This window comes from Streptomyces sp. GQ60 (genome assembly GCF_059758875.1).
The window spans coordinates 1-115,343 of the sequence record NZ_JCAXEG010000005.1 but is presented as its reverse complement, the minus strand read 5'-3'; the positions used below and the strand labels follow the sequence as shown (position 1 = coordinate 115,343).

Sequence of the window (115,343 nt, the reverse complement as noted above, 5' to 3'; positions counted from 1 at the left end):
GCCGCCCGTGGTCTGCGTGCAGAGCACCGGGGTCAGCCCCTGCTGGGCCAGCGCGCCGCCGATCACCTCGGCGAAGGCCGGGAAGATCGGGTTCTGGAGTTCCGGCAGGACCAGGCCGACCAGCCGGGCGCGTTCGCCGCGCAGCTGGGTGGGGCGCTCGTAGCCGAGGACGTCCAGGGCGGTGAGCACGGACTGGCGGGTCGTCTCCGAGACGCCCGGCTTGCCGTTGAGCACCCGGCTGACCGTTGCCTCGCTGACCCCCACCTTCTTCGCCACTTGAGCAAGTCGTCGCGTCATGAGCGCAAGAGTAGCGCAAGCGATGCAAGTTCCTTGCAGCTCGATTACGGCCAGTTTGGCCCATCGGAATCCGGCGCGGAACCCCCCGCGTCCCACCCGCCCGGGCCCGCCTCCGGACGGCGAGCGGCGGGGCACCCCGAAGGGATGCCCCGCCGCCCTCGTTTCCCGGTGTCGGCCGCCCGCTACGGCAGCTGGTTGATCTTGAACGTCGAGGTCGTGTTCCGCACGTCCACGGCGTTGTCGCTCATCCTCAGGTTCTGGATGGTCACCTCGCCCACCGCCGGCCCTTGGCCCGCCTCGGGCATCTCGTTCGCCCAGAGGCCGAACCCGGACTTGGCGTCGAAGGCGTCACCGCTCTTCTTCGCCCCCGTGATGGTGATGTCCTTCAGAATGGTGTCCTTGATGGGATTGACCGGCTGGCCGCCGACGTACTGCGTCTGGAACATGATTCCGCTGTAGGTCGGATCGACGATGTCCACCTGGTTGATGCGGATTCCCTGGAACACCTTGGACGCCGAGAAGATCCAGATTCCGGGGAAGGTCTGCGCCCCCCAGAAATGGCCTCCGGCGCGGACGATCGAGATGTTCTCGAAGAGCGTCGGGTCGGTCCCGAAGCCGTTCATCGGATACCCGAAGTCCAGCGAGCTGATGGTGATGCCCGAGTAGACGAGGATGTCGGCGATGTAGATGTTGCGGAAGGTGTTGTCGAAGCCGCCGTAGACGGCGACACCGGCCGCGCGCCAGGTCAGGATGGCGCTCAGGTTCTCGTAGACGTTGTTCTTCATGTCCGCGCCGCCCGCGTCGATGGCGGAGAACAGCGCGAAGCTGTCGTCACCCGTCGAGCGCGCCTCGATGTTGGTCACGAGGTTGTCGGTGCTGCCGTTGGTCATGTTGATGCCGTCGGCGAAGGTGTCGCGGATCCGCGAGTTCTTGATCGTGATCCGGTCGGTGTTGGCGCCCCAGTAGAGGCACACCTGGTGTTCGTTCCAGATGTTGTCGATGGTCATGTCGGTCACGTTGGAGAAGTCGAAGACCTTGCCCGGACCGTCGATGCGCGAGGTGTAGTTGCCGAAGTAGGCGAAGCCCGTGAAGGACGAGCCCTTCGCGGTGCCCTCCGCGCGCCAGCCGTTGTCGGTGTTGTCCTGCGAGGACGGGGCGTGGAAGCGCGTGAACCACGGTCCGGCGCCGACGACCTGCACGGCCTTCCCGTACACCTGGAACTTGCTGGCCGTGGCGTAGTCGCCCGGCGGCAGGTAGACGCCCACGAGCTTGCCCGTGGTGTCCATGCGGACCTTGTCCAGGGCGTTCTGCACGTCCTGGTGGGTGAAGCCGGCGGGTACCGCGTAGGTCGCCGGGTCGGGGTTGGGGATCACCGCGGCCTGTTCCAGGCTCACGAAGTCGATCGCGTAGGTGGTGGTGTTCGCGGCGTCCTTCTGGAGGCGGATCTTGCTGCCCTGCGGGACGGTCTCGCCGAGGAGGATGTTGGCCTCGTCGTAGATGTGCCGCGGGGCTCCGGCGCTCGGCGCGTTGCCCGGGCCGGCCTCGGCCCCGTAGAGCCAGGCGTACTTCGAGGTCAGCGGCAGGGCCTTCTTCAGGACGCCGTTGACGTAGACGTTGATGGTGGAGTCGATGCCGCCGCCGCCCGGGGCGTCCGGGATGGAGAAGCGGGTGACCAGGGTGTTGGTCGCCGCCCGGGTGGTGAACTCGACGTACTCGCCGGTCGCGTCCAGGTTCACCGCCTTGCGGCCCGAAGCCTCGCCGGCAATGTCGCCGACGGTCCGGTTGGGGCCGACGACGTTGGCGCCGCCGCCGACCACGCCGTCCTCGGCCTCGTAGGTGTCGTAGGGCATGTTCGCCCCGCGGCCGACGAAGAGGTGCTTGGCGGAGGTGTTGTTGGCGCGCTTGACCGGCAGTTCGTTGGCATCGTCGGCGAGGACCACCTTGACGGTGTACTTGCCGTTGGCCGCCGACCAGTTGCCGAGGGCGATCGGGGCCGAGGAGGCACCGGCGGCGAGGGCGCCGCCGAAGGATCCCGTCAGGGTACGGACGGTGGCGCCGGCCGCGTCCTGCAGGGTGAGGGTGACGTTGTGGGTGCCCGCGGCGGCGGCCACGGTGCCCTGGTTCTTGACCGTCACGGAGAACTCCACGGACTGACCGGCGGACGGGGCGCTCGGCGACCAGCCGACGGACGAGGCCACCAGGTCCGAGCTGTCGACGGGGCGGACCACCAGCGGGGAGCCGGTGAGGCTGTTGTTGGTGTCGTTCTGCTCGATGACCGTGTTCGCCTCGTCGACGATCGCGCTCAGCGGGTAGCTGCCCGCGTCGCGCGGGCCGATGCCGGCCGTGACGGTGGCCGTGGCTCCGGCGGCCAGCGCGGGAACGTTGGCGGATGCGGTCTTCGAGCCGCCGAGCTGGAAGGAGACGGAGGTCGCCGCCGCCGGGGCCGGGCCGCTGTTCTTGACCGTGGCGGACAGCGTGACGGGGTCCGACTCGACCGGGGCGGCCGGGGCCGCGCTCACCGCGGTGACCTGGAGGTCCGGGTTGGGCGCCGCGACGCCGATGACCTGGAACTCGGCGATCTGGCCGTTGGAGGAGCCGGTGTTGGAGGTGAAGCGCAGCTGCACGTCCGCGACCCGGGCGTTCACCGGGACGGTGACGGTGTTGGAGCCGGAGGCCGGGTTGAAGACGTAGTCCTTGGCGGCCACCAGGCCGGTGACGCCCGAGGCGCTCTGCTCGCGGCCGAGCACCTGGATGGTCTGGGTGCGGGTGCCCCAGCTGCTGTCCGGGTTGAGCTTGAGGACCAGGCGGTCGACGTCGGCGTTGGACCCGAGCTTGACGGTCAGCGTGCTCGGGTAGGCGCCGCCGGCGCCCTCCCAGTAGGTGGAGGTGCTGTTGTCGTTGGCGTTCTCCGCGACGAAGGTGTGGATCACGGAGGAGCCCTCGATGGGCTTGCCGACGGCCAGGTTGGAGCCGCCTCCGCCTCCGCTGCCGTTGCGGGTCACGGAGTTGCTGTCGCCGGAGCGGTTGCCGGCGGCGTCCTTGGCCCGGACGGCGTAGCTCACGGTGGCGGTGGCCGGCTGGGTGTCGGTGTGGGTGGTGGCGTTGCCCGCGACCGTGGTGAGCAGCACGTTGTTGGCGAAGACCTCGTAGCCGGTGACGCCGACGTTGTCGCTGGAGGCCTGCCACACCAGCTTGATCTGGCCGGAGGCCGGCTCGGTGAAGGCCAGGGCGCCCGGGGCGGTCGGGGCCTGGGTGTCGCCGGTGTCGCCGGCGCGGGTGACGCTGTTGCTGTTCGCCGACTGGTTGCCGGCCGCGTCCTTGGCCCGGACGTAGTACGTCACGCTCGCGGAGGCGGGCTGGGTGTCGGTGTAGGTGGTGACGTCGCCCGCGACGCTCGTGCGCAGCTGGTTGTTGGCGTAGACCTCGTACCCGGTGACGCCCGTGTTGTCGGTGGCGGCGTTCCAGGTGAGCTTGATCTGGCCGGTCGCGGGCTCGGTGTGGGCGAGCGCCGTCGGGGCGGTCGGGGCCTGGGTGTCGCCGGTCGTCGGGCCGTAGACCTCCAGCTCGGAGAGCTGTCCGCCGGGCTGTACGGAGTTCGCCGATATCCACACCCGCACGTAGCGGGTGGTGGTGGCGTCGAAGGTGACGGTCACCGTGTTGGCGCCGGCGGCGTTGAACTCGTACGCCTTGGACGCCGTCAGGTCGGTGTGCTCCGTGCCGTTGGCGCTGCCCTGGATCTTGAGGGTCTGGGTGCGGGCGCCCCAGCTCTCGGGCAGCTTGAGGACCACGCGGTCCACGCGGACCGAGGAACCCAGGTCGGCCTGGAGCCACTGGGGCATGGCGTTGTTGACGCTCTCCCAGTAGCTGGCGGCGTTGCCGTCGCCGGCATTGCCCGGCGCGTAGATCTGGGTACTGCTGCTCGCGGAGAACGTCTTGCCGGCGGCCAGGTTGCTCCCGGAGTCACCCGGGGCCCGGACCTCCAGCTCGGAGAGCTGGGCGGCCTGCCAGCCGGTGTTGGCGGTGATGTCGATCCGCACGTACCGGGCCTGGGTGGCCGGGAAGCCGATGGTCACCACGTTTCCGGCGCCCTGGCCGAAGGTGTACGTCGCCGAGCTCACCAGGGTGCTGAAGCTGGTGCCGTCGGCGCTGCCCTGGACGGACAGGGTCTGGTTGCGGCTCTCCCAGGAGGCGGGGAGCTTGAGCACCACCTGGTCGACGCGGGTGGTGGCTCCGAGGTCGGTCTGCACCCACTGCGGGAGGGTGCTGCCGGCGCTCTCCCAGTACGAGGACTGGTTGCCGTCGGTGACGTTGCCGGCGGTGTAGGCGCCGTTGGTGCTGCTCGCCGTGGCGGGCCTGCCCGCCGAGACGCTCGGCCCGCCGGCGGCCACGGCGGTGAGAGCGGGCCAGCCCAGCATCAGCAGGGCCGTGCTGAGCAAGGCGGCCAGGGTCCGCCATCTCCAGTTGAGCCTTCTCATATGTCCTCGTCCCTCGACATGAACTTTCTGAACCATGGGAGATAGGAATTTGCAGGGTGCGGTGCGACAATTGCAGAGCTTTGACGAGTCGTCTACATCTCCGACCGCACTTTCATGCCGTCATCTCTTGCGCAAGCTGGGCGCAAATAACGCAAGCCATTTGCGTGAGAGACCCACATTCCACTTACGCCCGAATCGCCCTACCGTTCCTAGATGCGGTTCCTCCACACGAGGGCTCGGCGCCTCGGGCTCCCCCGACGGGCCGCCTCCCAGATCCTGCTGACCCAGCTGGCCATCGCCGCCGGGGTCCTCGCCCTCGCCACCGGCCTCTTCCTGGCCCCGCTGAGCGCGCAGCTCGACGACCAGGCCATGAGACGCGCCCTGGCCATCGCCCAGAGCGCCGCCGCCGACCCCTCCCTGGCCGCCGGCCTCCTCGACTCCGCCCCCTCCCCGGACAGCCCGGTACAGACCTCGGCGGAGCGGATCCGCTCGGCCACCGGCGCCGAGTACGTGGTGGTCCTGGACCTGGCCGGCATCCGCCGCTCGCACCCCAGCCCCGACCGCATCGGGCGGCCCGTCTCCACCGACCCCGGCGACGCCCTGGCGGGCCGCGAGGTGATGGAGATCGACGAGGGCACCCTGGGCCGCTCCGCACGCGGCAAGGTCCCCCTGCTCGCCGCCGACGGCGAGATCGTCGGCGCCGTCTCGGTCGGCATCGCCTACGACAGCGTCCAGGGCCGCCTGCTCGGCGCCATCCCGGGGCTGCTCGCGTACGCGGGCGGCGCCCTGGCGGCGGGCGCCCTCGCCGCCTACCTGCTCTCGCGCAGGATCCACCGGCAGACCCGCGACCTGGCCTTCTCCGACATCGCGGGCCTGCTCGCCGAACGCGAGGCGATGCTGCACTCCATCCGCGAAGGCGTGATCGCCCTCGACCGGGCCGGCCGGGTCCGGCTGGTCAACGACGAGGCCGCCCGGCTGCTGGGGCTCGCGCCCGAGGCCGCCGCCGCCGTCGCGGGACGCGCACTGGACGAGGTGCTCGGCGCGGGCCGCACCACCGACGTCCTCACCGGCCGGGTCACCGGCCGCGACCTGCTCACCGTCCAGGGCCCCCGGGTGCTGGTCGCCAACCGGATGCCCACCGAGGACGGCGGAGCCGTGGCCACCCTGCGCGACCGCACCGAGCTGGAGCACCTGGGCCGCGAGCTCGACTCCACCAAGGGCCTGATCGACGCCCTGCGCGCCCAGGACCACGAGCACGCCAACCGGCTCCACACCCTCCTCGGCCTGCTGGAACTGGGCCTGTACGAGGAGGCCGTGGAATTCGTCACGGAGGTGGTCGGCGTGCACCGCAGCACCGCCGAGCAGGTCACCGAGAAGGTGCACGACCCGCTGCTCGCCGCCCTGCTGATGGGCAAGGCAACGGTCGCGGCGGAGCGCGGGGTCCCCCTGCGGCTGGCCGATTCGGCCCTGCTGCCCGACCGCCTCGTGGACCCGGGGGGCCTGGTCACCATCCTCGGCAACCTGGTCGACAACGCGCTGGACGCCGCGGCCGGCTCGCCCGCCCCGCTGGTCGAGGTCGACATCCGGGCGGACGGCCGCGCAGCGGTCCTGCTGGTCCGCGACAGCGGCCCCGGCGTGCCGGTGGCGCGCCGCGAGGAGATCTTCACCGAGGGCTGGTCGACCAAACAGCCCCGGGCGGGAGCCCACCGCGGACGCGGGCTCGGCCTCGCCCTGGTGCGGCGCCTGGCCGAGCGGCAGGGCGGCACGGTCCGGGCCGGAGAATCAGCGGACGGCGGGGCGGAATTCTCCGTCGTACTCCCGGAGGCCCTGCGATGAGCGACTTCGACGTACTGGTCGTCGACGACGACACGCGCGTTGCCCGGATCAACGCGGCCTACGTGGCCAAGGTTCCCGGCTTCCGCGTGTCGGCCCAGGCCCATTCCGCGGCGGAGTCACTGGTGCTCCTCGACTCCCGCCCCGTGGACCTGATCCTCCTCGACCACTACCTCCCCGACGAGAACGGCCTCGACCTGGTCCGGCGCCTGCGCGAGCGCGGCCACCGCACCGACGTGATCATGGTGACGGCCGCCCGCGACCTGGCCACCGTCCAGGCCGCGATGCGTCTCGGGGCCCTCCAGTACCTGGTCAAGCCCTTCACCTTCGCGGGCCTGCGCACCCGCCTGGAGGCCTACGGGGCCCTGCGCCGCACCCTGGACACGGGCGGCGAGGCCGAACAGGCGGAGGTGGACCGGATCTTCGGCGCCCTCGCCGCGGCCGGCGCCGACGCCCCGAGCGACCTCCCCAAGGGACACTCCCCCACCACCGCCGACCTGGTCCGCGGGATCCTGCGGGCGGCCGAAGGCCCGCTCTCCACCCAGCAGATCGCCGACCGCGCGGGCATCAGCCGCCAGACCGCCCAGCGCTACCTCAAGCTCCTCGACCGCGCCGGCCGCGTCGTCCTCGCCCTCCGGTACGGCGAAACGGGCCGCCCGGAACACCGCTACGCCTGGCGTCCGCCCACTGCCGGCTGACGCCGGGCAGCCGGGGCCCGCTCCCCGCGACGCCGGCCCTACACCGCCCCGGCCCCCGTCAGCGCGCGGACCTCGGTCTCCGCGTGCCGCCGCTCGTCCGGTTCCTCCGCCGACGTCACGGTGCCCAGCCAGCCCGCCAGGAAGCCCAGCGGGATCGACACGATGCCCGGGTTCTGGAGCGGGAAGAGCTGGAAGTCCACGCCCGGGAAGAGGGATTCGGGGCTGCCGGAGACGACCGGGGACAGGGCCACCAGCAGCACGGCCGGGAGCAGCCCCCCGTACACCGACCAGACGGCGCCCCGCGTGGTGAACCCGCGCCAGAACAGCGAGTACAGGAGCACCGGCAGGTTCGCCGAGGCTGCCACCGCGAAGGCCAGACCCACCAGGAAGGCCACGTTCAGGTCCTGGGCGAGCAGACCCAGCGCGATCGCCACCGCCCCGATCCCGACCGCCGCCACCCTGGCCACCGCCACCTCGCTGCGCTGACGGGCGTGGCGGCGCTTGAGCGAGGCGTACAGGTCGTGCGCGACGGAGGCCGACGAGGCGAGGGTGATCCCCGCGACCACGGCGAGGATGGTCGCGAAGGCGATGGCCGCAACGAAGGCGAACAGCACCGCGCCGCCCGTCGAGTCGGCCCCGCCGCCCAGGAAGGCCGCGAGCAGCGGAACCGCCGTGTTTCCCGATGCGTTGGAGGCCCTGACCTCCTCAGGCCCGAGCAGCGCCGCCGCGCCGAAGCCCAGCACGATGGTCATCAGGTAGAAGCCGCCGATCAGTCCGATCGCCCACACCACCGACCGGCGGGCCGCCCGCGCCGTGGGCACGGTGTAGAAGCGCGACAGGATGTGCGGCAGCCCGGCCGTCCCCAGGACCAGGGCGAGGCCGAGGCTCATGAAGTCGAAGCGGGCCGTCCAGTCGCCGCCGTACTTGAGCCCGGGGCCCAGGAACCGGTCGCCGTGCCCGCTGCGTTCGGCGGCGCTGCTGAGCAGTTGGTCGAAGTTCCCGTGGAAGCGCAGCAGCACGAGCACCGTCAGGGTGATCGCCCCGCCCATCAGCAGCACGGCCTTGACGATCTGGATCCAGGTGGTGGCCCGCATGCCGCCGAAGGACACGTAGATCACCATGAGCGCACCGACCCCGATGACGGTCAACGTCCGTGCGGTGCGGCCCGAATCGGCGAGCAGCAGGCCCACCAGACTGCCGGCTCCGACCATCTGCGCGACGAGGTACAGCACGGAGACGACCACCGACGAGGTACCGGCGGCGATCCGCACCGGCCGCTCGCTCATCCGCGCGGCGACCACGTCGGCGAGGGTGAACCGGCCGCAGTTGCGGACGAGTTCGGCGACGAGGAACAGGACGACCAGCCAGGCGACGAGGAAGCCCACCGAGTACAGCAGGCCGTCGTAGCCGAAGAGGGCGATGAGGCCGGAGATGCCGAGGAAGGAGGCGGCGGACATGTAGTCGCCGGCAATGGCGAAACCGTTCTCCATGGGGGAGAACAGCCGCCCGCCCGCGTAGAACTCCTCTGCCGAACCGTGCCGGTTGCGGCTCACCCACGTGGTGATGCCCAGGGTGACGGCGATGAAGACGCTGAACAGGAGCAGCGCCAGGGTCTGGTGCTCGGTGGTCACCGGCCCGCCCCCCGCGCCCGGGTGCGCTCCCCGGCGTCCGCCCGGCGGACCTGCTCCTGCTCGAAGACCGTCCAGCGCAGGTCCAGGGCCGCGCGGTCGCGCCGCAGCCGGGCGTGCCGGGCATAGGCCCAGGTGAGGAGGAAGGTGCTGAGGAACTGGCCGAGGCCCGCGAGCAGGGCCACGTTGACGGACCCGAACACCGGCCGGGCCATCATGCCGGGTGCCGTGGTGGCGGCGATCACGTAGGCGACGTACCAGAGGAAGAAGCCGGCGGTCGCGGGGACGACGAACCTCCGGTAGCGGCTCCGCACCTCCTGGAAGGCGGCGCTGCGCTGCACTTCGAGGTAGATGTCGGACGCCGCGCGCGCGGGCGCGCCACCTGGGGAGGAGGTCGGCCGTGACGTTTCCGCTCCGCCGCCCGCCGCTCCGCCGGCACCCTCGCCGGCACCCTCGCCCTCGCCCCAACCGACGGCCAGCGCGTCGTACCAGGGGTCGTCCAGCCGGATCGTTCCGGCATCACGACCTTCGTGCTTGTCCACCGAACTCTCCTTGTCCGCCGCCGCAGTGGCCGCGTGCCCACAAGGATGTGCGGGAGGGACGGTTTCCGGACTGGTGTCCCGGTGCTCTTCACTCCATCAGGTGATGGAGTGAAGAGCACCGGTGTGCCAGGGCCACGGAAGTGCCACCGGGGGTCCCGCGGTGGCGGCGGGTCCGCTCAGGCGTCGATCCGCGAGCGGTCCAGGGTGGCGGCGGAGCTGGTGATGAACTCCTTGCGCGGAGCCACCTCGTTGCCCATGAGCAGGTCGAAGACCGACTCGGCCGAATCCAGGTCGCCGATGTTGATCCGGCGCAGGGTGCGGAAGCGGGGATCCATGGTGGTCTCCGCGAGCTGGTCGGCGTCCATCTCACCGAGGCCCTTGTAGCGCTGGATCGAGTCCTTGTACCGGATGTTCTTGCGCTGGTACTCCAGCAGGGTCTGGCGCAGCTCGTTGTCCGAGTACGTGTAGACGTACTTGTCCTGGCCCTTCTTCGGCTGGACCAGCTCGATCCGGTGCAGCGGCGGCACCGCGGCGAAGACCCGGCCGGCCTCGACCATCGGGCGCATGTACCGCTGGAAGAGCGTGAGCAGCAGGCAGCGGATGTGCGCGCCGTCCACATCGGCGTCCACGAGCAGGACGATCTTCCCGTAGCGGGCGGCGTCGATGTCGAAGGTCCGGCCCGAACCGGCTCCTATGACCTGGATGATCGCCCCGCACTCGGCGTTCTTGAGCATGTCCGAGACCGAGGACTTCTGGACGTTGAGGATCTTGCCGCGGATGGGCAGCAGCGCCTGGAACTCGGAGTTCCGGGCGAGCTTCGCCGTACCGAGCGCCGAGTCCCCCTCGACGATGAAGAGCTCGCTGCGCTCCACGTCGTCGCTGCGGCAGTCGGCCAGCTTGGCGGGCAGCGAGGAGGACTCCAGCGCGGTCTTGCGGCGCTGCGCCTCCTTGTGCTGGCGGGCCGCGATGCGGGTCCGCGCGGCCGCGACGATCTTCTCCATCACGGAGCGGGCCTGCTGCTTGTCGTCCCGCTTGGTGGAGGTCAGGAACGCCTTGAGCTCCTTGGCCACGACGGCCGCGACGATCCGGGTGGCCGCCGAGGTGCCGAGCACCTCCTTGGTCTGGCCCTCGAACTGCGGCTCGGCGAGGCGGACGGTGACGACCGCCGTCATGCCCTCCATCGCGTCGTCCTTGACCACGTCGTCCTCGGCCACGCGCAGCAGCTTCGCGGAGCGCAGCACATCGTTCACGGTCTTGGTGACCGAGCGCTCGAAGCCGGAGATGTGGGTGCCGCCCTTGGGGGTGGCGATGATGTTCACGAACGACTTCACGTTCGTCTCGTACCCCGTGCCCCAGCGCAGGGCGATGTCCACGCCGAGCTCCCGGGTGACCTCGGTGGGGGTCATGTGGCCGCGGTCGTCGAGGACCGGGACGGTCTCCTTGAAGGTGCCGGTGCCCGTCAGGCGCAGGACGTCGCAGGCCGCCTTGTCCTGGGCGAGGTACTCGCAGAACTCGCTGATGCCCCCGTCGAAGCGGAAGGTCTCCTCGGTCTTGCCTGCCCCTTCCAGGCCCCGCTCGTCGCGGACCACGATGGTCAGACCGGGCACGAGGAAGGCCGTCTGGCGGGCGCGCTGGTAGAGCGTGTCCAGCGTGAGCTTGGCGTCCTTGAGGAAGATCTGCCGGTCGGCCCAGTACCGCACGCGGGTGCCGGTCCGGCCCTTGGGCACGCGCTTGATCTTGCGCAGGCCGTTGGCCGGGTCGAAGGGGCTGTCGGGACCCTGCTCGGTGAACATGCCGGGAACACCGCGACGGAAGCTGATGGCGTGCGTGGAGCTGCCCCGGTCGACCTCGACGTCGAGGCGGGCGGAGAGGGCGTTGACCACGGAGGCTCCGACGCCGTGCAGGCCGCCGGAGGCCGCGTACGACCCGCCGCCGAACTTGCCGCCGGCGTGCAGCTTGGTCATGACGACCTCGATGCCGGACAGGCCGGTCTTGGGCTCGACGTCCACGGGGATGCCGCGGCCGTTGTCGCGGACCTCCACGGAGGAGTCCTCGTGGAGGATCACCTCGATGTGGTCGCAGTACCCGCCCAGGGCCTCATCGACGGAATTGTCGATGATCTCCCAGAGGCAGTGCATGAGGCCCCGGCTGTCGGTGGAGCCGATATACATGCCGGGGCGCTTGCGGACGGCCTCGAGGCCCTCGAGGACGAGCAGGTGCCGCGCGGTGTAGTTGGAGCCGTCCCGGTCTGCTCCGGTCAGCAGTGCGCTGGAAGGCACGGACGTGTCGGCGGTCACGCAGTTCGCTCCTCGCTGAATTTCTTTTCTGGCCCGGTCGGGCGCAGTGGTGGCTCGGTTGCCGTTGGAAGGGTACCGAGGCCTGGTAGAGCCGATGCAACGCCATCCCAGCCCCTTCACCAGCCTAGTGCAGATCCGCACGCATGTTCGATCCCCCGTGGGGGTGAAGCAAACATCACGTTCCCTTCCACGCATGAACCATTTAGTGTTCGGGCACGTCCTCATGAACAACCGGCACTCAGCCGGAGAGGGCAGAACTGCGACAAGCGAACGACCTGACAACGCGAAACCGTAAAGCAACGCAATACGGCTCCTTCGCCGCCAACCGGCAACGGCCGGCCAGCTTCGGAAGGAAGTTTCGAGGAAAAGCCGCGAGCGGGAACGTTTTCGGCCTGGTTGGATGTTGACCCTGGTACGACAGCTCGTCGAGCTAGAGAAGAGGCGACGTGACTACTGTTCTGACACCCGCGACCCCGCTGACGGCCGCTGACCGATGCGACCGTTGCGGCGCCCAGGCATATCTGCGCGTCGTCCTGCTGAGCGGCGGTGAACTGCTCTTCTGTGCCCACCACGGGCGCAAGTTCGAGCCGGAACTCAAGAAGATCGCCGCGGAAATACAGGATGAGACCGAGCGGCTTACGTCCGCTCCGGCGGCCAGTGCCGCCGAACCCGAGGACCGCTGACACAAGGCCTACACCTCGCATCCGACGAGCCAGGACCGGCGAAGCCGGTCGACGGGCGGTACCTCTGCGACCCAGAGGCACCGCCCGTCCTCATGTCCGGACAGACGCGGCCGGACGCGGTTCAGCGCTTCGGCACGGTCCGGTCCCCCGCCGCGAGGCCCCTCCCGGGCCCCTGAGCGGGGGCTAGGTCGATCCCCAGCGCTCCGCGGGCACCAGGGCGGGCCGGAGCCCCCCGGGCCGCCTCAGAGCCACTGGTGGACTCCGCGACGAAGCCGATCAGCGGGGCGATCCGCGTGTACACCCCCGGGCTGTCCGCACGCCCGCAGCCGCGCCCCCAGGACACCAGTCCGATGAGCCGCCCCCGGGCCACCAGGGGGCCGCCGCTGTCCCCCTGGCAGGCGTCCTTGCCGCCCGCGCGCTCCCCCGCGCACACCATGGAGTCGGACCGGTACTGACCGTCGGCGTCTCCCGGGTAGGCGCGCCCGCACACCTCGTCCGCCAGCACGGTCACCCCGGCGGCCCGCAGCTCGTAGGCGTAGTCGCCGAAGCCGCTCGTGTCGCCCCAGCCGTATACGGCGGCCTCGGTACCGGCCCCGTACGCCGGGTGCCCCGCGTCGGCCATCGGCAGCACGCTCTGCGCGGCCACCGCTTCGGCCAGCTCCAGGACGGCCAGGTCGCCGGCGTTGCTGCCCGGGTCGTAGGCCGGGTTCACCCGGGCGGAACGCACCGCGATCTCCCTGCCCTCGCTCGCACGCAGTTCCGTACGCCCGGTGATCACCCGGAAATCGCGGAGGGAGTCGACCGGGCCTCCCAGCACCTGGCGCCCCAGGCAGTGGGCCGCCGTCACGACCTTGGTCGGGGCGACGAGGACGCCCCCGCAGAACTGGCCGCCGCGCGTACCCCCGAACCGGTCACGGCTCGCGAGGGCCACGACCCACGGGGCATCGGCCGCCTTCACCGGCCTTCCGCCGATCACCACGCTGTCCGCGGCCGCTCGCGGCGCCTGGAAGAGCGGCGCCGCCGCCGCTCCCGCCGCCAGGGTCAGCGCTCCCGCCAGGACACGGGCAAAGGGACGACGCATGAGGCCTCCTGACTCCGAGTGTGCATGACTCCACTCAGAGTGGGACGCCCGGTGACCGCGCGCACCCGCGCGGCCACCGGCGACGACCTGCGGCGAACCCCTCGCCGCGCCCTTCCGGACCGGGCCGGTTCAGTCCAGGTAGTCGCGCAGCACCTGCGAGCGCGACGGGTGACGCAGCTTCGACATGGTCTTCGACTCGATCTGGCGGATGCGCTCACGGGTGACCCCGTAGACCTTGCCGATCTCGTCGAGCGTCTTCGGCTGGCCGTCCGTGAGGCCGAAGCGCATGGAGACCACGCCCGCCTCGCGCTCGCTCAGCGTGTCGAGGACCGAGTGCAGCTGCTCCTGCAGGAGCGTGAAGCTCACGGCGTCGGCCGGGACGACCGCTTCGGAGTCCTCGATGAGGTCACCGAACTCGCTGTCGCCGTCCTCGCCGAGCGGGGTGTGCAGGGAGATCGGCTCCCGGCCGTACTTCTGGACCTCGATGACCTTCTCGGGGGTCATGTCGAGTTCCTTGGCCAGCTCCTCCGGGGTGGGCTCGCGGCCCAGGTCCTGGAGCATCTGCCGCTGGACGCGGGCCAGCTTGTTGATGACCTCGACCATGTGCACCGGGATGCGGATGGTGCGGGCCTGGTCGGCCATGGCGCGGGTGATCGCCTGCCGGATCCACCAGGTGGCGTACGTGGAGAACTTGTAGCCCTTGGTGTAGTCGAACTTCTCCACGGCGCGGATGAGACCCAGGTTGCCCTCCTGGATCAGGTCCAGGAAGAGCATGCCGCGGCCGGTGTAGCGCTTGGCCAGGGAGACCACGAGGCGGAGGTTGGCCTCCAGCAGGTGGTTCTTGGCCCGGCGGCCGTCCTCGGCGATGATCTCCAGCTCGCGCTTGAGCTTGGGCGCCAGCTTGTCGGAGTTGGCGAGCTTGTCCTCGCCGAAGAGGCCGGCCTCGATGCGCTTGGCGAGCTCGACCTCCTGCTCGGCATTGAGGAGCGGAACCTTGCCGATCTGCTTGAGGTAGTCCTTGACGGGGTCGGCGGTGGCGCCGGCCACGGCGACCTGCTGCGCCGGGGCGTCGTCCTCGTCGTCCGAGATGACGAAGCCCTTGTTCTCGGCGCCCTCCTCCTCGTCCTCGGACTCGGCCTTGGCGGCCCCGGGAGTCTCTTCGGAGGCCTCTTCGTCGCCCGCTTCGTCGGAGTCCTTCTTGGCCGCGGTCTTCTTCGCCGCCGTCTTCTTGGCCGCGGCCTTCTTGGCGGGCGCGGCCTTCTTCGCCGCCGTCTTCTTCGCCGCCGCCTTCTTGGCGGCGGGCTCGGTCGCGGTCCCCTCCGCGAGGGCGTCGACGTCGGCCGGCCCCGTTTCCGCCTCCTCGGCCACCGCGTCCGGTACGGCGGCGGGCGCGGCCGCCGTCTTGGCCGCCGCCTTCTTGGCGACGGGCTCGGTGGCCGTCCGCTTGACGGGGCTCTTCGCTGCGACGCTCTTGCGGGTGGTGCGCTTGGGCGACTCCGCGGCACTGACCATCAGCGTCACACCCTCTTCCTCGAGGATCTGGTTGAGGCTGCGCAGAACATTCTTCCACTGGGTCGCAGGAATCTGGTCAGCCTCGAAGGCCCGACGCACGTCATCGCCGGCGATCTGCCCCTCGGCCTTGCCCCGCTCGATGAGCGCCATCACAGACTCGGAATCGGCGATCTCCGGCGGGAGCGTACGGGATGTGCTGGCCGACACGAACAACCTCTCGGAACGATGGAAACGGCTTCCGACCCCGGCCTGGTGGTGCTGGACCGGAGCCGACGACCACCGACTGGGGATGGGCCGGGGGCGCGGGCAGGGGCCGGGGAGCTGCACAGCACCCCCAAGGGCTGCTGTCTTCCCTCCGTCGGCCATCACCTCTTAGGTCATCGCGTGACCTCGCGGAGCGTTACGCCCAATCTTCGTGGCCCGAGTCACACCACGTTTGATGCCATGCCGGTCATACCGTTATTTGTGCACGTCCGGTGTGTCCTAACACGCCCCGTTTCGCGGGCCGGACGGATCCCCGGAAGCGGCCCCCCGGCGGCCGCGGACCGGAGCCGGGAACCGAACCGGGGCGCTCAGGACCCGGACGGGGAGCCGGACTCCGCCGCCGGCCCCTCCCCGGAATCCGTCCCGGGGTGCCGCCCGGGACCGGCGGCACGCCGACGCGCCGACCCCAGCGCGCTCGGGCCCGTCAGTGCTCGCGCGGGGCGGGAACCACGCGCTCGACCTCCGGATGCACCGTCAAAAGCTGCCGCATGGCGTTCTCCGCGCCCAGCGCGTCACCGGCGGCGAGCGCCTCGACCATGCGCGCGTGGTGCGCGACGCAGGTCTCGCTGGGGCGGTCGCAGGAGGTGATGGGACTGCCGGACACCTGCAGCGCGCCGGAGACGATGCCCGAGAGGTGCTCCAGCATCCGGTTGGCCGCGACCTGGATGAGCAGGGCGTGGAACTCGTTGTCCGCACGCGCGAAGGTGATCGAATCGCCCTGGCCGAGGGCGTGTCCCATGATCTCGACCATGTCGGCGAGGCGCTGCTGGATCTCCGGGCGGCCGTGGCCGGCGGCGAGGCGGGCGGCGAGCGGCTCGATGGTCCAGCGGAGCTCGCCCAGCTCGCGGCGCTGGTCGTCGCGCTGCGGGCCGAAGGCCCGCCACTCGATGATGTCGGGGTCGAGCAGGTTCCAGTCGGCCACCGGGCGGACCCGGGTGCCGACGTTGGGGCGGGCGCTGACGAGGCCCTTGGCCTCGAGGACCCGCAGCGATTCGCGGACGACGGTACGGGAGACCTCGAAACGCTGTCCGATCTCCTCGGGGACCAGCGGGCGGTCCGCGCCGAGGTCGCCGGAAACGATCATCTGGCCGAGCTGCTGGACGAGTTGGCCGTGCAGTCCGCGGCCGCGGCTGCCCGCGGCGCGGCGGCCGACCCGGCCCAACTCGACGTCGGGCCCGTCCCAGTGGGGCACTCCCACCCGGTCGGCCCCCGAGGCCTCCGGGTAGGGGTAGCGGTCGAGTTCGCCCGCGCCGGCGAGGCCGGAATCGGCATGGCGGGCGGCGGTCATCATGGTGTGCGCAAGGGTACTCACGAATCCTTTGTCGGCCGTGTCCCGGCGACCCTTGAGGTCTTTGGTGAAAAGCACACGAAAGGGTGATCGGTGCCACCTACGCAATTGACGACTTATCGTAAAGAACCGGGCCTTTCGCGGGGAGTTGCGGTCCGCCGGGCCTGATGTGGACCACAACGGTCCCGTTGGGTCCGGACCGGCACCGGAACGATCACCAACGATCCCTCACAAACGGACGCGGCCGCGCAGTCCTGTGAACCCATAGGCGCACAACAGAACCATCAGCGACAACACCAGCGCGGTGCCGACCGGTTGCGCCATCACCCGGATCGCCCCGAGGACCACCCGGTCCGCCTCCGGCGGCCATTGCGCCCAGGCCAGGCCGCGCAGCCGCTCGGCGAGCCCGGTGACCGGGTACGCGGACGGGCCGTCCAGGGCCTTGCGCACCAGCGGTACGACCATCACCGGTACGGCGAGCACCGCGGCCAGGCCCGCCGAGGCGGACCGGAAGACGCCGGAGGCCAGGACTCCGGACCAGGCGCAGCCGACGAGCAGGCCCGCCCAACTCGCCGCCGGAGCGACCCACTCCGCGGGCGTACGGAGCGGCCCGCCGCCGAACACCAGCGTCAGGGCCGCGGCGTCGGCGGTCACGGCGAGGGCGCCGAGCAGGAGCGCGAGGACGGCGCTGACGCCGAGCTTCGCCGTGAGCAGCCCGAGCCGACGCGGGACGGTGCCGCGGTCGGCGGCGAGCGCGGGGTAGCGGTACTCCTCTCCGAAGGCCAGGGCTCCGAGCAGTCCGGCCCCGAGCGCGGCGGGCGGCAGCGGAAGCAACTCCGGCCAGGCGGCGAGCAACTTGTTCTGCGGGGTGTGGCCGGCCCGGGCCAGCACCAGTGCCGTGACGACGGAGACGGCGACGACGAAGGCGGCGGTGAGTGCGGGGGTGGCGGTGCCGAACATCCGGTGCAGTTCGTAGCGCAGGGGTCGCAACGGGCCTCCGAGCCGGCGCACGGCCGAGGCGGGCCGCCCCGGGCGGGCGGCGCGGCCGGGGCGGGCGTCGCGGCCGGGGCCGGCGGCGCGGCCGGGGTCGGCGGGGCGGGCGGGGTCGGCGGGGCGGGCGGGGTCGGTCCGGTCCGCGCCGCCCGCGCCGGAGGCGGCCGGGCTTCCGTCGGCGGCCGGGGTGCCGTCGGCTGTCGCGGCCCGGGCGGCCCCGGATCCAGCCCGGTCCCGGGCGCGCGGCAGCGACGGCGGCGCTCCCGCGTCTCCGGTCTCGTCGGCGAGTTGGTGGACGAGTACGCCGTGCCGGAAGGCGGCCTCGCCGACTTCGGCACAGTTGCTGCCGTAGACCGACAGCCGGCTGCCGCTCTCCTCCACGATCTCCACCGTGCGCTGGGCCGCCCGCGCTTCCCGGCCCAGTACGTCGGCCAGCCGGGCGGCGTGCGGGGTGCGCACGGCGACCCGAGGCCGCAACCGGGTCCGGGCGAAATCCGCGGCGTCCTGGTCGGCGACGAGCCGGCCCGCCTCGATGCTCACGACCCGGTCCGCAATGCGGGCGGCCTCCTTCGCGTCGTCGGTGGTGAAGAGCACCGCGCCGCCGAGGGAGGCGTGGCCGCGCAGCAGCCCGTGCAGCCAGCTCCGCTCGCGGGGCGAGAGCCCGGCGGCGGGCTCGTCGAGGAGGAGCGTGCAGGGGTCTGCGAGCAGGGCCGCGGCCAGCGCGACCCTGCGCTCCATGCCGAGCGAGAGCGACCCGAGCCGCTGGTCGCGCAGTCCCGCGACGCCGACGACCTCCAGCATGGCGTCGGCCCGCGCGGCCGGCACGCCCGCGGCGGCGCACAGCATCCGCAACTGGCCGCGCACGGTGCGCGAGGGGTTGCCCGGGAGATCGCCGAGGAGCACGCCGACCTCGCGGCCCGGATGCGGGATCCGGTGCAGGGGGCGCCCGCGGAAGTACGTGACTCCGCGCCCCGGTTCGAGTTCGAGCATGAGCCGCAGCGCGGTGGTCTTGCCCGAGCCGGGCTCGCCGAGCAGCGCGGTCACGCTCCCGGGGCGGGCCTCGAAGGTGAGGTCGTCCACGAGGGGCGGGAGGTTTCGGCGGGGGGTGCTGGTGAGTCCGATGGCCTGGAGCATCGCTTCTCTCGCGGGGGGTGAGACCGCTCTGCGGCAGGGTGAGTTCTGCCAACAAGATAACGCGATATGTCCGATTTAAGGCGTAAGTGGCCGCGCATCGCACCCGTGTCGGCACCGAAGCCTTCGTCCGCGGGGGTGCGAGTCCGGCTACCTGCCGGAACGCCGCCCCGCGTGGCACCCCGGCGTCGGTGCGGGGCGCCCGGAGATCAGACTTCGGGGCGCAGCATCGGCGGGTTGAGCAGGGTCGCCCCGCCGGCCCGGAACAGCTGGGCGGGACGGCCGCCCTGACGCGTCGTCGTCCCTCCTGCGGGCACCAGGAACCCAGGGGTGCCGGTGACCTTCCGGTGGAAGTTGCGGGGGTCGAGGGCGACCCCCCAGACCGCTTCGTAGACCCGGCGCAGCTCGCCGACGGTGAACTCGGGAGGGCAGAAGGCGGTGGCCAGCGAGGAGTACTCGATCTTCGAGCGGGCCCGCTCGACACCGTCGGCGAGGATCTGCTCGTGATCGAAGGCGAGTCCGGCACCGGCCTGGCCGTCCGTGGAGAGGAGCTCGTCGACGGGGGCCCAGCGCGCGCTGTTGGCATCGCCGCCGGCCCGGGGGGCGGGCAGATCCGGAGCCAGCACCAGGTGCGCCACGCTGACCACGCGCATGCGCGGATCCCGCTTCGGATCACCGTAGGTCGCCAGCTGTTCGAGGTGCGCCCCGTTGCCCACGTCGGGGGCGGCCGGGTCGTGGGCGCAGAGGCCGGTCTCCTCGGACAGCTCGCGGGCCGCGGCCGCCGACAGGTCCTCGTCCCCGCGCACGAAGCCGCCGGGCAGCGCCCAGCGCCCCTGGAACGGCTGCTCACCCCGTCGGATGACCAACGCGCAGAGCGCGTGGCGCCGCACGGTGAGCACGACCAGGTCGACGGTGACGGCGAAGGGCGGGAAGGCCGACGGGTCGTAGGGCGACATGCCGCGATCATAGTCGTCTGCTTGACGATAAACAGAGCTTTGGAGATCTTCGGACCACGGAACCGGAAGCCGCGGCCCGATCCGGCCCCCTCGGCGGGGCGCCGCCTACCCGCCCAGTTGCAGCGCATCGGCCGCCTCCTCGACCATGCCCAGGCCCAGCCGGCTGATCCGGACGGCGAAGGGCTCCCCCGAAACCCGCAGCCCCGAGAGGCGGAGCTCACCGAGCGGCGCGCCGGGGAGCGGTACGAGGGCGACCGTTCCGGCGGGCGCGTCCGGGCGGATCCCGGCCAGGGCGGCCAGTACGTGGATCCCCGCGGCCGCCGCGACCGCCGCCGGCCGGCAGGCCGCCGGATGCGGAAGCGGAGCGCTGCCGGCGGTGCGCTGCTCGGCCGCGTACATCTCCGGGAGGCGGTACCCGAAGCCCTCCGCCGCGTCCAGCATGCCCCGGAGCAGCCCCATGGCCTCCTTCTCGAAGCCCGCCTGGGCCAGGCCCGCCACGGCGACCGCGCTCTCGTACGGCCGCACCGCGCCCGAGCGGTAGCCGAACGGGTTGTGCCCCGGCTCGCGGACCGCCATGCTCCGCAGTCCCCAGCCGGAATCCATGGCGGGGGCTCCCAGCAGCCGGGCCACCTGCTCGGTACGGACCCGGTCCAGGAGCCCGCGCGCGAGCCGGCCGCCGCCGAGCAGCCCGGTGTCCAGCAAGTGGGCGGCGGCCCCCGTCAGCCGGGGCAGCGGCCGCCCGTCGGGATGCAGGGCCGCCGCGGGCCGCCCGCCGTCCGGGCCGTCGACCCAGAAGCGGGCTGCGAACCGCTCCCGCAGCTCGGCGGCCCGCTCCCGCCACTCCTCGGCTCCGGGCCGCCCGCACCCGGCGAGCAGGTCGGCCCCGAGGAGCGCGGCGCGGTGGGCGTGGGCCTGGGTTTCACAGCGCCGCGGTCCCGGATCGGGATCGGCCAGGAAGCCGTCCTCCCCGAAGGCGCCCCGGATCCAGTCCAGGCACCGCTCGGCGGCCGGGAGCAGCCGGGCCACCTCCGCCTCGGGCATCCCCCAGCGCCGGGCTTCGGCGAGGACCGCGGGGAATGCGAGCGTCGCCTCGGTCCCGGTGCATCCCGGGGGCAGCTGCGGCCCGGCCCCGCGGAGCGGCCCCGGGATCTTCCCCGCGTCGCCGCCCCGCCCGCCGGTCTGGGTCCGGGCCAGGATGCGCAGGGTCGCGGCGGCCAGTCCGGTGCCGAGCGGGAGCGCCATGCGGGCGGCCCACAGGGATTCCGCCGGGGCCAGGCCGAGCCGCCACGGCACTCCGGCCGCCGCGTAGCTGTCGGCCGGTTCCTTCGGGTCCCTGAGCAGCAGCGCCCCCAGGTCCTGCACGCTCGTCCGCAGCCATGCCCCGGTCCGCGGGTCGTCTCCCTCCGCGCGGGCCTCGCCGGACAGCGGGTTGGCCACCTGGCCGGCGGTGGCCCGGGCCCCTCGGTCGCGGGTGGTCCGCAGCTCGATGGTGCGGGATTCGCCGGGGCGCAGTTCGAGCTGCCAGCGCAGCAGCCCGGCGGAGGCCAGCGCGTCGTCCGGAGGCGGCTCGGCCGCGGTGACGGCCTGGGCCTCGCCGTTGGTCCAGCGCAGCCCGGCGGCGTGCACCGCGGCGGGCAGCTCCGGCCCGGCCCGGCCGGCGGCCACCTCGGCCAGCTCCGCCAGGTCGGTGCCGAGCGAGAGCTCCACCGGGAACCTCAGGGACCGGCCGGTGAAGCTGCGCAGGGTGATCCGCTCGGTGCCGTCGGCGTGCCGGACCCGCTCGACTCCGACGTCGGGATCGGGCCCGGGCTCCGCTCCGGTCCGGACGGTCGCGGTGAAGGAGGCCCGGTCGGCGCCGAGACTGCGGCCCTGGACCGCGACCGGGTCCCGGCCGCCGACGCGCAGCACGCAGCGGGACAGCAGCCGGAGCCCGGCACGGTAGATCCCGTCGGCCCCCCGCCCGGTGAGCTGGCCGTGCTCGGGCGAGACGACCAGGCACGGGGCGGCGACACAGATGACGGCACCGTGCACGGGCGGCAGGTCGGCCCCGCGCGAGGGGGCCGCGCGGGCGGGAGCTACGCGGGCTGGAGGTACGGGGTGAGCCATGGGTCGCCTTGTCTGCGCTCCGGGTGGATCGGCTGGGCGGGGGCGCGGCCGGATCCCCACCACCCCCCAGCGCAACGCCCCCGCCCCCGCCCGGGTCACGGGCCCCGGCGGGGACTGCGCCCGGCGGAGCATCCGCCTTCGCCCGGGCCGTCGCCGCAGGACCGCTCGCACCCCGTCCCGCAGCCACCCCCTGAGCACGGACCCGCGGTCTTCGCCCCGGCCGCGCATCACTGCTCGCTCCCCGCGGTGCTGCCGGACTCGCGGCGGCCGCTCGTGCGGCCCGGGCGGCCGGGCGGCCTGGTGACGGCGCCCGCCCGCCGGGGTCCTGCGGGCAGGCGCCCCCGGCGCGGCTCCCGGCGCCGCCGCTCCTCCCGCAGGCACTCCCGCAGGCCCTCCGGGTCGATCCCCTCGTTGCAGGCGTGGTGGAGCAACTGTGCGAAGCGGTACCCGTCGTCCGCCCGGAGTGCCAGCCCCAGCGCGATCCTGGCCGTCGGCTCGTCCCCGGTGGACCAGGAGACCCAGCCCGCCAGGGTGAGGGGGGCCGCCGCGTGCTCCCCGTAGGCCCCGACGCAGCGCCGGGCCAGCGCCCGCCACAGCCGCAGGGCGGGGGCCGCCTCCTCACCCTCCATCCACTCGGCGGCGATGTCGCGGATCTCGCGGTCCTGGAGCCCGAGGATCAACGAGGCGGCCTCGTCGTGGCCCAGCAGCGCGTCGTCCCGGGCATCGGCTCCGGGGCCGCCTTCGGCGGTCGGGGCGAGGATCATGCGCTGGATCAGCGCGCGGGCGAGGAGCACCGTCTCGGCTCCCACCTCCTCACGGGTGGCCCCGTCGAGGATCTTCGGCACCAGCGCGACGGCCGCCCGGTCCAGGGCCCCCTCCATCTCGCCGGCCACCGTCCCGCGCAGCGGTGTCAGCCGGCGCTCGATCTCCTGGAGGGAGCCGCGTACCTGGAGTCCGGCGAACGTGGCCGCGGCGGCCATCACCGAGGTGCCGGGCGCGGCCAGCGCACTGCCCTCGGCGGGGCAGCAGCGCTCGTCCGGACAGCAGTAGGACCAGTACCGCCCGGCGGAGAGGCACAGGGCCTCCAGTACGGGCACGTCGAGTGCCCCGCAGGCCAGCCGGATCCGCTGGGCGAACGGGCGCAGCCTGGTCATCACCCGCTGCGCGCTGCCCCCGCGGCGCGGGTCCTGGCAGAGGAAGACGATGATGCCGTCGGGCTTGGCGCCGCGCCGCACACTGCCGCGGATCAGGCAGTCGGCGACCTGCCGGGCGGTGTCCTCCCATTCCTCGGGAGCGGCGGGGATGCCCACCCGGAGCCTGCCGCCGAAGCGGCCGGCCTCCCCGTGGACGGCGACCATGACGAGGGAGTCGCTCGGGTGGAAGCCGAGCATGTAGGGCAGTGCGTCGGCCAGTTCGGCCGGACTGCGCAGGGTGATCCGGGAGGCGTCGACGCCTCCGGACGGGCCGGTGGACGAGGGGTCGGACGGGGTGCGTGCTGCTTCGTGGTGGTTCGTCATGTCCCGAAGGTCCCGTGTCCGGCCGGATCCGGAAACCCCTGTGGATAACTCCGCGGCAGCGGCATGCCGCCTGCGCCACGGGGCACCCACGCCCACGTACGTCCTTGCCGACCGCGCCTGCCAGGGGGCCCGACCGTGGGTGCCCACCGGGCACGAACGGCCTGGCCGCCGGGGCAGGCGAGGTGCTCTCAGCCCGCCAGGGCAAGGGTCAGGGGCAGCACCTGGGCGGCTCCGCTCTGGCGCAGGAGGCGCGCGCCCACAGCCAGGGTCCAGCCGGATTCGGCGTAGTCGTCGACGAGCAGGACCGGTCCCGGGGTGGCGGCCAGGGCCGCGGCGAGTTCGTCGGGGACCGTGAACGAGGCGGCCAGGGCGCGCAGCCGCTGGGCGGAGTTGCTGCGGTGTGCGCCGTGCTCGCCGGCCTGCGGGGTGTAGGCGAGGCTCCCCAGCAGCGGGAGCCGGCCGACCCGGGCCAGGCCCTCGGCGAGCGAGGCCACCAGCTGCGGGCGGGAGCGCGAGGGCATGGCGACGATCCCCACGGGGCGGGCCATCGCACCGTCCGAGCCGGCGGCCCAGCCGCCCGGTGACCGGGCCCAGTCGGCGACCACCGTCACCACGGCCGCCAGCACGTCGTCCGGTACCGGCCCGTCCGCGGCCTGCTCCGACAGGAGCGGGCGCAGGCGGTTGCCCCAGCCGATGTCCGACAGCCTCCCCAGCGCGCGCCCGGTGGCCGCCTGCTGGCCCACGGGGATGCGGCCCTTGAGGTCGACGCCGACCGCGGGCATGCCCGAGGGCCACATCCGGCGGGGTTCGATCTCGACCCCCGGGCGGTCCAGCTCGCCGGTCGCCTCGTCGAGGGCCCCGTGGGACACCGCGGGATCGAGCCAGGGCCCGGCGCAGGAGTCGCAGCGGCCGCACGGGGTCGCCTTCTCGTCGTCGAGCTGCCGCTGCAGGAACTCCATCCGGCACCCCGTGGTCGCCACGTAGTCCCGCATGGCCTGCTGCTCCGCCTGCCGCTGCCGGGCCACCCACTCGTACCGCTGGGCGTCGTACTCCCACGGCTGCCCGGTGGAGGTCCAGCCCCCCTTCACGCGCTTGACCGCACCGTCCACGTCCAGGACCTTGAGCATCGTCTCCAGCCGCGACCGCCGGAGATCCACCAACGGTTCCAGCGCCGGCAGCGACAGCGGACGGCCCGCCTGCTCCAGCACCTCCAGGGTCCGCCGGACCTGCTCCTCGGGCGGGAACCCCACCGAAGCGAAGTACGCCCAGATCGCCTCGTCCTCCCGCCCCGGCAGCAGCAGGACGTCGGCATGGTCCACGCCACGCCCCGCACGCCCCACCTGCTGGTAGTAGGCGATCGGGGACGAGGGCGAGCCCAGGTGCACCACGAACCCCAGGTCCGGCTTGTCGAAGCCCATCCCCAGCGCGGAGGTCGCCACCAGCGCCTTCACCCGGTTCGCCAGCAGGTCTTCCTCGGCCTGCAGCCGCTCGGCGTTCTCCGTCTTCCCCGTGTAGGAGGCCACCGGATACCCGCGCTGCCTCAGGAACGCCGCGACCTCCTCCGCGGCCGCCACCGTCAGCGTGTAGATGATCCCCGAGCCCGGCAGATCCCCCAGCCGCTCCCCCAGCCACGCCAGCCGGTGCGCCGCGTTCGGCAGCTCCAGTACCCCCAGCCGCAGGCTCTCCCGGTCCAGCGGCCCGCGCAGGACCAGGGCGCCCCCGCCTCCCGTGCCCAGCTGCTCGGCCACGTCCGCCGTGACGCGTGCGTTGGCCGTCGCGGTGGTGGCGAGTACGGGCACGCCGGGGGCGAGCTCGGCGAGCATGGTGCGCAGCCGGCGGTAGTCGGGGCGGAAGTCGTGGCCCCAGTCCGAGATGCAGTGGGCCTCGTCGACCACCAGCAGGCCGGTCGTGGCAGCGAGCTTGGGCAGCACCTGCTCCCGGAAGTCCACGGAATTGAGGCGCTCCGGACTCACGAGGAGAACGTCGGTCTCGCCCCGCTCGACCTCCCCGTAGATCGTCTCCCACTCCTCGGGGTTGGCCGAGTTGATCGTCCGCGCCTGGATCCCGGCCCGCGCCGCCGCGTCGACCTGGTTGCGCATCAGCGCGAGGAGCGGCGAGATGATCACGGTCGGGCCCGCGCCGCGACGGCGCAGCAGGGCCGTCGCCACGAAGTACACGGCCGACTTGCCCCACCCCGTACGCTGCACCACCAGCGCCCGCCGGCGCTCCTCCACCAGGGCGGACACGGCCTGCCACTGGTCCTCCCGCAGCCGCGCCGAACCCCCCGGGGCACCGACCAGCTCAGCGAGGACGGCATCGGCTTCAGCGCGCAGCTCCAGGTTGTCCATGCCCCCATGCAACCCGATGGCCAGGACAATCGGCCAATTCACCCAGCGTGACGGTCGGCCACAAGCCGTCCCCGTCTCCGCGCGGCCCCTGCGGCGGGCAGCCGCCGAGGAGCCGTTTCCCCAGGTGCGGCACTCCGGCCTGGACCGAATGAGTCATCTTCGGCGTGGCGGGGCAAGGATATGAACGGCATACCGGCGAATTCCGGTCGGCGGCTCCAATTGCTCGTTGCCGCATGCTCACGGGCCACGCGAGAATTGTCTTGCTCCCGCTCGGCTCGACGGCGCTCTCCTGGGCCGTGCCGGGGCGCGCCCGCACTCCAGCTGTGCCCGTTCGCGGGCGTGTACCCGAAGGGAGGACCGTGACCTTCGGATTCACCCCGCCCTCGACCACGTCCCTGACAACGGCGACCGGCGGCGCCAGCCGGCACGGCAGGCTGCTGGAACCTTCCGAGTGGACGTCCTCGGGCGTCCCCCTGCTGCGCAATCCGCGCGAGGTCGTCAGCGGACTGCACTCACGGCACAGCCCGGTGCCGTACACGGCCGTCATCGCCGTGCTCGGGCCCGAGGAGCGGCTCGTGGCCAGCGCCTCCTTCGTCCAGCGCTCCACCGCGGCCGACGGCTGGGATTACCGCAACGCCCTGCTGTCCCGGCTGCGCCGGGTCATTCCGCACGATCTGCGGCGACGGACCCCGGTACGGACCGCCGTGCTGCTGTACTGCCGCGACGGCGACGAGTGCTGGACCGAGGAGGACGGGGCCTGGATGTGGGGGCTGCGGGACGCCTGCACCCTGCACGGGCTGCGCTGCGGCGCGTACATCACGCTGACCCGGAGCGGCTGGCAGGTGCTGGGCGAGGGCCGCGGCGGCCGGAGCCCCAGCTCGGACTCGCGGCCCGAGCGCCTCGGCGACACGTCGTCCGAGTTCGCGCCGCTCGCCCTGCGCGGCGGCGGCGGAGCCGCGGAGGCCCTGCGCCGCACCGCCGCACGCTGAGTCCGCGCGGCTCCGTACCCCTACCCGGAAACGGCCAACGGCCGTACACCCGGAAGCGGGCGTACGGCTGGTCGGACCTCGGTCTTCGGCAGGGCCGGCCACCGGCCCGCCCCGCCCTTCGACCGTGCGGGATTACGGGGTGTCAGACGCCCGCGCCGAGCACGGAGTTGATCTGCTGCGGCTCGCCGCAGCAGATCAGGAGCGCACCGGCTCGCGCGAGCGCGGCCGGCAGGGCTGCGGCGGCCGCGTCGACCGGTCCGCCGTTGGCCGCGAAGACCACGACGGGACGGCCCGCGGCGCGCTGAACCTGCGCCGCGTCCGCGTAGAAGACGTCGTCCCCGGCATCCTGCAGGGCCCAGTACGCGGCCTCGCCGAAGGACAGCTCGTGCGCGGCCCACGGGTGCGGGTCGCCGGTGGTGAGCACCAGGATGTCGCCGGGCGCACGCCCGGTGTCGAGCAGCAGGTCCACGGCCTCTTCGGCCGCATCCAGCGCGCCCTCGGAGGATGCCGGGATCAGCTGGATCTGCGGGACGGCCGCCGAGACCGAAGGCGCGGTGGCGACAACGGGAACGGGGGCGGCCTGCGGCTTCCGCGGCGCGGGCGGCGCGGGCCTGGGGGCGGGACGCGGACCGGGTACGGGGCGGGGGGTCTGCGCGGTGCGGCTCGCGGCCGGCGTGACGCGGGGACCCTGGGCACTCTCGTGAATCTGAAGCTCCTCGGGGGCGGGGGTGAGAGGCATGAGCTGACATTCATCAAACACCGGTGCGAAACGTACCGGTTGGTGGCACGTGCGTGCGATCAGAAATCGAAGCCGAGTTGGCCTCCGTTTTCCAGCTCCATCGCTTCCTCGCTGCGGCGCACCTTCTTGAGGTGGCTCCAGCGGGGCAGCGCGTCGAGGTAGGACCAGGAGAGCCGGTGGTACGCGGTCGGCCCCTGCTCCTCGAGCGCCGCCCGGTGCACGGGCGAGGGATATCCGGCGTTGGCGGCGAAAGCGAAGTCTTCGATTCCGCCGCCCAGTTCACCGATCTCGGCCATCATCCGGTCGCGCCGGACCTTGGCGATCACGGACGCCGCGGCGACGGCGACACAGGACTGGTCACCCTTGATCACCGTCCGGACCCGCCAGGGCGCACCGAGGTAGTCGTGCTTGCCGTCGAGTATCACCGCGTCGGGCCGCACGGGCAGCGCCTCCAGGGCGCGCACCGCGGCGAGGCGCAGGGCGGCGGTCATCCCGAGTTCGTCGATCTCCTCGGGGGACGAGTGGCCCAGGGCGTAGGCCGTGACCCAGCCCTCCAGGACGCCGACGAGCGCGTCACGGCGCTTGGCGGTGAGCAGTTTGGAGTCGGTGAGTCCCGCGGGCGGCCGGCGCAGACCGGTGATCGCCGCGCAGACGGTGACGGGACCGGCCCAGGCTCCTCGTCCGACTTCGTCGACCCCGGCGATGACCTTGGCGCCGGTGGTCGCCCGAAGGGAGCGTTCGACGGTGTGAGTGGGTGCTTCGTACGGCATGGCGCCAGCAAGGTTACGCCGCCCCGGACCGCCTGCACACCCCACCCCCTCCCCGCCGCGCCGACGCCCCCTTCCCGCCTCGCCGCCGCCCCCTGCGTGCCGCGCCCCGGGCACCTCCGCGCCGCGCCACCCGCCCGCCCCGTCTCGCGCCTTGAGCAGCGGCACCATCAACCCGTCGATCATCTCGGCGAATTCCGCGTCCACCCATTCGCTCCCGCATATGTCGCGCGGTACGTCAGCAGCGCCGCAATGACCTCGCCGAGAAGCGGATGGGGCGCGTCCGAACGGACGCCCCGGGTCGGTTCCCCGGTGCACCAGCTCACCGACGAGCGCGTGCGCCGGCTCGTACAGCCCGGCCCGGACCAGGTCGCGGAACCGCTCCACAATGGGTGTGATCGCACTCGTGAAGCATCACCCTCAGCGCCTGCCCGGCCCGCCACCGCGCCGCGTCCCGCATCCGGACGCACAGCGCCCACAGGTCCTCGCGCGCCGACCCGAGGTCAGCACGGCCCTAGTACTCGACCCGGCTCCCGAAGGTGCCCAGGCTCCTGCACTCCTCGTACGAGGCGCTCACCCCGCGCTCGGTCAGGATCTCCCGGGCCCGGCGCTCCCCCAGGCTCGTCGCGTACCAGGGCGGCGTCCGGCCCGCCGCCGCCAGCTCCCTGGCGATCCCGCGCAGGGCGCAGGATCGCTGGGGCTCGGGCAGCCGGTCCAGGGCGGGTACCGCGTCCGCCGACAGGGACTGGAAGTAGGCCAGGTCGATCTTGCCGTCCTGCTCGTACCGCGTGACGTTGCCCTCCGCGACGACCCCGTCCGGGGACACCAGCCCGAAGGCCAGTACGGCCGCCACGGCGCTCCCCACGACCGCGCGGGGGAGCCAGCGCGCGCCGAACAGGACGCCGGCCATGATCAGTACGATCACCAGCCCGAGCCACAGCTCCACTCCGGCGACCGACAGGCGCAACCTGGTCAGCCCGTACGCGTCCACGTACAGGTCCATGCGGCGGAGCGCCGAGGCGACGACCACGAGGGTCAGCACGCAGAGGGTGCCGAGCACGCCGCGCACCAGCCGCCGGTCGCCGGCTCCGTCGCGCGGGGCCCAGCGCAGGGCCAGCGCGATGACGGCGAGGGTGAGGAGGGTGGCCCAGAGGAGCTGCCAGAAGCCCTGGCGCGCGTACGCGGCGTAGGTCAGGCCGGTGGCTTCCAGGACCTTGCGGTAGCCGCCGAACAGGACGGCGAGCTGGACGGTGTTGAAGGCGGCGAAGAGCAGGTTCAGCACGATGAGCGGCAGGGCCCACTCCACCCGGGAGCGCGCCTTGCCCGGGCGCACCGCGATGCGGTCCCAGCGGGAGGGGGCGGCGGCCGTGCGGGCGACGGCGATCGCGACGAGGAGCCCGAGCGCGAAGAGCAGGAACCGAACCGGGCCGCCCATACCGCTGATGTCGGGGGTCAGCCCGCTCAGCAGGTCCGCGAACGCGGCGTCGGCGGAGGCGAACAGGGTGCCGAAGAGCGCCAGCAGGACCACCGCCACCACGACGGCCTTCGCCACCGGCAGCCAGCGCTCCCTGCGCCCCTCGCCGCGCGAGCGCAGGCCGGTCCAGACCCAGCGCACCCCGAGGACGGTGGAGTCGAGGAGGCCGATCGGGCCGAGCAGGATGCCGGGCCAGCTGCGGCTGCCGTGCAGGGCCAGGGCGCCCGTCAGGAGGGCGGCGACCAGGGCCGTCACCGCCGGCCAGCCGGAGGCGCGCAGGGCGGGCACGGCGAGCAGGGCGAGACAGCCGAGAGCCCAGAGCGCGGTCCACGGGCGCAGCGTGCGGCCGGCGGCGCGGGCGGCCGCGTACGCGGCGACGAGCGCCGGGACCACCGCGAGGAGCAGGCCCGGCCCCAGTCCCTCGCCGAGGACCAGGGCGACGGCGATGCCCGAGGCGAGGGCGGCGCCCAGCACGACGGCCGGTACCGGTCCGACGGGGGCGGGCCGGGCGGCCTCGGCCCAGGCGAGCGGGGCCATCGACCAGGCACCGGAGGCGGCGCGCTCCTTGCGCAGCTGGTGGGCCTGCCAGGCCTTGGGATCCCAGCCGGGCGGCGCGGGTGGCGCGGGTGCGGCGGGCAAGGGAGGCCCGGGCGCGGACGGAGCGGCCCCCGCGTCGGCCACGTCGGCCCCCGCCCCCACGGCGTCTGCCGCCGAGGTGTGCTCCGCCCGGGCGTTCTCCGCACCGGCGTTCTCTGGTGACATCGGGTTCCCCTCCCCTGTCGGCCGCCCCCGGCCCTCGGGCGGGGGTGGCGAAGCCGACAGAGTAGGCCGCTCGTATGCAGTTTTGAACAGGCTCAAAAGATGCCTGTGGCAGGACCGTGACAAACGGAGGAGTACGAACGGAGGGGTACGAACCGGCACGGACCGCCGCCGCTCCGCCGCGCCCGCCGTCCAGCGACCCCGACCGCCCGACTACTCCGCTACCCCGCAGACTCCGGCAGCCAAGCCGGCAGCGCCTCGGTCCGGGCCAGCCAGGACCGCGGCAGCACCGCGTCCCCGCGCGCGCCCAGCACCCCGCCGACGATCGCGCAGGTGGTGTCCACGTCTCCGCCCACCTGGGCGGTGGTCCAGAAGGCCCGCTCGTAGTCGTCCAGGCACCGCGCCGCCGACCACAGGGCGAACGGCACGGTGTCGTGGGCGCTGGTGCGCCGCCCGCAGCCCAGTACGGCGGCGACGGTGGTCGCGTCCCCGTAGTCGAGCATGTCGCGCGCCCGCCGCAACCCGGCGCCCACCGCGCTCCGCGGGACGAGCGCGATGACCCCGTCCAGCAGGTCGGCGGCCTTCGGCGGCCCGGCCGGATCGGCCGCCAGCGCGGCCGCGGCGGCCACGGCCATCGCGCCGCACACCGCTTCGCGGTGCTGGTGGGTGGTGTAGGCGGAGATCTCCGCCTGGTGGGTGGCCTGCTCCGGGTCGTCGGCGTACCAGGCGCCCAGCGGGGCGACCCGCATGGCCGCGCCGTTGCCCCAGGAGCCCTGCCCGTTGAACAGTTCCGCGGCGAGCGTGCGCCAGTCCGCGCCCTCGCGGACCAGGCGCAGCATCCGGTTCACGGCGGGCCCGTAGCCGCGGTCGAAGTCGTGGTGGTGGGCGAAGGAGTCGGCCAGCGCGTCCTGGTCCACCCGGCCGTGCCCGGCGAGCACGGCCACCACCGAGCAGGCCATCTCGGTGTCGTCGGTCCACTGCCACGGATCGCTGCCGGCGGGCAGCTCGCGCCGCTTGAGCAGCGGGTAGTTCACGGGGACGAAGTACTGGGAACCCAGTGCGTCGCCCAGGGCCAGCCCGCGGAGGCTGGCCATGGCGCGTGCGTAGCGCCCTTCGGGAGAGGAGTCAGCGGTCATCGCGCGTCACTCTAGCCGTCCAGGTCATAAGGCTCGGGTGTGGTCCAGCGCTCAAACGGGCGGTCCATCCGGTACCGGCCGTCGGAACCCAGCAGCAGCACCCGGTATTCGCCGTTCCCCGGGTTGGAGAGGCACTCGAACTCGGCCACGGACCAGTGGAACCACCGCATGCAGAACAGCCTCATCGTCAGGCCGTGCGTCACGAGCAGCACGTTCTCCGGATGGTCTTCGGCCTCGAAGCTGCGGTAGAGGCTCTCCAGGAAGGCCCCGACCCGGTCGTACACGTCCGCGCCCGACTCCCCCTGCGCGAAGCGGTAGAAGAAGTGCCCGTACGCGTCCCGGTACGCCTTCTGCAGCCGGACGTCCTCGCGCTCCTGCCAGTTCCCCCAGTCCTGCTCGCGCAGCCTCGGCTCCTCGCGCATCCGCACGCGCGTCGGGTCCAGGCGCAGCTCGCGGAAGGTCTGCAGGGTCCGGCGGTAGGGGGAGACGTACGCGCTCACGTGCTCGTCGCCGAAGAGCTCGCGCAGGCGTCCGCCGGCGTCCGCGGCCTGCTCGCGCCCGGCGCGGGTCAGCCGGAGGGCGTGGTCGGGCTCCCGCTCGTACACAGTGTCGTCGGCATTGCCCTCCGATTCCCCGTGCCGGACAAGGACGATGCGCCGTGGTCGAACCATCCCACGACCCTATTCGGCCACCGCCGGGCCCACCGACCGGGGCACGCCGTTCGGGCCCGGCCGCGGCCATACAGTCATCTCGTCAGCAGGCTCGTCCGTCAGCGCGGCGCGCCGCTCGCACCGCGGCACCGCACGCGCACCGGCGCCGCGCGCTGCCGTCACACCGTCCAGGACGGTTCGAGATCGACGACGTCCCCGGTCAGGGCCTCCACGTCGGCCTGGATCTGCGCCCGCAGCGACAGCCGCTCGACGCGCTCCTGCCGGTACTTGCCGTGCTCGGCCGCCGCGTGCCACATCGACAGCACCAGGAACTCACGCCCCGGAGCCTCGCCGAAGAGGCCCCGGACCATGCCGGGCGAGCCCGCCATGGCCGGGTTCCAGACCTTCTCCTGCATGAGGGCGAAATGGTCCACGCGGCCCTCCCGCACCCGGGTGTGGGCGACCCGGACGACGTCGGCGTCGGTGAAACGGGGCTCGAAGCCGGTCTTCACGTCGAAGCGGTGGTCGAAGAGCGTGACCCGCGCGTCGGTGTAGGTGCCGTTCTGCGAGGCGGCCAGCCGGTCGTGCGAGCGGGCCATGAAGGAGTCGTAGAAGGAACGGCTCTCCCAGAAGGTGAAGACGTGCGCCACCCCCTGCCGGCCCCGGCTCCAGCCGCCGCCCTGCCCCCGGAATCCCGGTTCTCCGGGCAGCCCCGCCCACTTGCGCTGCCCGCGCTCGAACCCGCGTCGGTCCGTCACCGTGCAGCGAATCCACTTGACCAGCACTGCGCCATCGTACGGTCCCGGCGGGGCCCGGGTCAGTCCTCGGCGCGGTACATCCGAAGGAGTTCGGCCGCGTCCCGCTCGGACAGCCGAAGCCCGAACTCCCGTCCGAGCAGGGCGAGCAGCTCCCCGACCGGCACCTCCCGCCGCTCGATCCGCCCGTCGGGGCGCAACCGGGAGAGCTCCCGCCCTACGAGGGCCAGGCGCTCGAAGTCGCCCTGCCGCTGGACGACGACCCGGTCGACGAAAGCGGAGCGGGGGTGCGAGGAGCTGTAGTGGTTCAGCACCACGTAGTCGACGGGGTGGTAGGGCTGCGGGGTGAAGGCGTACAGGTCCCGCCAGACGCCCTCGCGCGGCACGCACAGCACGAGGACTCCGTCCGCTTCCTCCCGGACGCGGAACACCCACTCCCCCTGCCGCACTTCGGCGCCGGGGCGCGCCAGCGGCACGGGCTCGCGCGGTCCCTGCCAGCCGAACCCGGCGTCGCAGAGCCACGGTTCCCCCTCGACGGTGACGACGAGCACGGCGTGCGTCACCGGGGTCAGGGTCTCCCCCCGGGTGCGGTTGCGGGCGCCGCGTCCGGAGACCTCGAAGCCGATCCGCTCCAGGGCGGCGGCCAGCAGGGTGTTCTGCTCGTAGCAGTAGCCGCCCCGGCGCTCGCGCACGAGCTTGTCCTCGACGGTCTTGACGTCCAGCCCGACGCCCCGGCCGAACAGCACGTCCAGACTCTCGAAGGTGATCGCACCGGCGTGGGCCCGGTGTACCGACCTCAACGTCGCGAGGTCCGCCCGGAGTTCCCCGCCCTCCCAGCCGATCCTCGCCAGATAGGCGTCCAGATCCAGCTCGTCACCGCTCCACATGACTGCTCCCCCACACCGCGCCGACACGTACGGGGGGCCCGGTCACGGCCACCCCCGCACCATGATCAGCTCTCCGGCGCCGGGCGCCAACCCGCCGTCACGCGGCCGCCGCGGCGCACCCCGCAGGGGCGGCGGAGTCCAGCGGGTGCCACTCCACGGGCACGTCGCGCATCAGCAGGGCGCAGTCGAAGTGCACCGTGCCGGCCGGGAAGCGCTCGAGGTCCTCGAAGAAGGAGGACTCGGCGCGGTTGACCTCGGTGGCCTCCACCCGCCACGCGTCCGTGTGCAGTCGCATGCCGTCGAACCGGCCCGCGGTGGGCGACGGCGAGTACCCGCGGGCACCCCGCCGGAAGAACTCGGAGGCCTCGGCCAGATCGCCGAACAGTCGGCTGCCGCGCAGTTCGTCCGCGACCCGGGCCACGACGCCGACCCGGGTGGAGGCGTCCTTGGTCTCGTACGCGACCCCGATCTGCTGCGGGGTCTCCCGTACGTCGAAGACGGCCGACCCGTGCGCCCCGGGAAACAGCCGGCCGCCCGCCAGGACGTTGAGCCGGGAACCGCTGTCGCGGCGCGGGATCCAGACGCCCGCTTCCACCCCGTCCGGTCCGTCCCATTCGACGGAGATCCGGTGCGCGGCGTTCTCGCTGCGCACTCCGGTACCGGCCGGCGCCCACCTCGGCCGGGTGTCCCCGAGCCGCAGCAGGCAGATCCCGGCAACGGCCCAGCCGCCGACGAGCTGCGGCCTCATTCCGGCCGGCAGCAGTCCCGCCGCCACCTCGGGCTCGACCCGGTAGTTCACGAGCAGCCGCCGCTCGAGGACGCTCGCGAGCTTCAGACTGATCATTCCGCACTCTCCCCCGACCCGTCCTTGCGCCGCTGGTGCCGCAGCACGATCTGCTCCGGGCACACCATGCTGAGGAACCGCCCGACGGAGGAGGCCAGCCGCTCCTCGACGAGCGTGTAGAGGATGCGGTTGCCGTCGCGCCGCTCCCGCACCAGCCCCGCGGACTTCAGCACTCCCAGGTGCCGCGACACGGACGGGGCGCTGATGGTGAACCGGCCGGAGATCTCCCCGGCCGCCAGCTCCCCGCCGCGCAGATCCTCCAGGATCTGGCGCCGCGTGGGGTCGGCGAGCGCCCGGAAGACGCCGGCCTCGTCGCCGGTCTCGGTGTTCTCAGCCATGCGACCTTTTTAGCACATGAGCTAATTAGCTAAATACGAAACCCCCGGTACGACCCGCACGGCACCAGGGCCGCGGGCACGACGAAGGGGACCGGCCGCCGGCCGGTCCCCTTCGTGAGCCGCTGGTCAGCCGTCGGCGTACTGGCGGAGACCACCTATTCCTGGCGTGCGCTATTCCTCGGCATCCGGCTCTCGATCGGGGAACGCACGCAGCCTCAACTGTGGCGCCCTGTGGTCGGCGAGCCACCGCATCCGGTTGTCATCCGCCGCGAAGCCGGCGCGTGCGGTGTGGGTCCACTCCTCTCGGTCGAGGACCTCGAGGTACGTCGACCGGAGCTCTTCCTGCTGCGCCGCAGTGCATCCCGCAGCCTCGGGAGGCTCCGTAGTCAGGTGCTGGGTGAGCACCGCGATCGTGAAGTACCGTTCGACGGTCGGGCTGAGCGAACCCACATGGCGAGCATGAGCTTCCAGGACGACGCTCGAATGGGGGTAGTGAGCGAGGGTGAGCCCCATCCCCCCGCAGTCGCTCATGAGATGGAGTAGCCGACCGATGTGGTCGACCATCTCACTGTCAGCGTCGAGGTCTGCAAGCACCTCATGGAGTCTGGCGACTGTGGCGACCTTGCCGGCGAAGTATCCGTTGAGGAAGTCGCCGTCACAGGACCTGCGAAGCAGCCACGGCCGGGCAGCTGGATCGTCGAGTCTGCAGAGTGCTTCAACGACATAGACGCGTCCCCAGCCTGTGACTCGCTCGGCGAGCCAGAGCAGGCCTTCGACTCCTCCTGTCTGCCGCTCGAAGGCGTGCGCCGCCAGCGGCCCGAAGCGGTCGGAGAGCAGCCCGATCGTCTGAATCAGTGGGGTGTCATCGACTGTTCCCACTACGGCGAGCAGGGCGAGCCCTACGGTGACTGAGCAACGATCGGTGCCGTAGCGGACCAGCCATCGGCCCGTTCGGCGAGCGCGATCCGTGTCCGCCCGCTCAGCCGCGGCGGCGATGTGCTCGTTGTGGTGGATCGGGACGTAGACGTCGTGGAAGACGTCGGCCAGTTCGCCGGGGAGGGCAGAGGCCCTCGCGAAATGCGCGTCCAGAATGAGCGCAATATCCTTGCCGGCCGAGTAACGGTCTCTGGGTGCCTTCGAGCCTCGGCGACGGTGCAACGCGTCGTCGGGAAAGGGGTACCCGTCGCGCGGAAGCGGCTCATCTGGAACCAGTTGATGTAGCCGCAGCGCGTGGTCGAACAGCGTTGTCGGTGATCCGGGCAGTCCTGTCCCGGTCGTCTCGCTCATCGGCGGACGGAGGACTCGATTCTCTTGATCATGGCTCAGAGCTTGTCATGGCCGCCATCGCCTCAACAAGTCCTCGGGCGAGAACTCGTGGTTCAAGTCGAACGAACGCCATGAGGCTCCCGAGCGACCGTCGCCTATCACGTCATTTGTTGTTGGTTATGCCTGTCGGCAGCTTTGGCTTCGATGTAGCCGGTCCAGTCGCGCTTGACGTACTTCACCCAGTCGACTGCGGTGACGATGTGCATGCCCAACACGTCACCCAGGATGCAGGCGGGCAACTCTGCAGCGATAGAGCGTGGAAGAGCTGCCGCCTGCCGCAGCACCAGGTCCGCAACGGCTGGAGGCATGAGGATCGGGTGCGTGCCGCAGGATGCGCCGAAGGGGACCGGCCGATGGCCGGTCCCCTTCAAGACCCGCAGGTCAGGCGACTTCGCGGAGCGCGCCGAATGTTCTATCCGACGCAACTCCGCCTATTTTCAGCTGCAGCCGCTGGTGGAGCCGCAGCCCTCGCAGATGTAGCAGGAGCCGGCGCGCTGCATCTTCGTGCCGCAGGAGAAGCACAGCGGGGCGTCGGCGGAGACGCCGAGCTGCATCTCGACCAGTTCGGCGTTGGAGTGCGCCGTCTTGGGGGCCGGGACCGGGACGACCGCGACCGGCTTCGGGGCCGGGACGACCTGGACCGCGGCGAGCGGGGTCGCCTGGGTCAGGGACTCCGTGTCGAGCTCCTCGTCGAGGGGCTCGTAGGAACCGGTGTCCAGGTGGCGCTGACGCTCCTCGGCGGAGTGGATGCCGAGGGCCGAGCGGGTCTCGAAGGGCAGGAAGTCGAGCGCCACGCGGCGGAAGATGTAGTCGACGATCGACTGCGCCATCCGCACGTCCGGGTCGTCCGTCATGCCGGCCGGCTCGAAGCGCATGTTCGTGAACTTCGCGACGTACGTCTCCAGCGGGACGCCGTACTGCAGACCGACCGAGACGGCGATCGAGAAGGCGTCCATCATGCCCGCGAGGGTCGAGCCCTGCTTGGACATCTTCAGGAAGACCTCGCCGAGACCGTCGTCCGGGTAGGAGTTCGCGGTCATGTAACCCTCGGCGCCACCGACCGTGAAGGAGGTGGTGATCCCCGGGCGGCCCTTCGGGAGGCGCTTGCGGACCGGGCGGTACTCGATGACCTTCTCGACGGCCGTCCGGATGGTGTCCTCCGCCTTGGCGGTGACCTCCTCCTTCTCCTCTTCCTTCTTCTTCGCGGAGAGGGGCTGGCCGACCTTGCAGTTGTCGCGGTAGATCGCGAGCGCCTTGACGCCCAGCTTCCACGCCTCGAAGTAGATCTCCTCGATCTCCTCGACGGTCGCCGTCTCCGGCATGTTGACCGTCTTCGAGATCGCGCCGGAGATCCAGGGCTGGATCGCGGCCATCATCCGCACGTGGCCCATCGCGGAGATGGAACGCTCGCCCATCGCGCAGTCGAAGACCGAGTAGTGCTCCTGCTTCAGGCCCGGGGCGTCGACGACCACGCCGTGCTCGGCGATGTGGGCGACGATCGCCTCGATCTGCTCTTCCTGGTAGCCCATGCGGCGCAGGGCCTGCGGAACGGTGCCGTTGACGATCTGCATCGAGCCGCCGCCGACGAGCTTCTTGAACTTGACCAGGGCCAGGTCCGGCTCGACACCGGTGGTGTCGCAGGACATCGCGAGACCGATGGTGCCGGTCGGCGCGAGGACGGAGGCCTGCGAGTTGCGGAAGCCGTTCCTCTCGCCCAGGCGGATCACGTCCTGCCAGGCTTCGGTGGCCGCGGCCCAGATGATGCTGTCCAGGTCCTCGGTGCGCGGCGCGACGGCGTTGGCGTCGGCGTGCTGCTTCATGACGCGCTTGTGCGACTCGGCGTTGCGGGCGTAGCCGTCGTACGGGCCGACGATCGCGGCCAGCTCGGCGGAGCGCTTGTACGCGGTACCGGTCATCAGCGAGGTGATCGACGCGGCGAGGGTGCGGCCGCCGTCGGAGTCGTACGCGTGGCCCGTGGCCATGAGCAGGGCGCCGAGGTTGGCGTAGCCGATGCCCAGCTGGCGGAAGGCGCGGGTGTTCTCGCCGATCTTCTGCGTCGGGAAGTCCGCGAAGCAGATGGAGATGTCCATCGCGGTGATGACCAGCTCGACGACCTTGGAGAAACGCTCGGCGTCGAAGGACTGGTTGCCCTTGCCGTCGTCGTCGAGGAACTTCATCAGGTTCAGCGAGGCGAGGTTGCAGGACGTGTTGTCCAGGTGCATGTACTCGCTGCACGGGTTGGACGCGGTGATGCGGCCGGACTCGGGGCAGGTGTGCCAGTTGTTGATCACACCGTCGTACTGGATGCCCGGGTCGGCGCAGGCCCACGCGGCCTCGGCGAGCTTGCGGAAGAGCGACTTGGCGTCAACCGTCTCGATGACCTCACCGGTCATGCGGGCGCGCAGGCCGAACTCGGTGCCGTTCTCGACGGCCGTCATGAACTCGTCGTTCACGCGGACGGAGTTGTTGGCGTTCTGGTACTGGACGGACGTGATGTCGTCGCCGCCCAGGTCCATGTCGAAGCCCGCGTCGCGCAGGGCGCGGATCTTCTCCTCTTCCTTCACCTTGGTCGCGATGAAGTCCTCGACGTCCGGGTGGTCCACGTCCAGGACGACCATCTTGGCCGCGCGGCGGGTGGCGCCGCCCGACTTGATCGTTCCGGCGGACGCATCGGCGCCGCGCATGAAGGAGACCGGGCCGGAGGCGTTGCCGCCGGAGGAGAGGAGCTCCTTGGAGGAGCGGATGCGGGAGAGGTTCAGGCCGGCGCCGGAGCCGCCCTTGAAGATCATGCCCTCTTCCTTGTACCAGTCGAGGATCGACTCCATGGAGTCGTCGACGGCCAGGATGAAGCAGGCGGAGACCTGCTGCGGCTGGGGCGTGCCGACGTTGAACCACACCGGCGAGTTGAAGCTGAAGATCTGGTGCAGGAGCGCGTAGGTCAGCTCGTGCTCGAAGATCTCCGCGTCGGCGGGTGAGGTGAAGTAGTCGAAGTCCTCGCCGGCCTTCGTGTACGTCTTCACGATCCGGTCGATGAGCTGCTTCAGACCGGTCTCGCGCTGCGGGCTGCCGACCGCACCGCGGAAGTACTTGCTGGTGACGATGTTGACCGCGTTCACCGACCAGAAGTCGGGGAACTCGACGCCGTACTGCTCGAAGTTGACCGAGCCGTCGCGCCAGTTGGTCATGACGACGTCGCGGCGCGCCCAGGTCACCTCGTCGTACGGGTGCACGCCCGGGGTGGTGTGGATGCGCTCGATACGCAGGCCGCTCTTGGCAGTCTTGGTGCCCTTGGCGCGGGAACCTCGTGCCGAGCTGCTCGCCGTCTCTGTCATGCCGTTCCTCCCAATGCGGGCAAAACGCCCTAAAGTGCCAGCGCTATTCCGCGGCACGGTGCTGTGTGTCTTGTATCTACGTCTTCTTCGCCAGACCCACCGGCCGTTCCACGACGCACGTACGGCGCGGAACGGGCCGTCCGGTCAGTCGGCGGCGGAGGCGGGCACCGGGACCGGAGCGGTCCCACGGGGCTCGCACTCTTCGGGGTGAGGCCGCGGCACGCGGAGTTCCGCGATGGCGGTCTCGAAGTCTTCGAGTGTGTCGAACGCCTTGTAAACGGACGCGAACCGGAGGTACGCGACCAGATCGAGCTCCTGCAACGGGCCGAGTATGGCCAGACCCACGTCGTGGGTGGTCAGCTCGGCGCTCCCGGTGGCGCGCAGCGCCTCCTCGACCCGCTGGCCGAGCTTGGCGAGGGCGTCCTCGGTGACCGGCCGCCCCTGGCACGCCTTGCGCACGCCGGAGATGACCTTGGTACGGCTGAAGGGTTCGGTCACCCCGCTGCGCTTGATCACCATCAGCGAGGCCGTCTCCACCGTCGTGAAGCGACGGGAGCAGTCGGGGCACTGGCGGCGCCGGCGGATCGACGTGCCGTCGTCGGTGGTGCGACTGTCGACGACACGGCTGTCGGGGTGCCTGCAGAAGGGGCAGTGCATGGTTCCCTCACCCTCCTCTTGGCACGACTGAATCACCTCGCGAGACCCCTGAACGGCAGAGTCGAAGCTCTGTCGGAGGCTCTCGAAGCAGCCACAAGCATATGCGATGTCGGGGACCCCGGCAGACCGAGGACCACAACTTCTGGGTGGCAGCGCTCATCCAACCACTAGATCTTGGGTTGTGGTGGATTTACACCGCTCCGCGTGTCGCCGCGCCCGATGGCCGGATGACAGGCCCCGCGGTGCCACACTGGGCGCAGACCCGGACGGTGGCGACCCAACCCGGAAGGGTACCGTAAGCAGTGGCTCCGCAGCCGAACCCCCGTTCGGTCCGGATGGCCCGCCGCCGGTGCATACACCCCACGAAGTGACCACGGTGGGTGATCTCCGATTTTTCACTCGAACGTGTGTTTGGCGCAACCTTTCGAAAGCCACTACCGTTGTCCAGCTAGGGAGAACATTTCGAGAGGGGCCGACGTGACCACCACCGCAGACAGTGCCACCATCACTGCCCAGAACCGCTCCCAGAGCCGACTCGAGCCGGTGCATGCCATGAATGACGCAAGTCAGAACCCGGAGGCGGAGCCCGTACGCCCCGCACGCTCGCTGCCAGGGCGACCTCCAGGCATCCGCGCCGACAGCTCCGGGCTCACGGACCGGCAGCGGAGGGTCATCGAGGTCATCCGCGACTCGGTGCAGCGGCGCGGATACCCGCCGTCGATGCGGGAGATCGGCCAGGCGGTCGGCCTGTCCAGCACCTCTTCGGTCGCCCACCAGCTGATGGCCCTGGAGCGCAAGGGCTTCCTGCGCCGCGACCCCCACCGCCCCCGGGCGTACGAGGTGCGCGGCTCCGACCAGCCCAGCTCGCAGCCCACGGACACCACGGGCAAGCCCGCGGCCTCGTACGTGCCCCTGGTCGGCCGGATCGCGGCCGGCGGCCCGATCCTCGCGGAGGAGTCGGTGGAGGACGTGTTCCCCCTCCCCCGCCAGCTCGTCGGCGACGGAGAGCTGTTCTGCCTCAAGGTCGTCGGTGACTCGATGATCGAGGCCGCCATCTGTGACGGCGACTGGGTCACGGTCCGTCGCCAGCCGGTCGCGGAGAACGGCGACATCGTCGCCGCCATGCTGGACGGCGAGGCCACGGTCAAGCGTTTCAAGCGCGAGGACGGCCATGTCTGGCTGCTCCCGCACAACGCCGCCTACCAGCCGATCCCCGGTGACGAGGCCACCATCCTCGGCAAGGTCGTCGCGGTACTGCGCCGGGTCTGACGCCCCGCGCCCCCATCCAGCTCCGGGACCTACTGCGCCGGTCCCGGAGCTGCTTTGTGTCTACTTCTCGTCTGCCTTCGCCGCGGCGTCGATCGCGGCGAGGGAGCGGCGGGCCTGGTTGCGGTCCGTGGTGTACCAGAAGTCCGGCAGCGTGGCCCGCAGGAAGCTCCCGTACCGGGCCGTCGCCAGCCGCGGGTCCAGGACCGCTACGACGCCCTTGTCCCCGGTGGCCCGTACGAGCCGGCCCGCGCCCTGGGCCATGAGCAGCGCCGCGTGCGTCGCCGCGACGGACATGAAGCCGTTCCCGCCGCGCTCCTCGACCGACTTCTGCCGGGCGCTCATCAGCGGGTCGTCGGGGCGCGGGAACGGGATCCTGTCCATGACCACCAGCTGGCAGCTGGGCCCCGGCACGTCCACGCCCTGCCACAGCGACAGCGTCCCGAACAGGCAGGTCTTCGGGTCGGCGGCGAAGGCCTTGATCAGCTCGCCGAGCGTCTCCTCGCCCTGGAGCAGGATCGGGTTGTCGAGCCGGCCGCGCAGTTCCTCGGCGGCGGCCTTCGCCCCGCGCATGGAGGAGAACAGTCCGAGGGTGCGGCCTCCCGCCGCCTCGATCAGCTCGGCGAGCTCGTCCATCATGTCGCCGCGGGTGCCCTCGCGGCCCGGGGTGGCCAGGTGCTTGGCGACGTAGAGGATGCCCTGCTTGGGATAGTCGAAGGGTGAGCCGACGTCGAGGCCCTTCCACTGCGGCGCGTCCTCGCCCTCGACGCCCTCCGGGGACAGGCCCATCGACGCCGCGACCCCGTTGAAGTCGCCGCCGAGCTTCAGGGTCGCAGAGGTCAGGACCACCGAGCGGTCCGCGAACAGCTTCTCGCGCAGCAGGCCGGACACCGAGAGCGGAGCCACCCGGAGCGTGGCGCCGAAGCGGTCGTGGCGTTCGTACCAGACCACGTCGTACTCGGAGCCGGCCGTGATCCGCTCCGCCACCCCGTGCACGCTCTCCACCGCGGCGAGCGCCTGCTTGCGGACGGCGTCCTCGTCGTGGACGGACTTGTCGCGGGTGTTGCCGATCGCCGAGATCACGTTGCGCGAGGCGTCCCGCAGGGCCATCAGCGCGTAGCCGAGGTCCTCGGGGATCTCCTCCAGCCTGCCGGGGAGGGCCAGCTCCATGACCCGCTCGAAGGTCTCGGAGGCGGTCTGCAGGGAGTCGGCGGTCTTCTCGTCGACCAGCTTCGCCGCACGCTTCACGGCTCGGTTGACCTGGCCCGGGGTGAGCTCGCCCGTGGCGACCCCGGTCACCCGGGACACCAGCTCGTGGGCCTCGTCGACGATCAGCACCTCGTGCTGCGGGAGCACCGGGGCGCCCTCGATCGCGTCGATGGCGAGGAGCGCGTGGTTGGTGACGACCACGTCCGCGAGCTTGGCCCGCTCGCGGGCGGCCTCCGCGAAGCACTCCGCGCCGTACGCGCACTTCGTCGCGCCCAGGCATTCGCGGGAGGAGACGGAGATCTGAGCCCAGGCCTTGTCGGAGACGCCGGGGGTGAGGTCGTCGCGGTCGCCCGTCTCGGTCTCGTCCGCCCAGTCGCGCAGCCGCAGCAGGTCCTGCCCCAGCTTGCTGGTCGGGGTGGCCGCCTCGAACTGGTCGAAGAGGCCCTCCTCCTCGTCCTGCGGGACGCCCTCGTGCAGGCGGTGCAGGCACAGGTAGTTGGACCGGCCCTTGAGCATGGCGAACTGCGGGCGTCGGCGGAGCTGCGGATGCAGCGCCTCCACCGTCCGGGGCAGGTCGCGCTCGACGAGCTGGCGCTGCAGGGCCAGCGTCGCCGTGGCCACGACCACGCGCTCGCCGTGCGCGAGCGCCGGCACGAGGTAGCCCAGGGACTTACCCGTGCCGGTGCCGGCCTGGATGAGGCGGTGGGAGTTGTCGTCGATCGCTTCGGCGACGGCTTCGGCCATGGCCACCTGGCCGGGGCGCTCCGTGCCGCCGACGGCGGAGACGGCGGCGTGCAGCAGGTCGGGGAGGGAGGGCTTCGTCATAGCAGTGCCAACCCTACGGGGCTCCACCGACAGTGGCCGCACCGGCGAGCGGTCACGACCGGTGGAGGGGGTTGGGCACGGTGCCGTACCGCACGGCGTGCGGGCGGTCGGGCCGGTCGCGGTAGCCGTCCTCGTAGAGGCGGTTCCGGTTGAGGCAGAGCCTTCCGATGCGTTCACCGAGGAGGTCGAAGAGCGCGTAGCGCTCCTTGAGCTCCGGGAAGCGGGCCTGGTGGCGCAGGATCTCCGCCCGCACGAGGGACCAGAACGTGTCCTCCGGGACCCCGAGCCGGTCCTCGCAGAGGGCGGAGAGGTAGCGGAAGACGCCGACGAAGAGCCCGGAGTGGATGAACTGGGGCAGGAAGTCCGCGGGCTCGGCGAGCAGGACCGCCCGGACCTCGTCGGGCATCGCGGCCAGCTCGGGGAGCGGTTCGGCGCAGAGGTTGACGTCGTCCACGAAGTCCTTGACCGCGAGCCGGACCGGGACGTCGTGCTCGTCGAAGATCACGACGGTGTTCTCGCCGTGTGGGGAGAAGACGGTGCCGTAGCGGTAGAGGAAGCGGAGCAGCGGGGGCAGCAGCGCGGCGAAGAGTCGCTGGAGCCAGACCGTGGGCGTCAGGCCCGAGCGGGCGACGAGCTCGGCGGTGAAGGACCGGCCGCGGGGGTCGGTGTGCAGGAGTGAGGAGAGGGTACGGGCCCGCTCGCCGGGGGCGAGGTGGCCGGTCAGCGGCTCGCGCCAGATCGCGCCGAGGAGCTCCTTGTACTGATAGGGGACCTCGGGGAGCGCGTCGTAGACGGGGTGGCGGACCGTGACGGAGGCGACCTCGCCGAGCAGGATGACTCCGCATTCCTCGCGGAGGAAGGGATCACCGTCGCGCAGGGAGTGGATCCAGGCGGTGACGGCGGGCGCCGCGAGGGTCAGGTCCGAGGGCAGGCCGCGCCAGACCATGGTGTTGAAGACGGAGAGCGGCAGCTTGACGCTGTGGCGGTCGGGGCGGGTGAGGTTGAGGAAGGTGCGGATCGACTGCTGGGGAAGGCGGAGGTCGGGGTCGGCGGGGAGCGGGACCAGGGTGCCGTCGGCCAGGGCCGGGGCGAAGAGGGGCAGGAGGATTTCGTCCCACTGCCAGGGGTGGACGGGCAGGTAGAGGTAGCCGAGCGGGCCGAGGCCGCGGTCGCGCAGGGTCCGGTCGAAGAGGGCGCGGGTGGCGGGATCGAGCTCGGCTGAGTAGAGGCGGGCCGGGTCTTCCAGGCCGGCGGTGCCGCGGTAGTGCGCGAGGGAGGTGTGGGCGGCGAGCCAGGGCAGGCGCTGGCCGGTGCGGGCCTCGGGCGCCCAGGCGGCGGTGTCGGAGGCGGAAAGTCCGATCCGGCCCTTGTTGAGGACGAGCCAGGGGTGGCCTGTCTGGTGGCCTTCGAGGGCCGCGTAGCCGAGGTCGGCGAGGACGTCCGCGGTGAGCGCGGTGTGGTCGAGGCGGGCGTCGGCGGCGAGGGTGGCACTGAGCTCGCGGACCAGGTGACCGAGGGTGGCGCCGTCGAGGCCGAGGAGGGTTCGCGCGCGGATGAGGAAGGCGTACGGGTCCCCGAAGGCGGTCGGCGTGCCGGAGGCGGTCGGGTGCGGGGTGAGGGTGATCGTGTCGGGCGTGACGTGCCAGCTGCCGTACGAGCGGCGGCGGGCCCGGAAGCCGAGGCTGCTGCCGTCGTCGAGGGTCAGCGTCCAGGCGTCACCGGCGGCGGCCGGGGCGGGGACCGGGCTGATGATCTCCTCGTACGCGAACTCGCCGAGCATCTTGGCGAGCAGGCGACGGGCGGCGAAATCCCAGGTGGGACGGTTCAGCTCGGGCGGTGTGCACGGGTGCTGGGGCGACGGGGGCACGGCGTCCGAGGAGTGCGGGCCGGGGGAGCCGGGGGCTGCGGAGCCGGGGGCTGCGGAGCCGGGGGCTGCGGAGAAATTCGGCACGGGACTCCTCGGGCTCGGGAACTGTGCTGCGTGACGCGGAGTTTTCGAAGCGAGAGTTACGGGAAGTAACGGAGGGTGACGCACCGTACGGGAATTGCGGGTACGGGAACGGCGGGGCGGCTCTCAGAGGAGATTGCGCAGCGCCCGCTCGCGGATCATCAGGGCGGCCCGCTTGCCGGGCAGTTCGATCTCGGCGGGGCAGCGGAATCCGGAGTTCAGGAAGGCTGATACGGAGGGGGTGTTGCGGATGTCCGGTTCGGCGATGACGCGCATGCAGCGCGGGCGGTTGTCGAGCACCAGGTCGGCGACGGCGCGCAGGAGCGCGGTGCCCAGACCTCGGCCGCGGTTCGCACCGTCTCCGATGAGCACGTGGATACCCGTGTCGTGGGGGCGCGCCGGGTAGTGCGCGGAGAGCGGGTCCAGGTCGGCCCGGTAGATCTCCCAGTAGCTCATCGGCATGCCGTCGAGGAGGCCGAGGCACGGGACGCTGCGACTGCTCCCGTTCACCTGCGCCCGCACGTGGGCGGCGGTGAGGGAGGCGGGGCCGGCGAGTTCCCAATAGGCGTCCACCTCCGGGTCGTTCATCCAGCCGGTGAGCAGCTCCAGGTCTCGGTCGAGTCGTACGGCTTCGAGGCGGAAGACGCCGGACCCCGTCGTGACGCCGCCCCAGGCCGCCGGGGAGTCGAGCAGATCGGCTTCGGCGAGCTGGGGCAGCGACTCGGGGCTCAGACGCGGAGCCACGGTGAGCAGCACATCGGTGAGGAGCACGCCAGTGTGGAAGTCGGTGGAGGGCATCGGTGGCTCTGCTCCGTTTCGGTGCTGACGCGTCAATCGTGGAGGGGGTTGGCGATGGTGACGTAGACGGACTGGGTGTCGACGGGCCCGACGAGCTCGTCCAGGCCTCCGAGGCGGGTGAGCAAGTTCGCCTTGCAGCGCAGGGTGGGCGAGTCGAGCAGCCTCTCGGGGAGCGGGCCGAGGCCCTTGGCCTTGCCGAGGAACCGGCGGAAGGCGGCCAGCAGGATGCGCTCGTCGGCGAGCCGCTGGGATCCGAAGGCCCCGATGAGACCGAGCACGTTATTGATGCCGAGGTAGTAGGCGAAGCGTTCGTCGGTGACGGCGTCGGAGACGAAGGTGTCGCTCGTGGCGCCGATTCCGGGGAGCCTGCGCTCCAGTTCCGCGCGGCGCGAGGCGCGGAAGTAGTAGCCCTGGTTGTCGCGGTAGCGGCCGCCGACCGGCCAGCCGGCCGGGTCGAGGAGGACCAGCGTGTTCTGCTGGTGCGCTTCGAGGGCGATGCCGGCGAGCGCGTCGAAGGCGAGGACCGGCAGGACGACGTGTTCGAGGTACCGCAGGAACCACTCGGCGGCGACGGCGGAGGTCGTCCGCCCGGTGGTGGTGGCGAGCCGCGAGACGGTCTCGGCCAGCCGGGAGCTCACGGTGTTCCGCCCGGGCCACGGGCGGGGTGCGGTGAGTGCGGCGACACAGAGGGCGTCGTCGCCCGGTCGGAAGGGGTTGTGCCGGAGCAGGACGTCGAGTCCGGGGACGGCTGCGCCGTCCGGGGCGTCGACGGCGACCCAGGCGGGATCGCGGACGATGTCGAAGCCGGGGTGGTCCGCCTGCCACCGTTCGGCGAGTCCGGTGCGGAGCAGCCGGTGCACCTCGATGCCCCGGTGGAGTTCCTTGCGGAGGTTCTCGCGGCGGGAGTTGGTGATGCGCAGGCCCAGGGAGAGCTTGAGCATCGCGGGGGCGCCGGGCTGGTGGACGGTGCGGATCGAGGAGGTCGGGTACCAGGGGGCCCCGTACGGGCCGAGGTCGTGCAGGAGTCCCGCGTCGCGGAGGTCGGCGGCCGCGGGGCGCTGGAGCAGGTCGCGGGCCTGCCAGGGGTGAAGGGGGAGGGGGGTGGCGCCGTCGGGCACCGGGAGTCCGGGCGCGAGGCGGCCCAGCAGCCGAGCGGCGGAGACCGGGCGGCCGCGTTCGGTCCAGGCGGAGTCGGTGGCGAGGGCGGCGGGTGCGACCGCCACCCAGTGCAGGGGGAAGGAGCCGTGCAGTTCGGGTGAGTAGCGGCGTACTTCGGCTTCGGAGAGTCCTTCGCGGCTCTTCGGGGTCGGGTGCAGCGGGTGGCCGAGGAGGAGGGACTGTTCGGCGGTGAGGAACCGGTCCGCGGCGACGGGGGCGGGTGGGGCCGGTCGTTGGCGGCGGTCGGTGATGAACTCGGCGGTCCGGCACACCGAGTCGGCGACCCGGCCGACGAGGTCGGAGCTGCCGGGGGTGCCGTCGCTGTGGGCGCCGCGGCTGTGGGCGCCGTCGCCTTCGCGGGAGATCAGCGCCGCGAGGGTGACGGCGTCCACGGCGGGGGCGTCGGCGGGGGCGCCTTCGATGCGGACCGGTCCGAATCGGTGCCAGCCGGCCGCGGACCAGTAGCGGACCGCGACGAGCAGGGCAGCGCCCGATGCGGGGAGGGGGATGCGCAGAACGGGACCGACGGGCTGTTCGAGTCCGGTCTCGCGGACCCAGCAGCGCAGCAGGTTCTCCACCGAGGCGGCCTCGGCGGCGACCCTGGGGTCGGGGTGGTCCAGGGGGTCGGCCGCTCCCGCGCGGGGTCCGACCGTGCCGTCCTTCTGCCGTGGCACCGAGGCGGGCCCCTGCGGCTCGGCCGCCGGCCAGGGCAGGCCTGCGGCCGGCATGCCCGGGAGTACACCGGCAGGACCGGTGAAGCCGTCTCCCGGCGGCGCGCTCCGGTCCCCGGACGCCGAGGCGGACGCTGGAGCCCGCTCCCCCGGCTCCGCTGCGCCGTGTCGCGGGGCCACCGCGTCCTGGCCGCGGTCGGGCGCGCCGGTGGGCCCGGATCCCGAAGGAGCCCCCGGGTAAGGCCCGTCGGGCACGGTCCCACCCCGTCCCCCAGAGGCCGGCCCGTCCGAGCGCCCCGGGCCGGGAGGCGCGGGGTCGGCTGCCGGGCCGGCACCGGGCGCGGCTCCCCGAAGCTCCATCGCGGGCCCCCCGGCGGGGGCATCCGGTGAGGCCACGGTCGGCACACCCCCTGCCGGGCTTGCCGGACCGGCGTCGGCCGCCGCGCCGGAAGCCGGCCACGAAGCTGCGGGCGAAGGCGCACTGCCCAAGGACGCGTCGGGAGCCGGTGTCCCGGGTCGCGCCACGGCACCGACCAGGGGCGGCCACGCGGTGGGGGCGGGCGAAGGCCGGGCGGACACACCCGGGTCACCGGCGGGCCGAGAAGGACGGTCCGCAGCAGCGAGCAGCGGCGGCCGCGCCGTGGAGGCGGGGGGCGGTCCGCCGGGCACAGCCGGATCGAGGAAGGGCTGGGGAGAACGTTCCGCTAGCGCGGGTGGCGGCGGCCACGCGGGGGCGCCGGACGGAGGCTCACTGCCCCGGGCCGCGGGAGGAGCGGGCGGCTCGGCTCGGGCCGTAACACCGGAAGGCGACGGGTCCGGCCTGCCGTCCGAGGAGATGGAGGGCGTCGGCCCCTCAGTCGCGGCCCTCACGTCCGGGGCGGCGCTGACCGGAGGCGGCCCGTCCGGGTCCCCGTGCACGGCCGGAGCCGGGCCAGACCCGGGAGCCGTGGGCTCGGTGCCGAGAGGATTCCCGAGCCGGGGCGGCAGAGGCCCGGCGGAGGCCGTCAGCGGCGGCGAGGGGCGACGGCCGTCCGGCGGCGGCGTCAGCCCGGCGCGGAAGGGCAGGGCCGAAGGCGGTGTCGGCTCGGCGCGGAAGGCCGGGGGCGGCGACGGTCGCGTGGGCGCAGCGCCGGAGGCCAGAGGCGAGATCGGCATGGGCGCAGTGCCGAGGGCCGGAGCCGAGATCGGCGTCGGCGCAGCGCCCGAGGTCAGAGGCGAGATCGGCGTGGGCGCAGTGCCCAAGGCCGGGAGCGACGGCTGCGTGTGCGCAGTGCCCAGGGCCGGAGGCGAGATCGACGCCGGCGCAGTGCCCAAAGCCGCGGGCGAGATCGGGGTGGGTGCATTACCCAAGGCCGGAGGCGAGATCGACGTCGGCCCGGCCGGGCTGACGCACGAGGTCACCGGAACGCTCTCCGCAACGGGCCGGGCCCCGAGGTCAGGGGCCCGCGGCGGCTGCGGGAGACCTGCGGAGAAGGGCAGCGAGGGCCTGTGCCCGGCCGCAGCCTCAGACCCCGGGGCGGCCACGGGGGCTGCCCCGACGGTGGGCGGGACGCCGGGGCGAACGTCTGACGCCGCTGAGTGGAGACCGCCCGCATCCGCGGCCGACAGTGGCGCGGAGCCGACGGGGAGCGGCGTAGAGGGCGGCGCGTGACCGGAGCCGAGAGGAGCGTCCGGAATCGGGACCTCACCGACCCGTACACCGGGTCGCACCCCCGGGGCCAGTGCCGATGTCACCGGCGGAGCGGGGGGCATGGACCTCGCCTGCAGCGCCGCAGGAACAGGGGACCAGGGCCGATCGGCAGTCACCGAGGAGGGCCGTACTGAAGCGGCTGGCGGGAGCGGCGAACCCAGCCCACCAGCAGACAGCGACAGCGACGGGGCAGGGGCGGGATCCGGCGAGGACAGCGGATCAGCCGGCACCGCAGGCGGAGGAGCAGACGCAGCCGGAACAAGCGGCAGCCCCGAGGGATCCACAGACCCTGAGGAAGGCGCCGCCGAAGCACCCGGAGAAAGCGGCGAACCCAGCCCACCGGCAGACACCGGCCACGGCAGGGCGCGGGCACGCGAAGGGCCCGGAGACGGCAGTGGATCGACAGGCATCGGCACCGGCACCGGCCGCACGGACTCGCCCCCAGCGAGCGGAGGCCGTAGCGGGGTGGTGGGCTGCGGGGGTGGCGTGGCTGCGGGCGGAGTCTGCCCTTGTCGTACGGGGTCGCCATATGGCTGGGCGGGAGCCGCCGGGGGCAGGGTGCCGCCCAGGGGGGCGGGCGGCGGCGTGGGGGTGGCGGTGCCCGCGGGCGAAGGGACGGAAGCCGGCCCGGAGAGGGTGCCGCCCAGAGGGGCGGGCGGCGGGGTGGTGGGGGTGGCGGTGCCCGCGGGCGAAGGGGCGGAAGCCGGCCCGGGAAGGGTGCCGCCCAGGGGGGCGGGCGGCGGCGTGGGGGTGGCCGTGCCCGCGGGCGAAGGGGCGGGAGGCCCGGGAACGGTGCCGCCCAGAGGGGCAGGCGGCGGCGTGGGGGGCGGGAAGGGGGCTGAGGGGTGGATGGGGTCGGGCATCGGGGTCCTTAGCGGCGGGTGGCGGCGGAGATGGCGTCGGCGAGGCGGTCGAGGACGGCCGCGGCCTGTTCGTCGGTCAGGGTGAGCGGGGGGAGGAGGCGGACGGCGCTGGAGTGGCGGCCGCCGAGTTCGACGATCAGACCGCGGTCCAAGCAGGCCTGGCGGACGGCCGCCGCGAGGTCGGACGCCGCTTCCCCGGTGTCGGGGTCGGCCAGTTCGACGCCGAGCATCAGCCCGCGGCCCCGTACGTCCGCCACGCACGGGTGGGCCGGGATCAGGCCGCGCAGCGCGGTGAGCATGCGCGCGCCCAGGATCCGTGCACGCTCCGCGAGGCCGTTCTCCCGGACGTAGGCCAGCGTCGCGGTGCCCGCCGCCATGGCGAGCTGGTTGCCGCGGAAGGTGCCGGCGTGGGCACCGGGAGCCCACTGGTCGAGCTCCGCCCGGTACACGATCACCGCGAGCGGCAGACTGCCGCCGATCGCCTTGGACAGCACCATCACGTCGGGGACGACCCCGGCGTGGTCGACCCCCCAGAAGGCCCCGGTGCGTCCGACCCCCGTCTGGACCTCGTCGGCGATCAGCGGGATCCCGCGCTCCGCGGTGATCTCCCGCATCCTGCGCAGCCAGGCGTCGGGGGCGGGGTGGACCCCGCCCTCTCCCTGGACGGGTTCGACGATCATCCCGGCGGGGGCCGGCACCCCGCTCTTGGGGTCGTCCAGCAGGCTCCGCGTCCAACGGGCCGAGAGTTCCGCCCCCTCGGCTCCGCCGATTCCGAACGGGCAGTGACGGTCCTGCGGATACGGCAGCCGGGTCGCCCGTACGTCGGTGGCCCCGCCGGAGACGGACAGCGCCCCGGCCGTCATGCCGTGGTAGGCGCCCGTGAAGGCGAGCAGCCCCGACCGGCCGGTCGCGCTGCGGACGAGGGTGAGCGCGGCCTCCACCGCGTCCGTCCCGGCCGGTCCGCAGAACTGGATGCGGGCGTCCGACGCCAGTTCCGCCGGCAGGTTGGCGAACAGTTCGGTGGTGAAGGCGTCCTTGACCGGGGTCGCGAGGTCCAGAACGTGCAGCGGAGCCCCCGAGTCGAGGACCCCGCGGATGGCTTCGAGCACCACCGGGTGGTTGTGGCCGAGGGCGAGGGTCCCGGCGCCGGAGAGGCAGTCGAGGTAGCGGCGGCCGTCCGCCCCCTCGATGGTCAACCCCCGTGCGCGTACGGGAACGATGGGCAGGGAGCGCGCGTACGTCCGTGCGGCGGACTCCCGTTGCGCCTGCCTCCGCAGGATCCCCTCGCCCGCGGCCGGCCCCGGACCCACCACCGTCCCGCGCCCCGCGGCCCCGGCCGGACCTGGCACCGTCACGGGAACCGGCACCGGCACCGGCACCGCGAACTGCCCGGCATCCGGAGCCCCGTCCGCCTGCGCCGAGACCTGCGCCCCGGCCGTGGCCTGCTCGCCCGTCCAAGCCGTCAAAGGCACGAGTGTCGCTCCTCCCGCACGGTTCCTCTTCCGGAGTGCGCTTCGAACATGCACGCTGCTCCCCCATCCCCCGTACGTACCAACGACGGTGGCGGCGACGGATCACGGGTGGGCCCAAGATCCTTGTCCGGACCGGCGGAACCGGTGCCCCGGGCTGTGCCGTCCCCCACGGCAGCGGCATAGTGGGGTGCTGCAACCCAGGCGCCCGCCAATCCAGGCACCATCCCGAACCACCAGGGGGATTCACGACATGCGACCGATTCGACCGGTCACCGCGATCCTGTGCTCGGCCGCGCTCGCGCTGACCGCCGCGGCGTGCGGGCCCGGCGACGGTGAGACCGACGCCAAGCCGACCGTGGCGGCGAGCCTGCCCACCAGCCTGGACGGGGTGAAGATCCCGGACGGGCTCAAGGACAAGCTCAAGGAGCACGGCATCGACCTGGAGAAGTGGAAGGGAGGTGAGTGGAAGAACTGGAAGAAGGAGGACTGGCTCCGCGAGGCGGGCGACTACATCAACCCGATCATCGAGGACCTCTGGGACCCGGACCGGATGCGTGACGCCGCCAAGACTCCGCAGCCTCCCGCCGTCGACCCGGACGCGGGCAAGGACCAGGGCGTCACCGACCCGACCCCGGCTCCGGTGGCCGCCAAGGCCGTGGCCCCGCCCTACCACCAGAGCGTCCCCGCCTCCGGCAAGGTCTTCTTCGACGGCCCCGAGGGATCGATGGTCTGCTCGGCGACCGTGGTCAAGGACCCGGCCCACCCCGGCAAGTCCAACATGGTCTGGACGGCCGGCCACTGCGTGCACGCGGGCAAGTCCGGCGGCTGGTACCGCAACATCGCCTTCGTTCCCTCGTACAACAACAAGGGCAAGTCGGCCGCCGCGCTCAAGGGTGCGCCCCGCGAGGAAGTGGCCCCGTACGGGGTGTGGTGGAGCGACTGGGCGCAGACCTCCGACCAGTGGATCGCGACCGGCGGGCCGACCGGCGGGGCCGGCGCCCCGTACGACTTCGCGGTGCTGCACGTGACCCCGGAGAAGGGGGGCGGCAAGTCGCTGGAGGAGACGGTCGGTACGGCCCTCCCGGTCGAGTTCAACGCCCAGGCCGCGCCCAAGATCGCGAAGATCACCGCCACCGGCTACCCGGCGGCGGCCCCGTTCGACGGTCAGCGGGCCTTCCAGTGCGCCGACAAGCCGGGCCGGCTGTCGCTGAACGCGACCGACCCCGCGATGTACCGCATCGGCTGCACGATGACCGGCGGTTCCTCCGGCGGCGGCTGGGTCGCCGCGGGTGCCGACGGCAAGCCCGCGCTGGTGTCGAACACCTCCATCGGCCCCGCCAAGGCGGGCTGGCTGGCCGGACCCCGGCTGGGTCCGGAGGCGAAGGGCGTCTTCGACGCCGTGAGCGGCAAGTTCAAGTAGCGATGCGGTTCCGCGCACGCACACCGCACGCATGACTGAGGGCCCCCGCTGCTGCGGGGGCCCTCGGTCGTTCAACCGGTAGGCGTCAGTGCTTCGCGAGCACGTACGGAGCGAACTCCGCCGCCAGCTCCGCGTGCACCCGCGCCTTGAGCAGGGTGCCCTCCGCGGTGTGCTCCTCGGAGATCACCTCGCCCTCGGCGTGGGCCCGGGCGACCAGCCCGCCGCGCGTGTAGGGCACGACGGCCTCGATCTCGATCGCCGGCCGCGGCAGCTCGGCGTCGATGAGCGCGAGGAGTTCCTCGATGCCCTGACCCGTGCGCGCCGAGACGGCGATGGAGCGCTTCTCGATCCGCAGCAGGCGCTGGAGCACCAGCGGGTCGGCGGCGTCCGCCTTGTTGATCACCACGATCTCGGGCACCTTGACGGCGCCGACCTCGCGGATGACCTCGCGGACCGCTGCCAGCTGCTCCTCCGGCGCCGGGTGCGAGCCGTCCACGATGTGCAGGATGAGGTCGGAGTCGCCGACCTCCTCCATCGTGGAGCGGAACGCCTCGACGAGGTGGTGGGGCAGGTGCCGGACGAAGCCGACCGTGTCGGCCAGGGTGTAGATCCGGCCGGACGGGGTCTCGGCCCGGCGCACGGTCGGGTCGAGGGTGGCGAACAGGGAGTTCTCCACCAGCACGCCCGCGCCCGTGAGGCGGTTGAGCAGCGAGGACTTGCCGGCGTTGGTGTATCCGGCGATGGCGACCGAGGGCACCTTGTTGCGGCGCCGTTCCTGCCGCTTGATGTCGCGGCCGGTCTTCATCTCCGCGATCTCCCGGCGCATCTTCGCCATCTTCTCGCGGATCCGGCGCCGGTCGGTCTCGATCTTGGTCTCACCGGGGCCGCGGGTGGCCATGCCGCCACCGCCGCCGCCGCCCATCTGCCGGGACAGCGAGGCGCCCCAGCCGCGCAGTCGCGGCAGCATGTACTGCATCTGCGCGAGTGCGACCTGCGCCTTGCCCTCCCGGGACTTGGCGTGCTGGGCGAAGATGTCGAGGATGAGCGCGGTCCGGTCGACCACCTTCACCTTGACGACGTCTTCGAGGGCGATGAGCTGGCCGGGGCTGAGCTCACCGTCGCAGACGACGGTGTCGGCGCCGCTCTCCATCACGATGTCGCGCAGCTCGCGCGCCTTGCCGGAACCGATGAAGGTGGCCGGGTCGGGCTTGTCGCGGCGCTGGATCACTCCGTCGAGTACGAGCGCGCCCGCCGTCTCGGCGAGGGCGGCCAGCTCCGCGAGGGAGTTGTCCGCGTCCTGCACCGTGCCGGAGGTCCATACGCCGACGAGGACGACCCGCTCCAGGCGGAGCTGGCGGTACTCGACCTCGGTGACGTCTTCGAGTTCGGTGGAGAGGCCGACCACGCGGCGCAGGGCCGCGCGCTCGGAGCGCTCGTACTGGGCGCCGTCCCGCTCTCCGTCGATCTCGTGGCTCCAGGCGACGTCCTCTTCCATCAGGGCGTCGGCCCGGAGGCTCTCGGTGAAGCTCTGCGGATCCGGCGCACCCTGTGCGTCGTCCCGCGCGTCCTGGGAAGGGGAAGAAGAGGAGGTCATTGGATCCTTACGTCGTTTTCGAATGCGTCCGCGTCAGGCGAAGCGGAGCCAAGGCCAAAGCTACTCCCGCGCGTGACATAACACTGTCACGTCCAACGCGTGACACTCCCCGGAGATTCCCCCGGACCACTCGCGGAACGGCCTCGTCGATGGTGGCATGCCCGTTCCGCACGCGTCACACGCTTTTCGGGGCGCTCCACTCCGGGTGCCCCGGCATCGCGGGCGTCTTGTTCCCGTACAGCCACGGCTTCAGGAACGCCGCCAGGTCACGGCCCGCCTCCTGCGAGGCCAGCCGTACGAAGTCCTCCGTGCCCGCGACCGAGTCCCGGTGCACCCGCACCCAGCGCCGCTCCACCCGGTCGAAGGCCTTGACCCCGATCTCCTGCCGCAGCGCGTACAGGATCAGCGCGGCGCCGTCGTAGACCGCCGGCCGGAACAGCCCGATCTTCTCGCCCGGGGCGGCCGGCTTGGGCGCGGCCGGGGGGCCGCCGGCCGCCCGCCACTGGTCGGAGCGCTGGTACGCCTCGCGCATCCGCCGCTCCAGGGAGTACTTCCCGAGGCCGTCCGCGTACAGGGCTTCGTACCAGGTGGCGTGGCCTTCGTTGAGCCACAGGTCGGACCAGGTGCGCGGGCTCACGCTGTCGCCGAACCACTGGTGGGCCAGCTCGTGGACCATCACGGACTCGACGTACCACTCGGGGTAGCCGCCGCTGCCCGCGAACAGCGCGCTCTCGAACAGCGACAGGGTCTGCGTCTCCAGCTCGAAGCCGGTACGGGCCTTCGCGATCAGCACCCCGTAGTTCTCGAAGGGGTAGCGGCCGACCCGTGCCTCCATCCACTCGATGTGCCCGGCGGTCTTCTTCAGCCACGGCTCCAGGCGCTCCCGGTCCGCCGCGGGGACCACGTCGCGCAGCGGCAGCCCGTGCGGCCCGGTGCGGTGGACCACGGCCGAGTCGCCGATCGAGACCTGGGCGAGTTCCGTGGCCATCGGGTGCATCGTCCGGTACGTCCACGTGGTCGCGGCGCCCGCCCGGCGGGCCGGCAGCGCGCCCGGCACCCCGTTGGCCACGGCCGTCAGCCCGGCCGGCGCGCTGACCCGGAAGGTGAAGTACGCCTTGTCGGCCGGGTGGTCGTTGCACGGGAAGACCCGGTGTGCGGCGTCGGCCTGGTTCGCCATCGCGAGCCCGTCCTCGGTGACCACCCAGCCGCCGTCGCCGCGGCCGCGCGGGTCGCTCGTGTGCCGGACGGTGATGTGGAGGGGCAGGTCCCGCTCCACGGGACGGGCGGGGGTCAGCACGAGGTCCTCGCCGACGCTCGCGAAGCCGGCGGGCTCTCCGTTGACCTCGGCGGAGGCCACTGTGCCGTGGGTGAAGTCGAGGTTGACGGTTTCGAGCCGCGCGAGGCTGCGCGCGTCGATGACGGTGACCGCGTCGAGCGGGCTGCTGTTGTCCTTGTACGCGAAGGACAGGTCGTAGGAGAGCACGTCGTACCCGGGGTTCCCGAGTTCGGGGAAGAGCGGGTCGCCGATGCCGAGCGCCTGGGGCGGGGGCACGACGGCGGCGACGAGGGTGAGGGAGGCCGCGGCCAGCAGGGCGGCGCGCAGGCGCGGGGAGGTGAGCTGCATCCCCCACCGCTTATCAGCGCCCGCCACGCGCCCGCGAACGGCGCGCGACGGCGCCACCCGAAAGGGGTCCGACCCCTTACGCCCGGCTGACGTCGTAGACGCCGGGCACGTCCCGCATGGCCCGCATCAGGGCCGGGAGGCCCGTCGCGTCGGGCAGCTGCAGGGTGTAGCTGTGCCGGACCCGCTGTTCGACCGGCGGCTCCACGGTCGCGGAGACCACCTCGACCCCCTCGCGGGCGATGGCCTCGGTCAGGTCGGCCAGCAGGTGCGGGCGGCCGAACGATTCGGCGAGCAGGGTGACCCGGCAGTCCGCGGTCGCCCGCCAGTGCACGGCGACGGGGGTCCGCCCCACCGCCCGCATCTGGGCCACCGTGGCGCAGTGGACCCGGTGCACGGTGACGGCACCGCCGCGTACGACGAACCCCTCGACGGCGTCCGGCGGCACCGGGGTGCAGCACCCGGCGAGCCGCACGGTGGCGTCCGGCAGGTCGGCGACGGCGTTGCCCCCGCCCCCGCGCAGGCCGATCACCGACAGCGGCGGCCTGGGCGCCGCGTCGGCGGGCCGGGCCCCGTCGGGGTGGGCCTCCAGCCAGCTGCTGACGGCGATGCGGGCGGCCGGGGTCTTGGCATGGTCCAGCCAGTCCGCTGCGGGCCCCGAGGAGGCATCGTGCGCGAGCAGCAGCTGGACGGTGTCCCCGTCCGAGAGCCGGGAGGACAGGGAGGTCAGGCGCCCGTTGACCCGGGCGCCGATACAGCCGTGGGCCGCCTCGCCGTACTGCGCGTAGGCGGCGTCGATACAGCTGGCGCCGGCCGGCAGGCCCAGGGTCCCCCCGTCGGCGCGGAACACGGTGATCTCCCGGTCCTGTGCCAGCTCCGAGCGCAGGACGTCCCAGAAGGTGTCGGGGTCGGGCGCCGACTGCTGCCAGTCGAGCAGCCGCGACAGCCAGCCGGGCCGGGTCGGGTCGACCCGCTCCTCTTCGCAGTCGGCCGCCTCGACAGGCTGCGGAGCCGTGTACGGATTGCCCAGCGCCACCACGCCCGCCTCCGCGACCCGGTGCATCTGCCGGGTCCGCACGATGACCTCGGCGACCTGGGTCACGTCTCCCTCGCCCGTGGCGAAGGCGGTGTGCAGGGACTGGTAGAGGTTGAACTTCGGGGTGGCGATGAAGTCCTTGAACTCGGAGATGACCGGGGTGAAGCAGGTGTGCAGCTCCCCCAGCACGGCGTAGCAGTCCGCGTTCTCCCCCACGAGGACCAGCAGGCGGCCGAAGTCGGAGCCGCGCAGCTCCCCGCGCTTGAGGGAGATCCGGTGCACGGAGACGAAGTGCCGGGGCCGCACCACCACCTCGGCGGCGATGCCCGCGTCGCGCAGGACGGCCCGTACCGAGTCGGCGATGGCGGGCAGCGGGTCGCGCTCGCCCGCGTGGGCCGCGATGAGCGCGCGGGTGTGCTCGTACTCCTCGGGGTGCAGGATCGCGAAGACGAGGTCCTCCAGCTCGGTCTTCAGGGCCTGTACGCCGAGCCGTTCGGCGAGCGGGATGAGGACGTCGCGGGTGACCTTGGCGATGCGTGCCTGTTTCTCGGGCCGCATCACCCCGAGGGTGCGCATGTTGTGCAGCCGGTCGGCGAGTTTGATGGACATCACGCGGACGTCGTTGCCGGTGGCCACGAGCATCTTGCGGAAGGTCTCGGGCTCGGCGGCGGCGCCGTAGTCGATCTTCTCGACCTTGGTGACCCCGTCGACGATGAAGCAGACCTCGTCGCCGAACTCCTCGCGGACCTGATCGAGGGTCACGTCGGTGTCCTCGACGGTGTCGTGGAGGAGCGAGGCCGTCAGGGTGGTGGTCTCGGCGCCCAGTTCGGCCAGGATGAGCGTCACGGCGAGCGGATGTGTGATGTACGGCTCACCGCTCTTGCGCATCTGGCCGCGGTGCGAGGTCTCGGCGAGCAGGTACGCGCGGCGCAGGAGCGACAGGTCCGCGTCGGGGTGATGGGCGCGGTGCGCTTCGGCGACATGGCCGATGGCGTCCGGCAGCCGGTCCCGGGGAGTGGGGCCGAGCAGCGCAGCGCGTCCGAGTCGTCGCAGGTCAAGCCTGGTACGGCCGCGTCTGCGAAGTTCGGGGAGCGCTTCGGGACGTGCTTCGGGGTTCGTGGCCTCTGCACTCATGGGCACCTCCGACGGCTTCGACCGGCGGTGGTGGGCATGGGGTGCGCCCGCAGGGCCGGTGCCTGATGCTACCGACCCCACCACGTGGCGCAGTCCACCTCTCGCTCAGCGTGAAACGGATCACCCATTAGAGGGAAGGTTCAGGCGAAAGCCGTTTCGGTGAGCCAGGCGGGATCGAACTCGCCCTCGGCCACGATCACGGCGGGCCCGGTCATCTCGATCCGCCCGTCGGGGTGCTCGGTGATGACCAGCGTGCCGCCGGGCAGATCGACGGTGTACGTGACGGGCGCGCCGGTGACGGCCGGGTCCGCTCCGTCGCGGCGGATGGCGGCCACGGCGACCGCGCAGGCGCCGGTGCCGCAGGAGCGGGTCTCGCCGGAGCCGCGCTCGTGGACGCGCATGGCGACGTGCCGGGGGCCGCGGTCGACGACGAACTCGACGTTGACGCCCGTCGGGTAGGCGGACGCCGGGCTGTACGGGGGCGGGTCCAGCAGCTTCCCGGCATCGTCGAGGCTGTCGACGAAGGCCACCGCGTGCGGGTTGCCCATGTTGACGTTCCGCGCGGGCCAGGAACGGGCCCCGACGGAGACCGTGACCTCGCCCTCGGGCAGCTCGGCGCGGCCCATGGAGACGGTCACGTCACCGGTCTTGTCGAGGTGCACCCGCTTGACCCCGCCGCGGGTGGCGACGGCCAGGTCGCCCGGCTCGACGTGCCCCGCGTGCTGGAGGTAGCGGGCGAAGACGCGGACGCCGTTGCCGCACATCTCCGCGATGGAGCCGTCGCTGTTGCGGTAGTCCATGAACCACTCGGCCTCGTCGGCCAGGTGCGCCGCCTCGGGATGCGCCGCGGAGCGCACGACGTGCAGCACGCCGTCCGCACCGATTCCGGCCCGCCGGTCGCACAGCCGCGCGACGGCGGAGGCCGACAGCTCGACGGCGTTGTCCGGGTCCGGGACGATCACGAAGTCGTTCTCGGTGCCGTGGCCCTTGAGGAAGGAGAGGCTGGTCTGCGTCACCCGCCCATGGTACCGAGCCGTGAACGGCGGAGCCGGGCCGCCCAGGCCCTACCGGAGCCGGGCCACCCGGTACACCGCGAGCGCTACGACACCCAGGGCGACCAGCGCGTACAGCAGGGCGAGGCGCCAGTCGGGCCGCTGACCCGAACCGCGGGCCGGGAGCCCCGGCAGGGCGTAGCCGACGCGGCGTGCGGCCATCATGCCCCAGCCGCCCGCGCAGCAGCTGATGAGGAACCCGAGCATGGCGACGACCGCTCCGCCGTCTCCGAACTCGAAGGCGAGCGGGAAGGCGAACATCAGGGAGCCGGCCGCGGCCAGCACGACGATGGGGGCGATCTGCCACAGCCTGAGCCGCCGCTGCGGGCGCAGTTCCACCTCGAACGCGGGGGCGGCGGCCGCCTCCGCCTCGGCGGAGTCCGGTGAGTCCGGGCCGTCGGGCGTCAGCCGCGCGGGATCCGCGGGCAGTCCGAGGCCGTCGGCGTGCGCCGGGACTCCGTCGAGCAGGCCGTCGCCGTCGGCGAGGGCACCGTGAAGCATCGGATCCGTTTCCCGTCGGGTGTCGTCCCGACCGGTGTCACGAGGGCCGGCCTCCATCGCCACGCGCCCTCCCCACTTGGACTTCGTACGCCGCCGTTCACCGCCGGTGACGGCACCGGCGGAAGTTTGATGATGGCACGCCGTCAGGCCCGGGACGGGCGTGCGGGGCGTCCCGATGCCATCACGTGATCAGGCTGTGACCGCTCGTTCGACCAACGACTGCGCGAGCCCGGCGAGTTCCCCCCGGTCCTCGGCCGCCCCGCTGAGCCAGTGCACCCTCGGGTCGCGGCGGAACCACGAGTCCTGTCGGCGGGCGAACCGCTTGGTGGCGCGTACCGTTTCGGCGCGCGCCTCCTCCTCCGTGCACTCCCCGGCGAGCGCGGCCAGCACCTGCTGGTAGCCGAGCGCCCTGGAGGCGGTGATTCCGCCCCGCAGGCCCGCGGCCTCCAGCGTGCGGACCTCGTCCACCAGCCCGGCCTCCCACATCCGGTCCACGCGCAGCGCGATCCGCTCGTCGAGTTCGGGCCGGGCCACGTCCACGCCGATCTGGACCGTGTCGTAGACGGACTCGTGGCCGGGCAGGTTGGCGGTGAACGGCCGTCCGGTGATCTCGATGACCTCCAGCGCCCGCACGATGCGGCGGCCGTTGCTGGGCAGGATGGCCTGCGCTGCGGCCGGGTCGGCGGCGGCGAGGCGGGCGTGCAGGGCGCCGGGGCCGCGCAGGGTGACCTCGGCCTCCAGCCGGGCCCGGACCTCGGGGTCGGTGCCGGGGAATTCCATGGCGTCGAGCGCGCCGCGCACGTAGAGGCCGGAACCGCCGACGAGGACCGGCGTACGGCCCTCGGCGAGCAGCTTGTCGATCTCTGCGCGGGCGAGGCGCTGGTACTCGGCGACGCTGGCCGTCTCGGTGACGTCCCAGATGTCGAGGAGGTGGTGCGGGACCCCTCCGCGTTCCTCGGTCGTCAGTTTGGCGGTACCGATGTCCATCCCCCGGTACAGCTGCATCGAGTCCGCGTTGACGACTTCGCCGTCGAAATGACGGGCCAGGGCTACGCCCAGATCGGACTTTCCGGCCGCGGTGGGTCCTACGACGGCGATGACCCGCGGGGCGGGGGCTGCTTTCCTCACCGCACCAGTCTCGCAGCCCCGCGTCAAGGCACTGCCATGTACCCGATCGAGCTACGTGACGGGACCGGGCCGGGGTCGTTGCCTTGGCGGGGTTCCGGCCCGGCGCGCGCCTGCCGTACGGCGGCCCGCCCACGGCGGAACTTCACTCACACGAGTAACGTTATAGGAGTAGACATGGGCATTTTGGACCGGCTTCTCGGCCGTAAGACCCCGGCGACGACCGAAGAGGCCGTTTCCGCGGATCTGACGGCGGAGTCCGCGACGGCCGACGAGGCCGGGACCGAGCAGGCTGTGGCGGAGGAGAACGCGGCGGAAGCCGTCGAGATCCCGAAGCAGCAGTCGGCGGAGGTCAACGCGGACAGCGAGGCCGCAGAGGGTGCCCGTACGTAGCCTCGCTATTGGAAGGTGACCCATGGGCCTGCTGGACAATCTGAAGGCCAAGCTCGCGCCCGCCAAGGACAAGGTCGGCGACCTCGCTGCTCAGCACGAGGGCAAGATCGCCCAGAATCTGGAGAAGGTGGCCAAGGCCGTCGATTCCAAGACCAAGGGCAAGTACAGCGGCCAGATCTCTAGCGGCGCGGACAAGGCGAAGGACGCCCTGGGCAAGATCGCGCACAAGGACGCTCCCGGCGGGCCGACGCCGCCGGCCGCTTCCTGACGCGTTCCCCGGAATCCCGGAAGGGGCGCGGCACCACTCGGTGCCGCGCCCCTTCTCCGTTCCTCGGCGCTACGGCCTCCCGGTGCTACGACCAGGCGGCGACGAAGTACCCGACCCCGTACGGGGCGTCCTCGTACAGCAGCCGGCCTTCGAGTCCGGCGCCCTCGGCGGCGCCCGCGAGCACCTGCCAGGGGGCCCGCCCGGCGGCCTGGAGCTCGGCGGCGAGCCCGGCGTCGAGGGCGGCGAGGGCGGGCAGGTCGGCGGCGCCCAGCGCGCGGGCGGCCTCGGCGTCGAAGGCGGCGGCGCGTTCGTCGAGGTAGCCCGGAGCCTTGAGGGACCGGCAGGCGCTGCCGTCGCCCATGACGAGCAGGGCGACCCGGGCCTCGCGCGCGGCGAGTTCCCGGCCCGCCGCGAGACACCGCTCGGTGTCCAGCGGCCCGGCGACTCCGAACCCCTCCAGGGGCGTGGTGCCCCAGCCCGCCCGGCCGAGCAGCCAGGCGCCGACGGCGAGCGGGGTGGGCAGCGGGCGCGGGCCCTCCTCGCCCTCCCCCAGCCGTACGTCGGCCGCGGCGCCGAACCCGCGGAAGGTGCCGCGGGCACCCTGGGGGTAGGCGCCGTGGTGGTCCGGGTCGGAGGCTCCGACCACGACGAGCAGATCGGGCCGGGAGGCGGCGAGCACGGACAGCGCGTCGGAACACGCGGTCCGGGCGTCGCCGAGTTCGGCGGCGGCTCCCGTGGCGAGCTCCGGCAGGAGCATCGGCGGGGCGGGGCAGACGGCGGCGGCTACGAGCATGATCCGCAGCGTAGCCGCCCCTCCTCCGACACGTGCCTCGTACCGCCGCGCCGGCCGGAGCGGGGGCCGGTGGGCGGGTGCTTCGCCGGGCGTCAGCACGCAGCACGCCGGAGTCCAGGCATATTCAGCCTCGCCGGCGTTTGAGGCGCGGGGTCTGGGGCGGAGCCCCGGAACGGGTCCGGGCGGAGCCCGGGGAACGGGCGAAGGGCGGGTAGGGGATCCCGCCCCGCAGGGCCCCACCGCCCGCACCCGCCCACCGGACCCCACGCCGGGACGGCGGTGGCGGCAACCCCGCCCGGCCACCGCCGGACGGAGTCCGGCGCAGCGGCGCGAAGCCGGTAAGGCCCGCCAGGGCCGCACCGCGCCAGCGGCGCGTCAAGCAGGAGTGCGGCGCGTTAGGAAGCCGAAGGCGAAGGCAAGGGAATGCCGCAGCCCGCCGTGGACGCCGGGAGGGGGGCCGGGACGCCCAGGGTCGGGATGCCGAGGAGAACGCCCTTCGGCTGCGCCGGAGCCGCGTTGCGCTTCTCCCACGCATCGCCCGCACGCGTCCGCCGTACCGCCCCCGTCGGGCCCTCCGCGAGGAGGTGGTGCGGAGCCGCGTAGGTGATGTCGACGGTCACCACGTCACCGGGGCGGACCTCTGCGTCGGGCTTCGTGAAGTGCACCAGGCGGTTGTCGGGGGCCCGCCCGGACAGCCGGTGCGTGGCGCCGTCCTTGCGGCCCTCGCCCTCCGCGACCATGACCTCCAGGGTCCGGCCGACCTGCTTCTTGTTCTCCTCCCAGGAGATCTCCTCCTGGAGGGCGACCAGGCGCATGTACCGCTCCTGGACGACCTCCTTGGGGATCTGCCCCTCCATGTCGGCGGCCGGGGTCCCGGGGCGCTTGGAGTACTGGAAGGTGAAGGCGTTCGCGAAGCGCGCCTCGCTGACCGCGTGCATGGTCTGCTGGAAGTCCTCCTCCGTCTCACCGGGGAAGCCCACGATGATGTCGGTGGAGATCGCCGCGTGCGGGATGGCCGCGCGGACCTTGTCGATGATGCCGAGGAAGCGCTCCTGGCGGTACGAGCGGCGCATCGCCTTCAGGATCGTGTCCGATCCGGACTGCATCGGCATGTGCAGCTGCGGCATGACGTTGGGGGTCTCCGCCATCGCGGCGATCACGTCGTCGGTGAAGTCGCGCGGGTGCGGGGAGGTGAAGCGGACCCGCTCCAGGCCCTCGATGGCGCCACAGGCGCGCAGCAGCTTGGAGAACGCCTCGCGGTCGCCCAGGTCGGAGCCGTAGGCGTTGACGTTCTGGCCGAGCAGGGTGATCTCCGAGACGCCCTCGGCGACGAGTGCCTCGACCTCGGCGAGGATGTCGCCGGGACGGCGGTCCTCCTCCTTGCCGCGCAGCGCCGGGACGATGCAGAAGGTGCAGGTGTTGTTGCAGCCGACGGAGATCGAGACCCAGGCGGCGTACGCGGACTCGCGCCGGGTCGGGAGCGTGGAGGGGAAGGCCTCCAGGGATTCGGCGATCTCGATCTGCGCCTCCTCCTGGATGCGCGCGCGCTCCAGCAGGACGGGCAGCTTGCCGATGTTGTGCGTGCCGAAGACCACGTCGACCCAGGGGGCGCGGTCCACGATCGTGTCGCGGTCCTTCTGCGCGAGGCAGCCGCCGACGGCGATCTGCATGCCGGGGCGCTTGGTCTTCATCGGGGCGAGCCGGCCGAGGTTGCCGTAGAGCTTGTTGTCGGCGTTCTCGCGGACGGCGCAGGTGTTGAACACGACGACGTCGGCGTCACCGTCGGAGCCCTGGGGGGCGCGGACGTACCCGGCGTCCTCCAGCAGGCCGGACAGCCGCTCGGAGTCGTGCACGTTCATCTGACAGCCGTACGTCCGGACCTCGTACGTTTTCACAACAGTCGCCTCGCCGCTCTCGGTGCTCACCCAGCAAGGGTACGGGTCGGGCGTGGCGGCCAGGGCCGGGCGTGGGCCGGAGCGGTCCGGCCGGGCCGTGACAGGACGGCGGGTCGGTGGCAGGATCGCGGCCATGCCTCTCGTACCGCCCCGGATCAGCAGGCGCCGTGCCCTGCGGGCCCTGGTGGCCGTACTGGCGGTGCTCTGCGCCCTCGTCTGGTGGCTGCGGCCCTTCGGCCGGGCCGAGCTCACCGGTGGGATCACCCTCAGCACCGGCGTCCAGAACGGCGTCTACCACCGCTACGGCCAGCTGCTGGAGCAGGCCCTCGCCAAGGACGTCCCCGGGGTGCGGGTCCGGCTGAACACCAGTGAGGGTTCGCAGCAGAACCTGCAGCGGGTGGCCGCGGGCGAGGCCGACTTCACGGTGGCGACGGCCGACGCGGTGGCCAAGTACCAGGTCGACCGGAAGCCCGGAGCGGAACGGCTGCGCGCCCTGGCCCGGCTCTACGACGACTACGTCCAGCTCGTGGTGCCCGCCGGTTCGCCCGTGCAGTCCGCCCGGGACCTGCGGGGCAAGCGGATCGCCGTCGGCCAGGAGGGCTCGGGGGTGCGGCTGATCTCGGAGCGGATGCTCACGGCGGCGGGGCTGGACCCGGCGCGCGACGTCACCCCGGTGGCCATCGGCATCGACACCGTTCCCGCGGAGCTGGAGGCCGGCCGGATCGACGCCTTCTTCTGGTCGGGCGGGCTGCCCACCGACGCCGTGAACAAGCTTTCGGAGCGGTTCGAGATCCGGCTCGTGCAGCTCGGCGACCTGGTGGAGGCGCTCCAGGCCAGCGGCAGCCCCGCGCGGTACTACCGGGCGGCGGTGATGCCCCAGGACGCCTACGACCGTGCCCGCAACACCTCGTCGGTGTCCACCGTGGCGGTGCCGAACCTGCTGGTGACCCGGGAGGACGCGGGCGACGAGCTGACGGAGCAGTTCACGCGCACGGTGATCGACAGCCGGGACCGGATCGGGAGCCAGGTGCACGCGGCCCAGCTCGTGGATCTGCGGACGGCGATCTACACGGACCCCCTGCACCTGCACGAGGGCGCGGCCCGCTACTACCGCTCGGTCAAGCCGTAGGGCCTGCCGGCCTGTCCCCCGGCCGCCTTCACGACGGCAGCAGCATCGTCGCCGCGGCGGCGGCCCCGATCAGGCCCGCGTGGGTGCCCAGCGTCGCCGGGACGACCTGGAGGTCCTTGACGAAGGACAGGGTCGCGTACGAGGCCAGGTGCTCCCGGACCGGCCCGAAGAGGGTGTCGCCGCAGGCCGCGACCCCGCCCCCGATGACGGCGATGTCGGTCTCGACGAGGGTCGCGGTGGCCGCGATGGCGGCGGCCAGCGCCCGGCCCGCGCGGTCGAAGGCGGCCAGGGCGACGGGATCGCCGGCGGCAGCGGCGGCGGCCACCCCGGCCGCGGTGGCGTCCCCGGCCGGGACCCAGCCCCGGGCCAGGGCCCAGGCCGCGATGGCGGTGCCGGAGGCGATGGACTCCACGCAGCCGCGGCCGCCGCACGCGCAGGGCTCCCCGTCGAAGGCCACGCTGATGTGGCCGATGTGACCGGCGTTCCCGGTGGGGCCGGGGTGAAGCTGGTTGTTCAGGACGAGCCCGCCGCCGACGCCGGTGGAGACCACCATGCAGAGCGCGTTGGCGTGCCCGCGGGCGGCGCCCAGCCAGTGCTCGGCGGCGGTCATCGCCACCCCGTCGCCGACCAGCACCGTCGGGATCCGGGCCTCGTGCCGCACGAGCTCGGCCTCCACCCGGGCCTGGACGGGGAAGCCCCGCCAGGCGCCGATGTTGACCGGGCTGACCGTGCCGCGCGCTGCGTCCACCGGCCCCGCGCTGCCGATCCCGCAGCGGACCGCCGAGTCCCACAGCGGGGACTTCGCGAGCTCCGCGACCACCTCGGCCACGGCCGCGAACACCGCGTCCCCGTCGGCTCCGCGCGGGGTGGGGCGGCGGGTGGTGGCCGTCATGGCGCCGTCGGAGTCCACCAGCGCTCCGGCGATCTTCGTACCGCCGATGTCGATCGCGACCGTGAGGCCGGAGTCACCCGGCGCTCCGGCGCGGGGCGCCGGGAAGGCGGGGGTGGGGGTGGGGGTACTGGTCACGGTGGCGCTCCAGGAAGGGGTCGATTTCAGTATGCGGCCGGCGGCGGAGCCGTACTCTCGCGGGGCTCCAGCCCGCCGCTTCCTCGGCGGCACCTGCGCCACCGCCCTCCACCTCCCGGCCCTCCACCTCCCGGCCGTCGGGCGCGCCGGCCGGGAGAAGGCGGCCGTCTTCGAGATCCGGGCCGCAGACGAGCTGTACGACGGCTCCGCCCCCGCCCGTACCGCGGGTCCGCCACGGACCAGCTGGAGCGGCCGCCGGCCGAAGCCCCCGCGCCGGTGGCGGTCCCGGGCGCGCCGGCCGGCGTACGGCTCTGGCCGTTCGAGCCGGTGCCCTGCGGTTCAGTCGGCCCTAGCGGTTCACTCGGGCAGCGCGGCCGGATCGGTGCGCGGGACGGCCAGCGTCACGCGCAGCCCGTGCGGCGGGTTCTTCTCGTAGGAGAGGGACCCGCCGCCCGCGGCGAGCAGGATGCGGGAGATGGACAGGCCGAGCCCGGAGCCCTTGATGTTCTGGTGGCGTCCGCTGCGCCAGAACCGGTCCCCGATCCGGAGCAGCTCGTCCTCGGTGAGCCCGGGACCCCGGTCGGCGACCACGATCAGCACCCGGTCGCCCTCCACGGAGAGCGCCACCTCGACTGCCTCACCCGCCGGAGTGAACTTGAGGGCGTTGTCGATGACGGCGTCGAGCGCGCTGGAGAGCGCGATCGGGTCGGCCCAGCCGGTGGCGGCGGTGCGCCCCGCCCCGGTGAGCCGGACGCCCTTCTCCTCGGCGAACGGGCGCCAGGCGGTCACCCGCTCGGCGGCCAGCCCCGCGATGTCTATCAGGCTGATCTCGGCGGTGGCGTGCTCGGCCAGGGCCAGGTCGAGCAGGTCGTCCAGGACCTGGGTCAGGCGCTTTCCCTCGGTCCGTACGGAGGCGATCTCCGCGTTGCCCTCGGGCAGTTCGAGGGCGAGCAGCTCGATCCGCAGGAGCAGTGCGGCGAGGGGGTTGCGGAGCTGGTGGGAGGCGTCGGCGACGAAGGCGCGCTGCTGTTCCAGCACCTCTTCGACGTTGTCGGCCATCTCGTTGAACGAGCGGGCCAGGCGCCGGAGTTCCGGCGGCCCGCCGCCCGCCGCGACGCGGGAGTTCATCCGCCCGGTGGCGATGCCGTGGGCGGCGGCGTCCAGGGTCCGCACGGGCTTGAGCACCCAGCTGGTCAGCCGCAGGGCGGCGCCGAAGGCCACGAGCATGGCCGCGCCGAGCCCGGCGGCGATGAGCAGCCAGCCCCGCAGGATCCGGGCGCGCATCTGGTCGGTGGGCGATTCGGTGGCGACCACGGCGACCACGTCCCCGTCGAGCACGACCGGGGAGGCGACGAGGATCCTGCCGTGGGTCTGCCAGGGCCACACCTGCCCGGGATCGTGGCTGCGCCGGCCGGCGAGCGCCTCCTTGAACGCCTCTCGGCCCTCCCCTTCCGCCGGCAGCTCCCACTCGCTGGGGGACCGGGCGATGGCGTTGTCGTCCCGGCGGAAGACGCCGACGCGGATCCCGTACAGCTCCTGGTACCGGTCGAGTTCGTGCTGGAGGGTCGCGCGGCGCTCGTCGGCTCCGCTGGACTTCGAGCCCTCGGCGTCGACGAGGAACTGGGCGAGCGCGGCGAAGCGGGCGCTGTCGTCGATCCGGTCGACGACCACCCTCTGCTGCTGCCCGGCCGCCAGGGCCACCGCGAGGGGGAAGCCGAGGGCGAGCAGGACGCCCGCCATCAGGACGACGAGCAGCGGGAGCAGACGGGCGCGCACGACGGGTGGCCGCTAGACGGCGGGCGGAGCGGAGGCGGCGGGCGGGGCGGAGGACGCCGGGGCGGGCGGTACGACGAGCCGGTACCCCACGCCGCGGACGGTCTCGATGAGCGCCGGCATGCGCAGCTTGGAGCGCAGCGAGGCCACGTGCACCTCCAGGGTCCGGCCGGTGCCTTCCCAACTGGTGCGCCAGACCTCGCTGATGATCTGCTCGCGGCGGAAGACGACGCCGGGGCGCTGCGCGAGCAGGGCCAGCAGGTCGAACTCCTTGCGGGTGAGCGGTACGTCGACGCCGTCCACGCTGACCCGGCGGGTGGACAGCTCGATGCCCACGGTCCCGAGGTCGACCACGCCGGGCGTGCCCGCGGGGCCTGCGGCGGCGCTCTCCTCGGAGGCGCCGGTGCGGCGGGCCACCGCGTGGATGCGGGCGAGGAGTTCGCCGGTGTCGTAGGGCTTGGTGACGTAGTCGTCGGCGCCCATGTTGAGCCCGTGGATGCGGGAGCGCACGTCGGCCCGCGCGGTGACCATGATGACGGGCGTACTGGTGCGCTTGCGGATCTTGCCGCAGACCTCGTAGCCGTCCTGGTCGGGCAGGCCGAGGTCGAGCAGGATCACGCCGTAGGGAGAGGCCACGGGCGGGGCGCCCGCCGACAGCAGGGCCTGCAGGGCCTCCTCGCCACTGCGGGCGTGGGTGACCTTGAAGCCGTGCCGGGCGAGGATCGCGGACAGGGCGGCGGCGACGTGGTCGTCGTCCTCGACGAGCAGCAGTCTCATGTCGTCCCCCTCTCCATCTCTTGGTCTCTTCGCGATCTCTTCGCGTTCGCTCGGCGGCCATCATGGGCCATCAAGCATCCACGCCGATGCGGACTCCCACGTCAAGGCGGTTCCGGTCCGACGGGGCTTCCGTTACCCACCCGGTACGGCCGTGGGCGGTGCCGCACGCCCGCGGGTACGGAGCGTATCGGTGCGAGGCCGGATCGTTATGCTCAATTCTCCCTCAGATGTGATGACGCTGTGCGCATCACGTCACTACTGTCCTCCCAACCGAGGAGGACGGAGCCACAAGCCGATGAGCGGAGTATCAGTGACCAAGGACGTGCGGGACGCGGCCGGTGCCGCGGACGACCTGGTCGTGCTGAGCAACGTCAACAAGCACTTCGGCGCACTGCACGTGCTTCAGGACATCGATCTGAGCATTGCCCGCGGTGAGGTCGTCGTGGTGATCGGCCCTTCGGGGTCGGGCAAGTCCACGCTGTGCCGGACCATCAACCGCCTGGAGACGATCGATTCGGGCAGCATCACGCTCGACGGCAAGCAACTGCCGTCGGAGGGCAAGGCCCTGGCCAAGCTGCGCGCCGATGTGGGCATGGTCTTCCAGTCGTTCAACCTCTTCGCGCACAAGACGGTGCTGCAGAACGTGATGCTGGGCCAGCTCAAGGTCCGCAAGACGGACCAGGCGGCGGCCCTGGAGAAGGCGAAGGCCCTCCTCGACCGGGTGGGCGTCGGCTCGCAGGCCGACAAGTACCCGGCACAGCTGTCCGGCGGCCAGCAGCAGCGCGTGGCGATCGCCCGGGCCCTGGCGATGGAGCCGAAGGTGATGCTGTTCGACGAGCCGACCTCGGCCCTCGACCCGGAGATGATCAACGAGGTGCTGGAGGTCATGCAGCAGCTCGCCCGCGAGGGGATGACCATGGTCGTCGTCACGCACGAGATGGGCTTCGCCCGCTCCGCCGCCAACCGGGTCGTCTTCATGGCGGACGGGAAGATCGTCGAAGAGGCGACGCCCGAGCAGTTCTTCAGCAACCCGCGGAGCGACCGGGCCAAGGACTTCCTGTCGAAGATCCTGCACCACTGACCTTCGTATCTGGTAGTGATCCGGTGACGGATCGTCGTCCAGCACGGCACGTCTCACTTCACGTCTGTCTCACGTCTCACTTCGAGGGAAGTCCACCATGAAGATCTCCAAGGTCGGCGCGGCCGCCGCCATCGCCGTTGCTCTCGCCCTGACCGCGACCGCCTGTGGCGGCAGCGACAGCACCAAGCCCGGCAGCGACGCCGGCGCCTCGGGCGGGGCCAAGAAGGACAAGATCGTCATCGGCATCAAGTTCGACCAGCCGGGCGTGGGCCTCAAGACCCCCGACGGCAAGTTCACGGGCTTCGACGTGGACGTGGCGACGTTCGTGGCCAAGGAGCTCGGCTACGCGCCGGACCAGATCGAGTTCAAGCAGGCCGTCAGCGCCGAGCGCGAGAACCTGATCTCCAACGGTGACGTGAAGCTGGTCGTGGCGAGCTACTCGATCAACGACAAGCGCAAGGAGAAGGTCGACTTCGCCGGCCCGTACTTCCTCGCGCACCAGGACCTGCTGGTCCGCGCCGACGACACCTCGATCACCAAGGCCGAGGACCTCAACAAGAAGAAGCTCTGCTCGGTCACCGGCTCCACGTCGGCGCAGAACGTCAAGACCAAGCTGGCGCCGGAGGCCGACCTGAAGGAATCCGCAGGCTACTCCGAATGCCTCACCGGCCTGGAGAGCAAGTCCATCGATGCGCTGACCACGGACAACTCGATCCTGGCGGGCTACGCGGCGCAGGACAAGAACAAGGGCAAGTTCAAGCTGGTCGGGCTGAGCCTGAGCAACGAGAACTACGGCATCGGTCTGAAGAAGGGCGACAAGGAGCTTCAGACCAAGGTCAACGCCGCCATCAAGAAGATGCAGGCGGACGGTGCCTGGGAAGCGGCCGTCACGAAGAACTTCGGTCCGTCCGGCTACAAGAGCGAGCCGGCCCCCGCGGTCACCGAAGGCAGCTGACCCGGCGGCCGGTCCGCCGGCCGATCCATCGGTGAGGACCGTCGCCGCCCGCCTGCCGCGGGCGGCGCCGTGCCCCACCGGCCAACCTGGCCATCCTGGGGAGAGCGCAGGCCATCGTGTTCGATTTTCTTGATTCCGGGCAGTACGACGTGCTCGGAGCCTTCTGGGTGACGGTTCAGCTCACCCTCTACTCGGCCGTGGGGTCCCTGATCTGGGGCACCGTCCTGGCCGGGATGCGGGTCAGCCCGGTCCCGCTACTGCGGGCCTTCGGCACGGCATACGTCAACTTGGTGCGCAACACCCCGCTGACCCTGCTGATCATCGCCTGCTCGCTTGGCCTCAGCGAGACCCTCTCTATCACGCTGGGAGGCGGCACGTTCAAGGAGATCGGCTTCCGGCTGGCTGTCCTCGGATTGACGGCCTACACCGGCACCTTCGTCTGTGAAGCACTGCGCTCAGGCATCAACACGGTGCCCGTGGGCCAGGCAGAGGCAGCGCGCGCACTGGGCCTGAGCTTCTTCCAGGTACTCACCTTGATCGTGCTCCCCCAGGCCTTCCGGGCGGTAATCGCACCGCTCACCAACGTACTGATCGCACTCACCAAGAACACCACGGTGGCTGCAGCCATCAGCGTCGCAGAGGCGGCCCTGCTGATGAAGGAAATGGTCGAGAACGAGGCCGATGCGCTCTTCGCCGTCTTCGGCGTCTTCGCCCTCGGCTTCGTCCTTCTGACCCTGCCCACCGGCCTGCTGCTCGGCTGGGTGGCCAAGCGAGTGGCGGTGAAGCGATGACCTCCGTGCTGTACGACGCCCCGGGCCCCAAAGCTAAGGTGCGCAACTGGATCTACAGCGGGGTCTTCCTCGTTCTGTTCGGCCTCGCTGCGTGGTGGGCGCTCGGCCTCATGTCGGAGAAGGGCCAGCTCGAGGCCGAGAAGTGGAGCCCGTTCGTCGCCGACAGCCGGGTCTGGACGACGTTCCTGATCCCCGGCCTGCTGGAAACCCTCAAAGCTGGTGTGATCGCCATGCTGATCGCGCTGCCACTGGGCGCCCTTCTCGGCATCGGCCGCCTCTCCGACCATGCTTGGGTCCGCGTCCCGGTCGGCGCCTTCGTCGAGTTCTTCCGCGCCATCCCAGTGCTGATGCTGATGCTTTTCGGCAGCGCCCTGTACGTGCAGTACACGTCCGTCTCCTCCGACGTCCGACCGCTGTACGCGGTGGTCACCGGCCTGGTGCTGTACAACGCCTCGGTCATCGCCGAGATCGTCCGGGCAGGTGTGCTGTCCCTGCCCAGGGGGCAGACTGACGCGGCCAAGGCGATCGGCATGCGCAAGGGCCAGACGATGGTGCACGTCCTGATCCCTCAGGCCGTCACAGCGATGCTCCCGGCTCTGGTCAGTCAGCTCGTGGTGATCCTCAAGGACACCGCGCTCGGCGGCACCTTGCTCGGTCTTGCTGAGCTGCTTTCGATGGCCCGACAGATCTCCGCGAACTACAGCAACACCATCGCAACCTTCACGGTGATCGCGTTGATCTACGTCGCAGTGAACTTCGCCCTCACCAGCTGCGCGTCCTGGCTGGAAAGCTGGCAGCGGAAGTCCAAGCGGGGCACCGGCGCCGTCGTTGCCGGGGACGTGGCCGAAGTCGACGCCGGCGGCGCCGCTGGCGTGGGCAAAGCCCCCTGACGCACAGTCAGCCCATTGACGTGAAACCTGTGGTGCGGCGGAACAATTCCGCCGCACCACATTGCGTTGTCCCAGCCTGTGGCACTCGCGTAGGTACCTCCACCGGGTTGCGCACGCCCATGCGGCGCAACCGGGGCACCTGGAGCCACATCATGGATCCGGTGATCGTCCTCGGCGCGGGGGCCGTCGGGCTGTCCCTCGCCCTGGCTGGCCAGAGCCGCCCGGCACCCCGAAGCGGCCGCCTTGGTGCACCTGCCGGCCTGTACGACGCTGCGAAACAAGGGCACTTACGGCGCGCCAGCGACTGCCGGCAGGCCCCCCGCACCAGCCACCGAAAGCGCCACCATTCATGGCCTCGAACGAGAAAATCGCCGTGAAAGTGACAGCGAGCGGAGTCTCCCCGCAGCTTGACGACCCCGCGGCTGCACCGAAGGAACTCGATGCATGAGTCCTTCTACCCGACGTCCCCGGGGAGCGGCCAGCGCGACCGCGTTCTGGAGCTTGGTGGACCTGGCTGCACACAACAGACGCGGCGCCCCCATCGGAAAACCCGATGGGGGCGCCGCATTCGCTAGCCCAGCTCCGACGTACCGAGACGTCGGACGCTGTTTGCGCCGCGCAGCCTACTAGTAGGACCTTGTGAGGATGCCGCCGGAGTGAACGAGAGTGAACGGCGGGCAAAAGGCAACGGAGATCCCGCTAGTCGACCAAGCTGCAGCCTCGCGATAGACGAGAGGACCGCCGTCGAGCGGCGTGCATATGGCAGTAGCCTTGTACCTTCCGCCATTACTACGACTACATTGAGCCTGCCAGCTATTAGTGTCCAGCGGGCCCTTATGGTAGGAACATCCCTCAGGCCATCCTGTGGCTGCGGCACTGGCCACACCTTGGAGTCCGACGACTGCCATTGCCATGGCGGCAAGCAGCGCCGTGTACATCTTCTTCATTTCCGCTGATCCCTTCTCGGCCGGTTCGAATTTTGTCAGGTGTTGTTTCTGGGGGACGATTCATATCCCGCAGAATAGGCTAGGTAGGTTCCGTTACAGTACGCATAGGACCACCCGACCTGCCTCCACCCGCCGTAGAAGTGCTCCACGCGCCCAGTCGCCGGGTCCTTGCATATAGCGATAGCTCGATAGGAGCCGCCATTATGGTTGTCGCACCACGCAACCGCCCCCCAACTTCCAGGCACCTCGTACCGGCAACCGCTGGGGTGCGCCGTGACGCCGAGTTCGGAAGCCGACGCGCTTCCCCCGGCGCCGAGCGAGACGATACTGGCCAGCATCAGCCCAAGGGCCGAGGCTGCAAAGGCCCGAATGCCAGTCCTCTTCAGCAACTTTCGCCACCTACTTCCTGAGTTGAACGCTTGAGACGTCATCCAGCAAGAGGGATCGTTGACATCGGCTCGGATATCGTAATTTCCCCTCACGCCCAGGGAGCGCTTTCCACTCCCTGCATGACCACGACAATTCCATGACTGTCAGAGCCTAGCCAGCCCTGGCGCGATCTTCTGAGGATTATTTGAGCATTGCACTCCATCAAGGAGGAACGAAAAGGGCGAAGCGTGCCACATTCCCGTCGACAAATAACTGCAAGGATCAATTCCGGCACAGGTGGCCGAAATTCAGGAATGTATAATTCAAGCCACCCGCCGGCTGGATTCCGAAAGCCACTCCCCGCCATCACGCGCGACCCGGCGGAATTTCGACGGATCCACCGGCAGGCGCGTCAGCAGCGATGAGCCATGCGCGGGGCGGCCATGCGGCAGCGCCGGATGCGGAAGATGATCTTGAATATACCGAGCCCGTCGGGGCTAAAGGCGACCAGGCGGGCCCTACGACCGGCAGGGAATTCACTGCGGAAGAGCATCCCGGCACATCGCTATTGACTCGGACGCCCGACCTGCACATTCGGAGGGGAGGGTTCCATATATAGAATTACACATGCCCCATCGTCCGGTCCGGAGCACCTCAGATCACTCCGCCGTCGTCGGAAACTTGACGCACACGCCTGGAGTGGGTTGCATACGTTCTGTGATCACATACCGGACACCGGGAGCCACATCATGGACCCGGTGATCGTCGTCGGCGCGGGGCCCGTCGGGCTGTCCCTGTCCCTCGCCCTGGCAGGCCAGGGCGTGCCCTGCGTCGTGCTCGACGAAGGATCCGGCAAGGACGAGCCGCGCCCCGCCCGCACCGTCGCCCTGCACGCCGACACCGCCGCCATGGTGCACCGGCTGGGGTGTACGACGCTGCGCGACGAGGGCGCGTACTTCACCGCCTGGCGCACCATGCGGCGCGGCCGCGACTCCCAGCGGATCACCTTCGAGGACGGCCCGGCCCCGGTCCACCTGCCCCAGCACGCCCTGACGCGCGGACTGCGCGACACCGCCGCCGCTCACCCGCTGGTCCAGCTGGTCACCGAGAGCAAGCTCGACTCCCTGGAGCAGGACGGCCGCGGGGTCACCGCCCACACCCGGGGCGCCGAGACCACGTGGTGGCGCGGGAGCCACCTGGTCGGCTGCGACGGGGCCCGCTCCACCGTGCGCAAGCTCCTCGGCATCCGCTTCCCCGGCCGCACCGCGGTCGAACGCCACGCCGTGGCCGCGCTGCGCACCGAACTTCCCTGGCCGGGCGAGGCATTGCTGCACCGAAGCCCGCCCGAAGAGGTCACCGCCCGGCCGCTGGCCGACGGGGTGTACCGGCTGGACTGGCTGCTCCCGGCCCGCGGGGACCTCGTCACCCCCGACGCGCTGGTGACCCTCATCCGCGACAGCCTCGCGCTGTGGTGCGGGGGCACGACGCCCCCGTACGAGCTCCTCGACACCGGGGTCCACACCCTGCACCACCGGCTCGCCCGGCGCTGGCGCGACGGCCGCTGCTTCCTGGCCGGGGACGCCGCGCACCTGCTCGGCGCACTCGGCACCCAGGGCGTCGAGGAGGGGCTCCGGGACGCCGAGAACCTCGCCTGGAAGCTCTCGCTCGCCTGGCACCAGGGGGCTTCCGAGGAGCTCCTCGACAGTTACGAGGACGAGCGCCGCCGGGCGGTGGCCGCCCGGCTGCGCGCCGCCGACCAGGCCATGCCCGCGCTGCGCGCCGGGGGCGGGCTGCGCACCTACCTCCCCGGAGCATCGCGTTCCGCCGAATCCCTGCTGACCGACGGCCATTTGGGGCGCGGCCCGCTGGGCGCGGAGCCGGTGTACGCCCCGCCCGTGGCCGTCCACGAGGTGCCCACCGCCACCGAGCCGGGCGGGGCCGTGGAGAACGTCCCGGTGACCGCACCCGACGGTTCGACGGTGCCGCTGCGCGACCAGCTGGGGCGGGGCCGGCTCCTCGTCGTCCTCGTCGCCCCGGGCACCGGGGTCTGGGACCGGCGGCACTGGATGGGCGCCGGCCTGATGCCCCGCCTCGCGGCGGCGGTGGCCGCGCTGCCGGTCCGGGCGGAGCTCCTCGTGGCGGACGGCTATCCCGGAGCGGCGGCGCACACCGTGCTCCTCGTACGACCGGACGGGCATCTCGCGGCCACCTTCGCCGGGGTCCACCCGGCCGAGCTGTACGAGGCCGCCGACGCGGTCCGGCACGGTCCGGCGACCGCCGCCCCGACCCGGGCCCCCAGGGGGCTGCCCGCTCCGGGCCTGCCCGCCGCCGCACCCGTGATCGATTGACCCTCCGGCCGAGTCGTGCTTCACTCGCGGACATGACCGGCAACGACGTACGCCTGTGGCGGAGGGTCCATATGGACCTGGTCCGCTACGCGGGCTGCGTATGTCGCCCTTCCTGCTGATTCGCAGATTCGCCTTGCCTCAGCGCGCACTTCGTGTGCCGCGCACTCTCGCGAACCCCCAGGACGGTCATCCTCCATGTCTGCACCCACGCACGCCCCGGCACCCGCTGCCGCAGCTGCCGCTCCCGCTGCCGTCTCCGCAGCGGATCTCCTCGCCTTCACCCTGCGCATCGCCTCCGCCCCCGAGCTGATCGCCTCGCTCCCCCTCGATCCCGAGGGGCGGACGTGGATCCGGCTCGACGGCCCGGGCGGCAGCGAGGCCTGGCTGATCGGCTGGCCGCCCGGCACCGGCACCGGCTGGCACGACCACGCCGAGTCGCGAGGTGCGTTCACGACCGCGCGCGGGCGCCTCACGGAGAACTCCCTGGCGGTCCGCCTCCCCTCGGAAGGCTGGCAGTCGCTCTCCCTGTCCCCGGACGTGGACCGCACGCGCGGACTCGGCGCGGGCACCGGGCGGGCCTTCGGCGAGCACCACGTGCACGAGGTGCTCAACGAGTCCGCGACCGAGCACGCGATCTCCGTCCACGCGTACTACCCGCCGCTGCCCCTGATCCGCCGCTACAGCCGCACCGGCCCGGTGCTCACGCTGGAGCAGGTCGAGCGTCCGGCGGACTGGCAGTGAGCGGCATCGACGCCCTCGTCGACCGGCTGCGGACCACGTACACCCGCGTGGACCCGGCCCGGGCACACGCGGAGTTCCTGGCCGGGGCCCTGCTGGTCGACATCAGGTACCAGGCCCTGCGCGAGCGGGACGGGCTGATCCAGGGCGCGCTGGTGATCGAACGCAACGAACTGGAATGGCGCCTCGACCCCGAAGGCTCCCACCGCCTCCCGGAGGCGGTGGACCACGACGTCCGCATCATCGTCATATGCAACGAGGGCTACGCCTCCACCCTCGCGGCGGCCTCCCTCCACGCGCTGTCCCTTCCCCGCGCGACGGACCTCACGGGCGGCTTCCAGGCCTGGAAGTCCGCCGGCCTGCCCACTGTTCCTTCTTGACGCGGAGCTCGCATCGCTGCGCCGGACTCCGTCCGGCGGTGGCCGGTCGGGGCTGCCGCCACCGCCGTCCCGGCGTGTGCCCGGTGGGCGGGTGCGGCTGCGTGGGCCCTGTGGGGCGGGGTCCCCTACCCGCCCGTCGCCCGTTCCCCGGGGCTCCGCCCCGGACCCCTGCTCCTCAAACGCCGGAGGGGCTGGGTACATCCAGCCCCGCCGGTTTGAGGCGCGGGGTCCGGGCAGCGCCCGGGGAACGGTGGAAGGGCGGGTAGGGGAACTCCGCGCAGCGGCAACGGCCGCAGCCGGGACCCAGCACCGCACAGCGGCACGCCTGCGGGCATCCGGTCCCATGCGGGGCTGGTCCCCACGGGCACCACGGGCCCGGGGCTGAGCCACGAGGGATAGGCCGCGAGGTCCGCCGGGCTGTGCCGCATCGCCACCCGCCCGGCGAAGCCCGTAGCGCACAGCGCCACCAGCCCCGCCCCGCCCACGACCACCCCGTACACCAGCGGAAGCACCACCGCGGCCGCCGCTCCCGTCATGCCCACGCTGAACGCGGTGAGGACCGCCAGCGAGATCCCCGACCCCAGCACCACCCCCATCAGCAGCACCGCCAGCGCCTCCACCCGCAGCATCCCCCGCAGCTGCCGCCGCGTCGCCCCCCGAGCCTCAGCATCGCGAACTCCCGCAGCCGCTCCCCCGTGGACATCGCCAGCGTGTTGGCCACCGCGATCACGGTGAAGGCCAGGACGAGCCCCATCGCCAGCAGGTTGATCTCCGCACCGGCCGCCTGCCGCTCCGCCCGCGCGCCGTCCGCTTCGGCCGCCGACAGCACGGCCACGCCCGGGTACTCCCGTACGGCCGAGGCGAGCGCTTCCCGCACCGCCGGCCCCGCCACCAGGACGCTCGAAGCCGGCGGATCGTCGACGTGCGCGGCCACCAGGCCGTGCGGCAGCGTCACGTCCCCGAAGCCCAGCCCCCGCGCGTACACCGCGGCCACGGTCAGGGTGACCGGCGTTCCGTCCCCCAGCGTCAGCGAGAGCGGGCTGCCCGGCTTCAGGCCCGGTCGGTCCGCCGCCAGTTCGCTCACCGCGACGCTCTCCTCCCCGAACCCCGCCAGGCTCCCGGCCGTCACCCCCGGGTCCCAAGTCCGGTCGAGTCCGGCCGGGGTCACGCCCTGCGCCGCGTACTTCGTCAGCCCGACCCGGATCGACGTGTGCACGATCTCGGTGGCCGCGAGGACCCCGGGGGTCCGGCGGATCCGCTCGGCGGCGGTGCCGGGAACCCCCGGCCCCCGTCCCTGGAGCACCCACTCGGCCCGGCCAGGGCTTCGGCGGGACGGACGCGGGCCACCCGCCGGGCGGTGATCCGGGCGGCGGCCCACGCTCCGAGCAGGCTCGCGCCGACGGCGGCGATCATCGGGACGATCCCGGCGGTGCGCTCCAGGGTCACGGGAACGACCCCCGCGTCGACGAACCGGCCGTGCAGCCAGGCGGCGAGCGGCAGCCCGGCAAGGGCTCCGGCGACTCCGGCGGCGAGCCCCGCCAGCAGCGCCTCGCGGCCGATCATGCGCCGCAGTTGCCCGGGGGTCGGCGGCGATGGCGCGGAGCAGGGCGAGTTCGCGGTGGCGCTGCTGAACCGACAGGGAGAAGGTGCCGACGACCACGAGGACCGCCACGAGGAGCGAGGTGCCGCCCATCGCGCCGCCCATGGAGACCAGTTTGATCCGGGCGCCGGCCGCGTCGAGGAATTCCACGGAGCCGCGCCCGTCGCCGGCGGCCACCTGCGCGGGGGTGCCCCGGAGCGCCTGGCAGATCCGCCCGGCCGACTCGCCGGCGTCCACCCCTGCCCGGGGCAGGACTCCGATGGCACTGATCCGGCCGTCGCGGGCGGCGAGCCGCTGCACCTCGGCGTCACCGAAGAAGAGCGCGCTCTGGTGCGCGAGGCTTCCGCCGGCCGCGGCCGCGATACCGCTGACCCTGTAGGTCTCGGGGCACCGGTGGACTGCACGGTGAGCTCGGAACCGGGCTTCAGCGCCGCACGGGCCGCGAGGCCACGGTCGACGACGACCTCGTCACCGCCCTGCGGGGCGCGGCCCTCGGCGAGCGTGAAGGGGGTGAGCGCGGCCGAGCTCCAGGCGTGACCGTACGAGGGCTTCGCGCCGTCGCCGCCCGGGCCGCCCCGGGTCAGCGGCACGGCCTGGAAGGTGAGCTCGGGGACGGCCCGCTCGACTCCGGGCACGGCGCGGACGGTGTCCACGGTGGCGGCCGGCAGCCACGCCCGCTCGGCGACGGGCTTGGCCCTGTGCTTCGTCTTGACCTTGGAGCGCCCCGGCATCCCCGGCCGGGGGCTGACCCCACCTCATGTCACACCCGCCCCACACCCACGGCACGCTCCCACACCCACGCGGCGCGCTCCCCCACCCCCAGAGCAGCTCGGGTCACCCCATCGGATCGTCGGCTTCTTCGCCTTCGGCCTCTTCACCTTCGGCCTCCAGCGCGCGGCGGACCACCCTCAGGGCCATGCCCTCGGGGTACCCCTTGCGGGCGAGCATTCCGGCGAGGCGCCGGATCCGCTTGTCCCGCTCCAGGCCCCGGGTCGCGCGGAGCTTGCGCTCCACGAGCTCCCGGGCGGTCTCCTCCTCCTGGTCGGAGTCCAGCTGTTCCAGGGCCTCCTGTACGAGGGTGGGGGCCACCCCCTTGGTACGGAGCTCCTGTGCGAGTGCCCGGCGGGCCAGCCCGCGGCCGCGGTGCCGGGACTCTACCCAGGCCCCGGCGAAGGCGGCGTCGTCGATCAGGCCCACCTCCTCGAACCGGGAGAGGACCTGCTCCGACACCTCTTCGGGGATGTCCCGCTTGGCCAGGGCGTCCGCGAGCTGGCGCCGGGTGCGGGGCATCCCGGTGAGCAGGCGCAGACAGATCGCCCGCGCCTGCTCCTCGGGACTCTGGGGCGGCAGCTCCTGGCGGTCCGCCCGGCCCGCCCGGTCCTCACGGCCCGCACGGTCCTCCGCGCGGCGGCCTCCCCGGCCGCCGCTTTCGCGGCGGCCCCGGCGACTGCCCTCGCGGCGGTCCTCACCGCCGTCCGTGCCGCCCCTCTCCTGCTCCCACACGGGTCAGCTCTTGGCGACGGCGGCCTTGACCGCGGTCTTGGCCTTCGACGCGGGAGCGGGCACGGCCGCGGTCTCGGCGGACGCGTCCGCGCCGGCCTCGGTCGTGGCGGCGGCAGCGGTGTCCTTGCGCACACCGACGCCCAGCTTCTCCTTGATCTTCCGCTCGATCTCGTCGGACAGGGCGGGGTTGTCGCAGAGGAACTTCCGCGCGTTCTCCTTGCCCTGGCCGAGCTGGTCGCCCTCGTACGTGTACCAGGCGCCGGCCTTGCGGACGAAGCCGTGCTCCACGCCCATGTCGATCAGGCCGCCCTCGCGGCTGATGCCGTGGCCGTAGAGGATGTCGAACTCGGCCTGCTTGAAGGGCGGCGCGACCTTGTTCTTGACGACCTTGACGCGGGTGCGGTTGCCGACCGCGTCCGTGCCGTCCTTGAGGGTCTCGATGCGCCGGATGTCCAGGCGCACGGAGGCGTAGAACTTCAGCGCGCGGCCACCGGTGGTGGTCTCCGGCGAGCCGAACATCACACCGATCTTCTCGCGGAGCTGGTTGATGAAGATCGCGGTGGTCTTGGACTGGCTGAGCGCACCGGTGATCTTCCGGAGGGCCTGGCTCATCAGACGGGCCTGAAGACCCACGTGCGAGTCGCCCATCTCGCCCTCGATCTCCGCGCGCGGCACGAGGGCCGCGACGGAGTCGATGACGATGAGGTCCAGCGCACCGGAGCGGACCAGCATGTCCACGATCTCCAGCGCCTGCTCGCCGGTGTCCGGCTGGGACAGGATGAGGTTGTCCGTGTCGACGCCGAGGGCCTTGGCGTACTCGGGGTCGAGCGCGTGCTCGGCGTCCACGAAGGCGACGGTTCCGCCGGCCTTCTGCGCGTTGGCCACGGCATGCAGGGTCAGGGTCGTCTTACCGGAGGACTCCGGCCCGTAGACCTCGATCACACGGCCGCGCGGCAGTCCACCGACGCCGAGCGCGATGTCGAGCGCGGTCGATCCGGTGGGGATGACCTCGATGGGGTCGTTCGGCTTGTCGCCGAGACGCATCACGGCACCCTTGCCGAACTGCCGTTCAATCTGCGCGAGCGCGGCTTCGAGAGCCTTCTCGCGGTCGTTGCCTGCTGCCATGGGTTCCACCCGATTTGCTTGAGTCGATCGCTTCACGCCATTGACGCTAACGCCTGCCACTGACAACGCGGTCCCAGGTCCGTTTTGGCTGTGGATAACCAATAAGAATGCGTGTTCGATTTTCCTGTCAAGCGCGCCACGCCGGACCCGTCCGCCACACCGGCGAGTGGCATGATCCACCCCCATGACGGACACCACGGACACCCTCCCCAGCATGTTCCCCGTCGGCCGCACCGCGCTCATCGTGCGGATACCCGAAGCGGAACCGGTCGTGCGGGGGTGGCGGGACCGGATCGACCCGGCGGCCCGGGCCGGGGCCGGAGTGCCGGCGCACGTGAGCGTGCTCTACCCGTTCCTGCGGGAGAGCCTGATCGACGCCTCCGTCCGCGCCGGGATCGCCGCGGCCCTGCGGCCGCACCACGCCTTCGACCTGCGCTTCGAGCGGACCGGCCGGTTCCCCGGGATGCTCTACCTCGCCCCGGAGCCGGACGCCCCCCTGCGCCGGCTGATCCGCTCGGTCACCCAGCGCTGGCCGGAGGTCCTGCCCTACGGCGGCCGCTACCGGGACCCGGTCCCGCACCTCACCGTGGCCCAGCGCGCCCCGGAGGCGGACCTGGACGCCGCCGAGGCGGACCTGAGCGGCCGCCTCCCCCTCACCTCCCGCGTCCGCGCCGTCGACCTGGTGGCCTACGACGGGACGGCCTGGCACGAACGCGCGAGCTTCGCCCTGCGGTCCCCGCGGGCGGAAGAAGGGTGACAACCCAAGGTTGACACTCGCTCGACTGTCAACCTAGGGTTGCGCTCATGACGAACCCTTCGGTGGAACCCGTTCGCATGACCAATCCGGTACGCCTCGACGACCTCATCGAGGCCATCAAGAAGGTCCACACCGACACCCTGGAGCAGCTCAGCGGCGCCGTGGTCGCCGCCGAGGCCCTCGGGGACGTCGCGGACCACCTCATCGGCCACTTCGTCGACCAGGCCCGCCGCTCCGGCGCCTCCTGGACCGACATCGGCCGCAGCATGGGCGTGACCCGCCAGGCAGCCCAGAAGCGCTTCGTGCCCAAGGCCGACAAGGAGGGCGAGGCCGGACTCGACCCCAGCCAGGGCTTCGGCCGCTTCACCCCCCGCGCCCGCAACGTGGTCGTCACCGCGCAGAACGAGGCCCGCGCCGCCGGCAACACCGAGATCCGCACCGAGCACCTCGTCCTCGGACTGCTCGCCGAGCCCGACGGCCTCGCCGCCCGCGCCATCGCCGCCCAGGGAGTCGCGGCCGACGACGTGCGCGCCGCCGTGACGGCCGGCCTGCCCCCGGCCGTGGAGGACGTCCCCGAGCTGGTCCCCTTCGACGCCGCCTCGAAGAAGGCCCTGGAGCTCACCTTCCGCGAGGCCCTGCGCCTCGGCCACACCTACGTGGGCACCGAGCACGTCCTGCTCGCGCTCCTGGAGCTGGAGAACGGGACGGGGCCGCTCAGCGGCCTCGGCCTGGACAAGGACGCCGTCGAGAACTGGATCACCGACGTCCTGGCATCCGTACTCGGCGCCCCGGACGAGCCCGGGAAGTAGAGGCCTCCGCGTCCCCGGTCAGCGCGTACCGCTTCACGTACGCGCCGAGGAAGGCCTGCATCGTGGCGACGGCCGGAATCGCGATGAGCGCCCCGACCGCGCCCAGCAGGGCGGTGCCCGCGATGACCGATCCGAAGGCCACCGCCGGGTGGATGTCCACCGTCTTCGACGTCAGCTTCGGCTGGAGCACGTAGTTCTCGAACTGCTGGTACACCACGACGAATCCGAGGACGTACAGCGCGTACCAGGGGCTGGCCGCGAAGGCGATCAGCATCGGCAGCGCGCCCGCCAGGTAGGTGCCGATGGTGGGGATGAACTGCGACACCAGCCCCACCCACACCGCGAGCGCGGGCGCGTACGGCACGTCCAGCACCGCGAAGAGGACGTAGTGCGCGATCCCGGAGATCAGCGCCATCAGCCCGCGCGAGTAGAGGTATCCGCCCGTCTTGGTGACGGCGATCTCCCAGGCCCGGAGCACCTCGGCCTGCTTCGCGGGCGGCAGTACGGAGCACAGGGCGCGGCGCAGCCGCGGCCCGTCGGCGGCGAAGTAGAAGGAGAACAGACCGATCGTCAGCAGCTTGAACAGTCCGCCGAGCACGGTGGCGGACACGTCCAGCACGCCGGTCGCGCTGTTCTGCACGTACTTCTGCAGCCAGTCCGAGTGCAGCAGGCTGTCCTGGATCTCCAGCCGGGACAGGTCCGTGTGGAAGGTGTCGTTGATCGAGCCGATCAGCGAGTCGAGATAGCCGGGGAAGCCCTCCACGAGGTCGACGATCTGCCCGGCGAGGACAGAGCCGAGCAGGACGACGAATCCCGCGGCCGCGCCGAACACCCCGAGGAACACCAGGAAGGTGGCGAGCCCGCGGCGGATGCCGCGGGCCGCCATCCGGGCCACGGCCGGTTCGATCGCGAGCGCGAGGAAGAACGCGATCAGGATGTTGACGAGCAGCCCGATGAGCTGGTGGAAGGCCCAGCTCCCGAGCTGGAAACAGGCCACCAGGGCCAGGACGAGGACCACGGCGCGCGGCAGCCAGCGCGGCATCCGGGCATCCGCCGCAGCAGGTTCCCCGGCGCGGCCCGCGGCCGACGGGGCTGCGGCCGGGGCGTCCGCGGCGGCGTGCTCCGCGGTGGCCGCCGGGCGGGGCGGCGGCGGGCCCTGGGGGACTTCGGGCCGGTCGGTCATCTCATCACTGGCTGCCACGCCGACCAGTCTGTCCCACCGGCGCCGCGAACCGCGAAGCGGTCGCCGCGGCCCCGCCCCGGCCGGCCGGCCGGGGCGCACCGCGCTAGCGCAGCGAGGCCGGCACGTCCACCGCCGAACACACCGCGCGCCACACGTCCTTGGCCTCCCAGCCCGCGTCCAGCGCCTCGTGGACCGTACGTCCCCCGAGTTCCGTCATGACGTGGTCCCGCGCGAAGGAGTCCGCGTAGCCCGCACCGAAGTGCTCGGCCATCCGCTCCCAGAAAATCGTCAACCGCATGCGTCCAGTATCCCGCCCCGGAGAGTGCACCTCCCCGTTCGGGCCACCTCGGCGCCACCCGGGCCCCTACGGTTCCTGGCATGCCTGGAGACGAAGCGTGCGCCCCCGCGGCGACGACGGCGACGAGTGCCCCGGCCCGCGCCGAGCAGTTCATCTGGCTCACGGCCCGGGTCCTGGAACAGCGGCGGTTCGCGTTCCACTTCCTCGGCGGGGACCCCGACCCGGTCGATGCCGCCCTCGGCGCCTACCTCGGCGGCGACGGCGGGTACGGCCACGCCCTCGACCCGGATCTGCGCGGTCCGCTGAGCCACCCGCTGCACGCCGCCCACGCCCTGCGCGTCCTGGACGGCCTGGGCCGCTGCGCCGGGCAGCGCATCGAGCGGCTCTGCGCCCACCTGACCCGGGTCTCCACCCCGGACGGGGCGCTTCCCGTGACCGCCCCGGCCTCCGGCGGCTACCCGGCGGCGCCCTATCACCCGCCGCACGACGATCCGCCGGGCGACCTGCTGGCCACCGGCCCGGTCGTCGGGATCCTGCACCGCAACCGGGTGTGGCACGCGTGGCTGTTCCGGGCGACGGACTTCTGCTGGGACCGGGTGGAGAACCTGCGGCACTGGCACCCGTACGAGATCCAGAGCGCGGTGGCCTTCCTGGACGGGGTCCCCGACCGGGCCAGGGCCGCGGCGGCCGCCGACCGGCTGGGGCGCCTCGTCCGCGAGCAGCGGCTCGTCGTACTGGACCCCGCGCGGCAGGACGCGTACCCGCCGGTCCCCGGCCACGGGCCGGACGAGCACCTGTATCCGTACGACGTCGCCCGCCGCCCGGAGTCCCTCGCCCGCGGCTGGTTCACGGACGCGGAGCTGTACGGCTCGCTGCGCTTCCTGGCCGGCCTGCAGCAGCCGGACGGCGGCTGGCCGGTGCACCGCGGGGCGTGGGCGCCGGGCAGCTCGCTGGAGCGGCGCCCGATCGCCACGCTGGAGGCGCTGCTGACCCTGCGCGCGTACGGCCGGCTCGACCCTAGCCTCCCAGGGCCCGCAGCCCCGCGGTGACGGCGACGGCCACCGCGACGACGACCAGGAACGGGGCCCGCAGCAGCAGCGCGACCGCGGCGGCCGCGAGCCCGGCGGCGCGGGCGTCGAGCACGATCTCCTGCCCGGTGGCGAAGGTCTGCTGCGCGGTGAGCGCGGCGAGCAGCGCGACCGGCAGGAGCCCGGCGAGCTTGCGCACCGCGGGCCGCTCCAGGGCTCCGGCGGGGACGAGCAGTCCGGCGAGCTTCACGGCGTAGCAGCCGACGACGGTGAGTCCGATGGCGATCCAGACGTTCACGAGCGGCGTCCCTTCATCCACAGCACGATCGGCGCGGCCAGCGCCGCGATCAGCACGGGCATCCCGGCGGGCAGTACGGGCAGCAGGCCCAGCCCGAGGACGAGGGCGAGCCCGGCGACGGCCCGCTCGGTGCCGGTCTTCAGCATCGGTGCGAGCAGCGCGAGGAACACGGCGGGCCCGGCGGCGTCGAGCCCCCACGCCCTGGTGTCCCCGATGGCCTCGGCGCCGAGCGCGCCGAGCAGGGTGGTGAGGTTCCACAGGACGTAGAGGGCCAGCCCGGTCACGGTGAAGCCGAGCCGGGCCGACTTCCGGTCGGGCTGGGCCAGGGCCACGGCGGTGGTCTCGTCGATCACCCAGTGCGCGGCGAGCGGCCTTACGCCCTTGGGCAGCGCGAGCAGCTGGGACAGCCGCAGCCCGTAGAAGGCGTTGCGGGTCCCGAGGAAGAAGGCCCCGGCGGCCGCCGTGAACGGATTCCCGCCCGCGGCCAGTGCCCCGACCAGCGCGAACTGCGAGGCCCCGGTGAACACCAGCAGGCTCAGCACGCACGCCTGGAGGGTGCTGATCCCGGCCCCGGCGGCGGTCACCCCGAAGGCGAACCCGGACAGCCCGACCGCGACGCCGACCCCGAGCGCGTCCCGGACCACGGCGGCGGGCGGCTTGTCCACCGCGGGCGCCCCACCGGGGACCTCCCGGCCGGGTACCTGGCCCGGTGCTTCTTGGTCGGGTGCTTTTCGGTCGGGTTCTTCTTGTGTGACCATCCGATGTTCTCCCACGCCCCGAAATTACGCAGCCCACGGCATCCGGGTCTTGTACGTTCTTGCGCCATGCACGAAGTGATCAAGGAAATGGCGGACCGGCTGGCCGAGGTGCCCGGCGTACGCGGAGTCATGCTCGGCGGCAGCCGGGCCCGCGGCGAGCACCGCCCCGAATCGGACTGGGACCTAGGCGTCTACTACCGCGGCACCCTCGACCTCGCCGCGCTGGGCGCGCTGGCCGGACCGGACGTGGAGGTGGCCGGACCGGGCGGCTGGGGCCCCTGGGTCAACGGCGGAGCCTGGCTGCGCGTCGACGGGGTGGCGGTGGACTGGATCCTGCGCGACCTGGACCGGGTGGAACGGGTGTGGCAGGACTGCCGCGAGGGCCGCTACGAGGTGGGCGTGCAGCCGGGCCATCCGCTCGGCTTCTGGTCCCCCTGCTACCCGGGCGAGGTGGCCCTGGGCCAGGTCCTCGCGGACCCGGCGGCCGAACTGTCCGCGCTGCGCACCACGGTCTCGTCCTACCCGGAGCCGCTCCGCAAGGCCCTGATCGCCGGGGCGTGGGAAGCGGAGTTCCTCGCCGCGGGCGCCGCGAAGGGCGCGGCCCGCGCGGACGCCCTGTACGTGTCGCTGTGCCTGTCCCGTGCCTTCGGCGTCCTCGTGCAGTCCCTGTACGCGGCGGACCGCCGCTGGTGCCTGAACGAGAAGGGCGCCCTGGCCGCGGCCGAGCTCCTGCCCACCGCGCCGCCCGCCTTCGGCAAGCGCGTACGTGCCCTGCTGGGCGCCCAGGGCGCCACCCCCGAGTCCCTGACGGCAACGGTGACCGAGGCCCGCACCCTGATCGAGGAGACCCGCGCGAGGCTGGCGTCCTAGGGTCGGCGACCGGCCGGCCCCGGATCCACCGCGCCGCCCGGCGCACCCCCGCGCCCCCGCCGGTACGCCCCCGGCGGCACCCCCACGATGCGGGTGAAGTGCCGGTTCAGGTGCGGCTGGTCGGAGAAGCCGACGGCGACGGCCGCCTCCGCCGGCGGGATCCCGGCGTCGAGCAGCCGGCGGGCCCGCCGGACCCGGGCATCGGTGAGCCAAGTGTGCGGGGGCATGCCGTACCGGTCCCGGAAGGCCCGCAGCAGGGCGAAGGGGCTCGTCCCCAGCTCCGCCGCGAGCTGCTCCAGCGACGGGGGCTCCCCCATCCGCTCCTCCAGTACGGCCCGGGCCCGCTCCGCGTCGGCGACGCCCGCGCGGCCCGCCGTACGGGCGGGCAGCGGCCCGGCGTGCCGGGTCAGCATCCGCGCCACCACCCCGCGCAGCAGGGTGTCGGCGGCCAGCGCGTTGCCCGACTCGGCGGCCCGGTGGACCTCGGTGATGGCCAGCGAGGCCTGCGGGTCGGCGACCAGGTCGGCGGTGAAGCCGGGGGTCCCGCGCAGGGTCCCGATCTCGGTGGCGACCTCGGTGATCAGGGCCCGGGAGGGGTAGAGGGTGGCGTAGGCCCAGCCCTCGGGGACCCCGGCGCGGGCGGTGTGCGGGACCTCGGGGTTGATCAGGACCACGCTGCCGGGGCCGGCGCGCAGGGTGTCCCCCGGCAGGCCGATCTCCTCGATGCCGCCGGTGACGGCCGCGATGACGTACCCGTCGTGGGCGTGGCGCGGGAAGGTGTGGCGCACGTAGTGGGCACGCAGGAGGTCCAGCCCGGGCAGTTCCGCGTACTGCCAGTGCCGAGCCCACTCCCGGCGGCCCTCGTCCGCTCCGGTCCCCGTCCCCATCCCCCCATTCTGCGCCCGGCCCGGGCGGGGCGTTTCCACAGGTCCGGCCGGTTGTCAGTGGGCGGGTGCACGATGGGGGCATGTCCGGTACCGCGCTCGACTCGTTCTCCCCCGCGACCCGTTCCTGGTTCACGGGGGCCTTCGTCTCGCCCACCTCCGCCCAGGAGGGCGCCTGGCGGGCCATCGGAGCGGGCTCGGACGTGCTGGTGGTGGCCCCCACCGGCTCCGGCAAGACCCTGGCCGCCTTCCTCGCCGCCCTCGACCAGCTCGCCTCGACCCCCCCGCCGGCCGAGCCGAAGAGGCGCTGCCGGGTGCTGTACATCTCGCCCCTGAAGGCCCTGGCGGTGGACGTGGAGCGCAATCTGCGCAGCCCGCTGACCGGCATCCGGCAGGAATCGGTGCGCCTGGGCCTGCCCGAGCCGGAGATCCGGGTCGGGATCCGCTCCGGCGACACCCCGCCGGCGGAGCGGCGCGCGCTGGTGACCCGGCCGCCGGACATCCTGATCACCACGCCCGAGTCGCTGTTCCTGATGCTGACCTCGGCCGCCCGCGAGGCCCTGGCCGGGATCGAGACGGTGATCCTGGACGAGGTGCACGCGGTCGCCGGGACCAAGCGCGGCGCCCATCTCGCGCTGTCCCTGGAGCGGTTGGACGAGCTGCTGTCCCGCCCCGCGCGCCGGATCGGGCTGTCGGCGACGGTCCGCCCGGTGGAGGAGGTGGCCCGCTACCTCGCTCCGCGCGGCAAGGTGGAGATCGTCCAGCCGCCCTCCACCAAGGAGTTCGACCTGTCGGTGGTGGTCCCGGTCGAGGACATGGGCGAATTGGGCGGCTCCCCCGCAACCGAGGGCAAGGAGGGCGGCGACAAGCCCTCCATCTGGCCGCACGTGGAGGAGCGGATCGCCGATCTGGTCCAGTCCCACCGCTCCACCATCGTGTTCGCCAACTCCCGCCGCCTCGCCGAGCGGCTGTGCAACCGGCTCAACGAGATCGCGTACGAGCGGGCCACCGGCGGCCCGCTGCCCGAGGGCCCGCCCCCGGCCGAGATCATGGCCCAGTCGGGCGCCGCCCAGGGCGCTCCCCCGCTGCTGGCCCGCGCCCACCACGGCTCGGTCTCCAAGGAGCAGCGGGCTCTGGTGGAGGAGGACTTGAAGGCGGGCCGGCTGCCCGCCGTGGTCGCCACCTCCAGCCTGGAGCTCGGCATCGACATGGGCGCGGTCGACCTCGTCATCCAGGTGGAGTCCCCGCCCTCGGTGGCCTCCGGGCTCCAGCGGGTGGGCCGGGCCGGGCACCAGGTGGGCGCGGTCTCCACCGGCGTCGTCTTCCCCAAGTACCGGGGCGACCTCGTCCAGGCGGCCGTGGTCACCGAGCGGATGCGCACGGGCTCGATCGAGTCCCTGCGGATCCCCTCCAACCCGCTGGACGTCCTCGCCCAGCAGCTCGTCGCGATGACCGCGATGGACACCTGGCAGCTGGACGACCTGCTCGCCCTGGTGCGGCGGGCCGCCCCCTTCGCGGCCCTGCCGGACTCGGCCTTCACGGCGGTGCTGGACATGCTGGCCGGCCGCTATCCCTCGGACGCGTTCGCCGAGCTCAGGCCCCGGGTGGTGTGGGACCGCGTCGCCGGTACGATCACCGGCCGGCCCGGCGCCCAGCGGCTCGCGGTCACCTCCGGCGGGACCATCCCGGACCGCGGCCTCTTCGGCGTCTTCCTGGCCGGGACCGACCCCAAGAAGGGCGGCGGCCGGGTCGGCGAGCTGGACGAGGAGATGGTCTACGAGTCCCGCGTCGGCGACGTCTTCACCCTCGGCACCACCTCCTGGCGGATCGTGGACATCACCCGCGACCGCGTCCTGGTCACCCCCGCCCCCGGGGTCCCGGGGCGCCTCCCGTTCTGGAAGGGCGACCAGTTGGGCCGCCCGCTGGAGCTCGGCCGCGCGGTGGGCGCGTTCCTGCGCGAGCTCGGCGGCCTCACGGCGGAGGACGCCCGCCTGCGCCTGCTGGCGGCGGGCCTGGACGCCTGGGCCGCGGAGAACGTCCTGTCCTACCTCGCCGAACAGCGCGAAGCCTGCGGCCACGTACCGGACGACCGGACCATCGTCGTCGAGCGGTTCCGCGACGAGCTCGGCGACTGGCGGGTCGTCGTCCACTCCCCCTTCGGCGCCCAGGTGCACGCCCCGTGGGCGCTGGCGCTCGGCGCCCGCCTCTCCGAGCGGTACGGGATGGACGCGCAGGTCATGCACGCCGACGACGGCATCGTGCTCCGCCTGCCGGACGCCGACCTGCTGAACATGGACCTGGACCTGCTGGACCACGACCCGGCGCCCAGCGGCCACTCCGCCTCCTTCGCCTTCGACGACGAGAAGCCGCCGCTGGGCGCGGCGGACGTCACCTTCGACCACGGCGACGTACAGCAGATCGTCACCGACCAGGTGGGCGGCTCCGCGCTGTTCGCCTCCCGCTTCCGCGAGTGCGCCGCGCGCGCCCTGCTGCTGCCGCGCCGCGATCCGGGCAAGCGCACCCCGCTGTGGCAGCAGCGCCAGCGCGCCTCCCAGCTCCTTCAGGTGGCCTCCGAGTTCGGCTCGTTCCCGATCGTGCTGGAAGCCGTACGGGAATGCCTGCAGGACGTCTTCGACGTGCCGGGCCTGACCGAGCTGATGGGGGACATCGAGGCGCGCCGGGTCCGCCTGGTCGAGGTCACCACCGTCGAGCCCTCCCCCTTCGCCCGCTCCCTCCTCTTCGGCTACGTCGCCCAGTTCCTCTACGAGGGCGACTCGCCGCTCGCCGAGCGCAGGGCGGCCGCGCTGTCGCTGGACTCCCGGCTGCTGGCCGAGCTGCTCGGCCAGGCGGAGCTCCGCGAGCTGCTCGACGCGGAGGTGCTGACGGAGCTGGAGCGGGAGCTCCAGTGGCTGACCGAGGAGCGGCGGGCCAAGGACGCCGAGTCGGTGGCCGACTTGCTGCGCCTGCTGGGCCCGCTCACCCCCGAGGAACTCGCCGCCCGCGGCGCGGAACCGCAGTGGGCTCCGTCCCTCTCCGCCTCCCGCCGGGCGATCCGGGTCCGGATCGGTGGCGAGGACCACTGGGCGGCCGTCGAGGACGCCGGCCGGCTGCGCGACGCGCTGGGCACGGCCCTTCCGGTGGGTGTCCCGGAGGCGTTCACCGAGCCGGTGAAGGACCCCCTCGGCGACCTCCTGGCCCGGTACGCCCGCACCCACGGCCCGTTCACCACGGTCACCGCCGCCGCCCGCTTCGGGCTGGGCACGGCCGTGACGGACGGCGCGCTGCACCGGCTCGCGGCGGCCGGCCGGGTGGTCCAGGGCGAGTTCCACCCGGCGGGCATCGGCCAGGAATGGTGCGACGCGACGGTGCTGCGCCGGCTTCGCCGCCGCTCGCTGGCAGCCCTGCGCCAGGAACTGGAGCCGGTGCCCCCCGCCTCCCTCGCCACCTTCCTCCCCCAGTGGCAGCACCTGGGCGGGGCCCTGCGCGGGGTCGACGGCCTGGCCCGCGCGATCGAGCAGCTCCAGGGCGCCGCGGTTCCCGCCTCGGCCCTCGAGCGCCTGATCCTCCCGTCCCGCGTATCGGACTACTCCCCGACCCTCCTGGACGAGCTGACCACCACGGGCGAAGTCGTCTGGGCGGGGGCAGGAGCCCTGCCGGGCAAGGACGGCTGGATCTCCCTCTACCTGGCGGAGACGGCCCCCCTCCTCCTCCCTCCTGCCCACCCCCTGGAGCTCACCCCGCTCCACGAGGCGGTCCTCGCCGCCCTCTCCGGCGGCTACGGCCTCTTCTTCCGCCAGCTCACGGACCGCGTCCGCGCCGTGCACCCGGACGCCTCGGACGCGGACCTCTCCTCCGCCGTCTGGGACCTGGCGTGGTCGGGCCGCCTGACGAACGACACCCTTGCCCCCCTGCGCTCCCTCCTCGGCTCGGGCCGCACGGCGGGCGCCACCGCCCACCGCGCACGCCGTACGATCCCCCGCGGCCGCTATGGCACCCTCACCACCCCTGCCTCCCGTACGGGCCCGCCCACGGTGTCGGGCCGCTGGTCCCTGCTCCCGGGCCACGCCCCGGACCCGACCCACCGCGCGCACGCCCTGGCCCGCACCCTGCTGGACCGCCACGGGGTGGTGACCCGGGGGGCGGTGGCCGCGGAAGGGGTGGAGGGCGGCTTCAGCGCGGTCTACCGGGTCCTCTCCGCCTTCGAGGACAGCGGCCAGGCCCGCAGGGGCTACGTGGTCGAGGGTCTGGGCGCGGCCCAGTTCGCCATGGACGGCGCGGTCGACCGCCTCCGCGCCGCCGAGCGGACCCCGCCCCCGCTGGCGGCGGTCGTCCTGGCGGCCGCCGACCCGGCGAACGCCTATGGCGCCGCCCTCCCGTGGCCGGAGCCCCCGTCCGGCGCCACGCACAAGCCGGGCCGCAAGGCGGGCTCCCTGGTGGTCCTGGTCGACGGAGACCTCATCCTCTACCTGGAGCGCGGCGGCAAAACCCTCCTCGCCTGGTCCGACCCCGACGACCCCCGCCTCACGGCCGCCGTATCAGCCCTCACCACGGCCTCCCACAAGGACACCCTCCCCACCCTCACGGTGGTACGCATCAACGCCGCCCCCGCCCTCACCTCCCCCTACGCCCCACCCATAGAAGCCACCGGCTTCCACGCCACCCCCCAGGGCCTGCGCCTGCGGCGCTGACCGGCCCCGTGTCACACCCCGCAGACCGGAGCCGGGACGGGGATCCGGGGCCGCCCCGGGACCGTCACTTTCGCCAGAACAGGTGGTGCGTCACCCCGCTCGGGCTGGGCACGACCTCCAGGTGGAACCGGTCGAGGAGCTCATCCGGGGACTCCCAAAGTCGTACTCCGGACCCGAGCTTCACCGGCGAGACCACCACGTGCACGGTGTCGACGAGGTCGGCGTCGAGAAACTGCCTGATGGTGGTGGCCCCGCCGCCGAGTCGGACGTCCTTGCCTTGCGCCGCCTCCCGGGCCCGAGCGAGGACCGTGGCCGGGTCACCGTCGACGAAGTGGAAGGTGGTGTCGGACAGCGTGAACGCAGGACGCTCGTGGTGGGTCATGACGAACACCGGGGAGCGGAACGGAGGCTCATCCCCCCCACCAGCCCTGCCACTCGTGGTCCTGCCACGGCCCGCGCTGGGGCCCGAACTTGTTGCGGCCCATGATCTCGGCACCGATGTTGCGTGCGTAGTCCCGCGTGAAGTAGTCGTCGAGGCCCCGGCTGCCCCCGGGATCGGTGCGCATGGGCCAGCTCGCTGTGGCGCCGGCCCAGGAGAAGAGCCTCTCCGGCTCGACATGGCCGAATGGCCTCTCCAGGGTCTGGTCCTCACCGGCACCGATGCCGTCACTCGAGACGACGAAGTTCTGGACCCTCAGTAGCTGAGCCATGTGTTCCTCCTGTGGTCGCGACAACGGTGATGAGACTCTTCGAGCCGGGCAAACTCATCGGTGCACCTGCGACCGGTCAGAACCGGCGCCCAGCCGACGGACCAAACACTGCCGCTCGAAGGCGAACGAAGCCACCGGGCCGAGGCGCAGGCCAAGAACCGGGATCCGGGGCGGAGTCCCGGGGAACTGAGGAGGGGCGGGCCGGGGAGCAAGCACCGCACGGCGGCGCCCCGGGCCGCTCCACGATCCCGACCCGCAGGAGAATGAACGCATGCCCGAAGGAGACTCCGTCTACCGCACCGCGGCCCGGCTCCGCGAAGCCCTCGCGGGCAAGGAGATCACCCGCTCCGACTTCCGCGTCCCGCGCTTCGCCACCGCGGACCTCACCGGTTTCACCACCCTCGAAGTCGTCCCCCGGGGCAAGCACCTCCTCATCCGCCTCGGCCAATCCGCAGCCCCCGACACCGGACCCGGCACCGGACCCGGACCGGAAACCACCCCCCACCCCCTCCTCACCCTCCACACCCACCTCCGCATGGACGGCGCCTGGCGCATCCTCCCCACCCCCACCACCGCCGCCGGCGCCCCCGCCCCACCCCGCCTACCCGGCCCCGCCCACGAGATCCGCGTCATCCTCGCCACCGCCGACCACACCGCCGTCGGCTACCGCCTCCCCGTCGTCGAACTGCTCCGCACCGCCGACGAGCACCGCGCCGTCGGCCACCTCGGCCCCGACCTCCTCGGCCCCGACTGGGACGAGGCCGTCGCCGCCGCGAACCTCCTCGCCGCCCCCGCCCGCCCCCTCGGCGAAGCCCTCCTCGACCAGCGCAACCTGGCCGGCATCGGCAACATCTACAAGGCCGAGCTCTGCTTCCTCGCCCAGGTCACCCCCTGGACCCCGGTAGGCGATCTGCCGGCCGCCACCCTCCCCCGCCTCGCCGCCGCCGCGCACCGCCTCCTCGACGCGAACAAGGCCCGCCGCCGCAACACCACCGGCAGCCGCCGCCCAGGCCAGGACCTGTTCGTCTACGGCCGCGCCCACCGCCCCTGCCTGCGTTGCGGCACTCCCGTCCGCGAGGCCCCCCAGGACGGCCGCCCCACCTACTGGTGTCCCCGGTGCCAATCCGGCCCGACACCTTAGTTGACGCCCCGTCAGATCCGGTCGTACCGTCCCCGCATGCCTACACCCAGCGCGTACGAACTCACCGGCCGCACCGCCCTGGTCACCGGCGCCGCCAGCGGCATCGGCCGGGCCACCGCCGTACTCCTCGCCGAGGCCGGAGCCGCCGTGCACTGCGCGGACCGCGACGCCCAAGGCCTCCAGGAGACCGTCGAACTGATCGCCAAGGCCGGCGGCCGGGCCACCGCCCACCCCCTCGACGTGACCGACCGCGCCGCGATCAGGGCGGCGATCGCACAGGCCGGCCCGCTCGACGTCACCGCCGCGATCGCCGGGATCATGCACCGCAGCAGCGTCCTGGAAACGACCGACGAGGACCTCGACCGGGTCCTGGACATCAACTTCAAGGGGGTCCTGCGCACCTGCCAGGAGGCGGCCCGTGCCATGATCGCGGCCGGTCGGCCCGGTTCGATCATCACCATGGCCTCCGGCGCCGTGGACGCCGCCCAGCCCGGCCTGCTCTGCTACAGCGCCGCCAAGGCCGCCGTCGTCCAGCTCACCAAAACCCTCGCCACCGAGGCCGGCCCGCACGGCATCCGCGTGAACGCCGTCGCGCCCGGCTGGATCCGCACCCCGATGACCGGCCGGCACAGCCCCGAGGTCCAGGAGCAGACCGAGGCGGTGATGACGCGCATGTCCCCGCTACGCCGCGTGGGCGAGCCCGAGGACATAGCCCAGGCGGTGCTCTACCTCGCCTCGGACGCCTCGTCCTTCATGACGGGCCAGATCCTTCGCCCGAACGGTGGAGTCTCCATGCCCTGGTAGCCGGCCACCCGACCACCCACGCGACATCCGCCCACCCGGCACCCGGCCCACGCCCACACGCCACCCGCCACGCGCCACCGGCCCACGCGGCACGCACCCGCACCCGGCGCCCGCCTAGCCTCCCCCCGGATCCCCGCCCCCCGGCGTCACAGCCCCCGCCTCCCCCACCCCCACCGACCCGGCAGCAGCCCACTCAGCACCACCACCACCGCCCGAGACACCCCCGCCGCCCCCGGCTCCGCCCCCGTCACCACGCACACCGCCCGCAGCCCCACGACGGCGACCCAGCGGCCCCGGCACGACGTGCACCGGCAGTAGCCCCAGCCCCCATCCCCCGACGGCGACCGCACCCTCCACCGGCCCGGCCTCGGCCGGTGCCAGCACGAGCCGCAGCACGGCCCACCACCACAGGACGCCCACCGACAGCGCGAGGGCCAGACCCACGGGTATACCCAGCAACCGCCGCACGGCCACCTCCAGGGGCCGGAGACCCGAACGGGCCCATCCTCCCGCACCCCGCCCGTACCCGCACCCCGCCCGCACCCCGCCCGCTCCCCCTCCGCGCCGCAGCGGAACACCACTCACACCCACCACGGCAAAGAGCCCCGCCCGGCACCCAAGGGCACCGGCCGGGGCTCCGGCCACACTCATACGCTCAGCACGCCGCGCACGCACACACTCACGCGCACGGACAGACGCTCACGCGACTCACTCACGCACGCATCACGCGGCTACGACATTCACCGCTTCCACGGGCGCCTTGATGGTCACCCGTTCCGGACCCGTGACCGAGGCCACGGATACCGAATTGAGCATCGGGCGGACCGGTGCGGACACCGGTTCGCTCGCCGCGGCGGACTGGGCCAGCTCGGCGAGCGAGAGCTCGTCGCTGACTTCCCGCATCAGCTCTGACATCCGTACGTCAAGCGCGTCGCAGATCGCGGAGAGCAGCTCGGAAGATGCCTCCTTCTGCCCCCGCTCCACCTCGGAGAGATAGCCGAGCGAAACTCGGGCGGACGAGGAGACTTCGCGCAGAGTACGGCCCTGGCGCTGGCGCTGCCGACGCAGCACGTCACCCAGCAGGCGACGGAGCAGAATCATCGGTGGCTCCCTCCTCTGACCGTGTAGCCGTAACCTTCACGCCCCACCGTACCGCCTCGCGCGGCGGCCGTGCGGGGAGCGATGTCGTGTTCACTCAGGGCTGCAAACATCAAATCCCCCCGTCCTGTTCCGTATCCTGCCCCCGCAGATTCTCGCGGAGTTCGCTCGCGAGCAGCTCGAGCACTGTCCGTGCACTCTCCCTACGGATTTCCGCACGGGAGCCTTTCAACCGCAGCCGGGCCGTTTTCCTGCCCCGGGGGCCCGCCACGGCGATGAAAACGGTGCCCACCGGTTGCCCGTCCTGCGGCTCGGGACCGGCCACCCCGGTGGTCGCGATGCCCCAGGAGGCACCGAGCACGCGCCGCACTCCGACCGCCATCTCCTCCGCGACCTGCGGGTTCACCGCACCTTCGGCCGCGAGCAGCTCGGCGTCCACGCCCAGCACCCGGTGTTTCAGCTCGGTCGCGTACGCCGTCACGGACCCGCGGAAGGACTTCGATGCGCCCGGGACCGCCGTGAGCTCGGCGGCCACCATGCCGCCGGTCAACGACTCCGCCACCGCGACCGTACCGTTACTCTCCGCGAGGAGTCGCAGCACATCGGCCGCGACCGCCCCACTGTCCCCAGCAGCACCCGCGGCATTCCGCAGCGCTCCACCGGCCACCGAAGAACCACCCGCCTCTTGCAAAACCGCGTCGTACTCCGGCAAGTTCACCGCGCGGCACGCTCTGCGGCGAACCCCTTGCGGCGGAGCACGACGGCCTGCCGGACGTAGTCCAAACCGGTGACGACGGTCAGGACGACGGCGGCCGCCATCACCCAGAACCGCAGCGTCGCCAGCGGCCCGGTCAGCGCGAGCACGTACATGCCCACCGCCACGCCCTGGGTCAGGGTCTTCAGCTTCCCGCCCCGGCTCGCCGGGATCACTCCGTACCTGATGACCCAGAAACGCATGAGCGTGATCCCGAGTTCCCGGCCGAGGATCACCCCGGTGACCCACCAGGGGAGGTCGCCGAGCCAGGACAGACACACCAATGCCGACCCCATGATCGCCTTGTCGGCGATGGGGTCGGCGATCTTCCCGAAGTCAGTGACCAGGTTGTACGTACGGGCCAGATGCCCGTCGAAGATGTCGGTGATCATGGCGACGGCGAACGCCGCCCACGCCAGCGCCCGCCAGACGGGGTCGTAGCCCCCGTCGGCGAGCAGCAGCATCACGAATCCCGGCACCAGGACCAGCCGGATCATCGTCAGGATGTTGGCGATGTTCCACAGGCTGGCCTGATTGACCGCCGCGGCGCCCAGCTTCGCGCCGGGCGCGGGCCGACGGCCGGTCCCGCCCGCCGCAGATGCCGGGGCTCCGGTCATCCGGCCGCCTCCTCAAGATCCATGCCCAGGGGCTCCGCCACCAGGTCCACACCCAGGGTGCCGACCACCTTCGCCGTGACGATACGCCCCGGGACGAGGCCCGCGCCGTCGGTGAAGACGACCTGGCCGTCGGTCTCGGGGGCCTGGTGGGCGGCGCGCCCGTAGGCTCCCTCGCCGTCCTCCGCCTCGTCGATCGGGACGACCGTCTCGACGAGCACTTCCAGGGTCTCCCCGATCCGCTCCTCCGCGCGCTGCGAGGTGAGCTCTTCGGCGAGGCGCTGCATGTGGGCGAGGCGCTCGGCGATGGTGTCGGCGTCCAGCTTGTTCTCGTAGGTGACGGCCTCGGTGCCGTCCTCGTCGGAGTAGCCGAAGACGCCGATGGCGTCGAGCCGCGCGCTGGTGAGGAAACGCTCCAGCTCGGCGAAGTCCGACTCCTTCTCGCCGGGGAAGCCGACGATGAAGTTGGACCGGACGCCGGCCGTCGGGGCCTTGGTGCGGATGGTGTCCAGCAGCTCCAGGAACCGGTCGGTGTCACCGAAGCGGCGCATGGCGCGCAGCACGTCGGGGGCCGAGTGCTGGAAGGAGAGGTCGAAGTACGGGACGACCTTGGGGGTCGAGGTGAGTACGTCGATCAGGCCGGGCCGCATCTCGGCGGGCTGGAGGTAGCTGACGCGGACGCGCTCGATGCCGTCCACCTCGGCCAGCTCGGGCAGCAGGGTCTCCAGCAGGCGGATGTCGCCCAGGTCCTTGCCGTACGAGGTGTTGTTCTCGGAGACCAGCATGATCTCCTTGACGCCCTGCTCCGCGAGCCAGCGCGTCTCGCCCAGCACGTCGCTGGGGCGGCGGGAGATGAAGGAGCCGCGGAAGGACGGGATGGCGCAGAAGGAGCAGCGCCGGTCACAGCCGGAGGCCAGCTTGACCGAGGCGACCGGGCTCTTGTCCAGGCGGCGGCGCAGCGGCGCACGCGGACCGGAGGCGGGCGCGACGCCCTCCGGAAGGTCCGCGGGGGCGGCCGTCTCGTCGGGGGCCTGCGCATGGCCCGGCAGGGCCACGTCGGCGTCCTGGCGCTGGGCCGGGCTGATCGGCAGCAGCTTGCGCCGGTCGCGCGGGGTGTGGGAGGCGTGGACGCCGCCGTTGAGGATGGTCTGGAGGCGGTCGGAGATGTCGGCGTAGTCGTCGAAGCCGAGCACGCCGTCGGCCTCGGGGAGCGCTTCGGCAAGTTCCTTGCCGTAGCGCTCGGCCATACAGCCGACGGCTACGACGGCCTGCGTGCGGCCGTGATCCTTGAGATCGTTGGCCTCCAGCAGGGCGTCTACGGAGTCTTTCTTGGCGGCTTCGACGAAGCCGCAGGTGTTGACGACGGCTACGTCCGCATCGGCGGCGTCCTCGACGAGCTCCCAGCCATCCGCCGCCAAGCGGCCTGCGAGCTCCTCCGAGTCCACCTCGTTACGGGCGCAGCCAAGAGTGACAAGGGCGACGGTACGGCGTTCGGGCATGGACTCAAGACTACTTCGTCCCGGCACCGGCCCCCGCCTCCCGTCCCGGACGACAAGATCCCCGGGGTGCGGCGCGGCACCCCGGGGATCCGGAACGTTTTATTCCCTGCTGGTCAGCCCGCCTGGGCCTGGCCCTCACGGGGGTCGTCCTTGGTGTATGTGAGACGTTCCACCTGTCCGGGCTGGAACTCGTCCTTGATCTCCTTGCCGTTCACGAAGAGCTTCACGACCCCGGCATCGCCGAGCACCAGGTCGATGGACTCCTTGTCCGTGAACGTCTTCGACTGACCCTGTTCGAGGGTGCCGTCGAAGAGGAGCCGGCCGCTGTGGTCCTTGGCCGAGATCCAGCTCTCGCCGTCGTTGGCCGTCAGGACGACCGTGACGAGGCCCTTGGGCGCGGCGGCGATGGCGCTGTCCGAGGGCTCCGGCTTGGGAGCCGTAGGCGCCGGCGGTGCCTGGACCGAGGGCTTGGACGCGTTCGGAGTGGGTGCGGGCTTCGGCGCGGAGGAACCTTCCGCCACCGGCCGCTTGGTCTTCTCGTCGGTGCCGCCGAAGGCCGTGAAGCCGACGAAGCCGATCACGGCGACGATGGCGGCGACCATGGCGGCGGTCCAGTTGGGCCGCTGCCGTTCGGGGCGGATCCGCTCGGCTTCGAACCGGGGCGCGGCGGGGGTGGGTGCCGGCCGGCCGCCGTGGGCCGCGTCGTAGCTGTCGATCAGGGGTTCCGGATCGAGTCGTACGGCACGGGCGAGCGTACGGATGTGGCCGCGGGCATAGACATCGCCGCCGCAGCGCGTGAAATCGTCGGATTCGATCGCGTGCACGATCGGAATGCGCACGCGGGTGGTGGAACTGACCTCGTCGACAGTCAGCCCGGCGGCGATCCGGGCCTTCTTGAGGGCCGTCCCGATGGACGGCTCTTCGACGGAACGTTCGACGAGGCGGTCCTCGGACCGGTCGTCGGTCGAAGGCCGCTCTTCTTCGGGGGAGTTGGCGTTGCCGATGGACACGAGGGCGCCTTTCGAGCGTGTAGCCACCTGCTGGATGTCCAGTCTAGGGGGGTGACGAAAGGGTGAGGCAACCGGAGGGGGGACTCCCTACGCCATACGAATGGCCAAAGAGCTCCCGCCCGGTGCGGCGACCCGGAACAGGCCGCCACCTCCCTCAACTAGACACGGGACCGGGGGAAACGGTTGCCCCCGATCCTTTGCGCGTTACTCGGGAGTCTCCCCCCGGATCACCGCGAGCACGCCGTCCAGTTCGTCGGCCTTCAGCAGCACGTCGCGCGCCTTCGACCCCTCGCTCGGTCCGACGATCCCCCGCGACTCCATCAGGTCCATCAGCCGCCCGGCCTTCGCGAACCCGACCCGCAGCTTGCGCTGGAGCATCGAGGTGGACCCGAACTGCGTCGAGACGACCAGCTCGGCCGCCTGGCACAGCAGGTCCAGGTCGTCGCCGATCTCCTCGTCGATCTCCTTCTTCTGCTTCTGCCCGACGGTGACGTCGTTGCGGAAGACGGGCGCCATCTGGTCCTTGCAGTGCTGCACGATCCCGGCGATCTCGTCCTCGGTGACGAAGGCCCCCTGGAGCCGCACGGGCTTGTTCGCGCCCATCGGCAGGAACAGCCCGTCGCCCTTGCCGATGAGCTTCTCCGCACCCGGCTGGTCGAGGATGACCCGGCTGTCGGCGAGCGAGGAGGTGGCGAAGGCCAGCCGCGAGGGCACGTTCGCCTTGATCAGACCCGTCACCACGTCCACCGAGGGCCGCTGGGTCGCGAGCACCAGGTGGATGCCGGCCGCGCGGGCCAGCTGGGTGATGCGGACGATCGAGTCCTCCACGTCGCGCGGGGCCACCATCATCAGGTCGGCGAGCTCGTCGACGATCACCAGCAGGTACGGGTACGGGCTGAGCTCGCGCTCGCTGCCCGGCGGCAGTTTGATCTTGCCGTCGCGGATCGCCTTGTTGAAGTCGTCGATGTGCCGGTACCCGAAGGCCGCCAGGTCGTCGTAGCGCAGGTCCATCTCGCGCACGACCCACTGGAGCGCCTCGGCGGCCCGCTTGGGGTTGGTGATGATCGGCGTGATCAGGTGCGGGATGCCCTCGTACGCCGTCAGCTCCACCCGCTTGGGGTCCACGAGCACCATCCGGACGTCCTCCGGGGTGGCCCGCACCATCACCGAGGTGATCAGGCAGTTGATGCAGGAGGACTTTCCGGAACCGGTGGCTCCGGCGACCAGCACGTGCGGCATCTTCGCCAGGTTGGCCATGACGTAGCCGCCCTCGACGTCCTTGCCGAGCGCCACCAGCATCGGGTGGTCGTCCTCGGCGGCGTCCGCCAGCCGGAGCACGTCACCCAGGTTGACCATCTCGCGGTCGGTGTTCGGGATCTCGATGCCGACCGCCGACTTGCCCGGGATCGGGCTGATGATGCGCACGTCGGGCGAGGCCACGGCGTAGGCGATGTTCTTCGCCAGCGCCGTGATCCGCTCGACCTTCACGGCCGGGCCCAGCTCCACCTCGTAGCGGGTCACCGTCGGCCCCCGGGTGAAACCGGTGACCTTCGCGTCGACCTTGAACTCCATGAACACGTTCGTCAGCGAGGCCACGACCGCGTCGTTCGCGGCGCTACGGGTCTTGCCCGGCCCGCCCTTCTCCAGCAGGTCCAGCGAGGGCAGGGAGTACGTGATGTCCCCGCGGAGCTGCAGCTGCTCGGCGCGGGGCGGCAGCGCCTGGGTCTGGGGCGGGGCCTTGGTCAGGTCGGGAACGGACAGCGTCCCGGAGGCCGCCGCCGTGGTGTCGTGCGGCGCGGCCGCGTCCGCGGCGGGCTTCGCCTCGGGGGCCGGCCGCTCCTCCCGGGCGGGCCCCTCCTCCCGGGCCGCCGGGACCGGAGCGGTGATCTCTGAACCTTCGCGACCTTCGCGCTCCCCCGAGATGCCCTGCGTGAGGTCGGCGACCAGCGGGGAGGGCGGCATCCCGCCGTACACCGCCCCGTCCAGCGCGGCGGCGGCCGCCGCGGCCACGTCGACGGCGTCCATCCCGCGGTCCATGGCCGGCCGGCCCGCGGCCCGCCGGGGGCGCCGCCGCCGGGCGAGCGCCTCCTCCTCGGCGGCGTCCGCCGGGTCTCCCGGCCCGTCGGCGCCGGAGCGGGCCCGCCACTGCTCGGCATCGTGCCGGTCCGCGGCGGCCGAGGCCGCGCTCGCGGGGTCCCCGTACTCGGCGTCGTATTCGTTCGGAGCGATGACCCCGAGGCGGATGCCCGCGCTCCGCAGCCGCTGCGGGATCGCGTTGACGGGGGTGGCGGTAACCACCAGCAGCCCGAAGACGGTGAGCAGCACCAGCATCGGCACGGCCAGCGGCGCGCCCATCGTGAAGATCAGCGGCTTCGAGGCGCCCCAGCCGATCAGCCCGCCGGCGTTCTGCATCGCGGTGGTGCCCTCGTCGCGCCCGGGGGCTCCGCAGGCGATGTGCACGAGCCCCAGGACTCCGATGACCAGCGCGGAGAGCCCGATGCCGATGCGGCCGTTGGCGTCGGCCTGTTCGGGATGGCGGATGAAACGTACCGCCATGACGCCGAGCAGGACCGGCACGAGCAGGTCGAGCCGCCCGAAGGCGCCGGTGACCAACATGGTCACCAGATCCCCGACGGGCCCGCTCAGGTTCGACCAGGTCCCGGCGGCGACGATCAGCGCGAGCGCGAGCAGCAGCAGGGCGAGGCCGTCCTTGCGGTGGGCCGGGTCGAGGTTCTTCGCACCCTGGCCGATGCCGCGGAAGATCGCGCCGACCGCGTGCGCGATGCCGAGCCAGAAGGCGCGCACCAGCCGCACCACTCCCCCGGTGGGGGACGGCGCGGGCTTGGGCGCGACCTTCTTGACGGGTGCGCGCTTGCCGGCGGGCGCCGCCTTCTTGGCGGGCGGCTTGCGGGCTGGGGCAGCCTTCTTCGCCGGCGCCGTCGTACGGCCGGTGCGGCCCTTCGCGGCGCCCGCCGTGCTCTGGGAACCCTTACCGGACGTACTTGAGGCCATGCGCCCGAGGTTACCGGTGCGCGCGCCGGTGGACACGCGTGCCCACCCCTTCACCCGTTCGTGTCGTTTCGAGTCTCGGGTGGGAGCGCCCGCGCCCTCGCCCCGTACCGTCGGCCCGCCATGACGCCCCGCCAGACCTGACGGCCCGCCAGACGGGCCCGTACGTGGGGCCCGTACGCGCCCTCACGCCGGTCCGCCGTCACACCGGACTCCCGCACGCCGGGCCGCGAGCCGCCCGCGCGGGGCTCAGCCCTGAGCGGGCAGTACGGGAGCCCCGCCGCCGGTCCCCGGCTCCAGCGCGTCGAGCGCCCGCCGCAGTCCGGTGAGCTTGCGCTCGAGATGAGCGGCCGTGGCCACCACCGAGGCGTCGGCCGCCTCTTCCCCGAGCTGCTTGGTCAGCGCCTCCGCCTGCTCCTCCACGGCGGCCAGCCGCGCGGAGAGCTCGGCCAGCAGGCCGGCCGTCTCCTTGGAGCCGTCCACCGCACCGTTGGAGCTGCCGCCCTCCAGCTGGAGCCTCAGCAGCGCCGCCTGCTCGCGCAGTTGGCAGTTCTTCGTATACAGCTCGACGAACACCGAGACCTTGGCCCGCAGCACCCACGGGTCGAAGGGCTTGGAGATGTAGTCCACCGCGCCCGCCGCGTACCCGCGGAAGGTGTGGTGCGGGCCGTGGTTGATCGCCGTGAGGAAGATGATCGGGATGTCCCGGGTCCGCTCCCGCCGCTTGATGTGCGCGGCCGTCTCGAACCCGTCCATGCCCGGCATCTGCACGTCGAGCAGGATGACCGCGAAGTCGTCCGTCAGCAGCGCCTTGAGCGCTTCCTCCCCCGACGACGCCCGGACCAGTGTCTGATCGAGCGCGGAGAGGATGGCCTCCAGCGCCAGCAGATTCTCCGGCCGGTCGTCGACCAGGAGGATCTTGGCCTTCTGCACCATGCCCTGTCCTCCTCGCCCCGGCATGGGGCCTCCCCGGCTCCTGGCTCCGGCCTGTGCGCCGGGCCCCGCCCCAGAGGACGGCATCCTTGCGCCGTCCGTCCTTGTGCCGGTCATCGTAGCCCCAGTCCCGAGATCGCCACACCCTGTCACCAAGATGTCACAGCGCACGAAGCGGAAACGTGGTGGAAGGGCAGAAGGTTCCCTCGGGAGTCCCCCTCCGCCCGACCGGTCACGCCCCGGCCCCGCGCATGTGCCCTTCCATGACCGACAGTAGGTAGTCGGGTTCGACCGGCTTGGTCACGTAGTCCGAGGCACCGGACTCGATCGCCTTCTCCCGGTCCCCCTTCATGGCCTTCGCCGTCAGCGCGATGATCGGCAGCCCCTCGAACTGCGGCATCCGCCGGATCGCCGAGGTCGTCGCGTACCCGTCCATCTCCGGCATCATGATGTCCATCAGCACGAGCGCCACGTCGTCGTGCTGCTCCAGGACCTCGATGCCCTCCCGGCCGTTCTCCGCGTACAGCACCGCCAGCCCGTGCTGCTCCAGCACGCTGGTCAGCGCGAAGACGTTGCGCACGTCGTCGTCCACGATCAGCACCCGCTCGCCGTGGAAGTCGTACGTCCGCGGCGCCTGGGGCAGCGGCTCCTCCACGGCCCACGCGTCCGCGTCGCCCTGTCCGGGCACCTCGGCCCGCAGCGGCGGCTCGGCCATCGCCTTGCGGCGCCGCCGGAACAACGCGGAGGACCCCTGCCCGACCGGTTCCCCGGCCCGCGGCAGCGACATCGGCCCCACGGGCGCTACGGGGCCCTGCGCCACCGGCGCCGCCGGCAGCTCGGGCCGCACCTCCTCGGCGGCCGGGCGGCGGTACAGCTCCCCGCGCGCCCCGCCGGGCGTCGGCGGCGCGTACCCCTGCGGGGGCAGCTCGCTCGGGTGCAGCGGCAGGTACAGGGTGAAGGTCGACCCGCGGCCGGGCTCGCTCGCCGCGTGGATCTCCCCGCCCAGCAGCCGGGCGATCTCCCGGCTGATGGACAGTCCGAGGCCGGTGCCGCCGTACTTGCGGCTGGTGGTGCCGTCGGCCTGCTTGAACGCCTCGAAGATCACCAGCATCTTGCTCGCGGCGATCCCGATCCCGGTGTCGGTCACCGAGAAGGCGATCAGGTCGGCGTCCGCCTCCCGCAGCGAACCCGCCTCCAGGAGCTGTTCGCGGATCGCGATGGGCACGTCGGCCCCGGCGGGCCGGATCACCAGCTCCACCGCGCCGGTGTCGGTGAACTTCACCGCGTTCGACAGCAGGTTCCGCAGCACCTGGAGCAACCTCTGCTCGTCGGTGTGCAGGGTCGCCGGGAGCTCCGGGGAGACCCGTACCGAGAAGTCGAGGCCCTTCTCCGCGGTGAGCGGCCGGAAGGTGGCCTCCACGTAGTCGACGAGCTGGACCAGCGCGATCCGGGTCGGGGAGACGTCCATCTTCCCGGCCTCGACCTTCGACAGGTCGAGGATGTCGTTGATCAGCTGGAGCAGGTCGGAGCCGGCCCCGTGGATGGTCTCGGCGAACTCCACCTGCTTGGGCGAGAGGTTCTCGTCCGCGTTGTCGGCGAGCAGCTTGGCCAGGATCAGCAGGGAGTTGAGCGGGGTCCGCAGCTCGTGCGACATGTTCGCCAGGAACTCGCTCTTGTACCGCATCGAGACCGCGAGCTGCTCGGCGCGCTCCTCCAGGACCTGCCGGGCCTCCTCGATCTCGGTGTTCTTCACCTCGATGTCCCGGTTCTGCTGGGCCAGCAGCTCGGCCTTCTCCTCCAGCTCGGCGTTGGCCGCCTGGAGGGCCTTCTGCCGGTTCTCCAGCTCGTCGGAGCGCTCGCGCAGCTGCTCGGTCATCTCCTGCGACTGCTTGAGCAGCATCTCCGTCTTGGAGTTCACGGAGATGGTGTTGACGCTCGTGCCGATCATCTCGGCGATCTGGCTGAGGAAGTCCTTCTGGATCTGCGTGAAGGGCTGGAAGGAAGCCAGCTCGATGACGCCCAGCACCTTCCCCTCGAAGAGCACCGGCAGCACGATCACGTGCGCCGGCGGGGCCTCCCCGAGGCCGGAGGAGATCTTCAGGTAGCCGGGCGGCGTGTTCTCGATGAGCACCATCCGCTTCTCCTCGGCGACCATCCCGATCAGTCCCTCCCCCGGCCGGAAGGAGATGGGCATCTGACCGCCGGCGTACGCGTAGCTCCCGCGCATCCGCAGTTCGTACGAGCCTTCCGCGCCCCCGTCCGTCCCGATCTCGGTGGTTCCGCCGGCCGGCAGCGCGAGGAAGAACGCGCCGTGCTGCGCCGACACCACCGGGGTCAGCTCGCTCATGATCAGCGAGGCCACGTCGTCCAGCTCGCGGCGGCCCTGCATCAGGGCGGAGATGCGGGCGAGGTTGCCCTTGAGCCAGTCCTGCTCCTTGTTGGCCAAGGTGGTGTCGCGCAGGTTGGCGATCATCGTGTTGAGGTTGTCCTGGAGGACCTGGATCTCACCGGCCGCGTCGACGTCGATCTTCAGGTTGAGATCGCCCCGCGTCACCGCGGTGGCGACGGCCGCGATGGCACGCACCTGCCGGGTGAGGTTCCCGGCCATCTCGTTCACGGACTCGGTCAGGTCCCGCCAGGTGCCGTCCACGTCCCGGACGCGGGCCTGGCCGCCGAGGATGCCCTCCGTACCCACCTCGCGGGCCACGCGGGTCACCTGGTCGGCGAAGGAGGAGAGCTGGTCGACCATCGTGTTGATGGTGGTCTTGAGCTCCAGGATCTCACCGCGCGCGTCGATGTCGATCTTCTTGGTCATGTCGCCCTTGGCGATGGCGGTCGTGACCATGGCGATCTGCCGCACCTGGCCGGTGAGGTTGGAGGCCATGAAGTTCACCGAGTCGGTGAGGTCCTTCCACGTCCCGGAGACGCCGGGCACGTGCGCCTGGCCGCCCAGGCGGCCCTCCGTACCCACCTCGCGGGCCACGCGCGTGACCTCGTCCGCGAAGGAGGACAGCGTTTTGACCATGGTGTTGACGGTGTCGGCGAGCTGCGCGACCTCGCCGCGCGCCTCCACGGTGACCGTCTTGGTCAGGTCGCCGTTGGCCACCGCGGTCGACACCTGGGCGATCCCGCGCACCTGGGCGGTCAGGTTGCCGGCCATGGTGTTGACGTTGTCGCTGAGGTCCTTCCAGATGCCGGTGACCCCGCGCACCCGGGCCTGGCCGCCGAGGATGCCCTCGGTGCCCACCTCGCGGGCCACCCGCGTCACCTGCTCGGCGAAGGACGACAGCTGGTCCACCATCGTGTTCACGGTGGTGACGAGCTCCAGGATCTCGCCCTTGGCATCGACGGTGATCTTCTTGGAAAGGTCGCCCATGGCGACCGCCGTGGTCACCTCGGCGATGTTGCGCACCTGCGAGGTCAGGTTGTTCGCCATGAAGTTGACGGACTGGGTGAGGTCCTTCCAGGTGCCGGAGACGCCCTTCACCTCGGCCTGGCCGCCCAGGATGCCCTCGGTGCCCACCTCCCGGGCCACCCGGGTCACCTGCTCCGCGAAGTTCGAAAGCTGGTCGACCATCGTGTTGAGGGTGTTCTTCAGCTCCAGGATCTCGCCCCGGGCGTCGACCTCGATCTTCTGCGACAGGTCGCCGCGCGCCACCGCGGTGGCGACCTGCGCGATGTTGCGCACCTGCGAGGTCAGGTTCCCCGCCATGCCGTTCACGGAGTCCGTCAGATCGCGCCACACGCCGGCCACACCGGGCACCTGCGCCTGACCGCCGAGCCGGCCCTCCGTACCCACGTCCCGGGCCACCCGGGTCACCTGCTCGGCGAAGGCCGAGAGCTGGTCGACCATGGTGTTGATGGTGTTCTTCAGCTCCAGGATCTCGCCGCGCGCGTCCACGTCGATCTTCTGGGAGAGGTCGCCGCGTGCCACGGCCGTGGTCACCTGGGCGATCTGGCGCACCTGGGAGGTCAGGTTCCCGGCCATGAAGTTGACGGAGTCGGTGAGCTCCTTCCACGTGCCGGACACCCCCTCGACCCGTGCCTGGCCGCCGAGCCGGCCCTCCGTGCCCACGTCCCGTGCCATCCGTGTGACCTGGTCGGCGAAGGAGGACAGCTGGTCCACCATCGTGTTCACGGTGTTCTTCAGCTGCAGCATCTCGCCGGAGACGTCGACCGTGACCTTCTGCGACAGGTCGCCGTTGGCCACCGCCGTCGTCACCTGGGCGATGTTGCGAACCTGGCCGGTGAGGTTGCGGAAGGCGGTGTTCACCGAGTCGGTGAGGTCCTTCCACGTCCCCGCCGCGCCCGGCACCTGCGCCTGCCCGCCCAGTTCGCCCTCGACGCCGACCTCACGGGCCACCCGCGTCACTTCCGCACCGAAGGACTGGAGCTGGTCCACCATCGTGTTGACGGTGTTCTTCAGCTCCAGCATCTCGCCGGCCACGTTCACGGTGACCTTCTGCGACAGGTCGCCGTTCGCCACCGCCGTCGTCACCTGGGCGATGTCGCGCACCTGCGTGGTGAGGTTGCGGAAGACCGTGTTCACCGAGTCGGTGAGGTCCTTCCACGTCCCGGCCGCGCCCGGCACCTGCGCCTGCCCGCCGAGCAGGCCCTTCGCCCCGACCTCGCTGGCCACCCGCGTGACCTCGTCCGCGAAGGTCCGTAGCGTCTCGGTCATCTGGTTGATCGTTTCGGCCAGCTGCGCGACCTCGCCGCGCGCGCTGACCCGGACCTTCTGCGACAGGTCGCCGTTGGCCACGGCCGTGGTCACCTGCGCGATGCCGCGCACCTGTGCCGTCAGGTTGCCCGCCATCGTGTTGACGGAGTCGGTCAGGTCCTTCCACACGCCGGCGACCCCGGGCACCTTCGCCTGACCGCCGAGCTCACCCTCCGTACCCACCTCGCGGGCCACGCGGGTCACCTCGGAGGAGAACGAGGAGAGCTGGTCCACCATCGTGTTCACGGTGTTCTTCAGCTGCAGCATCTCGCCGGCCACGTGCACCGTGACCTTGCGCGACAGGTCGCCCTTGGCCACCGCCGTGGTCACGAGAGCGATATCACGCACCTGAGCGGTGAGCCGGTACGCCATCGTGTTGACGGAGTCGGTCAGATCCTTCCAGGATCCGGACATTCCGCGCACTTGTGCCTGGCCGCCGAGCTTGCCCTCGGTACCCACCTCCAGCGCCACCCGCGTCACCTCGTCGGTGAACGCGGAGAGCTGGTCGACCAGGTTGTTGACCGTCCGCCCGACCTTCAGGAACTCCCCGCGCAGCGGGTGCCCGGCACCCTCCGCGGCCTGGGTCCGCAGGTCCATGCGCTGATCGAGGTCACCCTCGGCGACCGCCGACAGCACCCGGCCCACCTCGGACACCGGCCGGGCCAGGTCATCGACCAGCTGGTTCGAGGCGTCGATCGCGGCCGCCCAGGAGCCCTCGCAGGCACCCGTTTCCAGCCGTTCGCTGAGCTTGCCCTCGCGGCCCACCATCCGCCGCACCCGGGACAGCTCCCCGGTCAGGTGGAGATTGCGGTCGGCGACCTCGTTGTAGACGGCGGCGATCTCCGCCATCACCCCGTCGCCGGACACCGTCAACCGCTTGCGGAAGTTCCCGTCCCGCATCGACACCAGGGCCGTGAGCAGCCTGTTCAGGGCCGCGGTATCGACTTCCGTCGTCCCGCCCCGCCGGGAGCGTCCTCCCTTCGGGCGCGTTCCCGTACGCCGCACCGCCGCGCCAGCCTCCACCGTGTCCCTCCCGAAGGGGTCGACCACTGTTCCACCGGGCATCTTGTTCATCAGACCGCGTCCACTTACGCCGTGCCCATCTACGCCGTGCCCATCTGCGCCGTCATGTATTACCCGACTCCAAGCCTGCCCAGTGTTTCACCCCTGCCGAACCCGGCCATAACACTCCGGCACCATCGCACACCGGCCACACCCTGCGGGTGGATTCCCCGACGACGGCACCATGGCGACCGTGAAGGTAAGTAACCTGGCATCCGTTGTCCACCGCGTCGAAGGAGACTTGTGATCACGGCACGGGCGGCTGCCAGTTTCGATCCACAGGGGCGTTCGGTCGCTGCTGCCCGCGCATTCGTCCGCGACACCCTCCAGGGCTGGGGTTTCGCGGACATCATCGACGACGCGGTGGTCCTCACCAGCGAGCTCGTCACCAACGCCGTCGTCCACGCCGGGACCCGCGCCGAGGTCCTGTGCCTGCGCACCGAGGACGGCGTACGGGTAGAGGTGGCCGACCGCTACCCGGAGCGCGAGCTCCCGCTCCAGCACCCCGGCGAGCGCCCGTACGCGGACCCCGACCGCGAGAACGGCCGCGGGCTCATGCTCTGCGCCGCCCTCGCCACCCGCTGGGGCGTCGAGTACACGGCCGCGCACAAACACGTGTGGTTCCGGCTCGACATGCCGGACCGTCCGGTCGGTACCCGCTCCGCGGGACCCGTGGTCCCGGACCAGCTCCTCCCCCTGGCCGACAGCCGGGTCCGCGTCGCCGTCGTCCAGATCGACGCCGCCGGCACCGTCTCCGCCTGGAACGAGGACGCCGAGATCATCTTCGGGCACCTCGCCTCGAAGGCGGTCGGCCGCCCGCTCGCCGAGCTCGCCGCCTGGCCGCAGACCCCCGGCACCGGCACCGGCATCGCCGAGGCCCTGCGCCTGTCCCGCTGGGAGGGCAGCTACGGCATCCGCGGCGCCGACGGCCGCGTCATCCCGATCTACGCCTCCCACCTGCGGGTCCGCGATGCCCACGGTGAGCCCTCCATCGTCTGCCTGCTCGTGCACGACGACGAGCGCGCCCTGCTGCAGAGCCCCGTACGGGTCCCCATGGACGGCGGCCACCTGACCGAGGCCCGCCCCACGGACCCCTTCGAGATCTTCATCGGCTCCCCCGCCCCGGACGACCTCGACGGCCTCCTCCAGCGCACCGTGGAACGCGCCCGCGACCTCCTCGACGCCGACTCCGCCTTCCTCCTCCTCGCCACCGACGACGAGACCGAGCTCGAAGTCCGGGCCACCACCGGCCTGCCCTCCACCCGTCAGCGCTTCGCCCGCGTCCCCGTCGAAGCCGGCACCAACCGGTACGGCAGCGCCCGCATGCCCGCCGTCCACGAGGACCTCATCGTCGTCCCCGGTGCGGTTCCCCTCCTGGAAGCCACCGGCATGCGCTCCGCCATCACCGTCCCCCTCAAGGTCGAAGGCCGCCTCACCGGCTCCCTCGGCGTGGCCGCCGAGATCCCCGGCCGCTACTCCAACGACGACGCACTGCGCCTGCAGTTCGCCGCGGACCGCATCGCCCTCGCGGTGGAATCGGCCCGCCTCGGCGAGCTCGAACGACTGCGCCGCGGTTCCCTCTCCTTCCTCGTCGAGGCCTCCGACCTGCTCGCCGGCACCCTCGACCGGGACCAGACCCTGGCCCTCATGGCCCAGATGACCGTCCCCACCCTCGCCACGTGGTGCGCGGTGTACACGATCGCCGACCAGGCCTCCGACCCGTTCCTCTCGTACGTCCTGCACGAGGACGAGGAACGCATCGACGGCCTCAAAGCCCTGCTCTCCCAGGTCAGCCCGCCCGAACCGGTCCGCGAGGCCGGCGCCCGCCCCTGGCCAGCCACCGCGATCGCGGTCGGCGGCGAAACGGTGGTCCTCCCCCTCCTCGCCCGCAACCGCGTCATCGGCATGCTGACCCTCGGCAAGCCCTCCGAGGAGCACTTCCGGCAGGAGATCCTCGAACTCGCCGAGGACCTCTCCCGCCGCGCCGCCCTCGCCCTGGACAACGCCCGCCTGTACTCCGAGCGCACCGCCATCAGCCGCTCCCTCCAGCGCAGCCTGCTGCCGCCCGGCTCCCCCGCCATCCCCGGCATCGAGGTCGAGGTCATCTACCGCGCCGCCGGCGAGGGCAACGAGGTGGGCGGCGACTTCTACGACGTCTTCCCGATCCGCCCCGGTGTCTACGGGTTCGCCATCGGCGACGTCTGCGGCACCGGCCCGGAGGCGGCCGCCGTCACCGGCCTGGCCCGCCACGCCCTGCGCCTCCTGGCCCGCGAGGGCCTCGGCGGTCCGGCCGTACTGGAGCGCCTCAACGCGGCGATCCTCGACGAGGGCGACCGCAGCCGCTTCCTCACCCTCCTCTACGGCGAACTGCACCCCCAGCCCGACGGCAGCGCCCACATGAAGGTCGTCTGCGCGGGCCACCCGCTGCCGCTGCGCCTGCGGCCGAACGGCGAAGTGACCCCGGCCGCCGACCCGCAGCCCCTCCTGGGCGTCCTCGACGACCTTGACCTCTACGAGCAGACCCTGACCCTGGACCCGGGCGACGTCCTGCTCTGCGTCACCGACGGCGTCACCGAACGCCGCGAGGGCTCCCGCATGCTCGGCGACGACGGCCTCGCCGAGGTCCTCACCACCTGTACGGGGCTCACCGCCGGCGCCGTCGCCTCCCGCGTCCTGCGCGCGGTGGAACGCTTCGCCGCCGAACCGGCCTCCGACGACATGGCCATCCTGGCGTTCCGCATCCCCCGCCAGCGCGACGGCGACTGAGGACGCCGCCGCGCCACACCACTCACCGACGAGGCGGCCCCGCAACCAGGATCATGAACGACGGGGCCGCCATTTCCGCGGTCCAGGGCGTACTGCCCGTATCGACGACCGCGTCACGGCCGGCGTCGGACCGGAAAGAGGACGGAGAGGGGGACGGGGAGGGGGACGGGGAGGGGGACGGGGAGGGGGACGGGGAGGCGTCGTCGGCAGCCGAGGCCGTCCTGGACGTGCGGACGAGGTGCGGGATCCGTTCGGTACTCATGAGCGTTCCTCCCGTGGATCAAGGGGCTGGGACTCCTACTGATCCCATTGCGCCCCGAACCCCGCCCATGGTCACGACCCGAAGATTCGGGGCTTGACTTCAGACGTCACTCCGCCGCGTCAGCGCGATCCCCAGCACGTCCCGCACATACAGCTCGACGAACTCGGGCAGCCAGGGATCACCAGCCATCCGGTCGAAGACCTTCACCAGCCGGTCGTCCGGCTCCTCGGTCAGCAGCACGATCCGCCAGGTGTTCAGCGGCCGCTCGTCGGTACCGGCGACCCCGTGCTGCACGTGGAACAACGGCTGGCGGCCGTCCGCGTGCAGCGGACCGCCCTGTACGTCGAAGACGGTCTCCCGGCCGAGGAAGGTGACCACCTGCCGGTCGTGGTTCAGGTACGTCTCTTCGAGCACGAGCCCGTACTCGTCCGGCGCGAGCCACAGCCTCTGCTGCGACTGCCTGACGAACTCGGCCCCCAGCTCCGCGCCCGTGCGGCCCGGCACCCAGGCGGAAGCAGTGCCCTCCTTGATGACCTGCGGAATGAAGGCACCCGGATTGCCGGCCTTCCGGACTTCCATGTCCCACATCCCCGCCCGGTCCAGGCCCACCGGCTCTCCGGCGACGTACCGCTCCCCCAGGATCCGGTTCACGTCCACGGCCGGCAGAACCGCGCGGGTATACCTCTCGTCGGCCCAGGCCTGTTCGAACTCGGCCTCGGCCGGAGTCTGATCCGACATCACGCGTCCCTCCCCATGAATACCTCTTCAAGATCAACTCGAAGGATACTCACGGAACCGGAAACGCAAAAAGGCCCCCGCCAATGGCGGGGGCCTTCTCGTTTTGGAGCCCTTTAACGGAATCGAACCGTTGACCTTCTCCTTACCATGGAGACGCTCTACCGACTGAGCTAAAAGGGCGGG

Annotated in this window: 83 protein-coding genes, 1 tRNA gene and 2 pseudogenes (1 of these 86 running past the window's edge); 25 read left to right on the top strand and 61 right to left on the bottom strand. The window is 72.3% G+C overall.

Translation table 11 applies throughout. From position 1 onward, the window contains the following. Together AC6CKD_RS14700 and AC6CKD_RS14695 are read right to left on the bottom strand one after the other, a co-directional pair. Positions 1-297, bottom strand: the 5' end (the start) of a protein-coding gene (locus AC6CKD_RS14700; RefSeq protein ID WP_498327694.1) for a LacI family DNA-binding transcriptional regulator. It extends 723 nt beyond the left edge of the window; 297 of the gene's 1,020 nt are visible here — the first part of the coding sequence; its start codon is at positions 295-297; its stop codon lies beyond the left edge, outside the window. Positions 298-479: 182 nt separating this feature from the next. Beyond that, positions 480-4,772, bottom strand: coding sequence for a galactose-binding domain-containing protein (locus AC6CKD_RS14695; protein ID WP_498327692.1), 4,293 nt, complete (start codon positions 4,770-4,772; stop codon positions 480-482). Between the two features lie 213 nt (positions 4,773-4,985). Between AC6CKD_RS14695 and AC6CKD_RS14690 the strand changes: the two genes are divergently transcribed. Then, positions 4,986-6,608, top strand: coding sequence for a sensor histidine kinase (locus AC6CKD_RS14690; RefSeq protein WP_498327691.1), 1,623 nt, complete (start codon positions 4,986-4,988; stop codon positions 6,606-6,608). After that, positions 6,605-7,303, top strand: a complete 699-nt coding sequence (locus AC6CKD_RS14685; RefSeq protein WP_498327689.1) for a response regulator — start codon at positions 6,605-6,607, stop codon at positions 7,301-7,303. Before AC6CKD_RS14690 ends, AC6CKD_RS14685 begins: the two co-directional genes overlap by 4 nt. A gap of 38 nt (positions 7,304-7,341) precedes the next feature. Here AC6CKD_RS14685 and AC6CKD_RS14680 read toward each other — a convergent pair whose 3' ends face one another. From AC6CKD_RS14680 to AC6CKD_RS14670, 3 genes are all read right to left on the bottom strand, one after another. After that, positions 7,342-8,934, bottom strand: a complete 1,593-nt coding sequence (locus AC6CKD_RS14680) for a monocarboxylic acid transporter (protein ID WP_356513213.1) — start codon at positions 8,932-8,934, stop codon at positions 7,342-7,344. Further along, the gene (locus tag AC6CKD_RS14675) at positions 8,931-9,473 is read right to left on the bottom strand and encodes a DUF485 domain-containing protein (protein WP_498327688.1); all 543 of its coding nucleotides are present in this window, start codon (positions 9,471-9,473) and stop codon (positions 8,931-8,933) included. The genes AC6CKD_RS14680 and AC6CKD_RS14675 overlap by 4 nt, the downstream gene beginning before the upstream one ends. Before the next feature lie 176 nt (positions 9,474-9,649). After that, positions 9,650-11,770: a DNA gyrase/topoisomerase IV subunit B gene (locus tag AC6CKD_RS14670; protein WP_498327686.1), complete on the bottom strand. Its 2,121-nt coding sequence runs from the start codon at positions 11,768-11,770 to the stop codon at positions 9,650-9,652. A 446-nt stretch (positions 11,771-12,216) separates the two neighbouring features. On the opposite strand from AC6CKD_RS14670, the gene AC6CKD_RS14665 reads away from it, so the two are divergent. Next, the gene (locus tag AC6CKD_RS14665; RefSeq protein WP_112449103.1) at positions 12,217-12,453 is read left to right on the top strand and encodes a DUF7455 domain-containing protein; all 237 of its coding nucleotides are present in this window, start codon (positions 12,217-12,219) and stop codon (positions 12,451-12,453) included. A gap of 121 nt (positions 12,454-12,574) precedes the next feature. On the opposite strand, the gene AC6CKD_RS14660 is transcribed toward AC6CKD_RS14665, so the two are convergent. The 8 genes from AC6CKD_RS14660 to AC6CKD_RS14625 all read right to left on the bottom strand — a co-directional run bounded on the left by AC6CKD_RS14660 (position 12,575) and on the right by AC6CKD_RS14625 (position 25,649). Continuing rightward, a complete protein-coding gene (locus AC6CKD_RS14660; protein ID WP_498327685.1) occupies positions 12,575-13,534 on the bottom strand; it encodes a serine protease in 960 nt (319 codons plus the stop codon). Between the two features lie 129 nt (positions 13,535-13,663). Then, positions 13,664-15,259: an RNA polymerase sigma factor gene (locus AC6CKD_RS14655; protein ID WP_498327683.1), complete on the bottom strand. Its 1,596-nt coding sequence runs from the start codon at positions 15,257-15,259 to the stop codon at positions 13,664-13,666. Between the two features lie 475 nt (positions 15,260-15,734). After that, entirely contained in the window at positions 15,735-16,676 is a 942-nt protein-coding gene (locus AC6CKD_RS14650) for a FadR/GntR family transcriptional regulator (protein WP_498327682.1), read from the bottom strand. Positions 16,677-16,826: 150 nt separating this feature from the next. After that, positions 16,827-18,725 (bottom strand): ATP-binding cassette domain-containing protein, encoded by a 1,899-nt coding sequence (locus AC6CKD_RS14645; RefSeq protein WP_498327681.1) that lies wholly within the window; start codon positions 18,723-18,725, stop codon positions 16,827-16,829. A 206-nt stretch (positions 18,726-18,931) separates the two neighbouring features. After that, on the bottom strand, positions 18,932-19,678 hold the full coding sequence (locus AC6CKD_RS14640) for an NUDIX hydrolase (RefSeq protein ID WP_498327679.1): 747 nt from the start codon (positions 19,676-19,678) through the stop codon (positions 18,932-18,934). Positions 19,679-19,783: 105 nt separating this feature from the next. Continuing rightward, positions 19,784-21,784 carry an amylo-alpha-1,6-glucosidase gene (locus AC6CKD_RS14635; RefSeq protein WP_498327677.1) on the bottom strand — a complete coding sequence of 667 codons (2,001 nt, stop codon included), beginning with the start codon at positions 21,782-21,784 and terminating at the stop codon, positions 19,784-19,786. Between the two features lie 227 nt (positions 21,785-22,011). Further along, positions 22,012-23,301 carry a DUF4192 domain-containing protein gene (locus AC6CKD_RS14630; protein ID WP_498327676.1) on the bottom strand — a complete coding sequence of 430 codons (1,290 nt, stop codon included), beginning with the start codon at positions 23,299-23,301 and terminating at the stop codon, positions 22,012-22,014. Positions 23,302-23,489: 188 nt separating this feature from the next. After that, positions 23,490-25,649: a RecQ family ATP-dependent DNA helicase gene (locus AC6CKD_RS14625; protein WP_498327674.1), complete on the bottom strand. Its 2,160-nt coding sequence runs from the start codon at positions 25,647-25,649 to the stop codon at positions 23,490-23,492. 359 nt (positions 25,650-26,008) lie between these two features. On the opposite strand from AC6CKD_RS14625, the gene AC6CKD_RS14620 reads away from it, so the two are divergent. Next, positions 26,009-26,638 (top strand): hypothetical protein, encoded by a 630-nt coding sequence (locus tag AC6CKD_RS14620; protein ID WP_498327673.1) that lies wholly within the window; start codon positions 26,009-26,011, stop codon positions 26,636-26,638. Positions 26,639-26,780: 142 nt separating this feature from the next. On the opposite strand, the gene AC6CKD_RS14615 is transcribed toward AC6CKD_RS14620, so the two are convergent. The 13 genes from AC6CKD_RS14615 to nrdR form a co-directional block, all read right to left on the bottom strand. After that, positions 26,781-27,377, bottom strand: a complete 597-nt coding sequence (locus tag AC6CKD_RS14615; protein ID WP_498327671.1) for a hypothetical protein — start codon at positions 27,375-27,377, stop codon at positions 26,781-26,783. 59 nt (positions 27,378-27,436) lie between these two features. Then, positions 27,437-28,147: a ribonuclease HII gene (rnhB, locus tag AC6CKD_RS14610; protein ID WP_498327670.1), complete on the bottom strand. Its 711-nt coding sequence runs from the start codon at positions 28,145-28,147 to the stop codon at positions 27,437-27,439. Positions 28,148-28,658: 511 nt separating this feature from the next. Further along, positions 28,659-30,380, bottom strand: coding sequence for a DUF4153 domain-containing protein (locus tag AC6CKD_RS14605; protein ID WP_498327668.1), 1,722 nt, complete (start codon positions 30,378-30,380; stop codon positions 28,659-28,661). Between the two features lie 218 nt (positions 30,381-30,598). After that, positions 30,599-31,513: an ADP-ribosylglycohydrolase family protein gene (locus AC6CKD_RS14600; protein WP_498327666.1), complete on the bottom strand. Its 915-nt coding sequence runs from the start codon at positions 31,511-31,513 to the stop codon at positions 30,599-30,601. An 11-nt stretch (positions 31,514-31,524) separates the two neighbouring features. Continuing rightward, positions 31,525-32,184 (bottom strand): histidine phosphatase family protein, encoded by a 660-nt coding sequence (locus AC6CKD_RS14595; RefSeq protein ID WP_498327665.1) that lies wholly within the window; start codon positions 32,182-32,184, stop codon positions 31,525-31,527. Positions 32,185-32,342: 158 nt separating this feature from the next. Next, on the bottom strand, positions 32,343-32,948 hold the full coding sequence (locus tag AC6CKD_RS14590) for a YdbC family protein (RefSeq protein WP_250748831.1): 606 nt from the start codon (positions 32,946-32,948) through the stop codon (positions 32,343-32,345). Between the two features lie 32 nt (positions 32,949-32,980). After that, positions 32,981-33,805, bottom strand: coding sequence for an arylamine N-acetyltransferase family protein (locus AC6CKD_RS14585; protein ID WP_498327663.1), 825 nt, complete (start codon positions 33,803-33,805; stop codon positions 32,981-32,983). Positions 33,806-33,902: 97 nt separating this feature from the next. Next, positions 33,903-34,649 (bottom strand): DUF2071 domain-containing protein, encoded by a 747-nt coding sequence (locus tag AC6CKD_RS14580; protein ID WP_498327662.1) that lies wholly within the window; start codon positions 34,647-34,649, stop codon positions 33,903-33,905. After that, the gene (locus AC6CKD_RS14575; RefSeq protein ID WP_498327660.1) at positions 34,646-34,987 is read right to left on the bottom strand and encodes a metalloregulator ArsR/SmtB family transcription factor; all 342 of its coding nucleotides are present in this window, start codon (positions 34,985-34,987) and stop codon (positions 34,646-34,648) included. Before AC6CKD_RS14575 ends, AC6CKD_RS14580 begins: the two co-directional genes overlap by 4 nt. 171 nt (positions 34,988-35,158) lie before the next feature. Beyond that, a complete protein-coding gene (locus AC6CKD_RS14570) occupies positions 35,159-36,274 on the bottom strand; it encodes a hypothetical protein (RefSeq protein WP_498327659.1) in 1,116 nt (371 codons plus the stop codon). 137 nt (positions 36,275-36,411) lie between these two features. Then, complete coding sequence (locus AC6CKD_RS14565; protein WP_498327658.1) at positions 36,412-36,684, bottom strand: hypothetical protein; 273 nt, start codon at positions 36,682-36,684, stop codon at positions 36,412-36,414. Positions 36,685-36,750: 66 nt separating this feature from the next. Next, positions 36,751-39,645: a vitamin B12-dependent ribonucleotide reductase gene (locus tag AC6CKD_RS14560; RefSeq protein ID WP_498327656.1), complete on the bottom strand. Its 2,895-nt coding sequence runs from the start codon at positions 39,643-39,645 to the stop codon at positions 36,751-36,753. A gap of 144 nt (positions 39,646-39,789) precedes the next feature. Beyond that, positions 39,790-40,302 (bottom strand): transcriptional regulator NrdR, encoded by a 513-nt coding sequence (gene nrdR, locus AC6CKD_RS14555; protein ID WP_498327655.1) that lies wholly within the window; start codon positions 40,300-40,302, stop codon positions 39,790-39,792. Positions 40,303-40,779: 477 nt separating this feature from the next. Here nrdR and lexA point away from each other — a divergent pair, with 477 nt between their 5' ends. Further along, positions 40,780-41,571 (top strand): transcriptional repressor LexA, encoded by a 792-nt coding sequence (lexA, locus tag AC6CKD_RS14550; RefSeq protein ID WP_478684783.1) that lies wholly within the window; start codon positions 40,780-40,782, stop codon positions 41,569-41,571. 60 nt (positions 41,572-41,631) lie between these two features. On the opposite strand, the gene AC6CKD_RS14545 is transcribed toward lexA, so the two are convergent. The 5 genes from AC6CKD_RS14545 to AC6CKD_RS14525 all read right to left on the bottom strand — a co-directional run bounded on the left by AC6CKD_RS14545 (position 41,632) and on the right by AC6CKD_RS14525 (position 52,079). Beyond that, positions 41,632-43,602 carry an ATP-dependent DNA helicase gene (locus tag AC6CKD_RS14545; protein WP_498327654.1) on the bottom strand — a complete coding sequence of 657 codons (1,971 nt, stop codon included), beginning with the start codon at positions 43,600-43,602 and terminating at the stop codon, positions 41,632-41,634. A gap of 52 nt (positions 43,603-43,654) precedes the next feature. Next, entirely contained in the window at positions 43,655-45,553 is a 1,899-nt protein-coding gene (locus AC6CKD_RS14540; RefSeq protein ID WP_498327652.1) for an IucA/IucC family protein, read from the bottom strand. Positions 45,554-45,676: 123 nt separating this feature from the next. Next, positions 45,677-46,348: a GNAT family N-acetyltransferase gene (locus tag AC6CKD_RS14535; protein WP_498327651.1), complete on the bottom strand. Its 672-nt coding sequence runs from the start codon at positions 46,346-46,348 to the stop codon at positions 45,677-45,679. A gap of 32 nt (positions 46,349-46,380) precedes the next feature. After that, a complete protein-coding gene (locus AC6CKD_RS14530; RefSeq protein WP_498327649.1) occupies positions 46,381-48,234 on the bottom strand; it encodes an IucA/IucC family protein in 1,854 nt (617 codons plus the stop codon). A gap of 2,504 nt (positions 48,235-50,738) precedes the next feature. Beyond that, positions 50,739-52,079 carry a diaminobutyrate--2-oxoglutarate transaminase family protein gene (locus AC6CKD_RS14525; protein WP_498328114.1) on the bottom strand — a complete coding sequence of 447 codons (1,341 nt, stop codon included), beginning with the start codon at positions 52,077-52,079 and terminating at the stop codon, positions 50,739-50,741. Between the two features lie 373 nt (positions 52,080-52,452). Between AC6CKD_RS14525 and AC6CKD_RS14520 the strand changes: the two genes are divergently transcribed. After that, positions 52,453-53,622, top strand: a complete 1,170-nt coding sequence (locus tag AC6CKD_RS14520; RefSeq protein WP_498327648.1) for a trypsin-like serine peptidase — start codon at positions 52,453-52,455, stop codon at positions 53,620-53,622. 85 nt (positions 53,623-53,707) lie between these two features. Here AC6CKD_RS14520 and hflX read toward each other — a convergent pair whose 3' ends face one another. The 6 genes from hflX to miaA all read right to left on the bottom strand — a co-directional run bounded on the left by hflX (position 53,708) and on the right by miaA (position 61,688). Beyond that, complete coding sequence (gene hflX, locus AC6CKD_RS14515; protein WP_478689847.1) at positions 53,708-55,216, bottom strand: GTPase HflX; 1,509 nt, start codon at positions 55,214-55,216, stop codon at positions 53,708-53,710. Positions 55,217-55,391: 175 nt separating this feature from the next. Then, a complete protein-coding gene (locus tag AC6CKD_RS14510; RefSeq protein ID WP_498327646.1) occupies positions 55,392-56,840 on the bottom strand; it encodes a M1 family metallopeptidase in 1,449 nt (482 codons plus the stop codon). Between the two features lie 76 nt (positions 56,841-56,916). Next, complete coding sequence (locus AC6CKD_RS14505; protein ID WP_498327645.1) at positions 56,917-59,007, bottom strand: RelA/SpoT family protein; 2,091 nt, start codon at positions 59,005-59,007, stop codon at positions 56,917-56,919. A gap of 140 nt (positions 59,008-59,147) precedes the next feature. Next, on the bottom strand, positions 59,148-60,023 hold the full coding sequence (dapF, locus tag AC6CKD_RS14500) for a diaminopimelate epimerase (RefSeq protein WP_478689844.1): 876 nt from the start codon (positions 60,021-60,023) through the stop codon (positions 59,148-59,150). Positions 60,024-60,071: 48 nt separating this feature from the next. Then, positions 60,072-60,623 carry a hypothetical protein gene (locus tag AC6CKD_RS14495; RefSeq protein ID WP_498327643.1) on the bottom strand — a complete coding sequence of 184 codons (552 nt, stop codon included), beginning with the start codon at positions 60,621-60,623 and terminating at the stop codon, positions 60,072-60,074. 126 nt (positions 60,624-60,749) lie between these two features. Next, a complete protein-coding gene (miaA, locus tag AC6CKD_RS14490; protein ID WP_498327642.1) occupies positions 60,750-61,688 on the bottom strand; it encodes a tRNA (adenosine(37)-N6)-dimethylallyltransferase MiaA in 939 nt (312 codons plus the stop codon). 174 nt (positions 61,689-61,862) lie between these two features. Between miaA and AC6CKD_RS14485 the strand changes: the two genes are divergently transcribed. Next, positions 61,863-62,078 carry a gliding motility protein gene (locus tag AC6CKD_RS14485; RefSeq protein WP_498327640.1) on the top strand — a complete coding sequence of 72 codons (216 nt, stop codon included), beginning with the start codon at positions 61,863-61,865 and terminating at the stop codon, positions 62,076-62,078. 22 nt (positions 62,079-62,100) lie between these two features. Beyond that, a complete protein-coding gene (locus tag AC6CKD_RS14480; RefSeq protein WP_389693598.1) occupies positions 62,101-62,346 on the top strand; it encodes an antitoxin in 246 nt (81 codons plus the stop codon). Between the two features lie 85 nt (positions 62,347-62,431). Here the strand turns inward: AC6CKD_RS14480 and AC6CKD_RS14475 are convergent, their stop codons facing one another. Together AC6CKD_RS14475 and miaB are read right to left on the bottom strand one after the other, a co-directional pair. After that, on the bottom strand, positions 62,432-63,139 hold the full coding sequence (locus AC6CKD_RS14475; protein WP_498327639.1) for a class III extradiol ring-cleavage dioxygenase family protein: 708 nt from the start codon (positions 63,137-63,139) through the stop codon (positions 62,432-62,434). A gap of 395 nt (positions 63,140-63,534) precedes the next feature. Continuing rightward, positions 63,535-65,064, bottom strand: a complete 1,530-nt coding sequence (miaB, locus tag AC6CKD_RS14470) for a tRNA (N6-isopentenyl adenosine(37)-C2)-methylthiotransferase MiaB (protein ID WP_498327638.1) — start codon at positions 65,062-65,064, stop codon at positions 63,535-63,537. A gap of 103 nt (positions 65,065-65,167) precedes the next feature. On the opposite strand from miaB, the gene AC6CKD_RS14465 reads away from it, so the two are divergent. Further along, on the top strand, positions 65,168-66,163 hold the full coding sequence (locus AC6CKD_RS14465; protein ID WP_498327636.1) for a TAXI family TRAP transporter solute-binding subunit: 996 nt from the start codon (positions 65,168-65,170) through the stop codon (positions 66,161-66,163). A 28-nt stretch (positions 66,164-66,191) separates the two neighbouring features. Here AC6CKD_RS14465 and AC6CKD_RS14460 read toward each other — a convergent pair whose 3' ends face one another. The 3 genes from AC6CKD_RS14460 to AC6CKD_RS14450 all read right to left on the bottom strand — a co-directional run bounded on the left by AC6CKD_RS14460 (position 66,192) and on the right by AC6CKD_RS14450 (position 69,740). Next, complete coding sequence (locus AC6CKD_RS14460) at positions 66,192-67,109, bottom strand: ROK family protein (RefSeq protein WP_498328113.1); 918 nt, start codon at positions 67,107-67,109, stop codon at positions 66,192-66,194. A 438-nt stretch (positions 67,110-67,547) separates the two neighbouring features. Next, complete coding sequence (locus AC6CKD_RS14455) at positions 67,548-68,966, bottom strand: sensor histidine kinase (protein ID WP_498327635.1); 1,419 nt, start codon at positions 68,964-68,966, stop codon at positions 67,548-67,550. Positions 68,967-68,978: 12 nt separating this feature from the next. Beyond that, complete coding sequence (locus AC6CKD_RS14450) at positions 68,979-69,740, bottom strand: response regulator transcription factor (protein ID WP_498327634.1); 762 nt, start codon at positions 69,738-69,740, stop codon at positions 68,979-68,981. 295 nt (positions 69,741-70,035) lie between these two features. Here AC6CKD_RS14450 and AC6CKD_RS14445 point away from each other — a divergent pair, with 295 nt between their 5' ends. The 8 genes from AC6CKD_RS14445 to AC6CKD_RS14410 all read left to right on the top strand — a co-directional run bounded on the left by AC6CKD_RS14445 (position 70,036) and on the right by AC6CKD_RS14410 (position 78,239). Beyond that, a complete protein-coding gene (locus AC6CKD_RS14445; RefSeq protein WP_385369546.1) occupies positions 70,036-70,821 on the top strand; it encodes an amino acid ABC transporter ATP-binding protein in 786 nt (261 codons plus the stop codon). A 97-nt stretch (positions 70,822-70,918) separates the two neighbouring features. Continuing rightward, positions 70,919-71,776, top strand: coding sequence for a glutamate ABC transporter substrate-binding protein (locus AC6CKD_RS14440; RefSeq protein WP_498327632.1), 858 nt, complete (start codon positions 70,919-70,921; stop codon positions 71,774-71,776). 116 nt (positions 71,777-71,892) lie between these two features. Continuing rightward, positions 71,893-72,567: an amino acid ABC transporter permease gene (locus tag AC6CKD_RS14435; protein WP_498327630.1), complete on the top strand. Its 675-nt coding sequence runs from the start codon at positions 71,893-71,895 to the stop codon at positions 72,565-72,567. Further along, positions 72,564-73,457, top strand: a complete 894-nt coding sequence (locus AC6CKD_RS14430; protein ID WP_498327628.1) for an amino acid ABC transporter permease — start codon at positions 72,564-72,566, stop codon at positions 73,455-73,457. The genes AC6CKD_RS14435 and AC6CKD_RS14430 overlap by 4 nt, the downstream gene beginning before the upstream one ends. 2,065 nt (positions 73,458-75,522) lie before the next feature. Continuing rightward, positions 75,523-77,121, top strand: coding sequence for an FAD-dependent oxidoreductase (locus AC6CKD_RS14425; RefSeq protein ID WP_498327626.1), 1,599 nt, complete (start codon positions 75,523-75,525; stop codon positions 77,119-77,121). A 32-nt stretch (positions 77,122-77,153) separates the two neighbouring features. Continuing rightward, positions 77,154-77,240, top strand: coding sequence for a putative leader peptide (locus AC6CKD_RS14420; RefSeq protein WP_361915248.1), 87 nt, complete (start codon positions 77,154-77,156; stop codon positions 77,238-77,240). 76 nt (positions 77,241-77,316) lie between these two features. Then, positions 77,317-77,862, top strand: coding sequence for a cupin domain-containing protein (locus AC6CKD_RS14415; RefSeq protein ID WP_498327624.1), 546 nt, complete (start codon positions 77,317-77,319; stop codon positions 77,860-77,862). After that, entirely contained in the window at positions 77,853-78,239 is a 387-nt protein-coding gene (locus AC6CKD_RS14410) for a rhodanese-like domain-containing protein (protein ID WP_498328112.1), read from the top strand. The genes AC6CKD_RS14415 and AC6CKD_RS14410 overlap by 10 nt, the downstream gene beginning before the upstream one ends. Before the next feature lie 404 nt (positions 78,240-78,643). Here AC6CKD_RS14410 and AC6CKD_RS14405 read toward each other — a convergent pair. The 3 genes and pseudogenes from AC6CKD_RS14405 to recA all read right to left on the bottom strand — a co-directional run. Then, positions 78,644-80,561 (bottom strand): annotated as a pseudogene (locus AC6CKD_RS14405) (ABC transporter permease); the annotation flags it as partial. A 112-nt stretch (positions 80,562-80,673) separates the two neighbouring features. After that, entirely contained in the window at positions 80,674-81,342 is a 669-nt protein-coding gene (gene recX / locus AC6CKD_RS14400; RefSeq protein WP_498327622.1) for a recombination regulator RecX, read from the bottom strand. Positions 81,343-81,345: 3 nt separating this feature from the next. Further along, on the bottom strand, positions 81,346-82,467 hold the full coding sequence (recA, locus tag AC6CKD_RS14395; protein WP_498327620.1) for a recombinase RecA: 1,122 nt from the start codon (positions 82,465-82,467) through the stop codon (positions 81,346-81,348). Between the two features lie 184 nt (positions 82,468-82,651). On the opposite strand from recA, the gene AC6CKD_RS14390 reads away from it, so the two are divergent. Both AC6CKD_RS14390 and AC6CKD_RS14385 read left to right on the top strand, forming a co-directional pair. Then, positions 82,652-83,224, top strand: a complete 573-nt coding sequence (locus tag AC6CKD_RS14390) for a 2'-5' RNA ligase family protein (protein WP_498327618.1) — start codon at positions 82,652-82,654, stop codon at positions 83,222-83,224. Between the two features lie 47 nt (positions 83,225-83,271). After that, a complete protein-coding gene (locus AC6CKD_RS14385) occupies positions 83,272-84,033 on the top strand; it encodes a Clp protease N-terminal domain-containing protein (protein ID WP_498327617.1) in 762 nt (253 codons plus the stop codon). On the opposite strand, the gene AC6CKD_RS14380 is transcribed toward AC6CKD_RS14385, so the two are convergent. Both AC6CKD_RS14380 and AC6CKD_RS14375 read right to left on the bottom strand, forming a co-directional pair. After that, a complete protein-coding gene (locus AC6CKD_RS14380) occupies positions 83,981-85,075 on the bottom strand; it encodes an AI-2E family transporter (protein ID WP_498328111.1) in 1,095 nt (364 codons plus the stop codon). The genes AC6CKD_RS14385 and AC6CKD_RS14380 overlap by 53 nt on opposite strands. Before the next feature lie 244 nt (positions 85,076-85,319). Then, positions 85,320-85,514, bottom strand: a complete 195-nt coding sequence (locus AC6CKD_RS14375) for a DUF3046 domain-containing protein (RefSeq protein ID WP_214955542.1) — start codon at positions 85,512-85,514, stop codon at positions 85,320-85,322. Between the two features lie 80 nt (positions 85,515-85,594). Between AC6CKD_RS14375 and AC6CKD_RS14370 the strand changes: the two genes are divergently transcribed. After that, positions 85,595-86,563 carry a hypothetical protein gene (locus AC6CKD_RS14370; protein ID WP_498327616.1) on the top strand — a complete coding sequence of 323 codons (969 nt, stop codon included), beginning with the start codon at positions 85,595-85,597 and terminating at the stop codon, positions 86,561-86,563. Here AC6CKD_RS14370 and AC6CKD_RS14365 read toward each other — a convergent pair. Then, positions 86,532-86,840, bottom strand: coding sequence for an AzlD domain-containing protein (locus AC6CKD_RS14365; RefSeq protein ID WP_478689819.1), 309 nt, complete (start codon positions 86,838-86,840; stop codon positions 86,532-86,534). The genes AC6CKD_RS14370 and AC6CKD_RS14365 overlap by 32 nt on opposite strands. Beyond that, positions 86,837-87,505 carry an AzlC family ABC transporter permease gene (locus AC6CKD_RS14360; protein ID WP_498327615.1) on the bottom strand — a complete coding sequence of 223 codons (669 nt, stop codon included), beginning with the start codon at positions 87,503-87,505 and terminating at the stop codon, positions 86,837-86,839. The genes AC6CKD_RS14365 and AC6CKD_RS14360 overlap by 4 nt, the downstream gene beginning before the upstream one ends. A gap of 159 nt (positions 87,506-87,664) precedes the next feature. On the opposite strand from AC6CKD_RS14360, the gene AC6CKD_RS14355 reads away from it, so the two are divergent. Next, positions 87,665-88,468: a nucleotidyltransferase domain-containing protein gene (locus AC6CKD_RS14355; protein ID WP_498327613.1), complete on the top strand. Its 804-nt coding sequence runs from the start codon at positions 87,665-87,667 to the stop codon at positions 88,466-88,468. Here AC6CKD_RS14355 and AC6CKD_RS14350 read toward each other — a convergent pair. After that, positions 88,465-89,355 carry an AraC family transcriptional regulator gene (locus tag AC6CKD_RS14350; RefSeq protein ID WP_498327612.1) on the bottom strand — a complete coding sequence of 297 codons (891 nt, stop codon included), beginning with the start codon at positions 89,353-89,355 and terminating at the stop codon, positions 88,465-88,467. The genes AC6CKD_RS14355 and AC6CKD_RS14350 overlap by 4 nt on opposite strands. An 80-nt stretch (positions 89,356-89,435) precedes the next feature. Here AC6CKD_RS14350 and AC6CKD_RS14345 point away from each other — a divergent pair, with 80 nt between their 5' ends. Continuing rightward, positions 89,436-94,040 (top strand): ATP-dependent helicase, encoded by a 4,605-nt coding sequence (locus tag AC6CKD_RS14345; RefSeq protein WP_498327611.1) that lies wholly within the window; start codon positions 89,436-89,438, stop codon positions 94,038-94,040. A 64-nt stretch (positions 94,041-94,104) separates the two neighbouring features. Here AC6CKD_RS14345 and AC6CKD_RS14340 read toward each other — a convergent pair. Next, positions 94,105-94,750: pseudogene (locus AC6CKD_RS14340) on the bottom strand (dihydrofolate reductase family protein). A 271-nt stretch (positions 94,751-95,021) separates the two neighbouring features. On the opposite strand from AC6CKD_RS14340, the gene AC6CKD_RS14335 reads away from it, so the two are divergent. Together AC6CKD_RS14335 and AC6CKD_RS14330 are read left to right on the top strand one after the other, a co-directional pair. Continuing rightward, a complete protein-coding gene (locus AC6CKD_RS14335; protein ID WP_498327610.1) occupies positions 95,022-95,891 on the top strand; it encodes an Fpg/Nei family DNA glycosylase in 870 nt (289 codons plus the stop codon). A 36-nt stretch (positions 95,892-95,927) separates the two neighbouring features. Continuing rightward, a complete protein-coding gene (locus AC6CKD_RS14330; protein WP_498327609.1) occupies positions 95,928-96,695 on the top strand; it encodes an SDR family NAD(P)-dependent oxidoreductase in 768 nt (255 codons plus the stop codon). A 723-nt stretch (positions 96,696-97,418) separates the two neighbouring features. On the opposite strand, the gene AC6CKD_RS14325 is transcribed toward AC6CKD_RS14330, so the two are convergent. The 8 genes from AC6CKD_RS14325 to AC6CKD_RS14290 form a co-directional block, all read right to left on the bottom strand. Next, positions 97,419-97,796 (bottom strand): helix-turn-helix domain-containing protein, encoded by a 378-nt coding sequence (locus AC6CKD_RS14325; protein WP_274549825.1) that lies wholly within the window; start codon positions 97,794-97,796, stop codon positions 97,419-97,421. 109 nt (positions 97,797-97,905) lie between these two features. Further along, positions 97,906-98,445 (bottom strand): CinA family protein, encoded by a 540-nt coding sequence (locus AC6CKD_RS14320; protein WP_498328110.1) that lies wholly within the window; start codon positions 98,443-98,445, stop codon positions 97,906-97,908. Positions 98,446-98,507: 62 nt separating this feature from the next. Further along, positions 98,508-99,164, bottom strand: a complete 657-nt coding sequence (gene pgsA, locus AC6CKD_RS14315) for a CDP-diacylglycerol--glycerol-3-phosphate 3-phosphatidyltransferase (protein WP_498327607.1) — start codon at positions 99,162-99,164, stop codon at positions 98,508-98,510. Further along, complete coding sequence (rimO, locus tag AC6CKD_RS14310; RefSeq protein WP_498327606.1) at positions 99,161-100,660, bottom strand: 30S ribosomal protein S12 methylthiotransferase RimO; 1,500 nt, start codon at positions 100,658-100,660, stop codon at positions 99,161-99,163. Before rimO ends, pgsA begins: the two co-directional genes overlap by 4 nt. 113 nt (positions 100,661-100,773) lie before the next feature. Continuing rightward, positions 100,774-101,670 carry a helix-turn-helix domain-containing protein gene (locus AC6CKD_RS14305; RefSeq protein WP_498327604.1) on the bottom strand — a complete coding sequence of 299 codons (897 nt, stop codon included), beginning with the start codon at positions 101,668-101,670 and terminating at the stop codon, positions 100,774-100,776. Positions 101,671-101,874: 204 nt separating this feature from the next. Further along, on the bottom strand, positions 101,875-104,682 hold the full coding sequence (locus tag AC6CKD_RS14300) for an FtsK/SpoIIIE family DNA translocase (RefSeq protein WP_498327603.1): 2,808 nt from the start codon (positions 104,680-104,682) through the stop codon (positions 101,875-101,877). Positions 104,683-104,928: 246 nt separating this feature from the next. After that, positions 104,929-105,615, bottom strand: a complete 687-nt coding sequence (locus tag AC6CKD_RS14295; RefSeq protein ID WP_498327602.1) for a response regulator — start codon at positions 105,613-105,615, stop codon at positions 104,929-104,931. Between the two features lie 229 nt (positions 105,616-105,844). After that, a complete protein-coding gene (locus tag AC6CKD_RS14290; protein ID WP_498328108.1) occupies positions 105,845-111,397 on the bottom strand; it encodes a HAMP domain-containing hybrid sensor histidine kinase/response regulator in 5,553 nt (1,850 codons plus the stop codon). Between the two features lie 240 nt (positions 111,398-111,637). On the opposite strand from AC6CKD_RS14290, the gene AC6CKD_RS14285 reads away from it, so the two are divergent. Then, complete coding sequence (locus tag AC6CKD_RS14285) at positions 111,638-114,160, top strand: SpoIIE family protein phosphatase (RefSeq protein ID WP_498327601.1); 2,523 nt, start codon at positions 111,638-111,640, stop codon at positions 114,158-114,160. Between the two features lie 361 nt (positions 114,161-114,521). Here AC6CKD_RS14285 and AC6CKD_RS14280 read toward each other — a convergent pair whose 3' ends face one another. Both AC6CKD_RS14280 and AC6CKD_RS14275 read right to left on the bottom strand, forming a co-directional pair. Beyond that, the gene (locus AC6CKD_RS14280) at positions 114,522-115,160 is read right to left on the bottom strand and encodes a hypothetical protein (protein WP_498327600.1); all 639 of its coding nucleotides are present in this window, start codon (positions 115,158-115,160) and stop codon (positions 114,522-114,524) included. A gap of 104 nt (positions 115,161-115,264) precedes the next feature. Beyond that, positions 115,265-115,340: transfer RNA gene (locus AC6CKD_RS14275), tRNA-Thr, on the bottom strand. Positions 115,341-115,343: the final 3 nt, after the last annotated feature.

What these genes read in the sequence shown, in the direction of transcription:
- AC6CKD_RS14330 (WP_498327609.1), top strand. Translation starts at nt 95,928, where the DNA reads ATGCCTACACCCAGCGCGTACGAACTCACCGGCCGCACCGCCCTGGTC.
- AC6CKD_RS14505 (WP_498327645.1), bottom strand. Translation starts at nt 59,007, where the DNA reads ATGAGTGCAGAGGCCACGAACCCCGAAGCACGTCCCGAAGCGCTCCCC.
- AC6CKD_RS14475 (WP_498327639.1), bottom strand. Translation starts at nt 63,139, where the DNA reads ATGCTCGTAGCCGCCGCCGTCTGCCCCGCCCCGCCGATGCTCCTGCCG.
- AC6CKD_RS14615 (WP_498327671.1), bottom strand. Translation starts at nt 27,377, where the DNA reads ATGCCTCTCACCCCCGCCCCCGAGGAGCTTCAGATTCACGAGAGTGCC.
- AC6CKD_RS14545 (WP_498327654.1), bottom strand. Translation starts at nt 43,602, where the DNA reads ATGACGAAGCCCTCCCTCCCCGACCTGCTGCACGCCGCCGTCTCCGCC.
- AC6CKD_RS14510 (WP_498327646.1), bottom strand. Translation starts at nt 56,840, where the DNA reads ATGCAGCTCACCTCCCCGCGCCTGCGCGCCGCCCTGCTGGCCGCGGCC.
- AC6CKD_RS14520 (WP_498327648.1), top strand. Translation starts at nt 52,453, where the DNA reads ATGCGACCGATTCGACCGGTCACCGCGATCCTGTGCTCGGCCGCGCTC.
- AC6CKD_RS14420 (WP_361915248.1), top strand. Translation starts at nt 77,154, where the DNA reads ATGACCGGCAACGACGTACGCCTGTGGCGGAGGGTCCATATGGACCTG.
- AC6CKD_RS14375 (WP_214955542.1), bottom strand. Translation starts at nt 85,514, where the DNA reads ATGCGGTTGACGATTTTCTGGGAGCGGATGGCCGAGCACTTCGGTGCG.
- AC6CKD_RS14660 (WP_498327685.1), bottom strand. Translation starts at nt 13,534, where the DNA reads ATGCGTCGTCCCTTTGCCCGTGTCCTGGCGGGAGCGCTGACCCTGGCG.
- AC6CKD_RS14485 (WP_498327640.1), top strand. Translation starts at nt 61,863, where the DNA reads ATGGGCATTTTGGACCGGCTTCTCGGCCGTAAGACCCCGGCGACGACC.
- AC6CKD_RS14350 (WP_498327612.1), bottom strand. Translation starts at nt 89,355, where the DNA reads ATGGGGACGGGGACCGGAGCGGACGAGGGCCGCCGGGAGTGGGCTCGG.
- AC6CKD_RS14450 (WP_498327634.1), bottom strand. Translation starts at nt 69,740, where the DNA reads ATGAGACTGCTGCTCGTCGAGGACGACGACCACGTCGCCGCCGCCCTG.
- AC6CKD_RS14640 (WP_498327679.1), bottom strand. Translation starts at nt 19,678, where the DNA reads ATGTCGCCCTACGACCCGTCGGCCTTCCCGCCCTTCGCCGTCACCGTC.
- AC6CKD_RS14585 (WP_498327663.1), bottom strand. Translation starts at nt 33,805, where the DNA reads ATGTGGAGCGGTGACGAGCTGGATCTGGACGCCTATCTGGCGAGGATC.
- AC6CKD_RS14390 (WP_498327618.1), top strand. Translation starts at nt 82,652, where the DNA reads ATGACGGACACCACGGACACCCTCCCCAGCATGTTCCCCGTCGGCCGC.
- recA (WP_498327620.1), bottom strand. Translation starts at nt 82,467, where the DNA reads ATGGCAGCAGGCAACGACCGCGAGAAGGCTCTCGAAGCCGCGCTCGCG.
- pgsA (WP_498327607.1), bottom strand. Translation starts at nt 99,164, where the DNA reads ATGACCGGAGCCCCGGCATCTGCGGCGGGCGGGACCGGCCGTCGGCCC.
- AC6CKD_RS14625 (WP_498327674.1), bottom strand. Translation starts at nt 25,649, where the DNA reads ATGGACAACCTGGAGCTGCGCGCTGAAGCCGATGCCGTCCTCGCTGAG.
- AC6CKD_RS14645 (WP_498327681.1), bottom strand. Translation starts at nt 18,725, where the DNA reads ATGCTCCAGGCCATCGGACTCACCAGCACCCCCCGCCGAAACCTCCCG.
- AC6CKD_RS14440 (WP_498327632.1), top strand. Translation starts at nt 70,919, where the DNA reads ATGAAGATCTCCAAGGTCGGCGCGGCCGCCGCCATCGCCGTTGCTCTC.
- AC6CKD_RS14480 (WP_389693598.1), top strand. Translation starts at nt 62,101, where the DNA reads ATGGGCCTGCTGGACAATCTGAAGGCCAAGCTCGCGCCCGCCAAGGAC.
- AC6CKD_RS14355 (WP_498327613.1), top strand. Translation starts at nt 87,665, where the DNA reads ATGCACGAAGTGATCAAGGAAATGGCGGACCGGCTGGCCGAGGTGCCC.
- AC6CKD_RS14425 (WP_498327626.1), top strand. Translation starts at nt 75,523, where the DNA reads ATGGACCCGGTGATCGTCGTCGGCGCGGGGCCCGTCGGGCTGTCCCTG.
- AC6CKD_RS14415 (WP_498327624.1), top strand. Translation starts at nt 77,317, where the DNA reads ATGTCTGCACCCACGCACGCCCCGGCACCCGCTGCCGCAGCTGCCGCT.
- AC6CKD_RS14635 (WP_498327677.1), bottom strand. Translation starts at nt 21,784, where the DNA reads ATGGCTCACCCCGTACCTCCAGCCCGCGTAGCTCCCGCCCGCGCGGCC.
- AC6CKD_RS14280 (WP_498327600.1), bottom strand. Translation starts at nt 115,160, where the DNA reads ATGTCGGATCAGACTCCGGCCGAGGCCGAGTTCGAACAGGCCTGGGCC.
- AC6CKD_RS14430 (WP_498327628.1), top strand. Translation starts at nt 72,564, where the DNA reads ATGACCTCCGTGCTGTACGACGCCCCGGGCCCCAAAGCTAAGGTGCGC.
- AC6CKD_RS14570 (WP_498327659.1), bottom strand. Translation starts at nt 36,274, where the DNA reads ATGAGCGAGACGACCGGGACAGGACTGCCCGGATCACCGACAACGCTG.
- AC6CKD_RS14685 (WP_498327689.1), top strand. Translation starts at nt 6,605, where the DNA reads ATGAGCGACTTCGACGTACTGGTCGTCGACGACGACACGCGCGTTGCC.
- AC6CKD_RS14345 (WP_498327611.1), top strand. Translation starts at nt 89,436, where the DNA reads ATGTCCGGTACCGCGCTCGACTCGTTCTCCCCCGCGACCCGTTCCTGG.
- AC6CKD_RS14445 (WP_385369546.1), top strand. Translation starts at nt 70,036, where the DNA reads ATGAGCGGAGTATCAGTGACCAAGGACGTGCGGGACGCGGCCGGTGCC.
- AC6CKD_RS14370 (WP_498327616.1), top strand. Translation starts at nt 85,595, where the DNA reads ATGCCTGGAGACGAAGCGTGCGCCCCCGCGGCGACGACGGCGACGAGT.
- AC6CKD_RS14300 (WP_498327603.1), bottom strand. Translation starts at nt 104,682, where the DNA reads ATGGCCTCAAGTACGTCCGGTAAGGGTTCCCAGAGCACGGCGGGCGCC.
- AC6CKD_RS14575 (WP_498327660.1), bottom strand. Translation starts at nt 34,987, where the DNA reads ATGGCTGAGAACACCGAGACCGGCGACGAGGCCGGCGTCTTCCGGGCG.
- rimO (WP_498327606.1), bottom strand. Translation starts at nt 100,660, where the DNA reads ATGCCCGAACGCCGTACCGTCGCCCTTGTCACTCTTGGCTGCGCCCGT.
- AC6CKD_RS14530 (WP_498327649.1), bottom strand. Translation starts at nt 48,234, where the DNA reads ATGCCGGCCGCAGGCCTGCCCTGGCCGGCGGCCGAGCCGCAGGGGCCC.
- AC6CKD_RS14290 (WP_498328108.1), bottom strand. Translation starts at nt 111,397, where the DNA reads ATGCCCGGTGGAACAGTGGTCGACCCCTTCGGGAGGGACACGGTGGAG.
- AC6CKD_RS14600 (WP_498327666.1), bottom strand. Translation starts at nt 31,513, where the DNA reads ATGACCGCTGACTCCTCTCCCGAAGGGCGCTACGCACGCGCCATGGCC.
- AC6CKD_RS14535 (WP_498327651.1), bottom strand. Translation starts at nt 46,348, where the DNA reads ATGCCCTCCACCGACTTCCACACTGGCGTGCTCCTCACCGATGTGCTG.
- rnhB (WP_498327670.1), bottom strand. Translation starts at nt 28,147, where the DNA reads ATGCCGTACGAAGCACCCACTCACACCGTCGAACGCTCCCTTCGGGCG.
- AC6CKD_RS14605 (WP_498327668.1), bottom strand. Translation starts at nt 30,380, where the DNA reads ATGTCACCAGAGAACGCCGGTGCGGAGAACGCCCGGGCGGAGCACACC.
- AC6CKD_RS14630 (WP_498327676.1), bottom strand. Translation starts at nt 23,301, where the DNA reads ATGACGAACCACCACGAAGCAGCACGCACCCCGTCCGACCCCTCGTCC.
- AC6CKD_RS14465 (WP_498327636.1), top strand. Translation starts at nt 65,168, where the DNA reads ATGCCTCTCGTACCGCCCCGGATCAGCAGGCGCCGTGCCCTGCGGGCC.
- AC6CKD_RS14595 (WP_498327665.1), bottom strand. Translation starts at nt 32,184, where the DNA reads ATGGTTCGACCACGGCGCATCGTCCTTGTCCGGCACGGGGAATCGGAG.
- AC6CKD_RS14380 (WP_498328111.1), bottom strand. Translation starts at nt 85,075, where the DNA reads ATGCCGCGCTGGCTGCCGCGCGCCGTGGTCCTCGTCCTGGCCCTGGTG.
- AC6CKD_RS14560 (WP_498327656.1), bottom strand. Translation starts at nt 39,645, where the DNA reads ATGACAGAGACGGCGAGCAGCTCGGCACGAGGTTCCCGCGCCAAGGGC.
- AC6CKD_RS14295 (WP_498327602.1), bottom strand. Translation starts at nt 105,615, where the DNA reads ATGGTGCAGAAGGCCAAGATCCTCCTGGTCGACGACCGGCCGGAGAAT.
- AC6CKD_RS14695 (WP_498327692.1), bottom strand. Translation starts at nt 4,772, where the DNA reads ATGAGAAGGCTCAACTGGAGATGGCGGACCCTGGCCGCCTTGCTCAGC.
- AC6CKD_RS14580 (WP_498327662.1), bottom strand. Translation starts at nt 34,649, where the DNA reads ATGATCAGTCTGAAGCTCGCGAGCGTCCTCGAGCGGCGGCTGCTCGTG.
- AC6CKD_RS14385 (WP_498327617.1), top strand. Translation starts at nt 83,272, where the DNA reads ATGACGAACCCTTCGGTGGAACCCGTTCGCATGACCAATCCGGTACGC.
- hflX (WP_478689847.1), bottom strand. Translation starts at nt 55,216, where the DNA reads ATGACCTCCTCTTCTTCCCCTTCCCAGGACGCGCGGGACGACGCACAG.
- AC6CKD_RS14335 (WP_498327610.1), top strand. Translation starts at nt 95,022, where the DNA reads ATGCCCGAAGGAGACTCCGTCTACCGCACCGCGGCCCGGCTCCGCGAA.
- AC6CKD_RS14690 (WP_498327691.1), top strand. Translation starts at nt 4,986, where the DNA reads ATGCGGTTCCTCCACACGAGGGCTCGGCGCCTCGGGCTCCCCCGACGG.
- nrdR (WP_498327655.1), bottom strand. Translation starts at nt 40,302, where the DNA reads ATGCACTGCCCCTTCTGCAGGCACCCCGACAGCCGTGTCGTCGACAGT.
- AC6CKD_RS14325 (WP_274549825.1), bottom strand. Translation starts at nt 97,796, where the DNA reads ATGATTCTGCTCCGTCGCCTGCTGGGTGACGTGCTGCGTCGGCAGCGC.